This is a genomic window from Sphaerisporangium fuscum, assembly GCF_018531465.1.
Classification (GTDB): Bacteria; Actinomycetota; Actinomycetes; order Streptosporangiales; family Streptosporangiaceae; genus Sphaerisporangium; species Sphaerisporangium fuscum.
This window is the reverse complement of the sequence record NZ_JAHDTF010000010.1, coordinates 56932-170064: the sequence shown is the minus strand read 5'-3', so window position 1 is coordinate 170064 and position 113133 is coordinate 56932. Positions and strand designations below refer to the sequence as shown.

General features: G+C 72.2%; 108 protein-coding genes (2 of these 108 cut by a window edge). 46 read left to right on the top strand and 62 right to left on the bottom strand.

Translation table 11 applies throughout. The features are described 5' to 3' along the window. A protein-coding gene (gene arc, locus KIK05_RS13230) for a proteasome ATPase (protein WP_214410962.1) crosses the window boundary here: on the bottom strand, window positions 1-266 show its start. Its footprint begins 1498 nt before the window's first position; 266 of the gene's 1764 nt are visible here — the first part of the coding sequence; it begins with the start codon at window positions 264-266; the stop codon falls past the left edge of the window. A gap of 222 nt (window positions 267-488) precedes the next feature. After that, window positions 489-1349 carry a tRNA (adenine-N1)-methyltransferase gene (locus tag KIK05_RS13225; RefSeq protein WP_214410961.1) on the bottom strand — a complete coding sequence of 287 codons (861 nt, stop codon included), beginning with the start codon at window positions 1347-1349 and terminating at the stop codon, window positions 489-491. 118 nt (window positions 1350-1467) lie between these two features. Here KIK05_RS13225 and KIK05_RS13220 point away from each other — a divergent pair, with 118 nt between their 5' ends. Further along, a complete protein-coding gene (locus KIK05_RS13220; RefSeq protein ID WP_214410960.1) occupies window positions 1468-2568 on the top strand; it encodes a GNAT family N-acetyltransferase in 1101 nt (366 codons plus the stop codon). Between the two features lie 165 nt (window positions 2569-2733). Here the strand turns inward: KIK05_RS13220 and KIK05_RS13215 are convergent, their stop codons facing one another. Together KIK05_RS13215 and KIK05_RS13210 are read right to left on the bottom strand one after the other, a co-directional pair. Continuing rightward, the gene (locus KIK05_RS13215; protein ID WP_250562705.1) at window positions 2734-3966 is read right to left on the bottom strand and encodes an aminotransferase class III-fold pyridoxal phosphate-dependent enzyme; all 1233 of its coding nucleotides are present in this window, start codon (window positions 3964-3966) and stop codon (window positions 2734-2736) included. Between the two features lie 4 nt (window positions 3967-3970). Continuing rightward, window positions 3971-4891, bottom strand: a complete 921-nt coding sequence (locus KIK05_RS13210) for a carbohydrate kinase family protein (RefSeq protein ID WP_214410959.1) — start codon at window positions 4889-4891, stop codon at window positions 3971-3973. Window positions 4892-4975: 84 nt separating this feature from the next. Here KIK05_RS13210 and KIK05_RS13205 point away from each other — a divergent pair, with 84 nt between their 5' ends. Continuing rightward, window positions 4976-5566: a TetR/AcrR family transcriptional regulator gene (locus KIK05_RS13205; protein WP_214410958.1), complete on the top strand. Its 591-nt coding sequence runs from the start codon at window positions 4976-4978 to the stop codon at window positions 5564-5566. After that, window positions 5563-6237 (top strand): class II aldolase/adducin family protein, encoded by a 675-nt coding sequence (locus tag KIK05_RS13200; RefSeq protein ID WP_250562704.1) that lies wholly within the window; start codon window positions 5563-5565, stop codon window positions 6235-6237. Before KIK05_RS13205 ends, KIK05_RS13200 begins: the two co-directional genes overlap by 4 nt. Before the next feature lie 93 nt (window positions 6238-6330). Here the strand turns inward: KIK05_RS13200 and KIK05_RS13195 are convergent, their stop codons facing one another. The 3 genes from KIK05_RS13195 to KIK05_RS13185 form a co-directional block, all read right to left on the bottom strand. Beyond that, on the bottom strand, window positions 6331-7143 hold the full coding sequence (locus tag KIK05_RS13195; protein ID WP_308249890.1) for a protein kinase domain-containing protein: 813 nt from the start codon (window positions 7141-7143) through the stop codon (window positions 6331-6333). A gap of 64 nt (window positions 7144-7207) precedes the next feature. Further along, window positions 7208-8608, bottom strand: a complete 1401-nt coding sequence (locus KIK05_RS13190) for an FHA domain-containing protein (RefSeq protein WP_214410957.1) — start codon at window positions 8606-8608, stop codon at window positions 7208-7210. A 520-nt stretch (window positions 8609-9128) separates the two neighbouring features. After that, a complete protein-coding gene (locus tag KIK05_RS13185) occupies window positions 9129-10265 on the bottom strand; it encodes a site-2 protease family protein (RefSeq protein WP_250562703.1) in 1137 nt (378 codons plus the stop codon). Between the two features lie 442 nt (window positions 10266-10707). On the opposite strand from KIK05_RS13185, the gene KIK05_RS13180 reads away from it, so the two are divergent. Further along, window positions 10708-11568, top strand: coding sequence for a RecB family exonuclease (locus KIK05_RS13180; RefSeq protein ID WP_214410956.1), 861 nt, complete (start codon window positions 10708-10710; stop codon window positions 11566-11568). Window positions 11569-11594: 26 nt separating this feature from the next. On the opposite strand, the gene KIK05_RS13175 is transcribed toward KIK05_RS13180, so the two are convergent. Both KIK05_RS13175 and KIK05_RS13170 read right to left on the bottom strand, forming a co-directional pair. Continuing rightward, window positions 11595-12773, bottom strand: a complete 1179-nt coding sequence (locus KIK05_RS13175; protein WP_214410955.1) for an alpha/beta hydrolase family protein — start codon at window positions 12771-12773, stop codon at window positions 11595-11597. Next, entirely contained in the window at window positions 12757-13338 is a 582-nt protein-coding gene (locus KIK05_RS13170) for a TetR/AcrR family transcriptional regulator (RefSeq protein ID WP_214410954.1), read from the bottom strand. Before KIK05_RS13170 ends, KIK05_RS13175 begins: the two co-directional genes overlap by 17 nt. A gap of 145 nt (window positions 13339-13483) precedes the next feature. On the opposite strand from KIK05_RS13170, the gene KIK05_RS13165 reads away from it, so the two are divergent. After that, window positions 13484-14692 carry a sensor histidine kinase gene (locus KIK05_RS13165; RefSeq protein ID WP_214410953.1) on the top strand — a complete coding sequence of 403 codons (1209 nt, stop codon included), beginning with the start codon at window positions 13484-13486 and terminating at the stop codon, window positions 14690-14692. 3 nt (window positions 14693-14695) lie between these two features. Beyond that, window positions 14696-15379, top strand: a complete 684-nt coding sequence (locus KIK05_RS13160; protein ID WP_214410952.1) for a response regulator — start codon at window positions 14696-14698, stop codon at window positions 15377-15379. A gap of 183 nt (window positions 15380-15562) precedes the next feature. Here the strand turns inward: KIK05_RS13160 and KIK05_RS13155 are convergent, their stop codons facing one another. From KIK05_RS13155 to KIK05_RS13135, 5 genes are all read right to left on the bottom strand, one after another. After that, the gene (locus KIK05_RS13155; protein ID WP_214410951.1) at window positions 15563-16627 is read right to left on the bottom strand and encodes an ABC transporter ATP-binding protein; all 1065 of its coding nucleotides are present in this window, start codon (window positions 16625-16627) and stop codon (window positions 15563-15565) included. After that, a complete protein-coding gene (locus KIK05_RS13150) occupies window positions 16624-17658 on the bottom strand; it encodes an ABC transporter ATP-binding protein (protein WP_214410950.1) in 1035 nt (344 codons plus the stop codon). Before KIK05_RS13150 ends, KIK05_RS13155 begins: the two co-directional genes overlap by 4 nt. Continuing rightward, window positions 17655-18668 carry an ABC transporter permease gene (locus KIK05_RS13145; RefSeq protein ID WP_214410949.1) on the bottom strand — a complete coding sequence of 338 codons (1014 nt, stop codon included), beginning with the start codon at window positions 18666-18668 and terminating at the stop codon, window positions 17655-17657. The genes KIK05_RS13150 and KIK05_RS13145 overlap by 4 nt, the downstream gene beginning before the upstream one ends. 92 nt (window positions 18669-18760) lie before the next feature. Continuing rightward, window positions 18761-20527: an ABC transporter substrate-binding protein gene (locus KIK05_RS13140; RefSeq protein ID WP_214410948.1), complete on the bottom strand. Its 1767-nt coding sequence runs from the start codon at window positions 20525-20527 to the stop codon at window positions 18761-18763. 58 nt (window positions 20528-20585) lie between these two features. Beyond that, window positions 20586-21584, bottom strand: a complete 999-nt coding sequence (locus KIK05_RS13135) for an ABC transporter permease (protein WP_214410947.1) — start codon at window positions 21582-21584, stop codon at window positions 20586-20588. 491 nt (window positions 21585-22075) lie between these two features. Here KIK05_RS13135 and KIK05_RS13130 point away from each other — a divergent pair, with 491 nt between their 5' ends. After that, window positions 22076-22495: an ATP-binding protein gene (locus tag KIK05_RS13130; RefSeq protein ID WP_214410946.1), complete on the top strand. Its 420-nt coding sequence runs from the start codon at window positions 22076-22078 to the stop codon at window positions 22493-22495. A gap of 53 nt (window positions 22496-22548) precedes the next feature. Here the strand turns inward: KIK05_RS13130 and KIK05_RS13125 are convergent, their stop codons facing one another. Further along, a complete protein-coding gene (locus KIK05_RS13125; RefSeq protein WP_214410945.1) occupies window positions 22549-23052 on the bottom strand; it encodes a cellulose synthase in 504 nt (167 codons plus the stop codon). Window positions 23053-23168: 116 nt separating this feature from the next. Then, a complete protein-coding gene (locus KIK05_RS13120) occupies window positions 23169-23813 on the bottom strand; it encodes an HAD family hydrolase (protein ID WP_214410944.1) in 645 nt (214 codons plus the stop codon). A 272-nt stretch (window positions 23814-24085) separates the two neighbouring features. Between KIK05_RS13120 and KIK05_RS13115 the strand changes: the two genes are divergently transcribed. Continuing rightward, window positions 24086-24940: a PAC2 family protein gene (locus KIK05_RS13115; protein WP_214410943.1), complete on the top strand. Its 855-nt coding sequence runs from the start codon at window positions 24086-24088 to the stop codon at window positions 24938-24940. 230 nt (window positions 24941-25170) lie between these two features. Beyond that, complete coding sequence (locus KIK05_RS13110) at window positions 25171-25800, top strand: hypothetical protein (RefSeq protein WP_214410942.1); 630 nt, start codon at window positions 25171-25173, stop codon at window positions 25798-25800. A gap of 24 nt (window positions 25801-25824) precedes the next feature. Here the strand turns inward: KIK05_RS13110 and KIK05_RS13105 are convergent, their stop codons facing one another. The 7 genes from KIK05_RS13105 to KIK05_RS13075 all read right to left on the bottom strand — a co-directional run bounded on the left by KIK05_RS13105 (window position 25825) and on the right by KIK05_RS13075 (window position 35539). Then, window positions 25825-26559 (bottom strand): sirohydrochlorin chelatase, encoded by a 735-nt coding sequence (locus tag KIK05_RS13105; RefSeq protein ID WP_214410941.1) that lies wholly within the window; start codon window positions 26557-26559, stop codon window positions 25825-25827. Window positions 26560-26581: 22 nt separating this feature from the next. Beyond that, window positions 26582-27751, bottom strand: a complete 1170-nt coding sequence (locus tag KIK05_RS13100; RefSeq protein ID WP_214410940.1) for a uroporphyrinogen-III synthase — start codon at window positions 27749-27751, stop codon at window positions 26582-26584. Further along, window positions 27748-28107, bottom strand: coding sequence for a nitrite reductase small subunit NirD (gene nirD / locus KIK05_RS13095; protein ID WP_214410939.1), 360 nt, complete (start codon window positions 28105-28107; stop codon window positions 27748-27750). The genes KIK05_RS13100 and nirD overlap by 4 nt, the downstream gene beginning before the upstream one ends. After that, window positions 28104-30563, bottom strand: a complete 2460-nt coding sequence (gene nirB / locus KIK05_RS13090; RefSeq protein ID WP_214410938.1) for a nitrite reductase large subunit NirB — start codon at window positions 30561-30563, stop codon at window positions 28104-28106. The genes nirD and nirB overlap by 4 nt, the downstream gene beginning before the upstream one ends. After that, window positions 30530-31927: an FAD-dependent oxidoreductase gene (locus KIK05_RS13085; RefSeq protein ID WP_214410937.1), complete on the bottom strand. Its 1398-nt coding sequence runs from the start codon at window positions 31925-31927 to the stop codon at window positions 30530-30532. Before KIK05_RS13085 ends, nirB begins: the two co-directional genes overlap by 34 nt. Continuing rightward, entirely contained in the window at window positions 31924-34050 is a 2127-nt protein-coding gene (locus tag KIK05_RS13080) for a molybdopterin oxidoreductase family protein (RefSeq protein ID WP_214410936.1), read from the bottom strand. The genes KIK05_RS13085 and KIK05_RS13080 overlap by 4 nt, the downstream gene beginning before the upstream one ends. Before the next feature lie 130 nt (window positions 34051-34180). Further along, on the bottom strand, window positions 34181-35539 hold the full coding sequence (locus KIK05_RS13075) for an MFS transporter (RefSeq protein ID WP_214410935.1): 1359 nt from the start codon (window positions 35537-35539) through the stop codon (window positions 34181-34183). A 203-nt stretch (window positions 35540-35742) separates the two neighbouring features. Between KIK05_RS13075 and def the strand changes: the two genes are divergently transcribed. The 11 genes from def to KIK05_RS13020 all read left to right on the top strand — a co-directional run bounded on the left by def (window position 35743) and on the right by KIK05_RS13020 (window position 42693). Continuing rightward, on the top strand, window positions 35743-36249 hold the full coding sequence (gene def / locus KIK05_RS13070) for a peptide deformylase (RefSeq protein ID WP_250562702.1): 507 nt from the start codon (window positions 35743-35745) through the stop codon (window positions 36247-36249). Window positions 36250-36452: 203 nt separating this feature from the next. Next, window positions 36453-37280 (top strand): hypothetical protein, encoded by an 828-nt coding sequence (locus tag KIK05_RS13065; protein WP_214410934.1) that lies wholly within the window; start codon window positions 36453-36455, stop codon window positions 37278-37280. 6 nt (window positions 37281-37286) lie between these two features. Next, window positions 37287-38519, top strand: a complete 1233-nt coding sequence (locus tag KIK05_RS13060; RefSeq protein WP_214410933.1) for an SRPBCC family protein — start codon at window positions 37287-37289, stop codon at window positions 38517-38519. A 74-nt stretch (window positions 38520-38593) separates the two neighbouring features. Further along, window positions 38594-39001 (top strand): gas vesicle protein GvpJ, encoded by a 408-nt coding sequence (gvpJ, locus tag KIK05_RS13055; RefSeq protein ID WP_214410932.1) that lies wholly within the window; start codon window positions 38594-38596, stop codon window positions 38999-39001. 1 nt (window position 39002) lies between these two features. Next, the gene (locus KIK05_RS13050) at window positions 39003-39869 is read left to right on the top strand and encodes a GvpL/GvpF family gas vesicle protein (protein ID WP_214410931.1); all 867 of its coding nucleotides are present in this window, start codon (window positions 39003-39005) and stop codon (window positions 39867-39869) included. 13 nt (window positions 39870-39882) lie between these two features. Continuing rightward, complete coding sequence (locus tag KIK05_RS13045; protein WP_214410930.1) at window positions 39883-40104, top strand: gas vesicle protein GvpG; 222 nt, start codon at window positions 39883-39885, stop codon at window positions 40102-40104. Window positions 40105-40181: 77 nt separating this feature from the next. Continuing rightward, window positions 40182-40604: a gas vesicle protein GvpO gene (gvpO, locus tag KIK05_RS48840; protein ID WP_214410929.1), complete on the top strand. Its 423-nt coding sequence runs from the start codon at window positions 40182-40184 to the stop codon at window positions 40602-40604. 1 nt (window position 40605) lies between these two features. Beyond that, window positions 40606-41082 carry a gas vesicle protein gene (locus KIK05_RS13035; RefSeq protein WP_214410928.1) on the top strand — a complete coding sequence of 159 codons (477 nt, stop codon included), beginning with the start codon at window positions 40606-40608 and terminating at the stop codon, window positions 41080-41082. A gap of 83 nt (window positions 41083-41165) precedes the next feature. After that, entirely contained in the window at window positions 41166-42014 is an 849-nt protein-coding gene (locus tag KIK05_RS13030; RefSeq protein ID WP_214410927.1) for a GvpL/GvpF family gas vesicle protein, read from the top strand. Then, window positions 42011-42313, top strand: a complete 303-nt coding sequence (locus tag KIK05_RS13025) for a gas vesicle protein (RefSeq protein ID WP_214410926.1) — start codon at window positions 42011-42013, stop codon at window positions 42311-42313. The genes KIK05_RS13030 and KIK05_RS13025 overlap by 4 nt, the downstream gene beginning before the upstream one ends. Beyond that, on the top strand, window positions 42313-42693 hold the full coding sequence (locus tag KIK05_RS13020; protein WP_214410925.1) for a gas vesicle protein K: 381 nt from the start codon (window positions 42313-42315) through the stop codon (window positions 42691-42693). Before KIK05_RS13025 ends, KIK05_RS13020 begins: the two co-directional genes overlap by 1 nt. A 3-nt stretch (window positions 42694-42696) precedes the next feature. Here the strand turns inward: KIK05_RS13020 and mshC are convergent, their stop codons facing one another. Next, window positions 42697-43920 carry a cysteine--1-D-myo-inosityl 2-amino-2-deoxy-alpha-D-glucopyranoside ligase gene (mshC, locus tag KIK05_RS13015; RefSeq protein WP_214410924.1) on the bottom strand — a complete coding sequence of 408 codons (1224 nt, stop codon included), beginning with the start codon at window positions 43918-43920 and terminating at the stop codon, window positions 42697-42699. Window positions 43921-44103: 183 nt separating this feature from the next. Between mshC and KIK05_RS13010 the strand changes: the two genes are divergently transcribed. Continuing rightward, window positions 44104-45969, top strand: a complete 1866-nt coding sequence (locus tag KIK05_RS13010) for a serine/threonine protein kinase (protein ID WP_214410923.1) — start codon at window positions 44104-44106, stop codon at window positions 45967-45969. Window positions 45970-45972: 3 nt separating this feature from the next. Here KIK05_RS13010 and KIK05_RS13005 read toward each other — a convergent pair whose 3' ends face one another. The 5 genes from KIK05_RS13005 to KIK05_RS12985 form a co-directional block, all read right to left on the bottom strand. After that, window positions 45973-46713, bottom strand: a complete 741-nt coding sequence (locus KIK05_RS13005) for an NRDE family protein (RefSeq protein WP_214410922.1) — start codon at window positions 46711-46713, stop codon at window positions 45973-45975. A 107-nt stretch (window positions 46714-46820) separates the two neighbouring features. Beyond that, window positions 46821-47588, bottom strand: a complete 768-nt coding sequence (locus KIK05_RS13000) for an SCO1664 family protein (protein ID WP_214410921.1) — start codon at window positions 47586-47588, stop codon at window positions 46821-46823. Further along, window positions 47585-48139 carry a DUF3090 domain-containing protein gene (locus KIK05_RS12995; RefSeq protein WP_214410920.1) on the bottom strand — a complete coding sequence of 185 codons (555 nt, stop codon included), beginning with the start codon at window positions 48137-48139 and terminating at the stop codon, window positions 47585-47587. The genes KIK05_RS13000 and KIK05_RS12995 overlap by 4 nt, the downstream gene beginning before the upstream one ends. Before the next feature lie 9 nt (window positions 48140-48148). Then, the gene (locus KIK05_RS12990) at window positions 48149-48862 is read right to left on the bottom strand and encodes a histidine phosphatase family protein (protein ID WP_214410919.1); all 714 of its coding nucleotides are present in this window, start codon (window positions 48860-48862) and stop codon (window positions 48149-48151) included. A gap of 10 nt (window positions 48863-48872) precedes the next feature. Further along, window positions 48873-49694 (bottom strand): undecaprenyl-diphosphate phosphatase, encoded by an 822-nt coding sequence (locus KIK05_RS12985; protein ID WP_214410918.1) that lies wholly within the window; start codon window positions 49692-49694, stop codon window positions 48873-48875. A 262-nt stretch (window positions 49695-49956) separates the two neighbouring features. Between KIK05_RS12985 and KIK05_RS12980 the strand changes: the two genes are divergently transcribed. Then, a complete protein-coding gene (locus KIK05_RS12980; RefSeq protein WP_214410917.1) occupies window positions 49957-50904 on the top strand; it encodes an aldo/keto reductase in 948 nt (315 codons plus the stop codon). Window positions 50905-50949: 45 nt separating this feature from the next. Here KIK05_RS12980 and helR read toward each other — a convergent pair whose 3' ends face one another. Further along, window positions 50950-53130, bottom strand: coding sequence for an RNA polymerase recycling motor ATPase HelR (gene helR, locus KIK05_RS12975; RefSeq protein WP_214410916.1), 2181 nt, complete (start codon window positions 53128-53130; stop codon window positions 50950-50952). A 641-nt stretch (window positions 53131-53771) separates the two neighbouring features. Between helR and KIK05_RS12970 the strand changes: the two genes are divergently transcribed. Continuing rightward, window positions 53772-54770, top strand: coding sequence for a hypothetical protein (locus KIK05_RS12970; RefSeq protein ID WP_214410915.1), 999 nt, complete (start codon window positions 53772-53774; stop codon window positions 54768-54770). 33 nt (window positions 54771-54803) lie between these two features. Here the strand turns inward: KIK05_RS12970 and fabI are convergent, their stop codons facing one another. Then, window positions 54804-55568, bottom strand: a complete 765-nt coding sequence (gene fabI, locus KIK05_RS12965) for an enoyl-ACP reductase FabI (RefSeq protein ID WP_214410914.1) — start codon at window positions 55566-55568, stop codon at window positions 54804-54806. A 1-nt stretch (window position 55569) separates the two neighbouring features. Continuing rightward, a complete protein-coding gene (fabG, locus tag KIK05_RS12960; protein ID WP_214410913.1) occupies window positions 55570-56274 on the bottom strand; it encodes a 3-oxoacyl-ACP reductase FabG in 705 nt (234 codons plus the stop codon). A gap of 75 nt (window positions 56275-56349) precedes the next feature. Here fabG and KIK05_RS12955 point away from each other — a divergent pair, with 75 nt between their 5' ends. Both KIK05_RS12955 and KIK05_RS12950 read left to right on the top strand, forming a co-directional pair. Then, on the top strand, window positions 56350-57849 hold the full coding sequence (locus KIK05_RS12955) for a TldD/PmbA family protein (RefSeq protein ID WP_214410912.1): 1500 nt from the start codon (window positions 56350-56352) through the stop codon (window positions 57847-57849). After that, window positions 57846-59213, top strand: coding sequence for a metallopeptidase TldD-related protein (locus tag KIK05_RS12950; protein WP_214410911.1), 1368 nt, complete (start codon window positions 57846-57848; stop codon window positions 59211-59213). The genes KIK05_RS12955 and KIK05_RS12950 overlap by 4 nt, the downstream gene beginning before the upstream one ends. Before the next feature lie 93 nt (window positions 59214-59306). Here the strand turns inward: KIK05_RS12950 and KIK05_RS12945 are convergent, their stop codons facing one another. After that, complete coding sequence (locus KIK05_RS12945) at window positions 59307-59519, bottom strand: dodecin (RefSeq protein ID WP_214410910.1); 213 nt, start codon at window positions 59517-59519, stop codon at window positions 59307-59309. A 93-nt stretch (window positions 59520-59612) separates the two neighbouring features. Between KIK05_RS12945 and KIK05_RS12940 the strand changes: the two genes are divergently transcribed. Then, window positions 59613-59927, top strand: coding sequence for a DUF3099 domain-containing protein (locus KIK05_RS12940; RefSeq protein WP_214410909.1), 315 nt, complete (start codon window positions 59613-59615; stop codon window positions 59925-59927). Between the two features lie 197 nt (window positions 59928-60124). Here the strand turns inward: KIK05_RS12940 and KIK05_RS12935 are convergent, their stop codons facing one another. The 9 genes from KIK05_RS12935 to KIK05_RS12895 all read right to left on the bottom strand — a co-directional run bounded on the left by KIK05_RS12935 (window position 60125) and on the right by KIK05_RS12895 (window position 70195). Continuing rightward, window positions 60125-60382 carry a DUF6457 domain-containing protein gene (locus tag KIK05_RS12935; protein WP_214410908.1) on the bottom strand — a complete coding sequence of 86 codons (258 nt, stop codon included), beginning with the start codon at window positions 60380-60382 and terminating at the stop codon, window positions 60125-60127. Window positions 60383-60447: 65 nt separating this feature from the next. Beyond that, window positions 60448-61134 carry a molybdenum cofactor guanylyltransferase gene (mobA, locus tag KIK05_RS12930; protein ID WP_372455586.1) on the bottom strand — a complete coding sequence of 229 codons (687 nt, stop codon included), beginning with the start codon at window positions 61132-61134 and terminating at the stop codon, window positions 60448-60450. A gap of 1 nt (window position 61135) precedes the next feature. Continuing rightward, window positions 61136-62125 carry a GTP 3',8-cyclase MoaA gene (gene moaA / locus KIK05_RS12925; protein WP_214410907.1) on the bottom strand — a complete coding sequence of 330 codons (990 nt, stop codon included), beginning with the start codon at window positions 62123-62125 and terminating at the stop codon, window positions 61136-61138. A gap of 209 nt (window positions 62126-62334) precedes the next feature. After that, on the bottom strand, window positions 62335-63600 hold the full coding sequence (gene mmsB / locus KIK05_RS12920; protein WP_214410906.1) for a multiple monosaccharide ABC transporter permease: 1266 nt from the start codon (window positions 63598-63600) through the stop codon (window positions 62335-62337). Then, window positions 63597-65135, bottom strand: coding sequence for a multiple monosaccharide ABC transporter ATP-binding protein (gene mmsA, locus KIK05_RS12915; RefSeq protein ID WP_214411049.1), 1539 nt, complete (start codon window positions 65133-65135; stop codon window positions 63597-63599). The genes mmsB and mmsA overlap by 4 nt, the downstream gene beginning before the upstream one ends. A gap of 69 nt (window positions 65136-65204) precedes the next feature. Continuing rightward, complete coding sequence (gene chvE / locus KIK05_RS12910) at window positions 65205-66341, bottom strand: multiple monosaccharide ABC transporter substrate-binding protein (RefSeq protein ID WP_308249888.1); 1137 nt, start codon at window positions 66339-66341, stop codon at window positions 65205-65207. A gap of 148 nt (window positions 66342-66489) precedes the next feature. Then, on the bottom strand, window positions 66490-67191 hold the full coding sequence (locus tag KIK05_RS12905; protein WP_214410905.1) for an L-ribulose-5-phosphate 4-epimerase: 702 nt from the start codon (window positions 67189-67191) through the stop codon (window positions 66490-66492). Next, window positions 67188-68969 (bottom strand): ribulokinase, encoded by a 1782-nt coding sequence (gene araB, locus KIK05_RS12900; protein ID WP_214410904.1) that lies wholly within the window; start codon window positions 68967-68969, stop codon window positions 67188-67190. The genes KIK05_RS12905 and araB overlap by 4 nt, the downstream gene beginning before the upstream one ends. A gap of 152 nt (window positions 68970-69121) precedes the next feature. Continuing rightward, on the bottom strand, window positions 69122-70195 hold the full coding sequence (locus KIK05_RS12895) for a LacI family DNA-binding transcriptional regulator (RefSeq protein ID WP_250562699.1): 1074 nt from the start codon (window positions 70193-70195) through the stop codon (window positions 69122-69124). Window positions 70196-70519: 324 nt separating this feature from the next. Here KIK05_RS12895 and KIK05_RS12890 point away from each other — a divergent pair, with 324 nt between their 5' ends. Then, window positions 70520-71674, top strand: coding sequence for an RtcB family protein (locus KIK05_RS12890; protein ID WP_214410903.1), 1155 nt, complete (start codon window positions 70520-70522; stop codon window positions 71672-71674). A 67-nt stretch (window positions 71675-71741) separates the two neighbouring features. Here KIK05_RS12890 and KIK05_RS12885 read toward each other — a convergent pair whose 3' ends face one another. Together KIK05_RS12885 and KIK05_RS12880 are read right to left on the bottom strand one after the other, a co-directional pair. Continuing rightward, window positions 71742-72374 (bottom strand): HAD-IA family hydrolase, encoded by a 633-nt coding sequence (locus KIK05_RS12885; protein WP_214410902.1) that lies wholly within the window; start codon window positions 72372-72374, stop codon window positions 71742-71744. A 44-nt stretch (window positions 72375-72418) separates the two neighbouring features. Then, complete coding sequence (locus KIK05_RS12880; protein WP_214410901.1) at window positions 72419-72685, bottom strand: SemiSWEET family sugar transporter; 267 nt, start codon at window positions 72683-72685, stop codon at window positions 72419-72421. Between the two features lie 65 nt (window positions 72686-72750). Between KIK05_RS12880 and KIK05_RS12875 the strand changes: the two genes are divergently transcribed. The 9 genes from KIK05_RS12875 to KIK05_RS12835 all read left to right on the top strand — a co-directional run bounded on the left by KIK05_RS12875 (window position 72751) and on the right by KIK05_RS12835 (window position 83551). After that, complete coding sequence (locus KIK05_RS12875; protein ID WP_214410900.1) at window positions 72751-73962, top strand: ROK family transcriptional regulator; 1212 nt, start codon at window positions 72751-72753, stop codon at window positions 73960-73962. Between the two features lie 451 nt (window positions 73963-74413). Further along, entirely contained in the window at window positions 74414-75406 is a 993-nt protein-coding gene (locus KIK05_RS12870) for a glycosyltransferase (protein ID WP_214410899.1), read from the top strand. A gap of 238 nt (window positions 75407-75644) precedes the next feature. Next, window positions 75645-77189, top strand: coding sequence for an alpha/beta hydrolase (locus KIK05_RS12865; protein WP_214410898.1), 1545 nt, complete (start codon window positions 75645-75647; stop codon window positions 77187-77189). 234 nt (window positions 77190-77423) lie between these two features. Then, complete coding sequence (locus KIK05_RS12860; protein ID WP_214410897.1) at window positions 77424-78497, top strand: type III polyketide synthase; 1074 nt, start codon at window positions 77424-77426, stop codon at window positions 78495-78497. A 6-nt stretch (window positions 78498-78503) separates the two neighbouring features. Continuing rightward, the gene (locus tag KIK05_RS12855) at window positions 78504-79046 is read left to right on the top strand and encodes an isoprenylcysteine carboxyl methyltransferase family protein (protein WP_214410896.1); all 543 of its coding nucleotides are present in this window, start codon (window positions 78504-78506) and stop codon (window positions 79044-79046) included. Window positions 79047-79068: 22 nt separating this feature from the next. Then, window positions 79069-80085, top strand: a complete 1017-nt coding sequence (locus KIK05_RS12850; protein ID WP_214410895.1) for an NAD(P)/FAD-dependent oxidoreductase — start codon at window positions 79069-79071, stop codon at window positions 80083-80085. Window positions 80086-80398: 313 nt separating this feature from the next. Then, complete coding sequence (locus tag KIK05_RS12845) at window positions 80399-80884, top strand: hypothetical protein (RefSeq protein WP_214410894.1); 486 nt, start codon at window positions 80399-80401, stop codon at window positions 80882-80884. Window positions 80885-80896: 12 nt separating this feature from the next. Then, complete coding sequence (locus KIK05_RS12840) at window positions 80897-82843, top strand: M48 family metalloprotease (RefSeq protein WP_214410893.1); 1947 nt, start codon at window positions 80897-80899, stop codon at window positions 82841-82843. Window positions 82844-82849: 6 nt separating this feature from the next. Beyond that, window positions 82850-83551, top strand: coding sequence for a hypothetical protein (locus tag KIK05_RS12835; protein ID WP_214410892.1), 702 nt, complete (start codon window positions 82850-82852; stop codon window positions 83549-83551). A gap of 51 nt (window positions 83552-83602) precedes the next feature. Here the strand turns inward: KIK05_RS12835 and KIK05_RS12830 are convergent, their stop codons facing one another. Next, window positions 83603-84217, bottom strand: coding sequence for a TetR/AcrR family transcriptional regulator (locus KIK05_RS12830; RefSeq protein ID WP_214410891.1), 615 nt, complete (start codon window positions 84215-84217; stop codon window positions 83603-83605). 84 nt (window positions 84218-84301) lie between these two features. Between KIK05_RS12830 and KIK05_RS12825 the strand changes: the two genes are divergently transcribed. Next, on the top strand, window positions 84302-85057 hold the full coding sequence (locus tag KIK05_RS12825; protein ID WP_214410890.1) for a glucose 1-dehydrogenase: 756 nt from the start codon (window positions 84302-84304) through the stop codon (window positions 85055-85057). A 173-nt stretch (window positions 85058-85230) separates the two neighbouring features. Here the strand turns inward: KIK05_RS12825 and KIK05_RS12820 are convergent, their stop codons facing one another. The 5 genes from KIK05_RS12820 to KIK05_RS12800 all read right to left on the bottom strand — a co-directional run bounded on the left by KIK05_RS12820 (window position 85231) and on the right by KIK05_RS12800 (window position 91160). Next, entirely contained in the window at window positions 85231-85695 is a 465-nt protein-coding gene (locus KIK05_RS12820) for a MarR family winged helix-turn-helix transcriptional regulator (RefSeq protein WP_214410889.1), read from the bottom strand. A gap of 294 nt (window positions 85696-85989) precedes the next feature. Continuing rightward, entirely contained in the window at window positions 85990-87669 is a 1680-nt protein-coding gene (locus KIK05_RS12815) for a DEAD/DEAH box helicase (protein ID WP_214410888.1), read from the bottom strand. A gap of 275 nt (window positions 87670-87944) precedes the next feature. Then, complete coding sequence (locus KIK05_RS12810) at window positions 87945-89024, bottom strand: Gfo/Idh/MocA family protein (RefSeq protein WP_214410887.1); 1080 nt, start codon at window positions 89022-89024, stop codon at window positions 87945-87947. Beyond that, window positions 89009-89716 carry a ThuA domain-containing protein gene (locus KIK05_RS12805; RefSeq protein ID WP_250562697.1) on the bottom strand — a complete coding sequence of 236 codons (708 nt, stop codon included), beginning with the start codon at window positions 89714-89716 and terminating at the stop codon, window positions 89009-89011. Before KIK05_RS12805 ends, KIK05_RS12810 begins: the two co-directional genes overlap by 16 nt. Window positions 89717-90203: 487 nt before the next feature. Further along, window positions 90204-91160: a LysR family transcriptional regulator gene (locus tag KIK05_RS12800; protein WP_214410886.1), complete on the bottom strand. Its 957-nt coding sequence runs from the start codon at window positions 91158-91160 to the stop codon at window positions 90204-90206. 152 nt (window positions 91161-91312) lie between these two features. Here KIK05_RS12800 and KIK05_RS12795 point away from each other — a divergent pair, with 152 nt between their 5' ends. Continuing rightward, entirely contained in the window at window positions 91313-93607 is a 2295-nt protein-coding gene (locus KIK05_RS12795; protein ID WP_308249887.1) for a M9 family metallopeptidase, read from the top strand. Between the two features lie 53 nt (window positions 93608-93660). On the opposite strand, the gene KIK05_RS12790 is transcribed toward KIK05_RS12795, so the two are convergent. The 9 genes from KIK05_RS12790 to KIK05_RS12750 form a co-directional block, all read right to left on the bottom strand. After that, window positions 93661-94713: a radical SAM protein gene (locus KIK05_RS12790; protein ID WP_214410885.1), complete on the bottom strand. Its 1053-nt coding sequence runs from the start codon at window positions 94711-94713 to the stop codon at window positions 93661-93663. Next, window positions 94710-96536, bottom strand: a complete 1827-nt coding sequence (locus KIK05_RS48835; protein ID WP_214410884.1) for an ATP-binding cassette domain-containing protein — start codon at window positions 96534-96536, stop codon at window positions 94710-94712. The genes KIK05_RS12790 and KIK05_RS48835 overlap by 4 nt, the downstream gene beginning before the upstream one ends. Further along, window positions 96518-98278, bottom strand: coding sequence for an ABC transporter ATP-binding protein (locus tag KIK05_RS12780; protein ID WP_214410883.1), 1761 nt, complete (start codon window positions 98276-98278; stop codon window positions 96518-96520). The genes KIK05_RS48835 and KIK05_RS12780 overlap by 19 nt, the downstream gene beginning before the upstream one ends. A gap of 70 nt (window positions 98279-98348) precedes the next feature. Continuing rightward, window positions 98349-98483 carry an ALQxL family class IV lanthipeptide gene (locus KIK05_RS12775; protein WP_214410882.1) on the bottom strand — a complete coding sequence of 45 codons (135 nt, stop codon included), beginning with the start codon at window positions 98481-98483 and terminating at the stop codon, window positions 98349-98351. 52 nt (window positions 98484-98535) lie between these two features. After that, window positions 98536-98652, bottom strand: a complete 117-nt coding sequence (locus tag KIK05_RS12770; protein WP_214410881.1) for an ALQxL family class IV lanthipeptide — start codon at window positions 98650-98652, stop codon at window positions 98536-98538. Window positions 98653-98861: 209 nt separating this feature from the next. Further along, window positions 98862-98990 carry an ALQxL family class IV lanthipeptide gene (locus KIK05_RS12765; protein WP_214410880.1) on the bottom strand — a complete coding sequence of 43 codons (129 nt, stop codon included), beginning with the start codon at window positions 98988-98990 and terminating at the stop codon, window positions 98862-98864. A 135-nt stretch (window positions 98991-99125) separates the two neighbouring features. After that, window positions 99126-100946, bottom strand: coding sequence for an alpha/beta hydrolase family protein (locus tag KIK05_RS12760; RefSeq protein WP_250562724.1), 1821 nt, complete (start codon window positions 100944-100946; stop codon window positions 99126-99128). Continuing rightward, on the bottom strand, window positions 100946-103750 hold the full coding sequence (lanL, locus tag KIK05_RS12755; RefSeq protein ID WP_214410878.1) for a class IV lanthionine synthetase LanL: 2805 nt from the start codon (window positions 103748-103750) through the stop codon (window positions 100946-100948). Before lanL ends, KIK05_RS12760 begins: the two co-directional genes overlap by 1 nt. Before the next feature lie 255 nt (window positions 103751-104005). Further along, a complete protein-coding gene (locus tag KIK05_RS12750; RefSeq protein WP_214411044.1) occupies window positions 104006-104962 on the bottom strand; it encodes an NAD(P)-dependent alcohol dehydrogenase in 957 nt (318 codons plus the stop codon). A 102-nt stretch (window positions 104963-105064) separates the two neighbouring features. On the opposite strand from KIK05_RS12750, the gene KIK05_RS12745 reads away from it, so the two are divergent. Next, the gene (locus KIK05_RS12745; RefSeq protein ID WP_214410877.1) at window positions 105065-105727 is read left to right on the top strand and encodes a TetR/AcrR family transcriptional regulator; all 663 of its coding nucleotides are present in this window, start codon (window positions 105065-105067) and stop codon (window positions 105725-105727) included. Window positions 105728-105740: 13 nt separating this feature from the next. Here the strand turns inward: KIK05_RS12745 and KIK05_RS12740 are convergent, their stop codons facing one another. Both KIK05_RS12740 and KIK05_RS12735 read right to left on the bottom strand, forming a co-directional pair. Continuing rightward, window positions 105741-105887, bottom strand: coding sequence for a hypothetical protein (locus tag KIK05_RS12740; RefSeq protein ID WP_214410876.1), 147 nt, complete (start codon window positions 105885-105887; stop codon window positions 105741-105743). 7 nt (window positions 105888-105894) lie between these two features. Next, on the bottom strand, window positions 105895-106077 hold the full coding sequence (locus tag KIK05_RS12735; protein ID WP_214410875.1) for a hypothetical protein: 183 nt from the start codon (window positions 106075-106077) through the stop codon (window positions 105895-105897). Between the two features lie 252 nt (window positions 106078-106329). Between KIK05_RS12735 and KIK05_RS12730 the strand changes: the two genes are divergently transcribed. The 3 genes from KIK05_RS12730 (at window position 106330) to KIK05_RS12720 (ending at window position 107936) form a co-directional block, all read left to right on the top strand. Further along, complete coding sequence (locus KIK05_RS12730; protein WP_214410874.1) at window positions 106330-107184, top strand: helix-turn-helix domain-containing protein; 855 nt, start codon at window positions 106330-106332, stop codon at window positions 107182-107184. Further along, a complete protein-coding gene (locus KIK05_RS12725) occupies window positions 107181-107429 on the top strand; it encodes a DUF397 domain-containing protein (protein ID WP_308249886.1) in 249 nt (82 codons plus the stop codon). Before KIK05_RS12730 ends, KIK05_RS12725 begins: the two co-directional genes overlap by 4 nt. Before the next feature lie 312 nt (window positions 107430-107741). Continuing rightward, window positions 107742-107936, top strand: coding sequence for a hypothetical protein (locus tag KIK05_RS12720; protein WP_214410873.1), 195 nt, complete (start codon window positions 107742-107744; stop codon window positions 107934-107936). Between the two features lie 16 nt (window positions 107937-107952). Here KIK05_RS12720 and KIK05_RS12715 read toward each other — a convergent pair whose 3' ends face one another. Then, window positions 107953-109200, bottom strand: coding sequence for a Gfo/Idh/MocA family protein (locus KIK05_RS12715; RefSeq protein WP_214410872.1), 1248 nt, complete (start codon window positions 109198-109200; stop codon window positions 107953-107955). 73 nt (window positions 109201-109273) lie between these two features. Between KIK05_RS12715 and KIK05_RS12710 the strand changes: the two genes are divergently transcribed. The 4 genes from KIK05_RS12710 to KIK05_RS12695 form a co-directional block, all read left to right on the top strand. Then, window positions 109274-110419: an ROK family transcriptional regulator gene (locus KIK05_RS12710; RefSeq protein ID WP_308249885.1), complete on the top strand. Its 1146-nt coding sequence runs from the start codon at window positions 109274-109276 to the stop codon at window positions 110417-110419. An 84-nt stretch (window positions 110420-110503) separates the two neighbouring features. Further along, entirely contained in the window at window positions 110504-111745 is a 1242-nt protein-coding gene (locus tag KIK05_RS12705; RefSeq protein WP_214410871.1) for an ABC transporter substrate-binding protein, read from the top strand. Beyond that, entirely contained in the window at window positions 111742-112692 is a 951-nt protein-coding gene (locus KIK05_RS12700) for a carbohydrate ABC transporter permease (RefSeq protein ID WP_214410870.1), read from the top strand. Before KIK05_RS12705 ends, KIK05_RS12700 begins: the two co-directional genes overlap by 4 nt. Next, window positions 112685-113133 carry the 5' portion of a carbohydrate ABC transporter permease gene (locus KIK05_RS12695; RefSeq protein WP_214410869.1) on the top strand. Its footprint extends 364 nt past the window's final position, so only the first 449 of its 813 coding nucleotides appear in the window; the start codon lies at window positions 112685-112687; its stop codon lies beyond the right edge, outside the window. The genes KIK05_RS12700 and KIK05_RS12695 overlap by 8 nt, the downstream gene beginning before the upstream one ends.

Here is a 113133-nt window from a genome sequence, read left to right as displayed (position 1 = left end):
TCGACCTCCTCCTTCAGCGCGACGATCTGGTCGCGTGCCTCCTTGAGCGTGGCCACGAGGCGTTCGTTCTGGCCGGTGACCGCGGCCAGATTGGCCTGCAATTCGTGGAGACGCTCCTCCAGGACCCTGGCCTGCCGGGGAGACTCGGCCAGTTTCCGGCGCAACGCGGTGATCTCCTCCTGGAGGAAGGAGACCTGAGTTGTGAGGTCCGCGACCTCTCGTTCGCGCTGGGCGGCTCGAGCCTCAGCGTCATCGCGAGCTGCCACAGTCACCTCCTTCCCAGTCGAGGGCGACTACTCAAGACCCTACCTATCTCGGGGGCATCCGTAACCTGGCCGGGGAGTGTTCGTGTCATTACATCCAGTGTTCAGCGTTTAATGCCTTATAGGCTTCTCATTGCTAGTAAGCAGCTACCCAGGTCGATCTGTTCCCATAACACAGGTCGAAACATGATTGTTTACCGAAACGCCACACCCGGCCTTGGGAGCTCATGTGCCTGACTCCTCCCCATACGCGCCCTTCGCGGGTCGCCGGCGCCTGGGCGGGGGCGTGACGCCGTCCGCCATGCGACGGGCCGTGACGAGGAAGCCCGTGTGCCCGACCATCCGGTGACCGGGGCGGACCGCGAGCCCTTCGACATGCCAGTCGCGGACCAAGGTTTCCCACGAATGCGGCTCGGTGAAACTTCCGTGATCGCGCAACGTCTCCACCGTACGGGACAATTGGGTCGTTGTCGCTACATAGCAGCAGATAACACCGCCGGGAGTGAGAGCCTTGGCCGCCGCGTCCACGCACTCCCAGGGGGCCAGCATGTCGAGGACGACGCGGTCGACGTCGGTCTCGTCGAGGGAGGCCACCAGGTCGCCCACCACCAGGCGCCACTGCTCCATCGGGCCGCCGTAGAACTTCTCGACGTTCTTGCGCGCCACCTCGGCGAAGTCCTCGCGGCGCTCGTAGGAGGTGACCCGGCCGCTCTCCCCCACCGCGCGCAGCAGGAAGCACGTGAGCGCGCCGGAGCCCACGCCCGCCTCCACGACCCGCGCCCCGGGGAAGATGTCGGCCATCGCCACGATCTGGGCGGCGTCCTTGGGGTAGACGACCGCCGCGCCGCGCGGCATCGAGACCGCGTAGTCCTGAAGGAGGTGGCGGAAGGCCAGGTAGGACGTGCCGCCCGAGGACCGCACCACCGAGCCCTCGGGCAGACCGATCAGGTCGTCGTGGGGGATCGACCCCTTGTGCGTATGGAAGACACCGCCCTCGCGGAGCGTCACGGTGTGACGCTTGTCCTTGGGGTCGGTGAGCTGAACCTGATCACCGGGCTGGAACGGCCCGTGCCTGCGAAAACCCATGCGCGCAAGGCTATCTCGGCGCGGGGGGCACCGATGGCGCGCGACAGGACCCGTGGGGAGCCTGGGGCGGATGCGAAAACGGTTCGCCACGAGCGTCCCTTGCTGATAGCAGTAGGACATGTTCCCCCGTGCCGAGATCCCCGCGGGCCCGATAGTACTTCGGGAGCCCCAGAAATCCGACGCCGAGGCCATCACTCGCGCCTGCTCCGACCCCGAGATCGTCCGGTACATCCCCAACATCCCGGTGCCGTACACCCTCGACGACGCGCTGACGTTCATCGGAGAGATCGCCCCCTCCGAATGGGACAGGGGCGGAGCCTCCTACGTCATCGCCGACGCCGCCACCGGTGACTGGCTGGGCAACATCGGACTCAAGCCGCTCGATGTGCGCGGCGTGGGAGAGATCGGCTATCTGCTCGCCCCGTGGGCGCGCGGCCGCGGGGTCGCCTCCAGGGCGGCGCGGGCGCTGACCGAGTGGGCGTTCTCGCAGGGCGTGCCCCGCGTGGAGCTGGTGGCCGCGGTGGAGAACGTCGCGAGCCAGCGGGTGGCGATGGCCGCCGGCTTCCAGCGCGAGGGCGTCCAGCGGGGCGTCGACCCGCACAGGGACGGCGGGCGCGGCGACGTCGTGGGCTTCGCGCGGCTGGCCTCCGACTCCGGCGAGCCCCAGCGTCCCTACCTGCCCGACCTCCCGGGCGGGGAGCTGACCGACGGCGTGGTGCGCCTGTCACCGATCACCCCCGCCGACGCCGAGGCGTTCCTGGAGATCTCCAACGAGCCGGACGTCGTGCGGTACAGGGTGCCGCAGGAGCCCTTCACCCGTGAGGCCGCCCTGGAGCGCTGCCGGCTCACCGGCATGCGGTGGCTGGCCGGGGAAAGCGTGGCACTGGGCGTCAGGGACGCGGCGACCGGCGAGTTCGCGGGCGACATCCAGCTGTTCAACATCTCACCGCTGCTGGGCCAGGGCATGATCGGCTATGGCCTCGGCAGCCGGTTCCGGGGCCGGGGGTTCATGACGCGGGCGGTGAACCTCCTGGCGGAGTGGGTGTTCACCGCCACGCCCCTGCACCGCCTGATCGCGGGCACCGACCCGGCGAACACGGCCTCCCACCGGGTCCTGGAGCGGGCGGGGTTCACCCAGGAGGCGTTTATGAAAGCCCTGCTCCCGGGCCCGGACGGCACGCGCCACGACGACATCCAGTGGGTCCGCATGCGCGGCTGACGGTTTTCCCGGTCTCCCCTGCCGGACAATAGGGGTGGCAATTCGGCGCCCCTCGTGAAATGGCCTCCACGGCGGCGCGAGGGGCGCGGATCTCCTCGCGCCGAATTCCCAGCGGACATTTCCGGTGCGGATATTCCGGGCGGCGAACCCGTCGCCGCGCCGCTTTCAGTCGGCCCCGAATCGGGCGCGGAGCCTGCCGAAAGCCGCGTCGGTGCCCTGCAGGGCCCGGTCGATGTCGGCGTCGGTGTGCGCGGCCGACAGGAACCAGTTGTGCCACGGGTGAAGGTACACCCCCTCCTCCAGGCACGCGCCCGACCAATACATCGCCTTCTCCAGCGTCGCGTCGCCCTCGAAGGACAGCCAGGGGATCTGCACCGGCCCGGTCTGGTTGATCACGAAGCCGTGGGAGGCGGCCTGCGCCGCCAGGCCCTCGCGCAGCCGGGTGCCCGCGCGCTTCATCAGCGCGATCCCGTCGATGTCGCGCAGCGTCTCGATCGTCGCCTTGGCGGCCGCCATCGCCACGGCCGAGAACCAGAACGACCCGGTGGAGTACAGCGTCTGCGCGGGGCCGCGCAGGGCGTCGGCGCCGGTGACCGCGGCGATCGCGTACCCGTTGGCCATGGCCTTGCTCCAGGCGGTCAGGTCCGGCCGCACGCCGAGGGGCTCCCAGGAGCCGCGCAGGTCCAGCCGGAAGCCCGCTCGCACGTCGTCGATGACCAGCGCGGCACCCAGACGGTCGGCCAGGGCGCGCAGGCCCCGGGCGAAGGCCGGGTCCACCAGTTCCTGGTCCTCGAAGGAGTCGTGCTTGAACGGCGTGACGATGATCGCGGCGACGTCGCCATCGGCCCGCGCCGCCGCGGCCTCGGCGCTGGCCAGGTCGTTGTAGGTGTACTCGATCAGGTCCGCGCGCTCGTTGGGGGTCGTCCCGGCGGTGCTCGGGGTGCACCAGGGGTCGGCGCCGTGGTAGGCGCCGTGGGCGACCAGCACCTTGGTCCGGCCGGTGGCGGCCCGGGCGACCATGAGGGCCTGGGTGGTGGCGTCGGTGCCGTTCTTGGAGAACATCACCCAGTCGGCGGAGGGGATGGTGTCGACCATCAGCTCCGCCAGCTCCACCATGACCGCGCCCGGCCCGTTGAGGCAGTCGCCGGCGGCCTGCTGGACGGCCGCCGCCTCCTCCACGCGGGGATGCCGGTGGCCGAGGATGATCGGCCCCCAGCTGCACATGAGGTCGACGTACTCGCGCCCGTCGGCGTCCCACTGGCGGCAGCCCTCCCCGCGAAGGAAGAACTGCGGATAGCCGGGGGCGAAGATCGCGGCGTTGAGGTGGCCGTACATGCCCCCCGGGACGACCTTGGCGGCCCTCTCGCGCAGGTTCACGTCGGACAGGTGCTCTGACATGCGCTCAGTTCCCTTCGGCGATGGTCTGCAAGGTGAGGCCGTCCAGCCCGGCGTCGGAGCCGAGGCCGCCGGCCACGCGGGCGGCGACGGCGGTGCCGAGCCGGGCCGCCGCCTCGACGTCCCGGCCGTCGAGGAGACCGGCGATGAAGCCGGCGCAGTAGGCGTCGCCGCAGCCGGTGGTGTCCACCACGGGCACCTCCAGGGCGGGCACGCGGACGGTCCCGGCGGCGGTGGCCACCAGGCTGCCCTCGGCGCCGAGGGTGACGATCACGCCGGTGGGTCCCTCGGCGAGGAGCGCGGCCGCGGCCTTCTCGACGTCCGCGGCCTGTGTGATCATCAGGGCCTGCTCCTCGTTCGGCAGGAAGTAGTCGACGTGGGGCAGGAACGTCCGCGCTCCGGTCACGAGGTCGGGCATGTTGGACAGGAGGTCCATCGTGATCAGCGTCCCGCCCTGCCGGGCGGCGCGGAGCAGCTCGAAGAACGCCGGGTCGTGCAGGCCCCAGGTGACGTCCATGCCGCCGAGGTGGACCAGCCGCGCCCCGGTGACCAGGGCGGGGTCGAGGTCGGCGGGCGAGAACCCGAGGTTGGCGCCCGGGACGTGGAACGACGGACGGCCGCCGTCGGGGCGGATGGGCAGGATCGACGCGGCCGTCCGCTCGCCCGGCTTGCGGGTGATCCCGGCGACGTCCACCCCATGGCGCTTCATGATCAGGACGAGGAAGTCGCCCAGCTCGTCGTCACCGACGGCTCCGGCCGAGGCCACCGGGACGCCCAGCTTGGCGAGGTCGACGGCGGTGCCGGCGGCGGCTCCGGCGGCGGTGATCCGGATCTCCTCCAGCAGGTGGGTGTCCTGCCCCTCGGGGATGGACTCCACGGGTCGTGCGAGCACATCGACGATGTGCACCCCGAGCGTGACGACGGTCATGGGTGGGATCCTTCTCGAATCGGTAGATTGCCGGATAATAGACGGGCGTCCGAATAAAATGTCAAGCCTCGCGAAGGGACGGGAATGCCGAAGATCGTCAACCACCAGGAGCGCCGGGCGGAGGTGGTCGACGCCGCTCGCAGGGTCATCCTGCGCGAGGGCATCGACGCGGCGACCACCCGCGCCATCGCCAAGGAGGCCGGCTACTCCAACGGCGTGCTCACGCACTACTTCGCCGACAAGGACGAGATCCTGCTGTCGGCGCTGCGCTCCTCGCACCGCCGCATCGTGCACCGGCTGAAGAACAAGCTCACCGGCCACACCGGACTGTCCGCCCTCCGGGAGGTGCTCCTGGACAACCTCCCGCTCGACGAGGAGCGCACCCAGGAGACCGCCCTGGAGGTGGGGTTCTGGGGCCGCAGCCTGGCCGGCGGCACGCTGCTGGAGGTGCAGCGGGAGGAGGCCGCCGAGCTGCGCTACCTCGTGCGCACCCTGCTCGACGCGGCCGAGGCGGCGGGCGAGATCTCCACCGGGGAGGATCTCGACGACGTCACCGAGCGGCTGCTGGCGCTGGTCGACGGGCTCAGCGTCCACCGCCTGCTCTACCCCGACCGGCTGCCCCCCGAGGCCCTGGTCCGGCTCATGACCGCCGAGCTGGAGCGCCTGACGCCATGACGACCACCGAGCACGACGGCCGGGCCGGGCAGGAGCGCGAGACCGGCATGAGGATGGCGCGGGAGCGCGAGCAGCTGTGCGAGATCGGGCGGCGCATGGTCGAGACCGGGCTCGTGCTCGGCACCTCGGGCAACATCAGCGTCCGCCAGGGCGACCTGGTGGCGGTCACCCCGGGCGGCGTGGCCCTCGACCGGCTCACCCCCGCCGACTGCCCCGTGCTCGACCTCTCGGGGAACGTGGTCGAGGGCGGCCGCAAGCCGTCCTCCGAGGTGCCCATGCACCTGGCGATCTACGAGACCACCGGCACCTCCGCCATCGTGCACACCCACTCGGAGTACGCCGTGGTGGTCTCCGCCACCATGAGCGAGCTGCCGCCGATCCACTACAACACGCTCCTGCTGGGCGGGACGGTCCGCGTGGCGCCGTACGCGACCTACGGCACGCCCGAACTGGCGGAGAACGTCCGCCAGGCGCTGTCGGGCCGGCAGGCCGCGCTGATGCAGAGCCACGGCGCGGTCGCCGTCGGCTCCGGCCTGGAGCAGGCCTTCGAGGGCGCCCGCCTGCTCGAATGGCTGTGCGCGGTGTACGTCAGGGCCAAGCTGATCGGCGAGCCGCGGGTCCTGACCGAGGAGGAGCTCGTCGCCGTCATCGAGCGCGCGGCGCGGGGCTAGGCCTGCTTTCCGCACGAGCCCGAATCTCCGCATGCGGTGCCTCAGCTCCATCTGGGCGATATGCGGAAGCGGGCTGGAGGCGAACGCGGCCGGTCAGGCCGCCAGGGCGGACAGGCGCTCGGCCAGGGCGGCGGCCGTCGGGCGGCCCGACGGCTCGCCGATGCACTCGGCGACCAGTTCCGCCGCCTCCGGGCCGAGCTCGGGACGGATGGAGGGCGCGGTGCCGTAGACCTTCCTGAGCGTCAGCAGCGGGTCGTGGACCGGCAGCTCGCCGTACAGGCCGTGGCCGCTCAGCGCCCGGTGCAGGGTGGCGCCGAGGGACCACACGTCGTGGCCCGGGGCCGACCGGCCGCCCTTGAGCAGCTCGGGGTCGGAGAACTCGATGGAGTTCGCCCCGCTGATGCCGGTGATCGTGGCACCCGGCATCAGCGCCTGAGCCAGGCCGAGGTCGCAGAGCTTCCCACCCTCGGGCGTGAGCAGGACGTTCCACGGGCAGATGTCGCGGTGCACGATGCCCTCGTCGTGCAGGGCCTGGGCGGCCCGCGCGGCGCCGGCCACCGCGCGCAGCGTCGCCCCCTGGGACGGCGGCTCCGCCGGGGCGGCGAGCGAGCCGCCGGGGACGTACTCCATGGAGTAGTAGAAGACGCCCCCCTGCTGGCCCGCGTCGTACAAGGTCACCAGGAACCGCGAGCGTACGGCGGCGAACGCCTTCAGCTCCCTGGTGGCCCGCCGGAAGGCGTCCTGGCCGGTGCCGCCGACGACCTTGACCATGACGTACTCGGTGTCGACGGGCAGCCGGCGCGGCTTCCTGGCCAGATAGTAATCGCCATGGTTCCCCCGCCCGAGCGGCCGGACGAACTCGTAGTCGGCGATGCCCTCCACCTTGCGTTCCTCTCGTTCACCCACGCGGCGGGCCGCCGCTCGCCCGCCTCCGCCGTACGACGGCCGCCGCCGCCCGGGATCGTGCCTGTCAGGCGGTCCGGTGGGACTCGTACCTCATGGTGCGCGACACGCCGATGCGAACCGTCGTGCCCGGCAGGATGGGCACCGGCTCGTTCGGCGGGATGTCGTAGAAGTTCGGGTCGCCGGGCGGCTGCACCTGGGTGCCGTTCACCGAGCCGAGGTCGATGAGGGTGACGTCCCACCCGTCGAGGCGCACCCGCAGGTGCCTGCGCGACACCGAGCCGTCGGGGCTGGTCACCCGGGCCGGGAGGGCCTCGCCGGCGGTCACCTCGGGCGCCCGCTCGGGGTCGCGCCCGAGCAGGTAGTCGTTGTCGAGGCCGAGGGTGACGCCGTCGTCGAGCAGAAGCGCCCCGAGCGTCGGCCGCTCCCCCTTGTACGGCACCAGGTTGCGCTGCACCAGGGCGACGCCGCAGACGGCGCAGTACGGGACGCGCGGGTCGTTGAAGTGCTCGTTCGGGCAGTCGACGCCGTAGACCATGGGACGGCTCGGGGGCTCGGGGGCCGGACCGGCCTCCGTCGCCTCGTAGATCGAGCCGGGCGCCTCCTGCTGCTCCTCGGGCTGGTCGTTGAACAGGTAGGACTCGAAGTCCGGCACCTCGCCCTGGCCGGGCGCGCCGCCCTGCGGGGCGACGCCGGGGTCGGTGCGCGGGCCGTCGGCGTCGTCGAACTCGGGGGCGGGGCCGGGCGGCGCCTCGACGGGCGCTGAGACCGGGGGCGGGGGCGGGGGGACCTCGGCCAGGACCGGCGCGGCCGGGGAGGGCGCGTGGTCGGCTCCAGGGGCCTGCGCGGGGCCGTCGGAGGACACAGGGGCGGGCGGCTCGTAGGAGGGGACGGAGGCCTCGAACGAGGGCACCGCCGGCTCGTGCGCGGGACGGGAGGGCTCGGAGGCCACCGAGGCCGCGGGCCGCGCCACCGGGGCCGGAACCGGGCCGCCGTTCTCGCTGAAGTCACAGGTGACGCCGCCACCGGGGATGACACCGCCGTCGAGGCGGGCCCGCCTGACCGGCTGGCCGGCGTCGGGCAGGCGCAGCTCGACCGTGGTGACCGGCCCGGGGATCAGGCGGTCGGTCCAGGTCAGGGCGTCCTTGCCGTCGAGCCGAACGTCGGCGCCGGGACCGCTGACGGCCGCCTGCGCGTCGCCGCTGACCAGCACCGCGAATCCCCCGGCCACGGGGCCGGCGAGGGCGCAGGCGATCGGCTCGGCCGCCATCGAGCGCGCGAGGACCTGCGCGGCGCGCCGGGCCAGGAGCCGCCCGTCCCCGCCCCCGGCGGCGGTCTCCTGGACCGCCTCCAGCAGCTCGTCGGCGACGGCGTCGGCCGCGTCGCACACCAGCAGCAGGCCGCCCACGTGGGCGATCAACCCGTTGCCGGGAAGTGGACGCACCACCCCCACGCCTTGCTCCGTCACAGAACTCTCCCTCCCCGAAGACGCCACCGGATGAGCGGCACCCTCATCGGACCGTTGGCCACAAGCCAAACACATATCCTGACCACGACGAACCGCGTCCAGAAGGCCGGGGCCGGGAGAACCGGGTCGATGAGGCTGCCGATGGCACCGGACCGTAGCAAAAAGAACAGCAGAAGTCCCTCCCGGACCAGCCGTGCAACCGGAACGAAACGGATCAACCACTCCCCGCGCCCGGCCCTGGTGCTCACCGCCAAGCTACTCAACAAGACCCGGACGCGCGGCGCTCGACCGGCTCGTTCCGCCCGGCGGCGAGAAGCGCCGCTCGGCGGCGCCTGCTCGGCCCGGTCCGCCCGGGGCATCCGGGGTGCCGGTCGCGGCCGGGCCGCCCGGGGTGCCGGTCGAGGCCGGGGCACCCGGCGTGCCGGTCGCGGCCGGGCCGCCCCTCGAGGCCGCGGTGCTCGATGGCCTCGCTCCGCTCGGCGGCGGCGGGCACTTCTCGAGGCGGCGGTCTTCGCGGGGGTCAGACGCCGGAAAAGATGCGGTTCACGTCGGCGGTGACCAGCACGCCGTAGACGTCGCCCGCGCGCTCCACCAGGAGGTACTCCCCCGCGGGCGCGCCGCGCATCGCGTCGATCAGCGACTCGCCCGCCAGGTCGGCCGGGAGCACCAGGGACGGCTCCAGGGTGCGCGCCAGCGAGCCCACGGTCACCCAGGGGCGCCGGTGCTCGGGGGTGGCGGCGACGGCCGCCTCGTTGACGATGGCGACCGGATGGCCCTCGTGGTCGACGACCACCATGGCGCCCGCCTGCGCCTCACGGGCACGCCGCATCGCCTCGGCCAGCGGCACCTCGGAGGTCACCGGGATGGCCCTCCTGGCCAGTGTGCGGGCCTGGAGCTGCGGCATGCGGGCGCGCACCCGCGCGACGCGGAGCGACTGGGTGGCGCCCATCCAGATGAACGACGCGAGCAGCACCGACCAGAGCAGCTGTCCCCAGCTGGGCTCCTGCCCGCTCAGCAGCGGCAGCCCGATCGGCACGGCGACGAGGAGGACGGCCAGCACGCGCCCGAACCAGGCCGCGGCGAGCGTGCCGGAGCCGGAGTCGCGCGTGAGCTTCCACACTCCGGCGCGCAGCATGCGGCCGCCGTCGAGCGGCAGGCCGGGCAGCAGGTTGAACACGCCGACGATGAAGTTCGACACCCACAGCTGCAGGATCAGCACGTGCGGGATGGTGCCCTCGGGGACGAACCCGCCGGCGACGTAGCCGATGCCGGCGAGGCCGAGTGAGGCCAGAGGCCCCGCGAAGGCCACGAGGAACTCCCTGAACGGGGTCTCGGGCTCCTTCTCGATCTCGGACACGCCGCCGAGGAGATAGAGCGTGATGCGCCGCACGGGCAACCCGAATCGGCGGGCCACCACGCAGTGGGCCAGCTCGTGCAGGAGCACCGAGACGTACAGGAAGACGGCGAACACGAACGCCACGAGGTAGGTGACCACAGTGTCCCTGTCGGGGAGGTTCTGGGCCACCACGGGCTGGAAGGTGTAGGTGATGAACGCCGCGACGATCAGCCAGCTCGGCGAGACGTAGACCGGGATGCCGAACGGCCGCCCCATGCGCAGCCCGGTGGACTCGGGCCGCTGCGGGGTCTGGGTGCTCATGAGTGTCGTCTTCCCTCCTTGTGCCTTGATGCTACGCGCCCCGGGGCGAGGATTCGGCCCACGAGCCGCGCGCCTTCGGCATCGGGACCGGACATCCGGCCGCCGCCCGGCGGCGTCCTCGCCTTCCCGGGGCAACGACGCGGCGGCGCCGACGGTTCCATGGCGCGGCACGAGACACGGAGCGCGAGCCGTCGCCTCGCGGGGGTGCTGCCGGCGGGAGGGACGGAGCACGAGTCCTCGCCTCGCGGGGGTGCTGGCGAGAGGGACGGAGCACGAGTCCTCGCCTCGCGGGGGTGCTGGCGAGAGGGACGGAGCGCGAGCCGTCGCCTCGCGGGGGTGGTGGCGGCGGCGGGGGGACGGAGTGCGGAGAGCGTGGGGTGCGGCTGTGACCGGGGGATCGGCGGGGGTCTGAACTGTCGGTGCCCTGCCTTACAGTTCGGGCATGAGCATTACGGAGCCGCCCGCGGTCGTCGGCAGCCTTTCCCCCTCCCGCGCGGGCGACTTCATGACATGTCCGCTGCTCTACCGCTTCCGCGTCATCGACCAGCTACCCGAGAAGCCGTCCCCGGCCGCCGTGCGCGGCACGCTGGTCCACGCCGTGCTCGAGCGGCTGTACGACCTGCCCGCCGCCGAGCGCACCGTCGCCGCGGCCCAGGCCCTGCTCGACCCGCAGTGGCAGCGCCTGCTGGAGCAGACCCCCGAATACTCCACGCTGTTCGACGACGACGCCGAGCACCAGGGGTGGCTCGGCCAGGCCCGGCAGATGATCGAGCGCTACTTCGCGCTCGAGGACCCCCGGCGCCTGGAGCCGGCGCAGCGCGAGCTGTACGTCGAGGCGGTCCTCGACACCGGCCTGATGCTCCGCGGCTACATCGACCGGCTCGACGTCGCGCCCACCGGCGACGTCCGGGTCGTCGACTACAAGACCGGCAGCGCGCCGGGCCCCGACTTCGAGGCCAAGGCGCTGTTCCAGATGAAGTTCTACGCCCTGGTCCTGTGGCGGCTCCACGGCACGGTGCCCCGGCTGCTCCAGCTGATGTACCTCGGCAACGGCGAGGTGCTGCGCTACGCCCCCGACGAGGCCGACCTGCGGGCCACCGAGCGCAAGGTGCAGGCGCTGTGGGAGGCCATCGAGCGCTCGCTCACCACCCGCGAGTGGCGGGCGCGCCGCTCGCGGCTGTGCGACTGGTGTGACTACCAGGCGTTGTGCCCGGAGTTCGGCGGCACTCCCCCGCCGGTCCCCGACCGCCGTCCCGGCGACACGATCCGCGGTTCCCGCCGTTCGGCCACCGACGAGCTCTGACCCTGCCCGGCGGCCCCGCCCGGGTCTCACCGGGCCGGCGCGGCGAACGGGGTGAGGAAGGCGGCCAGCAGGCTCTCGTAGCGGGCGCGGTCGGTGTTCCAGGGCTCGGTGTGGTCGGCGCCGGGGAACTCCTCGTAGCGGATGGGCCAGTTCAGCCGCTTCCCGGCGGCGGCCAGGTCCCGCAGCTCCTGCACCGGCACCTGGGTGTCGGCGCCGGCGGCGAACAGGAGCGTCGGCGGCCGCGCCGCGGGCGGATGGGTGATCATGTTGAGCCGGTCGACGTCGATCCCGGTCCGCCATTCGCTGATCCGGTTCGCCAGCCGGCCGAACACCGCGGGCATGTGCAGCCGCTCGGCGTTCCATTCGGCGACCCGTTCCCAGTCGCTCTCCGACGAGTCCATGACCAGGGCGGAGACGAGGTCCGCCAGCGGTGACCGGTCCAGGAACCGGGCGGCGATCACGCCGCCCATCGACGTGCCGTACAGCACCACCCGCCGCGCGCCCCTGTCCCGTGCGGCGCGGACCGCGGCCTCGAGGTCGCGCCACTCGGAGTCGCCGAGGTGGATGAGCCCGTCGGGCGAGGCGGGGGCTCCCTCGTCGTTGCGGTAGGTGATCGCCATGAACGGCATGCCGAGCCGGTGCACGACCGGGAGCGCCTTCAGCTCCGCCTTGCGCCGCCCGTTCTGGCCGTGCACGGCGATGAACCAGGTGGACCCCTTCGCCGGGACGTACCAGGCCGGGGCGGGGCCGAGTTCGGTCGCGATGGTGAACTCGGAGAAGTCGAGCCCGAACGTCACCTTGGGGTCGCCCGGCGGCACGGCGGTCAGGTCTCCGCTCGTGCCGGCGGACGGGACGGATCCCCCGAGGATCGCTCGCTCGACCTTGCCGGGGGCTTCGGTGACGACGTCGCCGAGCATCGTGTGGGCGCCGCTCCACTCCAGCCAGTACGTCCCGCGCCTGCGCGCCTGCGGGGAGTCGGTCAGCGTGACCACATCGCCCGCCACCGCGAGCACCGTCGTGTCCCCGGTTCCCCAGTGCACGACCTTGATCCCCTGGTCGCTGCCGTACCAGCCGCCGTACGCCGTCGCCGCGGCCAGCGCCACCAGCACCGCGACCATGGTGGCGACCGATCGACGCCTCCTTCGGGGTGGCCGGGCCGCCTCGGTCGTGCGCCCGGTTTCCCGTAATTCAGGCTCTGACACCATCGAAGATCCTCCTCAGCGAGCGCCGGCACAGCGCCCGGAACTCGTCCTCGGGCAGGCCGATGCGACCGCCCAGGTAGAGCTGGACGAGCCCCTGGGTGCTCGCGGTGACGGTCAGCGTCACCTCCAGCGGGTCGTCCGCGCGCAGCAGGCCCAGGCGCATGCCCTCCTCCACGGCCTCCGTCACATGGCCGAACACCGGCGATCCGCCGCCGGCGAAGTCGGCGGGGAAGCGCCGGGCCTGCTCACGCCGGTCGGTCATCAGGAACGTGTACAGGTGGGGGCGGCCGAGGGCGAAGTCGAGGAAGTCCTCCAGCAGCGCGAACACGCGGGTCTCCCAGTCGCCTCCGCCGGCGCGCCGCCCCCAGCTTCCGGCCAGTTCCCGCAGGGTCTCGTCCGCCACGGCGCCGAGCACGGCCTCGCGGTTCGGATAGTGCTTGTAGATGGCCATGGCCGTGACGCCGACCGCGTTCGCCACCCTCCGCATCGTGACGGCCTCGGCCCCCTCGGCGACCAGGACGTCGCGGGCCGCCTCGACGATCCTGCGGGCCGTGCCGGATCCACTCATGGTGTACAGCGTATACCTAAGAGGTGTCCGCCGTACACCCCACTCTCCCAGGGAGCTCGGGCGGCGTGTCTTCCTTCCTCAGGAGGAGAAGCGATATCCCTCCTCGGCAGGGTGGCCCGCCACGTGGGGGTCCTAGATTGAGAGGGTGCGCACGTCCCCCGGCAGTCCGCGAGCCTGGCTGAGATCCCATCCCCTCTTCGGCGACTCGGTTCTCGCGGCGGTGCTGACGGGGCTGTCGGCGGTGGGGGCCGTGCTCACCGGCACCGGAGACCCGTCGCTGGGGTACGGACCGCTCCGGCCGCCCGATCCGTTCGGCATCGCCCTGATCGTGCTGGCGTGCGCGCCGGTCGCCCTCCGCAGGCGCTGGCCGTTCGTGCTGCTGTGCCTGACCGAGCTTCCGCAGATCGCCCTGTCGGCGCTGGGCTACGACGGCGGCCTCTCAGGGGTCGCCTCGCTCGTCCTGCTCTACACCGTGGCCGCCTACCGCGGGCTCGCGCTCAGCCTCGTGGCGATCGCCGTCAGCTCGCTCGGCTACGGCGTCGCCGTGATGCTCTCCGAGGGGCTCGGCGGCGGCTGGTCGCAGCACGCGTTCGTCGCGGTGCTGGCCCTGGCCGTCTGGGTGGTCGGCCGCTCGGTACGGCTGCGCCGCGCCTACCTGGCCGAGCTGGTCGACCGCGCCGAACGTCTGGAGCGCGCCAGAGAGGCCGACACCAGGGCCGCCCGCGCCGAGGAGCGGTCGCGGATCGCCCGCGAACTGCACGACGTGGTGGCCCACCACGTGAGCGTCATGACGGTCCAGGCCGCGGCGGCGCGCAAGGTGCTGGAGAGCCGCCCTGAGGCCGCCAAGGACGCCCTGGTGGCCATCGAGCAGATGGGCAGGACGGCGATGCGGGAGATGCGGGGCATCGTCGGCGTGCTGCGCGCCGATGGGGAGGCGGGCGAGCTGGGCCCGCAGCCCGGCATGGAGGACCTCCCGGGCCTGGTCGAGCAGATGCGGGAGGCGGGGCTGCGCGCCCAGCTGTGGGTGGAGGGCGAACGGCGCGTGCTGCCGCCCGGCATCGACCTGGCCGCCTACCGCCTGGTGCAGGAGGCCCTGACGAACAGCCTGCGGCACGCCGGCCCGGCGGCCCGCGCGTGGGTGACCGTGCGGCACGAGCCGGCAGAGCTCCTGGTGGAGGTCGAGGACGACGGGCGGGGCGGCACGGGCGCGTTCGCGCGCGGCCCCGACGACCGGCCCGGACACGGTTTGGTGGGCATACGCGAGCGTGTGGCCCTCTATGGTGGAGTTCTGCGGATCGGCCCACGCCAGGGGGGCGGATTCGAGGTACGGGCCCGATTCCCCCTCGAGGACTGACGAATGACTATCAGGGTGCTGCTGGTCGACGACCAGCCGCTTCTGCGCACCGGTTTCAAGCTGATCCTGGAGGCCGAGCCCGACATCACGGTCGTGGGCGAGGCGGGGAACGGCTCGGTCGCCCAGGACCAGGCCAGAGCCCTGCTGCCCGACGTGGTGCTCATGGACATCCGCATGCCGGGCGTGGACGGGATCGACGCGACCCGCCGCATCGTGCGCGACGCCCAGCCGGGCGCCCACGTGCCCAGGGTGCTCGTGCTCACCACGTTCGACCTCGACGAGTACATCGTGGAGGCCTTGCGCGCCGGCGCCAGCGGGTTCCTGCTGAAGGACGTGCCGCCCGACGAGCTGGTGCAGGCGATCCGGGTGGTCGCCGCCGGCGACGCGATCGTGGCGCCGAGCGTGACCCGGCGGCTGCTGGACAAGTTCGCCGCCCGGCTGCCCTCCACCCAGCAGCAGGCCACGCCGGCGCGCGTCAACCGCCTCACCGAGCGCGAGCTGGAGGTGCTGCGGCTGATCGCCAGGGGCATGTCGAACGCCGAGATCGCCGCCGAGCTGGTGGTCAGCGAGACCACCGTGAAGACGCACGTGGGCAACGTGCTCACCAAGCTGTCGCTGCGCGACCGCGTGCAGGCCGTGGTCCTGGCCTACGAGACCGGCCTGATCACCCCCGGCGCGGCCCCCTGACCCTGGTGAGGGCGGAGGCTCGTCGCGGCACTCTGCCCCGGCCGCCGGCGGGAGGGCCGGAACGCCCCTGAGCGGCCCTGGCCGGGCTGCCGAACCGCTCCGGCCGCCGGGACGGCGCACGTGCCGTCCCGGCCGCGGAGGCGTCCGTCCTGCCCCCGGTGGGCGCCGGGGACGGGATCGAGATCAGGCCGAGACGGTGCCGCCGGACTCGCCGGCGGCGTCGCTCCGCGGGGCGGCCGCGGCGGACACGGCCTCCTTCGGGGCGTTCTCCGGGAAGTGGCAGGCGACCCGGTGGCCGTCGGCCAGCTCCGCCAGCGGCGGCTCGACCTTCTTGCAGATCTCCTGCGCCTTCCAGCACCGGGTGTGGAAGCGGCAGGCGGGCGGAGGGTTCAGCGGGCTCGGCACGTCGCCCTGCAGGCGGATGCGCTCCCGCTCGCCGCGCCGCCTGACGTCGGGGATCGGGACCGCCGACAGCAGCGCGTTGGTGTACGGGTGCATGGGCGACTCGTACAGGCTCTTGCGGTCGGCGATCTCGACGATCTTGCCGAGGTACATCACCGCGACCCGGTCGCTGATGTGCCGGACGACCGACAGGTCGTGGGCGATGACGACGTAGGTGAGGTCGAGCTCGCGCTGGAGGTCCTCCAGGAGGTTGACGACCTGGGCCTGGATGGACACGTCGAGCGCCGAGACCGGCTCGTCGGCGATGATCAGCTTGGGCTTGAGCGCCAGCGTGCGGGCGATGCCGATGCGCTGCCGCTGGCCGCCGGAGAACTCGTGCGGGTAGCGGTTGTAGTGCTCGGGGTTGAGCCCCACCAGCTCCAGGATCTCCTGGACGGCCTTCTTGGTGCCCTGCTCGGTCTTCACGCCCTGGATGCGGAACGGCGCGCCGACGATGGCGCCGACGGTGTGGCGGGGGTTCAGCGAGCTGTAGGGGTCCTGGAAGATCATCTGGATGTCGCGGCGCAGCGGGCGCAGGTTGCCCTGGGACATGTGCGTGATGTCCCTGCCCTCGAAGACGATCTTGCCGCCGGTGGGCTCCAGCAGGCGGGTGATCAGGCGGCCGGTCGTGGTCTTGCCGCAGCCCGACTCTCCGACCAGGCCGAGGGTCTCGCCCTTGACGACGTCGAAGGTGACGCCGTCGACGGCCTTGACCGCCCCGACCTGGCGCTTGACGAGGCCCTTGGTGACCGGGAAATGCTTTTCGAGGCCCTGGACGGACAGCAGGGGCTCGGCCGACTCGCTCACACGGACTCCAGGTTGGCCTTGATCTCGTTCTCCCAGATGGCGCGGCGCATCTCGCGAGGCATGTGGCAGCGCACCAGGTGACCGCCCTCGCTCTCGAGAAGCTCCGGCACCACGGTCTTCGCCTTGCCGTCGGTGCGTCCCTCGAAGGCGCACCGGGGGTGGAAGGCGCAGCCCGGAGGCACGTTGATCAGAGACGGCGGGCTGCCCTTGATGGGCAGCAGCCGCTCGGTGGGCTCGCGGTCCAGGCGCGGCATGGACCCGAGCAGGCCCCAGGTGTAGGGGTGCTCGGGACGCTCGAAGATGTCCTCGGCGGTGCCGTACTCGATGCACTTGCCGCCGTACATCACCAGGATGTCATCGGACAGCTCGGCGACCACGCCCAGGTCGTGGGTGATGATGATCAGCGCGGAGTTGAACTCCTGCTGCAGGTCGCGCATCAGGTCGAGGATCTGCGCCTGGACGGTCACGTCGAGGGCCGTCGTCGGCTCGTCGGCGATCAGCAGCTCGGGGTCGCACGACAGCGCCATCGCGATCATCGCGCGCTGGCGCATGCCGCCGGAGAACTCGTGCGGGTAGCTATCGACGCGCCTGTCGGGCTGCGGGATGCCGACCCGGCCCAGCATGTCGATGGCGTGCTTGCGGGCGACGGCCTTGCTGACCTTGTGGTGGATGCGGTAGGCCTCGACGATCTGCGCGCCCACGGTGAAGTAGGGGTGCATGGCCGACAGCGGGTCCTGGAAGATCATCGCCATCTTCTTGCCGCGCAGCCCCCGGACGTACTCCTGGGAGGCGCCGACGAGCTCGTCGCCGTCGAGCCAGATCTCCCCCGAGATGTTGGCCCCCCGGCCCTTGTGAAGGCCGAGGATGCCGAGGCTGGTCACCGACTTGCCCGAACCGGACTCGCCGACGATGCCGAGGGTCTTGCCGCGTTCGAGACTGAAGGTCAGCCCGTCGACCGACTTGACCAGGCCGTCGTCGGTCGGGAAGTGGATCTTCAGATCCTTGACGTCGAGAAAGGCGCCCTGGGTCACGCGAGCCTCACCCTCGGGTCCACGACCGCGTAGAGCAGGTCGACGATCAGGTTGGCCAGGATGATGAAGGTGGCCGCGACCAGTGTCACGCCCATCACCTGGGGAAGGTCGTTGTTGTTGATCGCGTCGACCGCGTACTTGCCGATGCCCGGCAGCGAGAATGTGCTCTCGGTGAGCACCGCGCCGCCCAGCAGCAGGCCGAGGTCGAGGCCGAACATGGTGAGCACCGGGGTCAGCGTGGCGCGCAGGCCGTGTTTGATCACCACGACGCGCTCGGAGAGCCCCTTGGCCCGTGCCGTCCGGATGTAGTCCTCCGACATGGTCTCCAGCATGCCCGCCCTGGTGAGCCGCGCGTAACCGGCGGCGTACAGGAAGGCGAGCGTCACCCAGGGCAGGATGAGGTTGTTCGCCCAGGTGAGCGGGGCCTGGGAGAACGGCACCCAGTCGGCGACGTCGCCGACCAGCCCGAGCTTGTCACGGAAGATCGCCAGCGAGACGATGCCGGTGAAGAAGATCGGCAGCGAGACGCCGGCCAGGGCGATGCCCATGGAGGCGCGGTCGAAGAAGCTGCCGCGCCGCAGTGCCGAGACGACGCCGGTCGCCACACCGAAGACCACCCAGATGACGGCCGCGCCGATCGCCAGCGAGAGCGTGATCGGGATGCGGTCGAGCAGGTCGGGCAGCACCGGGTTCTGCGTGACGTAGGAGTAGCCGAAGCAGGGGGCCGGGCAGTGCTCGATGCCGGGACCGTAGTTCCGGTCGACGCCGAGGAAGATGCCCTTCACGAACCGCCCGTACTGCACGACCAGCGGGTCGTAGAAGCCCAGCCTCACCGCCGTGTCGTGGATGACCTCGGCGTTGGCCGCCTTGCCGACGTAACGGGAGGCGAGGTCGTCAGCGGACATCCCCGCGAGCCGAGGCACGAGAAAGAAGATGGCGAACGTCGTGATGCTCACCACGAAGAGCAGCATGACGGCCGCTATCAACCGTCTGATGATGTATGTGACCACTGATCTCGGCCATGGCGGCCGGGCCGGTCAGGCCCGGCCGCCGAAGCCTTCACCTGCTTTCGACGAGCGTTCCGGGGATCTCCCGGACCGGTTTACTGGGTGCTCAGCGTGAGGAACTCGTACATGCCCCAGTTCTGGCTGATGAACGCGTTCTTCAGCGTAGGCGGCCGGTAGAACAGGCCGTGCGCCCAGACGTAGGGCAGGATGAACGCGTCGTCCATGACCTTGGCGTCGACCTGCGCCCAGATGTCGTTGCGCTTGGTGGTGTCGGTCTCGGACGCCGCCTGGTCGATGAGCTTGTCGATCTCGGGGTCCTTCACGCCGAGGTTGGTGTTACCCGCGGAGCGGATGACCCGGCTGTCGACGATCTGCTGGAAGAAGCCGAAGCCCTCGGGGTAGTCGGCGCCCCAGCCGTAGACCATCAGGCCGAGGCCGTTCTTCTTGGCGAAGTCGGGCTTGCCGGCGTAGAGCTTGAAGTAGTCACCCTGCGGGTAGCCCTTGATGTCGAGCTTGATGCCGACCTTGGCGAGCGACTGCTGCAGCGCCTCGGCGGTCTGCTTCTCGGCGGCGCGCTCGTTGCGGAAGGAGATCGTGGTGCTGAAGCCGTTGGGCTGGCCGCAGGCCTGCAGCTCCTGCTTGGCCTTGTCGAGGTCACCGGTCGGGTGCGCCTCGACGCCGTAGGGGTCGATCTTCTTGTAGCCGGTCATGACCGGCGGCATCAGGCTGAGGGCGACGTCGCCACCGGCCTCGGGGCCACCGTAGGCGCCCTGGATGGCCGAGCGGTCCGCCGCGTACAGCACGGCCTTGCGGCAGTGGATGTTGTCGAACGGCGGCACGTCGGCGTTGATGTTGGTGAACCAGGTGCGCTCCAGCGGCGCCGAGTCGGCGTACTGCTTGCGCTTGTCGTCGGTCAGGACGGTCTTGCGGGCGTTGGCCGCCACACCGGTGCTGTTGATCTTGACGTCGATCTTGCCGGACAGCAGGCGCTGGTCGAGGTCGTCCTCGTTCTGGCCCAGGAGCACCTCGACGGAGTCGTTGAGCTGCTTGCGGTTGGGGTCGGTCGAGGCGTCCCAGTTGGGGTTCTTGACCAGTTCGATCCGCTTGCCCAGCTCGTGCGCCTTGAACATGTACGGGCCGGAGGAGACCGGGTGCTCCTTGTACTTGGAGCCGGTGTCCTTGGCCTCGGGCACCGGAGCGGTCTGCGGGAGCATCGCGAAGTAGTCGAAGCCGCCGTAGGCCTTCTTCAGGTGGAAGACGACGGTCTGGTCGTCCGGCGTCTCGATGCCCTTCCAGGAGTCGAGCTTGCCCTTGTCCTTGTAGGGGCCCTTGTAGCCGGCCAGGTCGAGCCAGTCGTTGAAGTAGGTCGGGCCGCTGGGCAGCACGTCCTTGTCCAGCGAGCGGGCCACGCCGTACTTGACGTCCTTGGACGTCACGGGGGTGCCGTCCTCGAACTTCACGCCCTTGCGGAGCTTGTAGGTCCAGGTCTTGCCGCCGTCGCTGGGGGTGCCCAGGCCCTCGGCGAGGTCGCCGACGAGCTCGAGGCCCTCCTTGCCCGGCACCGGCTTGAACATGGTGAGCGCGCGGGTGTACAGGCGCGCGAAGTTCCATGCGTAGCCGTAGTACATGTCACCCGGGTCGACCGAGTCGAAGTCGCCCGGCATGCCCATGTGGAGGGTGCCGCCGGTCTTGTCCGACGGGTTCACGACCTGCTCGACACCGGCGTTGTACTTGCTCGCGGGGGCGTCGGCGCTGCCGCTCGCGCCGCTCTTACCACCGCCGCCGCCACCGCCACAGGCGGAGACCACCACGGCGAGGCCGGCGGTGATCGCGACCGCCGACGCCTTGGATTTGAGGTTCATCGACCTGACACACCCCTTGTATGTAGGAGTCCTGATATTGCGAAACAAGCGCACGCGGTCATCGGGCCTTGGGGTCGAAGGCGTCCCTGAGGCCGTCACCGAGCAGGTTGAACGCCAGCACGGTGACGAAGATCGCGAGGCCGGGGAAGATCATGTAGTTGGGCGCGACGTCGTAGTTGTGGACGGCGTCGGCGAGCATGCCTCCCCACGTGGGGGTCGGCGGGCGCACGCCCACGCCGAGGAACGACAGCGCGGCCTCGAACAGGATGTTCGAGGGGATCAGCAGCGTCGAGTAGACGAGGATCGGCGCCAGCAGGTTGGGCAGGATCTCCTTGAAGAGGATCGTGTGGTTGCGCGCGCCGAGGCTCCTGCTCGCGTCGACGAACTCCCGTTCTCGTAGGGAGAGCGTCTGACCTCGGACGATGCGCCCGATGTACGGCCAGTTGAAGAAGCCGATGATGAACACCAGCAGGCTGATGCGCAGCGTGTCGCCCGACAGCCCGAAGGCCTTGTCGGGGATCACGCCGCCGAGCGCCAGCGCGAACACCAGCAGCGGGAAGGCCAGGAAGATGTCCATCAGCCGGCTGATGACCGTGTCGATCCAGCCGCCGAAGAACCCGGCGATCATCCCGAGGACGGTGCCGAGGACCACGCAGAGCAGGGTGGCGAAGAACGCGATGAGCAGGGAGATGCGCGCCCCGTAGAGGATGCGGCTGAACAGGTCGCGGCCGGTGGTCGGCTCGACACCGAACAGGAAGTCCCAGCTGATGCCGCCGAAGGCGCCGATGGGCGCCTGGATGGCGGGGTCGATCTTCTCGCGGTGCCACTCCGCGGGCGGGTGGCCCAGCCAGGACACCAGCAGCGGGGCGAAGATCGCGATGAGGATCAGCAGGATGATCACGATGCCGCCGGTGATGGCGACCCGGTCACGCTTCAGGCGCATCCACGCGATCTGACCAAGAGATCGCCCCTGGATCGCCTTGCCCTGCGATCCCTCCAGCACGGCCTCCGGCGCGGCCTCGAGCTCCTGGCCCGGGACGTCGAGCGGTGCTGTCATAGTTGTCGGCCCCCTGGATCCCAGACGACGTTGTCCGTCTGGCGCGCCGCCCGGCCGCCGGTGGCCGGCGGACGTCGCCCCGTGATGCGGAACCGCGTGTGTACGGCCCCGGACGCAGAATCTACGTGCTGAGCTGCAATGACCAGTACCTCAGCCCGCTATGTGGCTCAACTGTGATTCACGCGAAATTCATTCGTATCGATCTTGAACGGAATGTCCGGAGCCTGTTCCCGTTGTGTCGCGAAACCGTGACACGGCGCCAGAGGCCCCGCAGCGCCGGGCATCCGGCGGCGAGCGGCCCCGTCCGGGCGCCCTCCGGAAGGCCTCGAGCTGCGCTTCCGGGAGCCCGGTGACCCCGCCGAGAGGCCGGCGCAAGGCTTTGGTAGATCTTGAAAGCCGGTCGCCGTTACCCGAACGTAACCCGCTCCGGAGCCGTATCTCCCGTGCGGGCGCACGCCAGAGGGGGCGCGGGCCGCAGGCGAGGAGCATCGATGATCGGCACTCCAGGTGGATACCGGGCCATGTCGTGCGAGATCCCGAGCGACCGGGTGGTCGTGTCCAAGGTACGTGACATGGTGCGGTGGGCGCTGACGGGCTGGGGCCTGCCCGAACTCGTGGACGACGTGGTCCTGATGGTGAGCGAGCTGGTGACCAACGCGATCGCTCACGGGGCGCCGCCCATACGGCTGTCGCTGCGTGCCGGCGATGGAGCGCTCCGGGGAGAGGTGACCGACCACGGTGAAGGCCTGCCGCACAGGCTCCACGTCGGCGACGAGGTCGACCACGGCCGGGGCCTGCTGATCGTGGACGCGCTCGCCGACCGGTGGGGGGTGAGCTCGGTCCCCGAGCGGGCCGGGAAGGGCGTCTGGTTCGTGAGGTTCCTGGCGGGCGGCGAGCCGGAGGCCGGCTGACGCCGGGGTGCCCGGAGCGGGCCGCTCCCGCGGCGCCCGCACCGGGACGGAGGTCAGCTGATCCCGCGGCGCTTGAGGATCGCCTCGATGTCGGCCATGTCGTCGTCGGCCGCCGGAGCGGCGGGCCTGGACGGCAGGGGCCTGGTGTTGGGCTGGGTGGGAGCACCGGCGGCGCCGACGGGAGGAGCGGCCGGCCGCTGGGCGGCGGGCCGATCGGCCGCGGGGGCAGCGGGGGCCGCCGGGGCGGAGCGCCTGCGGCGGCCGCGCATCACACCGGAGACCAGGAACAGCAGCGCCGACAGGGCCGCCACGATGATGCCCGCCCAGACCGTCGGCGAGAGCACCAGGCCGGCGAAGAAGCCCACCACGGCCGTGCCGACCTGCCACAGCGCCGGAAGCGCGCCGGTGAGGTACGCCGCCACCGGGATCAAGGACCACGCGGCGCCGCGCAGGCCCGCCGCCGCGCCGCGCCTGCGGAACGTCAGGAAGCTGAGCACCAGCCCCACCGCTGTCACTCCCCCGCACAGCGGCAGCCAGGCGATCTGCTCATACGACATATACGGCTCGCCCCCCTTTTGATGGCCTACCGTTCCATCCTGGCACGCGACGCGGCGATGCTCCCTCCTCCCCGAGGATGGCCCGTCCTCTCTCGGGAGGAGTCCGCGGCCCTCCGTCAGGACCGGACGAGCTCCCGCAGGGCGGCCACGTCGACCTGCTTGAGCGACTCGACCACCAGGCGCCTCGGGGCGGCGGGGATGGGCAGCACGCTGGGCACGGCCACGACCGCGCAGCCCGCCGCCGTCGCGGCCGCGACGCCGTTCGGGGAGTCCTCCAGGGCGGCGCACCGCACGGGGTCGAGGCCGAGAGCGCGTGCCGCGCGCAGATACGGCTCCGGGTCGGGTTTGAAGCGCTCGACGTCGTCGCCGGTGACCACGACGTCGAGATCGTCCAATCCGAGACCGCCGAGCACCGCGTCGGTCATCAGGCGGGAGGACGACGTGACCAGCCCGGTGGGCACCCCGGACGCGCGCACCTCCGCGTACAGCTCAAGAGCCCCGGGCATCGCCTCGAAGCCCTCGGCGAGCAGGCCGAGCACGGTGTCGAGCATCCACGCCTCGATCTCGGCGGGGTCCCGGTCGGAGCCGCTCACCCGGAGCATGTAGGCCACCGTCGCCGGCATCGAACCGCCGACCAGGTTCTCCTGGTCGGCGGGGGTCCAGCCGGCTCCCAGACGCCGCATGACCTCTGACTCGGCCTGGAACCAGAGCTTCTCGGTGTCGACGAGAGTCCCGTCCATGTCGAAGAAGACGGCGTCCACCCAAACCCCCTTTTTGGCGCCCATACGTACCCAAGACCGTATCGTCCGGACGCCGGCCGGCGTCGTCCCGGGCCGTCGTGCCCGCGGAGGGCCGGGTGGCGGACGGCGCCCGACCTCGGGCGAGAGGCCCCGTCGCACCGGCAATGCCCCTCTCCGTGACACTGGACGCCCCTCAACGAATAGTCTTAGTTAGGCACAAGGCCGCCGCCGGCGGCCGAGAGGGCGCTACGGTCAGGCGTGGCGTCCTCGGCCAGGTGAGGAGGAGGCGGCCCGTGATCGAGCTCGAAGGACTCCCCGAGCTCGTCGACCCGGTGCTGATCGCCGCGTTCGAGGGCTGGAACGACGCGGGGGAGGCGTCGAGCGGCGCTCTGACGCACCTGGAGGCGGAGTGGAAGGCCACCCCGCTGGTCGAGCTGGATCCCGAGGACTACTACGACTTCCAGGTGACCCGCCCGGTGGTCGAGCTGGGCGACGGCATCACCCGTTCGATCTCGTGGCCGACGACGCGGCTGCTGGTGGCGCGGCCGCCGGGCAGCGAGCGCGACATCGTGCTGCTGCGCGGCATCGAGCCCAACATGCGCTGGCGCACGTTCTGCTCCGAGATCGTCGGCATCTGCCTGGAGCTCGGCGTCGAGAAGGCCGTGCTGCTCGGAGCCCTGCTCAACGACTCCCCCCACACCCGGCCGGTGCCGATCGTGGGCGCGGTGAGCGACCCGGGCCTCGCGCGCACGCACAACCTGGAGCTGACCCGCTACGAAGGGCCGACGGGCATCGTCGGGGTGCTCCAGCACTCCCTCGGCGCGGCCGGCGTCGAGACCGTGTCGCTGTGGGCGTCGGTGCCGCACTACGTCGCCCAGCCGCCGAACCCGAAGGCGACCCTGGCGCTGCTGCAGCGCGTGGAGGACCTCATCGGCATCCAGATGCCCCTGGGCGAGCTGCCCGAGGAGGCGCGGGCGTGGGAGCACGGGGTCGACGAGCTGGCCGCCCAGGATTCCGAGGTCGCCGAGTACGTCCGCGAGCTGGAGGAGCGCAAGGACGCCGCCGAGCTTCCGGAGGCCAGCGGCGACGCGATCGCCGCCGAGTTCGAGCGCTACCTGCGCCGGCGCGACCACGACGGCGACAACTGACCGGCCGGCGCCTCCCGTCGCGGCAGGCGCCGGGCTTCGCATTATTCGCCACGCCCGTCGCTGATTTCGGGTAATAATTACCGCTCCGGCGTTCCGTCCCATTCCGCCAGGGCGGCACCGCACACGCGGCAACGATTCGGTTACGGAGACGAGCACGACTCCGCAAACATCGTGAACAGCGCGACCCGCGTGCCCAACCTACACATGTGACTGCGCACCTTGGGACACCCATGGCGACTCCATATTCCGACCCCCACGACTCAGCCCAGGAGACGCGGCGACGCGTCCTCGAGATGGCCGTCCTCATGCGGCACGGAGCGGGCGACCTCTCCCGCCCCGGCGACGGCGCGGCCAACCCCCAGTTCCGGGGCGCGACCCCGGCGCAGGCGATAGAGATGTTCTTCGCCATCCTCCAGGACCGGCTGCCGGTCTGGCTGCGCGTCCTGGAGGCCCTGCTGCACAGGGCGGGCAAGGGCCGGGTGAACGACAACCTGGTCCCGGTCGTCAGGTCCGGCATCGACTACTACGCCGAGGTGCTGGCCGCGGCGCTGCCCGCGTTCATCTCGCCGTCGATCACGGTGCGGTTCCGGGAGGCGATGCGGGCCCTGCAGTTCAGCCCGAACGCCGAGGTCGCGCCGCTCGCCCGCTACCTGGAGGCCGAACGCGACCTCGGGCGGGTGGCGCCGGACGTCACGCCGGAGGCGAGCGCCCGCCTGCTGCTCGCGGGCTGCTTCCGGCACGCCTACTACGAGCTGTTCATCGGCCCCTCGGGGGTCCCGTCGCGTGACGAGGGCGCGAGCGAGATCGTGCGCGAGATGCGCCTGGAGACCGTCACCCCCCGCGCGCCGGCCCTTTCCTGAACGCCGCCCGGTGACCTCCCGCCGTCACGTCCCGGGCGCCGGTACGGCCCGGAGCCGGGCGGGCGCCGGGACGCGGCGGGCGGCGGCCTCGTCGAAGCGGCGCCACACCAGGGCGGCGAGGTCGTCGTCGGCGCCGAGCGGGCCGCTCACCAGGTCGGCGCCGACGCCCTCCAGCCTGTCCTGGAAGAAGCCCGGCGCCAGCAGGTAGGACGCGACCGCCACCCGGGGCGCGGGGCCCGAGCGCAGCCGTTCCAGCGCCGCGGGGAGCGAAGGGGCGCCCGCCGAGACGAAGGCCGCGGTGACCGGCCGCGCCAGCAGTCCCGACAGCAGGCGGGCCGCGGCGCGGACGTCGGCCAGGGCGGCAGGGTCGGAGGAGCCGGCGGCGCCGAGGACCACCGCGTCGGTGCCGCGCAGCCCGGCCGACGCCAGGCGGCGCGCCAGCACCGAGGTGATCAGCGCGTGGGGGCCGAGCGGGGCGGCGACGAGCGCGTCCGGCCGGGTCCGCGCCACGACGGACGGCAGGTCGATGTGGACGTGGTAGCCGCCGGCCAGCAGCAGGGGGACCACCACGACCGGCCCGGTGAGGCCGGCGAGCACGGCGGGGAGCGCGGGCGAGCTGATCTCGAGGTATCCCAGCTCGGCACGGCGGCCGGGGCGGGCCCGGCGCACCCGTTCGGCGAGAGCGGCGTGCACGGCCTCCCCCGCCGCGCTCCGCGTGCCGTGCGCGGCCATCACCAGGGTCGCCTCGCCGTCGCTCATGAGTCTTCTCCGCCGCGGGCCATCAACGGTCGTCCGGCCGGCGGCAGGCGAGCCGGTAGCCCCGTTTGACGACGGTCTCCACGATGCCCGCCGGCCCGAGGCCGCGGCGCAGCCGGGTGACGGCCATCTCGACGGCGTGCTCGGCGGAGTCGCGCGACGGCGCCCCCGGCAGCACCAGGCGCAGCTCGCCGCGCGACACGACGTGGCCGGGACGCTCGGCGAGGCGCTTGAGCACCGCCATCGGGGCGGGCGGCAGCGGCTTGAGGTCGCCGTCGACGGCCACGGCGTGGCCGCGGATCTCCAGCTCGTGGCCTCCGGCGGTGACGCGCGTGACACCGTGCTCGGGCAGGTGCCGGGCGAGGAGGCGGGCCAGGGAGCCCAGGCGTGAGCGGTCCGGCCTGATCACCGGGACGCCCCTGTCGGCCAGGGGGCTCGCCGTCACCGATCCGACGCACGCGGCCACGACGGGCCCCTTGAAGGCGGCGAGCAGGGCGTCCTCCAGGCTCTCGGCGCGGGCCGCGTTCAACATGGCGAGCACGGCGGGGGCGCTGGTGAAGGCCACGGCGTCCACCGAGCCGGAGATCACCTGGGTGATCAGGCGGCGCAGCGGCGAGGGGTCGCGGTAGGGCAGCCAGCGGTAGACCGGGACCTCGATCACCGTGGCGCCCGCCTCGCGCAGGGCGGCGACGAACGCGGTGAGCGGCTCGCCGTGCAGCTGGACCACGATGCGGCGCCCCCGCAGGTCCTGTTCAAGCAGGTGGCGCTTGATCTCGTCGCACGACTCCGTCGGCGGCGTCCAGTGGTCGTTGAGCCCGGCGGCGCGCACGGCCCCGCGGGCCTTGGGGCCGCGCGGCAGCAGCCGGGCGCGGGCGAGGTGGGCCGCGAGGCCGGTGGACAGGCCCCAGCCCTCGGCGGCGGCCATCCAGCCGCGGAACCCGACGCCGGTGGTGACCACCACGTCGTCCACCGGCGCCTCGAGGCAGGCGCGGGTGGCCGAAAGCAGGTCGGCGTCCTCGGCGAGCGGCACCAGGCGGATCGCGGGGGCCCGGACGACCCGGGCGCCCCGTCGTTCCAGCAGGGCCGCGAACTCCTCCCGCCGCCGGGTCGCGGTGACGCCGATGGTGAACCCGGCGAGCGCGTCGGGCGCGGTCTCCGGACCGGCCGGGGTGTCGTCGAGCAGGGCGGCCGTCATTCCACGCCCACCTCCACGACGCCGGAGACGATCCGGGTCGCGTACACAGGGATCACCGTCTCGGGATCGTCCAGGCAGGCGCCGGTGACCAGTGAGAACGCCTGCTTGTGCATGGGGGTGACCACCACGGGCTCCTCGCCGCGGCTGCCCATGATCCCCCGGGACATGACGTAGGCGCCACTGTAGGGGTCGCGGTTGCCGACGGCGTACAGGACGCCGTCGAAGGCGCGGAACACCGCGATCTGGCGGCCGGCGACCAGGGCGGCGGCCCCGCGCTCGGGGAGCAGGTCGGTGTAGGCGCAGACGGGCACCCAGGTGGCGGTCGCGGGGGCCGGTGCGTTCTGGACGAGGGTCATCGGCGGGTCACCTCCAGCAGGACGGGCTTGATCTGGTCGCGTTCGGTCTCGAACACGATGGAGGGGTCGGGGGTGTCGGGGGCGTTGACGAAGCTGACGAAGCGGCGCAGCTTGTCGGGGTCGTCGAGGGTGGCGCGCCACTCGTCGAAGTAGCCGGCCACGTGCCGTTCCATGGCCGCGTCGAGGTCGGCGCAGATCCCGAGGGAGTCGTCGATGATCACCTCACGCAGGTAGTCCAGGCCGATGCCCTCGACCCACGCCGAGGTGCGCTGGAGCCGGTCGGCGGTGCGGATGTAGAACATCAGGAACCGGTCGATGGTGCGCACCAGCTCCTCGTCGGTGAGGTCGCTCGCGAGCAGGTCGGCGTGGCGCGGCTTGAAGCCGCCGTTCCCGCCGACGTAGAGGTTCCAGCCGTTGTCGGTGGCGATGACGCCGAAGTCCTTGCCACGGGCCTCGGCGCACTCGCGGGCGCATCCGGAGACGGCCGACTTGAGCTTGTGCGGGGAGCGCAGGCCCCGGTAGCGCATCTCCAGGGCGATGGCCATGCCGACCGAGTCCTGGACGCCGTAGCGGCACCAGGTGGACCCGACGCAGGACTTCACGGTGCGCAGCGCCTTGCCGTAGGCGTGGCCGGACTCGAACCCGGCGTCGACGAGCCGCTTCCAGATCCTGGGGAGCTGCTCCACGCGCGCGCCGAACAGGTCGATGCGCTGACCGCCGGTGATCTTGGTGTAGAGGCCGAAGTCGCGGGCGACCTCGCCGATCACGATGAGCTTCTCGGGGGTGATCTCGCCGCCGGGGATGCGCGGCACCACCGAGTAGGTGCCGTTCTTCTGGATGTTGGCCAGGAAGTGGTCGTTGGTGTCCTGCAGCGCGGCCTGCTCGCCGTCGAGCACGTGGCCGCCGTTGACGGACGCCAGGATCGAGGCGACGGCGGGCTTGCAGACGTCGCAGCCGCGCCCCCGGCCGTGCTCGGCGATGAGCTGCGAGAACGTCGTGATGCCGCGCACCCGCACGATGTCGAACAGCTCGGGCCTGCTGTGGTCGAAGTGCTCGCACAGCGCCTTGCCGGTCTCCACGCCCTCGGCGGCGAGGATCGACACCAGCGCCGGGACGCAGCTGCCGCAACTGGTGCCCGCGCGGGTGCACTTCTTGATCCCGGCGACGTCGGTGAGGCCCTGCTCGGTGATGGCGACGCGGATCGCGCCCGCGCTGACGTTGTTGCAGGAGCACACCTGCGCGTCGTCGGGGTAGTCGGCGCCCGAGACGGCGCCGGACCCTGCCCCGGCGAACAGCAGGTCGCTCGGCGCCGCGGTCAGCTCCCTGCCGACCATCGGCCGCAGCATGGTGTACGGCCCGGCGTCGCCGACGCAGATGCCGCCGAGCAGGGTGCGGGCGTCGTCGCTGACGAACAGCTTCTTGTAGACGCCGGCCACGGGGTCCATGTAGGTGACGTCGAGCGCGCCGGACAGTTGCCCGAAGCTGGCGACGTCGACGCCGAGCAGCTTGAGCTTGGTCGACAGGTCGGCCCCGGTGAAGGCCGCCGTGCCGCCGAGGATGCGGTCGGCCGCCACCTCGGCCATGGTGAAGCAGGGACCGACCAGGCCGTACACCATGCCGCCGGCCAGGGCGCACTCCCCCACCGCGTAGATCGCCGGGTCGGCGGTGCGCATGCCCTCGTCCACGACGACGCCGCCCCGCTCGCCGACGGGGAGCCCGGCGGCGCGGGCCAGCTCGTCGCGGGGGCGGACGCCAGCGGAGAAGACGACGACATCGGCGTCGATCTCGGTGCCGCCGGTCAGTACCACCCGGTCGTCCTCGATGCGGTCGAGCCCGGTCCCGGTGTGCACGGTCAGGCCGAGCCGTTCGATGTGGCCGCGCAGCACCGAGCCGCCGCCCTCGTCGATCTGGCGGGGCATCAGCCAGCCGCCCATCTCCACCACGTGCGTGGCCAGGCCCAGCCCGCGCAGCGCGTCGGCGGCCTCCAGGCCGAGCAGACCGCCGCCGACCACGACACCGGAGACGGCCCGCCCGGCGGCCGCGCGGATGGCGTCCAGGTCGTCGATGGTGCGGTACACGAACGCCCGCCCGGCCCCCGCGACGGGCGGGACGAAGGGGGCCGACCCGGTGGCGAGCACCAGGACGTCGTACGGCTCCCGGTGGCCGCTCCGGGTGGTGACGGTGCGGGCCTCCCGGTCGATCGAGACCACCCGGTCGGCGAGCCTGGTCGCGGACAGGGCCGCGGGCTCGGGGTAGGTCAGGTCGGCCAAAGACGTGCCGGTGAGGTAGGAGGTGAGGGCCACCCGGTCGTAGGCGGGCCTCGGCTCCTCACCGAGCACGGTGACGCTTCCCCGGAAGCCCCTGTCGGCGAGGGTCTCCACAAGCCGGTGGGCCGCCGGCCCGTATCCCACCACGACGACTCTCACGCGCCGACCTCCTCCTGCTCGCACAGCCATCCGACGATCCCTTCGACCGCGGCGCGGCAACTTCCGCATCCCGTGGTGGCGCGGGTGGCCTCCACCACCGCGGCGGTGTCCCTGGCGCCGGCCTCCCAGCAGGCGCGGATGCGGCCCTTGGTGACGTTGTTGCACTCGCACACCCGCGCCGAGTCCGGCATGCGGACGGGGCTGTCGGCGGGGGTGGCGACGTCCAGGCCGGGGAACAGCAGCCCGGCCGGGTCGCTCGGCAGCGGGCCGCCCCGGTCGTAGAGCTGGGTGAGCGTCCCCACGGTGGGCGCCTCGCCGAGCAGGATCGCGCCCACCAGGCGGTCCTGTCTGATCACCAGCTTGCGGTAGATGCCTCGGGCGCGGTGGCTGAAGCGGACGACCTCGACCGCGCCCGAGGGATCCTCCGAAAGGTGCGCCTCCCCCATGGACGCCAGCTCCACGCTCCTGGCCTTCAGCCGGGTGACCAGGCGCGATCCGCGGTACCTGGCGGTCTCGTCGGCGCCGGTGACCAGGTCGGCGACCACGGCGGCCTGCTCCCAGGCGGGGGCGACCAGGCCGTACACCGTGCCGTCGTGCTGGGCGCACTCGCCGATGGCGTAGATACGCGGGTCGCCGGTGCGCAGCCGGTCGTCGACGATGACGCCGCGGCCGACCGGCAGGCCGGCGTCCCGGGCGAGGCCGGTCACCGGCCGCACGCCGCAGGCCAGCACGACCAGCTCGCCGGGGAGCACCTCCCCGGTGGCGAGCTCGACGCCGTGGGCGTGGATCGCGGTGACCTTCGCCTCGGTCCTGACGGCCACGCCGAGCCCGGCGAGCGCCTCGCCGAGCACCAGGCCGGCCTCGGCGTCGAGCTGGCGGTCCATCAGGTGCCCGGCCAGGTGGACCAGGGTGACGGGCAGGCCGCGCCCGGCGAGCCCGCGGGCCGCCTCGACGCCGAGCAGCCCTCCGCCGATCACCACCGCGCCGGAGGCGGTGGCGGCGGCCGCGAGGATCCGCTCGCAGTCGTCCATGGTGCGGAAGGCGACGGCCCGGCCGGCGCCGGGGACCGGCGGCACGACGGGCTCGCTGCCGGTGGCGAGCACCAGGACGTCGTACGGCTCGCGCGTCCCGTCACCGGCGTGGACCACCCGCTTCTCGCGGTCGATGGCGGTCACGGTGACGCCGAGGCGTGCGGTCAGGTGCTCGGCGTGGACGGGCAGGCGGACCTGCTCGGCGCCGGCGGTGCCGGCGAGCACGTTCGACAGCAGCACCCGGTTGTACGGCCGGGTGGTCTCGGCGCCGAAGACCGTGATCTCGATGTCCTTGTCGCGCCGCCGCACCTCGCTCGCCAGGCGCGATCCGGCCATGCCGTTGCCGACGATGACGAGCCTCACCTCCGCCGTCCCTTCTCCGCGTCCGCCGGAGCGGCGTCGCGGCGCTCGACCCGCACGGCGCAGACCTTGAACTCCGGCATCCGTGACACCGGGTCGAGGGCGGGGTTGGTGAGCCGGTTGGCGCCCTCCCAGTGGAAGGGCATGAACACCGTGTCGCGGCGGATGCCGGGGCTCACCCGGGCGACGGCCTCCACCGATCCCCTGCGGCTGGTCACGCGCAGCACGTCGCCGGGGGCGGCCTCCAGGCGCTCGGCCAGGTCGGGGTGGAGTTCGACGTACGGCTCGGGGGCGGCGGCGTTCAGCGCGGCGATGCGCCGGGTCTGGGCGCCGCTCTGGTACTGGGCGAGGACGCGTCCGGTCGTCAGGTAGTAGGGGTAGTCGTCGTCGACGTCCTCGGCCGCCGGGCGGTGGTCGACGGGGACGAACCTCGCGCGGCCGTCGGGGGTGGGGAACCGGTCGAGGAACGGCCGCGGGGTGCCCGGGCCGTCCCCGGGGGGAGCGGGCCAGAAGACGCCGGTCTCGGCGGCGATCCGCTCGTAGGTGATGCCCGAGTAGTCGGCGACGCCGCCCGCGCTTGCGCGGCGCAGCTCGTCGAACACGGTCGCCGGGTCGCCGGAGAACCCCTCCGGGCGGCCGAGGCGGGCCGCGAGCCCGGCGATGATCTCCAGGTCGCTCCGCACGCCCGGGGGCGGGGCGACGGCCCGGCGGCGCAGCAGGACCCTGCCCTCCAGGTTGGTCATCGTGCCGTGCTCCTCGGCCCACTGGGTGGTGGGGAGCACGACGTCGGCCATCGCGGCGGTCTCCGACAGCACGATGTCGGAGACGACCAGGAGGTCGAGGGCCGCCAGGCGCTCGGCGACGTGCCGCGCGCGGGGCGCGGAGACGACCGGGTTGGAGCCGAACACCAGCAGGGCGCGGGGGCCGTCCTCGGTGCCGAGGGCGTCGAGCAGTTCGTACGCCGAGCGGCCGGGGCCGGGGAGGTCGGCGGGGTCGACGCCCCACACCTTCGCGACGTGGGCGCGGGCGGCGGGGTCGTCGATCCGGCGGTAGCCGGGGAGCTGGTCGGCCTTCTGCCCGTGCTCGCGCCCGCCCTGGCCGTTGCCCTGGCCGGTCAGGCAGCCGTAGCCGGAGCCCGCCCGGCCGGGCAGGCCGAGGGCGAGGGCGAGGTTGATGAAGGCGGTGACGGTGTCGACGCCCTTGGCGTGCTGCTCGGCGCCCCGCCCGGTGAGGATCATCGCGGTGCGTGCGGTGCCGAGCAGGTGGACGGCCCGCCGCATCTCGGCGACCGGGACGCCGGTGACGCGCTCGGCGCGCTCGGGCCACCAGGAGGCGGCCGACGCGCGGACCGCCTCGAACCCGGTCGTGCGGGCCGCGATGTACTCCTCGTCGGCGTACCCCTCGGTGATCGCGATGTGCAGCATGGCGAGGGCCAGGGCGAGGTCGGTGCCGGGGGCGGTGCGCAGGTGCAGGGCGGCGTGCCTGGCGGTGCGGGTCTCCCTGGGGTCGACGACGATCAGGGTGTTCCTCAGGTGCCGCAGGAACGGGGGCATGGTCTCGGCGACGTTGCCGCCCGCCATGAGGACGACCTCGGCGTCGCCGATGTCGGTGATCGGGAACGGGAGCCCGCGGTCCATCCCGAACGCCCGGCCCGCGGCGGCGGCGGCCGACGACATGCAGAACCGGCCGTTGTAGTCGATCTGGGAGGTGCCGAGGGCCACGCGGGCGAACTTGCCGAGCTGGTAGGCCTTCTCGTTGGTCAGGCCGCCGCCACCGAACACCGCCACCGCGTCCCTGCCATGGCCGGCCTGGATCGCCGTGACGGCGGCGGCGACGCGGTCGAGCGCCTCCTCCCAGGTCACCGGTACGAGCGGGGCGGTACGGCTCGCCCGGGCGAGCGGTGTGGTGAGGCGGGCGCCGCCGGACAGCAGCTCGGCCGCCGTCCAGCCCTTCTGGCACAGCGCGCCGCCGTTGGCCGGAACGTCGTCACGAGGCGTTATCGTGATCTTGCCGGCGTCCTCGCCGACGTTCATGCCGCACTGCAGGGCGCAGTAGGGGCAGTGCGTCGCCTCTCCCTCGTGGACCGGCGACATCACAGTCACCGGCGGGGAAAGTGAGATCGGCATGGCATCGATGGTGCTTTCAGGCGGTTTCACCCCTGGGTCCCTCCTGTTACCTCTGTGCTACAAGCCGCCAACCGTGTTCACATCGGGCGCGAGCCGCTGTGCGCTCGCCCCCGCAGGTCCGGTTCGCGCGTCACACCCGGGCGGCGGCGAGGCTCGGCGCGAGCCGTACGCCGACGGTGCGCAGGTAGCAGAACCAGGTGAGCGCCGCGCAGGCGGCGTAGAAGACGGCGAAGGCGAGCAGCGCGGCCCCGGCGCCGCCGGTCGCGGCGATGGAGGTGCCGAAGCCCCGGTTGATGAAGAAGCCGCCGAAGGCGCCGACGGCGGAGATGATCCCGACGGCGGCCGAGCTGTCGCGCCTGCCGGTCGCCGCGGCCGCCGCGAGCGCCTCGGTGTCCCCGGCGGGGACGCCCGCGAGGGCCTTGGCCCGGAAGATGGCCGGGATCATGCGGTACGTCGAGCCGTTGCCGACACCGGTGAGGCCGACCAGCAGCAGGTAGGCCGCGAAGAAGCCGCCGAAGTGGTGCGCCGAGAGCCCGTAGGCGACCAGCGCGATCGCCACGCCCATGGCGCCGAAGTTCCACAGCGTGACCCGCGCCCCGCCGAGGCGGTCGGCCAGGCGCCCGCCGAGCGGCCTGATCAGCGAGCCGGCCAGCGCGCCGAGGAAGGCCCAGCCGAGGCTCCCGGCGTGCTCGGGGAACTGGCTCTTGATCAGCAGGGGGAAGGCGGTGGTGTAGCCGATGAACGAGCCGAACGTCCCGATGTAGAGCAAGGACATGATCCACGTCTGGACCCGGCCCGCGATCTTCAGCTGCTCCCTGGCGCTCGCCCTGGCGGTGGCGAGGTTGTCCATGAAGAAGAACGCGCCCACGGCGGCGACCACGATGAACGGCACCCAGAACAGACCGGCCGCCGCCAGCCCGAACCCGCCGATCACCAGCGGCATGACGAGCTGGACGGAGCTGACGCCGATGTTGCCGCCTGCCGCGTTGAGGCCGAGCGCCCAGCCCTGCCGGCGTTCCGGGTAGAAGTGGGTGATGTTGGCCATGCTGGAGGCGAAGTTGCCGCCGCCGAACCCTGCCGTGGCGGCGATGAGCAGGAACACCCAGTACGGCGTGCCGGGGTCGCTCACCGCGACGGCGAGCAGCACCGCGGGCACGAGCAGCAGCATCGCGCTGACGACCGTCCAGTTGCGTCCGCCGAATCGGGCGGGGGCGAAGGTGTAGGGCAGGCGCAGCGCCGAGCCCACCAGGTTGGGCAGCGACACCAGCCAGAAGAGCTGGTCGGTGGAGAACGCGAAGGAGCCGAGCTTGACGGCGACGATGCTCCAGACGGTCCACAGGGTGAAGCCGAGGTGCTCGGCGAGGATCGAGAAGACGAGGTTCCGCCGGGCGATCCCCTTGCCGCGGGTTTCCCAGAATCCGGGGTCGTCGGGGTTCCACTCGGTGATCCAGCGGCCTTTCGCCGGCGCGGCCGTATCCGCCACCGTCACGGTGCCTCCTATGTCGCTGCCTGTTCGGGAGGACTTGAAGGTAGCCAGGCCGATCACACCCGGAGACGACGAATGTCAGAGATCGGCGTTACTTTCGACTCACCGGCGAAACATGTGATGCACAGGCATCACCGATGCAACATCGATTTAACGAAGATTGCCCGCGGCGCGGGCCGGGAATTCCCTCCACGTACCTTCCGCCGATGCCGTCGTCACCCCCGGGAGCGGGCATGACCAGCGTCCAGCCGATCAGGCTCTACTCCGACCCGGTGCTCCGCACCGCCGCCGAGCCGGTCACGAGGTTCGACCGCTCCCTGCGCGAGCTGGTCAAGTCGCTGCAGGCCACCACCCGGGCGGGTTCCGGGCGGGCGGGGCTGGCCGCGCCGCAGATCGGCGTGTCGCTGCGCGTGCTGGTGTTCGAGGTGGACGGCAGGTCGGGCCATCTGGTGAACCCGCGGCTCGAGCTTTCCGAGCGCAGGATCGTCGCCGACGAGGCGTGCCTGTCGGCCCCCGGCGTGTACTGGCCTCTGGAGCGTTCCTACTCGGTGGTGGCGCGGGGGCGTGACATGTTCGGCAAGCCGGTGACGCTCCGGGCGCTGGGCATGCTGGCGCGGGTGCTGCAGCACGAGGTGGACCACCTCGACGGCGTGCTGTTCAGCGACCGGCTCCCGGAGGAGGACCGCGAGCGCTTCCTGTCCTCCATGACCTGATCCACGCGCGGGTCGATCGACCGTATCCCTCCCCCCGCGTTCCGGCCTCCCCTGCCACGCGGGGATTTCGACATGCCGCTTTCCGTGCGCGGTATGTCCATTTTTTCCGCTAATGAGCGTTCTGAGGGGTTGGTGCGGGGTAGGGCATCGGACGATTCGCCAGCGAGCCGGGCGCGGGAGACGGCCCCGAGTAGGAGGCAATCGTGAAGGGTGGACTGCAGGTGGCCGCGGCCCTGGCCGTGGGCTACTTCCTCGGCCGGCACCGCAGGTTCAAGACGGCGGTCGGCCTCGCCATCGCCGGGGCCACCGGCAAGCTGGGCAGGGGGCAGGGCGGCCTGATCGAGCAGGGTGTCAAGCTGCTCAGCTCCTCCCCCGAGGTCGAGAAGATCGTCAACAGCGTACGGGGCGACCTGTTCGAGGCCGGTAAGGCCGCCGCGAAGGCGGCGACGAGCAGGCAGGTCAGCAACCTCAGCACCAAGCTCCAGGAGCGCGCCGACGCCCTGCAGCACGCGGCGAACGTCGCGGCCGGGCTGGAGGAGGCCACCGCCGTGGTGGCGGGGGGCACCGGCGAGGCCGGGAAGGCCACCAAGGGCGGCGTGACCGGCCTGCGCGAGCGTGCCGCGGGCGGGATGCGGGCCGCCGGATCGCGGCTGCGCCGCCGCCGCGAGGAAGCGGAGGAAGAAGAGGAACGGCCCCGCCGCCGCGCCGAGGGCGAGGAAGAAGAGGAACGACCCCGCCGCCGCGCCGAGGGCGAGGAACGCCCCCGCCGGCGCCGCGAGGAGGAGGAGGAGGAGCCGTACGAGGACGAGTACGACGAGTACGACGACGAGGACTACGAGGAGGAGCCCCCACCCCGCCGCCGGCCCTCCGAGCCGGAAGGCCGCGGGCGGCCCTCCGGCCGGGGCCGCGAGTCCTTCGACGAATCCCGGGAGGACGAGGAGCAGGAGGACGAGGAGCCGGTCCCTCGCGGCCGGGTGGTCCGCGAGGAGACGCCTCAACGTTCCCGTCCGGTCCGCCGCACCCGGGGGTGATCTCACATGACGCAACAGCGAGTGAGCGGACTTCTCAAGGCGCTGCCGGATCCGCTGAAGGACCAGCTGCGCGGCCTCGCCGGCACGGCCGGCAAGCTCGCGCTCCAGGCCGTCGCGAAGCGGGTCGACAACAAGACCAGGCAGTTGCGGGGGTACGCCGAGGGCAGCGGCGATGGCCCTGGCCTGTTCAGCCTGCTGACCGGGACCGAAGGGCGCTGGGGCCAGGTCAAGGGTGTCGCCAAGCTGGCCTTCAGCGGGCTCAAGCACAAACTTGGCTTCGGCAAGAGCAAGGGCAAGAAGCTCAAGCTGATCAACATCGAGGAGTCGCTCGACATGGGCGCCCCGCGCCGGGTGGTCTACAACCAGTGGACCCAGTTCCAGGACTTCCCGAGCTTCATGAAGAAGGTCGAGAAGGTCGTCCAGGAGAGCGACGAGAAGCTCAACTGGCAGGCCAAGATCTTTTGGTCGCGCCGGCAGTGGCAGTCCACGATCACCGAGCAGGTGCCCGACGAGAAGATCATCTGGCGGTCCCAGGGCGCCAAGGGGTACGTCGACGGCGCGGTGACCTTCCATGAGGTCACCCCTGACATGACCCGGGTCCTGATGGCTCTGGAGTACCACCCCAAGGGCTTCATGGAGCACGTCGGCAGCATGTGGCGGGCGCAGGGCCGCCGGGCACGCCTGGAGTTCAAGCACTTCCGCCGACACGTCATGAACGAGTTGCTGCTGCACCCCGACGAAGTAGAGGGCTGGCGGGGCGTGATCCACGAGGGCGAGGTCGTCAAGGACCACGAGACGGCCCTGCGCGAGGAAGAAGAGGAGCGCGAGGAGCGCGAAAGGCGCGGCGAGCCCGAGGAGGCAGAGTACGCCGAGGAAGAGGGCCCGCGCGAGGCCGAAGAGGGCCCCGAGGGCGAGGAAGAGCCCGAGGAGGCCGGGGAACGCGCCAGTGGGCCCGAGGAGCGGGAAGAGCGCGAAGAGGAGCCCGCGCACAGCGAGGAGGAGGAGCGCCGCCGGCGGCGGTGGGGCTTCCGGCGCGGCGAACGGACGGCCGAGGAGGAGAGGCCTCCCGTCAGCAGCCACCGGTCTCAGCCGGGCGAGGGCGAGGAACGCCCCCGGCGGCGGCCGGAGGGCGGCCGCGGCGAGGAGCCTCACGCACGGCGCCGGCGCCCCGAAGGCGGCGAGGGCGAGGAGCGGCCCCGCCGCCCCCGGGAGGAGGCCACGCGACGCTCCCGCCAGTGACCATCCATCCCCCGGCCCGGGGCCGCGCTCCATGAGCGAGGCCCCGGAACCATCGAAACCAAGGAGTACAGCGCATGACCATCGTGCAGCCCTCAGGAGGCGGGGCGGTCGGAAGGCCGTCCACGTCGGGCGGCGGACTGGCGGACGTCATCGACACGATCCTCGACAAGGGGCTCGTGATCGACGCCTACGTCAGCGTCGCGCTCGTGGGCATCGAACTGCTGACCATCAACGCCCGTGTGGTGGTGGCCAGCGTGGACACCTATCTGCGCTTCGCCCAGGCGGCCAACCGCCTCGACATCGCCGAGGGCCAGAAAGGGCTCCCCGAGCTGATGCAGGACATGACGCAGGGGGTGGCGAAGAGCAAGACCAAGGGCATCGCGCAGGGCGCCCTGGAGGCCGCGGGCGAGCGGCTGCGCGACTTCATCAGTGACCAGCAGGAGGAGCCCGCGCCGAGGCGCAGGCACAGGGGGGAGGACTGAGATGGCCCGTTCCACTCAGAGTCCGGCCGCGGCCGGATCCAGGGACGAGCGCACGAGCCGCGACGCCGAGCCGGAGGAGAACCGGACCGGCGAGGCGCGGGACACGGCCGAGGGCGCGCCCGGCGGGGTGAGCGCGTCGTACGTCTACGGCATCCTCCCCGGCGACGTCGAGCTGACCCCCGAGCCCCGCGGCGTCGGCGACCCGCCCGGCCAGATCAGCCTGGTGCGGCACCGGGACATCGCCGCCCTCGTCAGCGACCTCCACGTCAGCCGCCCCCTCGGCAAGCCGGACGACCTGCTGGCCCACCAGCGGCTGCTCGACGACGTGGCGGCGGAGGTCCCGGTCCTGCCGCTGCGCTTCGGGGCGGTCATGGAGAGCCCCGAGGCGGTCGAACGCGAGCTGCTCGCCCCGCACCACGACGAGTTCCGCGAGGCGCTCGAACAGCTCGAGGGCCGGGTGCAGTTCGTCGTCAAGGCGCGGTACGAGGAGGGGGCGATCGTCCGCGAGGTGCTCGGGGAGGATCCGGAGGCCGCGAGGCTGCTGCAGGAGATCCGCGGCGTGCCCGAGGACGCGAGCTGGGACGCGCGGATCCGGCTCGGCCAGATGCTCAGCGAGGCCATCGAGCACAAGCGCGACGCCGACACCCGGGTCCTGGCGGAGGCCCTCGCCGCCGACGCGGACGCGGTGGTGATCCGCGACCCGACGCACGAGCAGGACGCCGCCCACCTCGCCGTCCTGGTCCAGACCGACCGCCAGGACGCCTTCGAGGAGACCCTGGAGGAGTTCGGCCGGCGGTGGGAGGGCCGCGTCGTCATACGCCTGCTCGGTCCCCAGGCCCCCTACGACTTCGTCAGCACCAAGACGTGAAGGCGGCACGGAAATGGGCGTGTTCAAACTGCTCTTCGGCTGGCCGCTCGCGCCCGTCGAGCTCCTGATCAAGCTCGGCGAGCTCATCGAGCGGCAGGTCGACACGCAGCTCCACGACCCGGCGTCCATCAGACGGCAGCTGGAGGAGGTGGACGAGGCGAGGGCCGAGGGCCGCATCTCCGAGGAGGAGGCGTCCCGCGCCACCGAGGAGATCCTCCAGCGAATGATGGCGTAGGCGCGCCCTCGTGCCCGCGATCAGAGCGAGCGTGATCGGCACGGTGAGCGTGATCGGTGCAGAGGGGAAGTGATGCGGTGCCTGCGAGTCGCGGAGCCCGCGGTGAGCGTGGTCCGGGCCGGTACGCCCCGGACGACTACTACGAGCGCACCGGCAGGGCCGACGACTGGCCGGGCGAGGAAGAGGAGGACGTCGAGCGCGGGCGCCGCCGGGGCCGGGAGAGGCCGGCGCGGCGCCTGACGGCGCTGACGGCGGGGCAGGCGGGCGCGCGCTACATCGCCGAGCTGACCGGCAAGGACGTCGAGGGCGTCACCATGGTCAAGCCGGCGGGCGACGGATGGACGGTCGAGGTCGAGGTCGTGGAGGACCACCGGGTGCCGTCCTCGGGCGACACCCTCGGCGTCTACGCCCTCGATCTGGACTCGGAGGGCGACCTGGTGTCCTACCGTCGAGCGCGCAGCTTCCGGCGCGCGAAGGGCGACACGGGCGGGGTGTACTGACATGTCCGACCCCACGCGGCCCTCGGGCGTCGTGTCGCCCGGCTACGGCTACCGTGCCCCCGCGACGCGCGACTCCGGCGGCGGCAACCTCGCCGACATCCTGGAGCGCGTGCTCGACCGGGGCGTGGTGATCGTCGGCGACATCAAGGTGAACCTCCTCGACATCGAGCTGCTCACGATTAAGCTGCGGCTGCTGATCGCCTCGGTCGACACCGCGCGGGAGCTCGGCATCGACTGGTGGGAGCACGATCCCTGGCTCAGCTCCAGGGACCGTGACCTGGTCGAGGAGAACCGCAGGCTGCGCGAGCGCCTGGCCGCGGTCGAGGAGACCGCCCCGGAACGGGCGTCCGTCGAGGATCGGGCCGGTGGCCGCAGGCCCGTCGAGCGCTCACGCGAGCGGGAACGGGACCGGGAACGCGAGCCGTACGAGCCTGGCCGTGCCCGCCGTCCCACCGGGCGGGAGGACCGCGGTGACTGACACGGGTGCGTGTGCGTGCGTGCGCGCGGTCGCGAGTGCCGGGGCCGCCCCCTACGGCGGCGGCAGAGGTGAGGAGGACCTCGGTGGCTGACACGGGGACCTACGTCTACGCGGTCACCCGCGAGGAGGACCGCGCCGGGCCGGAGGTGCTCGAGGGCCTGTCCGGCGTGGCCGGCGCCCCGGTCCGCACGGTGCCGCAGGCGGGGCTGGTGGCCTACGTCAGCAGCGTCCCGCTGACGCGGTTCGGGGAGGAGCCGCTGCGGCGCTCCCTGGAGGATCTGGACTGGCTGGGCGCGACGGCGCGCGCGCACCACCGGGTGGTGGAGGCCGTGGCGAGGGCCGCCGCGACCGCCCCGGTCCGCCTGGTGACGGTCTACGGCGGCGACGACCAGGTCCGCGAGATGCTGGCCCGGCGGCGGCGGGACTTCCAGGACGTGCTCGCCCGCCTCGCCGGGCGCAGCGAGTGGGGCGTGAAGGTGTACGCCGAGCCGCCGCCCTCGGCACGGGCCGGCGAGCGCGGCGCCGTGCCCGCCGGCGGGGGGCCTGAGCAGGCGGGAAGGCCCGGCACCGAGTACCTCAGGCGCCGCAAGGCGAGCCTGCGCAGCCGGGACGACGCCTGGCGCGAGGCGACCGAGCGGGCCGAGCACGTGCACGCGGCCCTGGCGGCCGTCTCGGCGGCGAGCACCCGCCACCGGCCGCAGGACCCGCAGTTGTCCGGCCGCGACGACTGGATGCTGCTGAACGGCGCCTATCTCGTCGACGACGGGCGGCGGCGGGAGTTCGAGGCCGCGCTGGACGCGCTGCGCGAGCCGGGGGTGGAGATCCAGCTCACCGGGCCGTGGGCGCCGTACTCGTTCGCCGGCTTCGGCCCGGAGGCGGCACGCGATGATCCACCACCGGCCCCATCCGGCGAAGGCGGAGGCGCGCGATGATCCACGACCTGCCTCCGCGCGGCCGGCTCCTGGCCGCCGAGGGGCGTCTGCCACCCGAGCGGGTCGCCCTGGTCGACCTGCTGGACCGGCTGCTCGCCGGAGGGGCCGTGATCACCGGTGACGTGATCCTGTCGATCGCCGACATCGACCTGGTGCGCATCTCGCTGCGGGCGCTCATCATGTCGGTCCGGGCGTCCGAGCCACTGGACACCGCCGTCCCGGGCACGGGGTCCGCGAGCCCGGTCGTCTGGAACGATCCCCCGGCGAGCGACGCGGACGTCCGCGAGAGGAGCGCGTGATGACGGAATCGGACACCGGGCCGCCCCGTCCCGGGGACGAGGCGGCGTACGACGCAGGGCCGGGGAAGGAGGCTCCCGGAGCGTCCGGCCGGGTGCCGGAGGCCGGCCGGTGGCGGCTGCAGACCGACCCGGAGACGGTCGAGCGGGACCTGACGCGCCTGGTGCTCACGCTCGTGGAGCTGGTGCGCCAGCTGGTCGAGCGCCAGTGCGTGCGCCGCATGGACCAGGGCGACCTGAGCGACGACCAGGTCGAGACGCTGGGGCTGACGCTGATGCGCCTGGAGGAGGCCATGACCGACCTGTGCGACCGGTTCGGCCTGTCCCCCGCGGACCTCAACCTCGACCTCGGCCCCCTCGGCACCCTCCTCCCCACCGACTGACCGTCAGAGGGCGACGCCGAGGAGGGCGTCGGCGATGGCGCGCACCAGGGCCGGGGCCTCGGGGTCGTCGCCCTCCCCCGCGGAGGCGCGGGCGGCCCAGGCGTCGACGGCCGCGAGGGCGCCCGGGGTGTCCAGGTCGTCGGCCATGCGCTCCCTGACCTGCCGCAGCAGCGCCTGACCGTCGGGCCCGGCGGGCAGCTCGACGGCGGAGCGCCAGCGCGCGAGCCGTCCGTGGGCGGTCTCGATCTGGTCGGGGGTCCACTCCCAGTCGGCGCGGTAGTGGTGGGCGAGCAGGGCGAGGCGCACGGCCACGGGGTCGTGCGCGGCGCGCAGTTTGGAGACGAACACCAGGTTGCCCCGCGACTTGGACATCTTCTCGCCGTCGAGGGCCACCATGCCGGCGTGGACGTAGGCCTTGGCGAAGGGCCACTCCCCCGTGGCGACGTGGCCCTCGCTGGCGCCCATCTCGTGGTGGGGGAAGATCAGGTCGGAGCCGCCGCCGGAGACGTCGAAGCCGCTGCCGAGGCAGTTCAGCGCGATCGTGGTGCACTCGACGTGCCAGCCGGGCCGGCCCGGGCCGAACGGCGACGGCCAGGACGGCTCGCCGGGGCGCTCGGCGCGCCACAGCAGCCAGTCGAGCGGGTGGCGCTTGCCCTCGCGGCCGGGGTCGCCGCCGCGCTCGGCGAACAGCTCCAGCATCTCCTCCTCGGAGAAGCCGGAGACGGCGCCGAACTTCGGGGCGGCGCCGACCGAGAAGTAGACGTCCCCGTCGACCTCGTAGGTGGCGCCCTTGTCCTTCAGCCGCCCGATCAGCGCGGCCACCTGGTCGACGACCTCGGTGACCCCGACGTACTCGTCGGGGGGAAGGATGCGCAGGGCGTCCATGTCCGAGCGGAAGAGCTCGATCTCGCGCTCGGCCAGCTCGCGCCAGTCGACCCCGGTCTGCTCGGCGCGCTCGAGCAGCGGGTCGTCGACGTCGGTGGCGTTCTGGATGAAGCGGACCTGGTGCCCGGCGTCGCGCCAGACCCGGTTGACCAGGTCGAACGCGAGGTAGGTGTTGGCGTGCCCGAGATGGGTCGCGTCGTAGGGGGTGATGCCGCAGACGTACATGAGGGCGGTGGGCCCCGGGGTGGTCTCCCTGATCTCCCGCGCGGAGGTGTCGTAGAGCCGGAGAGGGAGGCCTGCACCAGGCAGGGAAGGGATCTTCGGAGCGGACCACGATCGCATGCCCCGAGCCTATCCATGCTGCACGGTGGTCCGATCACACCGGGTGTCCCCTTTTGAGACATGAGGGAGGCTCGCGGTTAATCGACCAAAAAGTCCCTTGATCACGTTCCAACGTGGCAGAATCTTCCGCGCCACGGTACGGGGGTCCGGCACTGGCTTCTGCAAAGTAGAGGGAGAGCTCGATTGCCGGCTTTCAAGCCCTTGGGTCCGACGGATCCGACGAAGATCGCCTCCTACCAGGTGACCGGCCGGATCGGCGAAGGCGGTCAGGGCGTGGTCTACGCCGCCGAGACCGAGTCGGGTGTCCGCGTGGCGGTCAAGCTGCTGCACAGGCGGTTCTCCGACGACGGGCGGGTGCGGCGCGCCTTCGGCGCCGAGATGCGCCAGGCGCAGCGGGTGAGGGACCTCCGCGTCGCGCGCGTGCTCGCCTACGGTATCCATGAGCGCCGCCTCTACTACGCCAGCGAGTACGTCGACGGCCCGTCGCTGTGGGAGACCGTCGAGAGGCAGGGTCCCCGCCCGGCGAACGAGCTGGCCGAGCTCGCGATCGCGACGCTGACCGCGCTCGCCGCCATCCACGAGGCCGGCGCCACCCACGGCGACTTCAAGCCGGGCTGCGTGCTGATCGGCCCCGACGGCGGCCGCGTGATCGACTTCGGGGTGGGGCGCGCCCTGGAGGCGCCCTCGCGGGCGGGCGGGGGCGCCTCGCCGTTCACCGCGCCCGAGTACCTGGCGGGCACCACCCCCGGGTCCGAGAGCGACATGTTCGCCTGGGCCGGCGTCATGGTGTACTCCGCCACCGGCCGCGCGCCGTTCGGCCAGGACTCGGTGCCGGCCGTCATCAACCGCATCCTGAACGGCGCGCCCGACCTGTCGGCGCTCAGCGGCCCGCTGCTCGACGCCGTCACCATCTGCCTCGACAAGAACCCCTCCAGGCGGCCCACCGCGCGGGAGCTGCTCGCCCGCCTCCAGGGGGCGCGGCTCGGGCTCGGCCCCGCGGGGATCGGCTCCACCGGGCTGATCCCCGTGGTCCCGATCCCGCGGCCTTCCACCGGCGGGTTCCCCGCCGCGGAGTTCCCGCCGGTCGAGCCTTCCGCCCCCCGGTTCCCTCCCCTGGATCTTCCCCCGGCCGCGCCGCCCGCCCCCCGGTTCCCTCCCCTGGACCTCCCCTCGGCGGGGCCCGCCGCGGCCGCGCCGCCCGTCGTCCCGCTCCCGCCCGTCGAGCCTCCCGCCCCGGTGACGGCCGCCGAGCCCGCGCCGGCCCAGCCGTGGGGGGCCTACGGCGGAGGCCCGCCGGCGGCGCCGAAGGCCTACGAGGGGCCGATCCCGCTCAGTCCCCGGCCGCTGTGGCCGAGGTCCGGGAACCCCGAGTACACCGGGACGACGGCCCCGCCCGCGGCCTCCGCGTCGCCGGACGAGATGAGAGCGTTAACAGCGCCGGGCGACACCGTGGTCCGGGTGGCCGGGCCCGAGGACCGGCAGGGCGTCACCCGGCGCAGGCGCCGGCGCAGACGGGCGCGCGCGATCGTGGGGGCCGCCGGCGGGCTCGTGCTCGTCATCGTGGTGGTCGTCGTCACCTCGGGCGTCCTGCCGTCCCGCAAGGAGGTGCCGGGCGTGGCCCTGCGCCCCGGGCCGGCGCCCGACACCCAGGTGACGAGCGGCCCGCCTCCCACGCCCAGCGCCGAGCCCACCCCCACTCCCTCGCCGGCGAAGACCAAGAAGAAGCCCACCAAGGCGCCGGGGTGGGAGGCCTCGCCGGTGCAGGTCGTCAAGCCCGAACTGCGGGTCAGCCCGCTCAGGGCCCGCGTGACCTCCGACTACATCTCGTACGTGAACATCCACCTGAAGGCGAAGGGCGCCACCGTGCGGTGGCGGGCCACGATCACCGAGGGCAGCATCCTGAGCTCGACGAAGGGCGTGATCGAGGCGGGCCGCTCGACGACCATCACCGCCTACGGGACGCCCTACTGCAGCACCGCCACGGTGCGGTTCAGCTCCAACGGGGGCGACAGGACGGTGACGATCATCTGGGGCGGCATCCTCTGCTGACCGCTACGACGGCCGGCGCAGGACCCCGTACCAGGCCTCCGGGTCGCCGGGCCGGCCGCAGAAGTCGTAGCGGACGGCGTCCTCGCCCAGCCCCACCAGCGTGACCGAGGAGGTGCCCCAGACGCGGCCGTCGTCCAGGGCGCGGCGGACCACCAGGGCCCGCGGGTCCGACGGCGGCAGCCCCGCGCCGGAGGCCAGCTCCCGCCACCGTGCCCAGGAACCGTCACCGGTGTCGGCCGCCGACGGCGCGGGGGCGGCGGCGAACCGGGGACGGAAGTAGGCGACCTTGGGGTCGTCGTCGCCGGCCTCCCATCCGCTGTTGACGACGACGTGCACGCCCTCGGGCAGCTTGTCGTCGGTGACCCGCTCGCCGTCCCAGTTCCACAGCCGCACCCCGCCGGGGTCGGCCACCAGCAGGTGGAAGGGGTCGTAGCAGGACAGGTCGCCCTCCGGCAGCTCACCGGCGGCCGCCGCCCTGAGCGGCAGGTCGCCCCTGGACCTGCGGACCGGCTCGGCCGCCATGACGCCCCGCCCGTTCAGCAGCGCCGCCACCCGCCGGGCCCCGGCGTCGACGGCCAGCCAGGTGCCGCCCGCCGTCAGATCGCGCCCGCCGGTCAGGCCGGGCAGGTGGGGCCAGTGGGCCGCCGGGGGCAGCCAGGGCCGGGAGGCGAACTCGTCACGCACCCCGGCGAGGACCACCGGCGTCTCCGCGCCGGCCTCGAACCGTACGATCACCGTACACACGCCCGTTCCCTCCGGATCGGTAGAGATGGACATACCTCCCGAAGGGTACGCCCTGGGCGGCCGCCGCGCGCGTGACCGTTCCGGCTTCCGCCGGGCTCAGGCGGGGATCAGATCGGCGGCCAGGGGATCGCGGGCCAGTCCTCGGAGGGGAAGGGGTGGATGCCGGTGCTGAGCAGACGGCGCACGCGCTCCCAGGTGGCCTCGACCTCCTGCAGCGTGAGCAGCTCGCGCAGCCGCCGGCCGAGCCTGCCGCGCTCGATGTCGCGCTCGAGCCGCGCCAGGACGTTCACCGCCTCGCGCGGCAGCGGCTTGCCCCGCCACTGCCACAGCACGGTGCGCAGCTTGTCCTCGGCGGAGAAGCAGACGCCGTGGTCGACGCCGTAGATGTGCCCGTCGGGCAGGGGCAGCAGGTGGCCGCCCTTGCGGTCGGCGTTGTTGACCACCGCGTCGAAGATGGCCATGCGGCGCAGCACGGGGTTGTTGCGGCTGCGGATGAGGGCCATGAGGTCGGCGTCGGGGTCGGCGTCGATCCACAGCTGGCACATGCCCGGCCCGAAAGGGCCGTCGCGGTAGACGCTCGGCGGGACGATGCGCCAGCCGGTGGCCGCCGACACCTCGAAGGCCGCGACCTCGCGGGCGGCCAGCGTGCCGTCGGGGAAGTCCCACAGGGGACGCTCGCCCCGGACGGGTTTGTAGACGCACTCGGCGACGATCCCGTCAAGGCGGATGGTGCAGTAGAGAGTCATGTTGGTCGCCTCGACCAGCCGGCCGGCGACCTCGATGGTGCCCTCGCGCAGCAGGCGCAGGGCGGTGCCGTCGTCGAATCCGGACGCACCGGGGATGCTGCTGAGCCGGGGGTCGCTCTCTGCACTCAACTGCGGTCCCCCCGGTGGCCGTTCAGGCGGACGCAGATGTGCCCCTCGGCGTCGAGCGGCTGACCGCACAGGGGGCACGGCGGCCGCCCGGCGGCGACGATCTCGAGGGCCCGCTGGGTGAAGGCGCGGGCGGCGGCGGCACTGATGTGGACCCGCAGCACGGCGGACTCGGGGCGGTCGAGGTCGATCTCGTCCTCCTCCTCGGAGGTGACCTCCTGCGCCTCGATGACGACCTGCGAGGTGTCCGGGTCCCAGGCGAGGGCCATCGTGCCCACCCGGAAGTCCTCGTCGATGGGGAGGTCGAGGGGCGCCTTGTCGGCGAGCTCCACCGGGGCCATGGCGGGCACCGGGGCGGTGCCCCCGCTGCGCCGCAGGACCTCGTCGAGCAGCTCGTCGAGCCGATCGGCCAGGACGGCGACCTGGAACTTCTCCAGACCCACGGTGGTGAGGCGCCCCTGACCACGGGCTTGCAGAAAGAAGGCGCGTGAGCCCGGTTGCCCAACGGCACCGGCCACGAACCTCTCTGGCGGATCGTAGTCGAAGACCGGCATAGCCCGACCTTACGTGGTCCCGGCTCCGCCGCCGACAGCGGCGTCGCTCTCGGTGAGGTTTTCTCCCCCGTCCGGCTCCTCCGAACCCTCAGCTCGGGGCGGTGGGGGGAGGAGATTCTCCACCCCGCCGCCCACGTCGTTGACCCTCAGGACGAACGGGCGGAGGGTGGTGTAGCGGATCACCGTCAGCGAGGCGGGGTCGGCGGTGATGCGCTGGAACTGGTCGAGGTGGACGCCGAGCGCGTCGGCGACGATCGCCTTGATGACGTCGCCGTGGCTGCACACGAGGTAGACCGCGTCGGGGCCCAGCTTCTCGTTCCAGTGCCGGACGCCGGCGACCGCGCGGCGCTGCACCCCGGCCAGCGACTCCCCTCCGGGGAAGACCGCGGCGCTCGGGTGCTGCTGCACCACCCGCCACAGGGGCTCCTTGGCGAGCTCCTCCAGCGGACGGCCGGTCCAGTCGCCGTACCCGCACTCGCCGAACCGGTCGTCGCGCTCGATCTTGACGCCGTCGCGCCCCTGGAGGATCGCGCGGGCGGTCTCGTGGCAGCGCTCGAGAGGGCTGGAGACGATCGCGTCGAGGCGCAGGGGCGCCAGCCGGGCCGCCAGGGCCTCGGCCTGCTCGCGCCCGCGGTCGCTCAGGTGCACCCCGGGCGTCCAGCCGGCGAGCACCGGCCCGGTCAGGTCTGTCAGACCATGCCGCACCAGAAGCAAAGTGGTCACAAAGACAAGCTTATTGGGCCGTGATCACCCCTAGGGACAACAACGTCAACAGGAACGCACCGATGAAGACCCGATAGGTCACGAAGATCATCATGGAGTGGCGGGTGATGTACCTCAGCAGCCAGGCGATCGAGGCGTACCCGACGACGAACGACACCACGGTCGCGATCAGGGTCGGCACGAGGTCGGGACCGCCACCGGCGCCGACGTCCTTCAGCTCGAACAGCCCCGACAGCACGACGGCGGGGATCGACAGCAGGAACGAGTAGCGGGCCGCGGCCTCCCGGGTGAACCCGAGGAACAGGCCGCCGGTGATGGTCGACCCGGAACGCGAGGCGCCGGGCACCAGGGCGAGCGCCTGGAAGCCTCCGATGATCAGCCCGTCCTTGAGGGTGAGCCGCTCGATCGGCGTCCTCTGCCGTCCGAGCTGCTCGGCCAGCAGGAGCAGCAGGCCGAAGACGATCAGCACGGTGGCGTTGAGCCACAGGTTGCGGGCCGGCCCCTCGATGGCGCTCTTGAAGACCAAACCCAGCAGACCGAGCGGGATCGTGCCCAGCCCGATGTACCAGCCCATGCGGGCGTCCATGTCGTCGCGTAGCTCGGGCGTCCACAGACTGCGCAGCCATGTCCAGATGATGCGGACGATGTCGCGCCAGAAGTAGATCACCACGGCGAGCATGGTGCCGAGCTGGATGACCGCGGTGAAGGCGGCCCCGGGGTCCGACCAGCCGAAGAGCCGGGGAACGATGAGCAGGTGGGCTGAGCTGGAGATCGGCAGAAACTCGGTGAGGCCCTGCACGATGCCGAGCACGATCGCTTGCAGTGCGTCCATAGTGCGCGCCAGCCTAGGGCACCCCGTCACCACGGGCGGCACGGCGGGGCTGAGCCGTCCGGAACGTTTCCCCTCCGGCGGCGGCCGAATGGTGAACCGCGGGGCGCGGGAGGGTGAACGGACCGCCCGCACGCGAGGTGACCGGCATCGGCGGTGCAGGCCGCGCGTACCGGCGCACGGCGCCGTATCGGCGGCGGCGCCGTGCGCGTCCCGCCCCCAACGAGGGAAGCCCGAGGTGCCGACGCGGTAGTGTGACCGGACCATGGATCAGCGATTGGTCGGGCGCAGCGGCCTGTCGGTGTCACGGGTCGGGCTCGGCACCATGACCTGGGGGCGCGACACCGGGCCCGAGGAAGCCGCGGCGCAGCTCGTCGCCTTCGCCGACGCGGGCGGCACCCTGGTCGACACCGCCGACGTGTACGCCGGCGGCGACGCCGAGCGGCTGCTCGGCCGCCTGCTGCGCGACTCGGTCCCCCGCGCGGAGATGGTCGTGGCGACCAAGGCCGTGCTCACGCCGCGCGGGCCCCGCTCGCGCAACGCCTCGCGCAGGAGCCTGCTGTCGGCCCTGGACGCCTCCCTGAGCCGCCTGGGCGTCGACGAGATCGACCTGTGGCAGCTGCACGCGTTCGACCCCGAGGTGCCCCTGGAGGAGACCCTCGCGGCCGTCGACGACGCGGTCTCCTCCGGCCGGGTGCTGTACGCCGGGGTGTGCAACTACTCCGGATGGCAGCTCGCCGCGGCGGGCGTGTGGCAGCACGCGGCCCCGGGGCGCACGCCCGTCGTGTCCGCCCAGGTCGAATACTCCCTGCTGGCCAGGGACGCCGAGCGCGAGGTGCTGGCGGCGGCCGAGCACGTCGGCGCGGGGGTGCTGGCCTGGTCGCCGCTCGGGCGCGGCGTGCTGACCGGCAAGTACCGCACCGGCATCCCCGCCGACTCCCGGGCCGCGACGCCGCACTTCGCCGACTTCGTCCACCCCTACCTCGACGAGCGCTGCCGCCGCGTCGTGGAGTCGGTGACCACGGCCGCCGACGGCCTCGGGGTGTCGCCGCTCGCGGTGGCGCTGTCGTGGGTGCGCGACCAGCCGGGGGTCGCCGCCGCCATCGTCGGGGCCCGCACGCACGCCCAGCTCAAGGGCATCCTCCAGGCCGAGGAGCTCACGTTGCCCATGGAGATCCGCGAAGCCCTCGACGACGTCTCCGCCATCGACTGAGACCGCTGCCGGCCACTCGCCGGTGTCCCGGTCGCCGGGACGGCATCAGGGGCTCGTGAGGATGACGAGTTGCCGGGTGGCCCGGGTCATGGCGACGTAGCGGTCGACCGTTCCTTCGATGCCCTGGCCGAACGCCTCGGGGTCGATGAGGACGACCAGGTCGAACTCGAGCCCTTTCGCCAGCTCCGGGGTGAGCGATCGGACGCGGGACGTCGACCGGAACGTGGGATCGCCGATGACGCAGGCCACCCCGTCGGCGTTCTCGGCGAGCCAGGTGTCGAGGATGGACCCCAGATCCGAAGTGGATCCGTGGACGACGGGGACGCCGCTGCCGCGGATGGAGGTCGGCACGTTGGCGTCCGGGAGCACGGCCCGGATGACAGGCTCGGCCTCCGCCATGACCTCTTCCGGCGTCCGGTAGTTGATGCTCAGGGAGGCCACGTCGATCCGGTCGAGCCCGAGCCGCTCCAGCCGTTCCCGCCACGACTCGGTGAACCCGTGCCTGGCCTGGGCGCGGTCCCCGACGATGGTGAAGCTCCGGGACGGGCAGCGGACCAGCAGCATCTGCCACTCCGCGTCGGTGAGTTCCTGAGCCTCGTCCACCACGATGTGGGCGAACGGGCCGGCGAGCCCGTCGGGGTCGGCTCCGGAGAGTGCGGTCTCGTCGACCAGGGCGTCCTGGATGTCCTGCCCGCGCAGCATCGACATCACGAGCATCTCGGAGTCGTCGGCCTCGATCAGGTCGTCGACGACCCGCGCCATGCCCTCGCGCCGGGCCGCGACAGCGGCGTCATGACGGCGCCTGCGTCGCGACGCCTCCGGGTCGCCGAGCCGCTGCCGTGCCGCGTCCAGGAGCGGCAGGTCGGACACCGTCCAGGCCTGGGCTTCCGCGCGCTGCAGCTTCCGGACCTCGTCCGGGCTGAGCCAGGGGGCGCACATCCGCAGGTAGGCGGGTACCGACCACAGGTCCCCGACGAGGTCGGCCGCTTCGATCAGCGGCCACGCCCGGTTGAAGGCCGTGAGCAGCTCCCTGTTGCGCAGCAGCGACCTGCGGACCAGGTCGGCCGGGACGTCCTCATCGTGCTTGTCGACCAGGATCGTGAGCAGTTCCTCCCAGATCTGGTCGCGCGCCTCGTTGTGCGGTGTGCCGGGTTCCGGCGCTTCGAACGCCTCGGCCCAATCGTCGGCGCTCAGCCGGACGTCTGACCAGTCGGTCGTGACCGTCATCCCCTTGGCGGGCGGGTTCTCGTAGAACCTGACGGCCGGCTCGATCGCCTTCACCATGCTCGCGGACGACTTCAGGCGGGCCACCTCCGGATCGGTCTCCATCACCGCCGCGGTTCCCTCCGGGACGAGATCCCGCAGAGTGCAGGTCCGGACGCCCTCCTCCCCGAGGCTGGGCAGGATGTCGGCGACGTAGGCCAGGTAGGGCTGGTGCGGGCCGACGAACAGCACGCCGCCCCGGTGCCGACCGAGGCGAGGGTCGGCGTAGAGGAGGTAGGCGGAGCGGTGCAGAGCGACGACCGTCTTCCCCGTACCCGGACCGCCGTCCACGACGAGAGCGCCGCGGGAACCCGCGCGGATGATGGCGTCCTGGTCGGCCTGGATGGTGCCGAGCACGTCCCGCATCCGGGCCGACCGGCTGCTGCCCAAGCTGGCGACGAAGGCGGACTGGTCGTCGAGCGCGGCGTGCCCTTCGAACCCGTCCGAGGTGAACACCTCGTCCCAATAGTCGCTGATCCGGCCGCGGGTCCAGCGATACCTGCGACGGCTCGCCAGACCCATCGGGTTGGCGTGGGTGGCTCCGAAGAACGGTTCGGCCGCAGGAGAGCGCCAGTCGAGCAGCAGCCGGCGGCCCGCTCTGTCCGTGAGGCCGAGCCGTCCGATGTACAGGGGCTCGGGGTCGTCCGCGCCGACCATGTGCCCGAGGCACAGGTCCAGACCGAAGCGACGCAGTGCGCGCAGGCGAGCGGTCAGCCGGTGGACCTCCAGGTCCCGGTCCAGCGCCTGACGGCCTTCGCCGCCGGGCGCCCTGCGCACGGCGGCGAGGCGGCCGGACAGGTCGGTGATCGACTGCTCGAGGCTCTTCGCGATGGCGGCGAAATGCCGCTCGTCGCCGGCTATCAGCGATGGGTCGGCCTTGCGGGAGAGGCGGTCGGGAAGGTCGAACGCACTGGTGGTCAGAAGGTTCACCTCATCGGCTCCGATCCGGGTCGCCTGCGCCATTGCGCTCGCCAAGGCCTGTCGGCCATGACGGGCGACGCCTCGTCCGACGCGGACCCCATGGCCGTCGCCACGACAAAACACGCACTTCGTATCCCCCGTTTCCGCAGGCTCTGGCCTCGGCCGACGATTCTGCGGCACGACCGGGGTCTTGCCGCAAGCCCCCGGGTGCGCTATACGGTGGAAATGGAGAGAAGCGACCACTCGAGACGGGCATCGTCGGTACCGAGCCGCAGAGCCATGTCACCGACGCGGGTGCGCTTCGGTGGCTGCAGGGCTCCGAGGAGACGATGGAGTGGCTCACGCCGCAGGACGTCGCCGAAACCACCGGTCATCGCCACGCCGCCGCGCGCGAACCTCCAGCAGGTCACGATCATGCCCACCCGCCGGCCCGGCCGGCCCTCCCTGCACCCCGCCGGCGGCACGGGCGGGCCCCCGCGTCCGGGTCCCCGCCGCATCGCACCGCACAGGCCCTCCGCTCGCGTCCGTTCGGCCGAATGAAAAGCCGAACGGGAATCTTGTTCACGTATCACTAGTCGGTACCGAATCGCACCTTTTCCCGGAAACACCCGCCTGGTGACAGACGATTGACAACGAGACGGCGGGAGGGGAGCCCGCCGTCCGTGACGACGTGGAGGGGAATCATGCGCAAGGGCACGACCGCCATTTCGGTGGGAGCGCTCACCCTGGCCCTCAGTGCGACGACGACGCTGCTCGCGGCGGCGCCGGCGGCCGCGGCCTCGCTCCGCTCAGCGGACTGCGGCAGAGGGGGAATCCTGTCCGGGGTGTGCGACCTGGTCGACGGGGCCGGCGAAGCCGTCGACGACCTCACCGGCGGCGCGCTCGAACCGGTGACGGGGCCGGTGAGGAGGCACGGCGGAAAGCTCGCCGACGACGTGGGCGAGGTGACCGACAAGCTGACCGGCAAGGTCGCCGACAAGGTCGACGAGCATGGCGGCAGGACACCCGAGGCGAAGCCGAGAAAGGACCGGTCCGGCGGGCACGGGGGCGACGGGTCCGCGACCACGAGGCGGGACGAGACCACGGTGACCGGCGGGCCGGACGAGGGCTCCGCCGACGACGGCCTGCTCGGCCTGCACGTCGACGCCGGATGCCTGCCCCTGCTCGCGTCGCCGGACTGCGACGAACCCGCCGCCCCCGGTCCCACCGCGTCGGGCGCGCCGAAGCGTCCCGCCCCCGCTTCCCCCTCCCCCGCGCCCCGCGCCTCGGACATGCCCGGCGAGGAGCCGGGCAGGGCGCCCGCCGAGAGCCCCGCTCCGGCCGGGCAGGGCGCGGTGACCGGAAGCCCCGCCCCGCGGGCCGGCTCCGGTGGGCCTGTGGACCGTGCCACCCCCGAGGCGCCGCCGACCGCGCCGCCCTCCGCCGACGTCGAGACGCCGGCGCTGACTCCCCTGTGGCCCGGTCAGCCCCTGCCGGCGCTGACCGGCAGGCTCGACGCGCGGCCCGTCACGCCGCGCAGGCCGCTCGACGTGGCGGGCACGGTGCTCACCGCGGTGCTGCTGGCCTCGGCGGTGCTGGCCGCCCGCATCGTGCACGTACGCAAGGACGACGAGCGGCCGGCGTCGATACCGTTCGAAGGGTGCCTGACCCGCCCCGACACCGGCCGCCACCGCCTGGCGTGACCGCGGCGGCCCCGGCCCGGAGGGACGGCCCGGTCAGCTGCCCATCGCGTGGACGCCGCCGTCGACGTGGACGATCTCGCCGGTGGTGGCGGGGAACCAGTCGGACAGCAGGGCCAGGCACGCTCTGGCCGCCGGGACGGTGTCGCCGAGGTCCCAGCCGAGAGGGGCCCGGCCGGACCAGCTGTCCTCGAACTCCTTGAACCCGGGGATGCTCTTGGCCGCCATGGTGCGCAGCGGGCCGGCCGCGACGAGGTTGACCCGGATGCCCTGCTTGCCGAGGTCGCGAGCCAGATAACGGGAGCAGGACTCCAGGCCGGCCTTGGCCACGCCCATCCAGTCGTACACCGGCCAGGCCTTGGTGGCGTCGAAGTCGAGGCCGACGACGGCGCCGCCCTGCTTCATCAGCGGCAGGCAGGCGACGGCCAGGGACTTGAACGAGTAGGTCGAGACGTGCAGGGCGGTGGCCACGTCCTCCCAGGTGGTGTTGAGGAAGTTGCCGCCCAAGGCGGTCTGCGGGGCGAACCCGATGGAGTGGACGACGCCGTCGAGGCCCCCGACGTGCTCGCCGACCCGGTCGGCCAGGGTGTCGAGGTGCTCGGTGTTCTGCACGTCGAGCTCGATCACCGGCGGCGGCTCGGGAAGCCGCTTGGCGATGCGCTCGACCAGGCTCAGGCGCCCGAAACCGGTGAGCACGACCTGCGCGCCCTCTTCCTGGGCGAGCTTGGCCACCGAGAACGCGATGGAGGCGTCGGTGAGCACGCCGGTCACCAGGATGCGCTTGCCTTCGAGGATTCCCACTTCAGTGCCCCATTCCAAGGCCGCCGTCGACCGGGATGACCGCCCCGGTGATGTAGGCGGCGTCGTCGCTGACCAGGAACTTGACCGTCCGGGCGATGTCGGCCGCGGTCGCGGCCCGGCCCAGCGGGACGTTCTTGAGGATGGCCTCCTGCTGCCCGGCGTCGAGGGCGGCGGTCATGTCGGTCTCGACGAAGCCCGGCGCGACGACGTTCACCGTGATGCCGCGCGAGCCGACCTCGCGCGCCAGCGACCTGGCGAACCCGATCATGCCGGCCTTGGAGGCGGCGTAGTTGCTCTGCCCGGCCGAGCCCAGCATGGCGACGACGGAGGAGACCAGGACGATGCGGCCGCGCCGCATCTTCAGCATGCCGCGGATCGCCCGCTTGGCGACGCGGTAGGAGCCGGTCAGGTTGGTGTCGAGGACGTCGGCGAAGGCCTCTTCCTTCATCAAGGGCAGCAGGGTGTCCTTGGTGATGCCGGCGTTCGCCACCACGACCTCGACGGGCCCGTGCTCGGCCTCGGCCTTGGAGAAGGCGACGTCGACGTCTCCGGAGCTGGTGACGTCGCACTTGACGCCGAAGAGCCCCTCCGGGGGCTCCCCCGAGCGGTAGGTGACGGCGACGGCGTCACCCGCCGCGGCGAGCTCCCGGGCGATCGAGAGGCCGATTCCGCGGTTGCCGCCGGTTACGAGAACTGATCGAGCCATGGCACGACGCTATCGCCTACTCGCAGGTAAACCCTTATCCGCGCCGTACAAGATCACAGGGCTAGGATCGTGGACATGCGCCAGATCGATCCCGACTTTCTCGCCCTGCCGCTGCGGCAGCTGGCGGACGCGGCCCTTCAGCGTGCCCGTGACCTGGGCGCCGAGCATGCCGACTTCCGGCTGGAGCGGGTCCGCGGCGAGACCCTGAGCCTTTTCGACGCCCGCCTCGAGGGCTCCATGGACGCCGACGACCTCGGTTACGCCGTGCGCGTCGTCCACGGCGGCACCTGGGGTTTCGCGGCGGGCATCGAGCTGACGCCCGAGGCCGCCGCCGCGGTGGCCGAGCAGGCCGTCCGGGTGGCCGAGGTGGCCGCCGCCGTCAACCGCGAGCCCGTCCATCTGGCCCCCGAGCCGGTCCACGCGGGCGCCACGTGGGTCTCCTCCTACGACGTCGACCCGTTCACCGTCCCCATGAAGGACAAGGCCGACCTGCTGGCCGACTGGTCGGGCGGCCTGCTGAAGGACCCTCGCGTCGACCACGTCACCGCCGCGCTCCTGCAGGTCAAGGAGCAGAAGTTCTACGCCGACACCGCCGGCACCGACACCACTCAGCAGCGGGTGCGCGTCCACCCGGTGCTGACGGTCATGGCGGCGGTCGACGGCCGCTTCGACGACATGCGCACGCTGGCGCCACCGGCGGGCCGCGGCTACGAATACCTCACCGGCACCGGCTGGGACTTCCCCGGCGAGCTGGCGACGCTGCCCGAGCTGCTGGAGGAGAAGCTCAAGGCGCCGTCGGTGGAGGCCGGCACCTACGACCTGGTCATCCACCCGTCCAACCTGTGGCTGACGATCCACGAGTCGATCGGCCACGCCACCGAGCTCGACCGCGCGCTCGGCTACGAGGCGGCCTACGCCGGCACCAGCTTCGCCACCTTCGACAAGCTCGGCTCCCTGCGGTACGGCTCCCCGGTCATGAACGTCACCGGCGACCGCACCGCCGAGCACGGCCTGGCCTCCATCGGCTACGACGACGAGGGCGTCGCGACGCGGCAGTTCGACATCGTGCGCGAGGGCACCCTGGTGGGTTACCAGCTCGACCGCCGCATGGCGCTGCTGAAGGGCTTCGGCGTCTCCAACGGCTGCGCCTTCGCCGACTCCCCCGGCCACGTCGCGATCCAGCGCATGGCCAACGTCTCCCTGCAGCCGGCCGTCGACGGTCCCTCGACCGACGAGCTCATCTCCCGGGTGGAGCGCGGCATCTACGTCCTGGGCGACAAGAGCTGGTCCATCGACATGCAGCGCTACAACTTCCAGTTCACCGGCCAGCGGTTCTACAGCATCGAGAACGGCCGGCTGACCGGCCAGGTGCGCGATGTCGCCTACCAGGCCACCACGACCGACTTCTGGCGCTCCATGGAGGCCGTCGGCGGCCCGCAGACGTACGTGCTGGGCGGCGCCTTCAACTGCGGCAAGGGCCAGCCGGGCCAGGTGGCGCCGGTCAGCCACGGGTGCCCGTCCGCGCTGTTCCGCGGGGTCAAGATACTCAACACCGTTCAGGAGGGTGGAAAGTGACTCCTCAGGAGACCGTCGAGCGGGCCCTTGCCCTGAGCAAGGCCGACGAATGCGTCGTGATCGTCGACGAGGGGTCCACCGCGAACCTCCGCTTCGCCGGCAACACCCTGACCACCAACGGCGTGGCGCGCTCGTCCCAGGTCACGGCGATCTCGATCACCGGGCGGGGGGTCGGCGTCGTGTCGCGCTCGGCCGTGCGTCCCGAGCAGCTCGCCGACATCGTCACCGCGGCCGACCTGGCCTCCCACGAGGCGCCGCCCGCCGAGGACGCCCGGCCGCTGCTCGGCTCCTCCCAGTCGCCCGACTGGGACCGCCCGGCCGAGTTCACCTCGATCGGCGTGTTCGGCGAGTTCGCCCCGGCGCTGGGCGAGGCGTTCGCGGTGGCCGAGACCGCCGACCGCAAGCTGTACGGCTTCGCCGAGCACACCCTGACCTCGACGTTCCTCGGCTCCTCCAGTGGCCTGCGGCTGCGTCACGACCAGCCGACCGGCCGTCTGGAGCTCAACGCCAAATCGTCCGACATGGGCCGGTCGGCCTGGACGGGCGTCGCCACCAAGGACTTCGCCGACGTCGACGTGGCCGCGCTCGACGCCACGCTGGCACGCCGTCTCGACTGGGCCAAGCGGCGCGTGGACCTGCCGCCGGGCCGGTACGAGACGCTCCTGCCGCCCGGGGCCGTGGCCGACCTGATGATCTACCTGTACTGGTCGACGGGCGCGCGCGACGCCGCCGACGGCCGCACGGTGTTCTCCAAGCCGGGCGGGGGCACCCGGGTCGGCGAGTCGCTGTCCGGCATGCCGATCCGGCTCTACAGCGACCCGGCGGCGCAGGGTGTGGAGTGCGCGCCGTTCGTGGTGGCGCACGCGGGCAGCCGCGAGCGGTCGGTCTTCGACAACGGGCTGCCGCTGGCCTCGACCGACTGGATCCGCGACGGGTCGCTGGCGTCGCTGCTGCAGACGCGTTACTCCGCCGAGCTCACCGGGCTCGCGGCGACCCCGCACATCGACAACCTCATCATGCAGGGGCCGGGCGGCGGGCGCTCGCTGGAGGAGATGGTCGCCTCCACCGAGCGGGGGCTGCTGCTGACCTGCCTGTGGTACATCCGCGAGGTCGACCCGCAGTCGCTGCTGCTGACCGGGCTCACCCGCGACGGGGTCTACCTCGTCGAGAACGGCGAGGTGGTCGGCGAGGTCAACAACTTCCGGTTCAACGAGAGCCCGGTCGACATGCTCGGCCGGATCACCGAGATCGGCCCGGAGGAGCGCACCCTCCCCCGCGAGTGGAACGACTACTTCAACCGCACGATCATGCCGCCGGTGCGGGTGGCCGACTTCAACATGTCGACGGTCAGCCAGGCCAGCTGACCCTCACGGCCCATGGTGGGGCGGTCCCGTCGCCGGGGCCGCCCCACCGGTGCTTCCGGCGGGGGCTGACGGACGGCCGTCAGCGTCCCGCGGTCAGGAGTCCTCCAGGCGGAAGCCGACCTTCATGCCGACCTGGTAGTGGCCGATCTCGCCGTCCTGGATGTGGCCGCGTATCTCGGTCACCTCGAACCAGTCGAGGTGCCGCAGGGTCTCGGCGGCGCGGCGTATCCCGTTGCGGATCGCCTGGTCGACGCTCTCGGGTGACGTGCCGACGATCTCGGTCACGCGGTAGGTACGATCGCTCATCCACCTCTCCTTCCGTCGGCCTTGATCGTATGACGGTCCACCGGCGCGCGGCCGCCGTCATGACCGTCCTTGCGGGGGACTACGGTGGTTCGTGTGAAGGTATGGCAGCGCCGTCGTCCGGTCGTCCACCAGGTCACAGACGCACAGCCGTCGCTCACGGCCGACATCGGGCGCCGGGAGAAGGTCTATTTCATCCAGATGGGAATCCGCGTCATCTGCTTGATCCTGGCCGCCGTGCTCAACGTACCGTGGCCCGTGCGGGCGCTGTTCGTGGCCGGAGCGATCTTCTTGCCGTACTTTGCCGTGATCGGGGCGAACCAGCCGAGTCGCGGTGTCCCCTCGACCTTCGACTCCGAGACACCTAACCAAAACGAGATACCACGCCACCGACGCGAGATCGGGTCGTGACAAAGTCTTGACTCACCCCATGGGTAGTAGGTGTACGCTTTAGACAAGCGCTCTGGTCCCCCGTCGGAGCGCTCGTGCCGGCGTTCCGGGCCCCCGTCGGAACGCCGATGAAGCGACGCCGGGTGGTTTGCCCCCGTAACCACCCGGCGTCGCCCATTCCCGGCTCAAATCCCCCGCATATCATTTTCGAGCGGGGCTCATGAATCGCCGAGCGTCTCCGCTGTGGCCCGGCCCCAGTTTCCCGCCAGCGCCGACAGCCGCTCGACCGCGTCCGGCGGCGCGGTGCCCGCGCCCTGGGCCAGCCCGAGCAGGTACGCCGTGAGTGGCGCCGCCGGCCGGGCGACGCCGTGGGCGACGTCCCGGGTGAGGTCGAGAACCGCGTCGCGGTCGACTTTCTCCGGGTCGATGCCGAGTTCCTTGCAGACCAGAGCCGTCCATTCGGCCAGCACGTTCATAGCATCCCCTTCGTCCGAAATTGGCGAGCGGGATAAGCCGCATTCACCGCTCGATCGATGATTTTTCAGGGTTTGTCGGTCGTGGTGCTGATGTGATTCCTGGCGTACCGCACATCGTCCATCGTGTCGCAATCGAACCATGGAACGCGGCCGTCGTCGCCCACCGGCAGCGCCAGCCGTACCGGCTCCAGGGGGCCGAGCAGCCCGCGCAGGGATCCTCCCTCGTAGGCGGCCAGGGCGGCGCTGAGCGTCTCGGTGCGCCAGACCCCGGTGAGCCACTGGTCGTGGCCCTCGTCGTCGACGAGGACGGCGCCAGGGCCCGTCGCGGCGGCCGACAGCAGCGCGGCGAGGTGCCCGGGAAGCAGGAACGGCAGATCGGCGGCCAGCAGGGCCACGAAGGGGGCGCGGGAGACCGCGAGGCCCGCGCGCAGGGCCGGCACGGGACCGCCGCCGGGAGGGTCCTCACGGACGAACAGGGCGCGCGGCAGACCGGGGTAGGCGGGACCGACCACGATCAGGCGGGCGGCGTCCGGGACGGCCGCGGCGACCCGCTCGACGAGCGTCAGGCCGCCCACGCGCACGCCCGGCTTGTCGCCTCCGCCGAGGCGCCGCGCGGCGCCCCCCGCCAGCACCACGGCGTCGTACACCGGGCCGCCTCCCGCGCGCCCGCCGGAGAACTCGTACACCGGGCCGCGCCCGCCGCGCCCGCCCGAAGCGTCGTGCGCCGGGCGCCCGCCGGGGCCGGGGGGCACCTCAGCCGCCGATGGCCGACATCGGGCGGGCCGGCTGCAGGAAGCTCGGATCGTCGATGCCGTGCCCGGCCCGCTTGCCGCGCACGGCGGCCGTCCAGCGCTCGGCGAGCTCGTCGTCGGAGGCGCCCGAGCGCATGGCCTTGCGCAGGTCGGACTCCTCGGTGGCGAACAGGCAGTTGCGGATCTGGCCGTCGGCGGTCAGCCGCACCCGGTCGCAGGCGCCGCAGAACGGCCGGGTGACCGAGCCGATGACGCCCACGCGCGCGGGCCCGCCGTCGACCAGGAAGACCTCGGCCGGAGCGCTCCCCCGCTCGGCGGGGTCGTCGGGGGTGAGCTCGAAGCGGGCCGACAGCCGGTCGAGGATCTCCTCGGCCGTCACCATGTTCTCGCGGCGCCAGCCGTGCTGCGCGTCGAGCGGCATCTGCTCGATGAACCGCAGCTCGTACCCGTGCTCCAGGCAGAACCGCAGCAGCGGCACCGCCTCGGCGTCGTTGACGTCGCGCATCAGGACGCTGTTGACCTTCACCGGCCGCAGGCCGGCCTCGTCGGCGGCCTCGAGACCGGCCAGGACGTCGGCGAGCCGGTCGCGGTGCGCGAGCTTGACGAAGGTGTCGCGGTCGAGGGTGTCGAGCGAGATGTTGACCCGGTCGAGACCCGCCGCGGCCAGCGGCGCGGCGAGCCGGGCCAGGCCGATGCCGTTGGAGGTGATCGAGACCTGCGGACGGGGCCGCAGCGCCGCCGTCCGCCCGACGATGTCGACCAGCTCGCGGCGCAGCAGCGGCTCGCCGCCGGTGTAGCGCACCTCGGTGATGCCGAGCCGTTCGACGCCGATGGCCACCAGGCGGCAGATCTCGTCGGCGGTCAGCAGGTCGGGCTTGGGGAGCCAGTCGAGCCCTTCGGGCGGCATGCAGTAGGTGCAGCGGAGGTTGCACCGGTCGGTCAACGAGACACGAAGGTCCGTCGCCACTCGCCCGAAGGAGTCAACGAGCACCGGGGGCCTCCTGTCGTGCCTGCTCTGCTGTCGCTCGAACCACCAGAGTACGGCGCGCACGCGGGCGCGCTCGCACCAGACCTGGCTCCCCCAGGCAACATCGGGGGCACCCCACCGCATTCCGGGCGCGGGCGGCCACGGGCCGCCGCGCCGGTGAGAGGGACGCCGCGCGTCCCCGGTGCCCTCCCTCGGCACCGGGCCGCGGGCGGCTACTGGGCGGCCGAGCCGGCGCGCCGCTTGGTCCACACGTCGAAGGCGACCGCGGCGAGCAGGACGGCGCCCTTGACGAGCATGACCCGCTCGCTGGGCGCGCCGATGAGCGACATGCCGTTGTTGATGACACCCATGATCAGACCACCGGTGATCGCGCCGACGACCCGGCCGACGCCGCCCTGGACGGCCGCGCCGCCGATGAACGCCGCCGCGATGGCGTCCAGCTCGAAGGAGTTGCCCGCGGTCGGACCGGCCTGGTTGAGGCGTCCGGCGAAGATGACGCCGGCCACCGCGGCCAGCACGCCCATGTTGACGAACAGCCAGAAGACGACCGACTTGACCTTGACGCCGGACAGCATCGCCGCCTGGAGGTTGCCGCCGATGGCGTAGATGCGGCGGCCGAAGACGGCGCGGTTGGTGAGCAGCGAGTAGCCGAGCACGAGGGCCGCGAGCAGCACCAGAACCCACGGGAGGTTCTTGAAGCGGGCGAGCTGCACCACGATCGCCATGATCACCACGGCCGAACCGATGATCTTCAGCAGGAAGACCGGGAAGGGGTCGACGCTCTGGCGGTAGCCCAGGCGGGCCGAGCGGTTGCGCCACTGGGACACGGCCATGCCGGCGACGGCGAGGATGCCGACGATCAGGCTGAACAGGTCGGCGCCGCCGAGCGGGCCGAGGCCGATGTTGCCGAGGTAGCCGTCGGTGAAGCCGTTGGCCAGCGTGCGGACCTGGTCGGGGAAGGGGCCGATGCCCTGGTTGCCGAGCACGGTGAGGGTCAGCGCGCGGAACAGCAGCATGCCGGCCAGGGTGACGATGAACGCCGGGATGCCGAAGTAGGCGATCCAGTAGCCCTGCCAGGCGCCGATGGCGGCGCCGGCGATCAGGGTGATCAGCAGGGCGAGCGGCCAGGGGACGCCGTAGTTCACCATGAGCACGGCCGCGATGGCGCCGGTGACGGCGACGACCGAGCCGACGGACAGGTCGATGTGCCCGGCGATGATGATGAGGATCATCCCGATGGACAGGATCAGGATGTAGGAGTTCTGCACGATGATGTTGGAGATGTTCTGCGGTTCGAGCAGAGCACCGCCGGTGAGCACCGAGAACAGCACCACGATGAGCGCGAAGGCTATGTAGATGCCGCTCTGGCGGATGTTGAGCGATACGCCGAACAGCGAGGCCCGGCCCGGCGGCTGGGCGGGGCCCGCGTCCTTGGCGCCCGGGGCGACGTCGGCGCCGGCGGGTGAGATGCTGCTCATCGGAGCTGTTCCTGTCCCTTCGTCATGTACTGCATCAGGCGTTCCTGTGTGGCTTCCTCGCGGGCGAACTCGCCGGTGATGCGGCCGGCGGAGAGCGTGTAGATCCGGTCGCACAGACCCAGGAGTTCGGGCAGCTCCGACGAGATGACCAGGATCGCCTTGCCCTCGTCGGCCAGGCGGTTGATGATCGTGTAGATCTCGTACTTGGCCCCCACGTCGATGCCGCGGGTCGGCTCGTCGAGGATCAGCACGTCGGCGTCGGAGAAGATCCACTTCGACAGCACGACCTTCTGCTGGTTGCCGCCGCTGAGCTTGCCGGTGATGCTGGAGACGCCGGGAGCCTTGATGTTCATGCTCCCGCGGAACTCCTCGGCGACCTTGTACTCCTCGTTCTCGTTGATCCAGCCACGGCGGGCCAGCTTGGAGAGCCGGGCGGCCGAGATGTTGCGCTTGATGTCGTCGATGAGGTTGAGCCCGTAGCGCTTGCGGTCCTCGGTGGCGTAGGCGATGCCGTGCCTGATGGCGTCGCGCACCGTGCGGATCTCGACCTGCTTCCCGTCGCGGTAGACGCGGCCGGAGATGTCGACGCCGTAGGAGCGGCCGAAGACGCTCATCGCGAGCTCGGTGCGACCGGCGCCCATCAGGCCCGCGAGCCCGACGATCTCGCCGCGGCGGACGTACAGGCCGGCCCCGGAGACGACCTTGCGGCCGCGCACGGTGGGGCTGTGCACCGTCCAGTCCTCGATGCGCAGCGCCTCCTCGCCGATCTTCGGCTCGTGAGGCGGGAAGCGGGACTCCAGGTCGCGGCCGACCATGCCCGAGATGATGCGGTCCTCGGTGACCTCGTCGGTCTTCATGTCCATCGTCTCGATCGTGCGCCCGTCGCGCAGGATGGTGATGGAGTCGGCGATCGCGGTGACCTCGTTGAGCTTGTGCGAGATGATCACCGAGGTGATGCCCTCGTCACGCAGCCCGCGCAGCAGGTCGAGCAGGTGGGCGGAGTCCTCGTCGTTCAGCGCGGCCGTCGGCTCGTCGAGGATGAGCAGGCGCACCTTCTTCGACAGCGCCTTGGCGATCTCCACGAGCTGCTGCTTGCCCACGCCGATGTCGGACACCTGGGTCACGGGGTTCTCGGGCAGGCCCACCCGGGCGAGGAGCTTGCCGGCCTCGTGGTTGGTGCGGTTCCAGTCGATCAGGCCGCGGTCGGCCTGCTCGTTGCCGAGGAAGATGTTCTCGGCGATCGACAGCTGGGGGCACAGCGCCAGTTCCTGGTGGATGATGACGATGCCGCGGTGCTCGCTGTCTCGGATGCCGGAGAAGCGGCACGGCTCGCCGTCGAAGAAGATCTCGCCCTCGTAGGAGCCGTGGGGGTAGACCCCCGACAGCACCTTCATCAGGGTCGACTTGCCCGCGCCGTTCTCACCGCAGATGGCGTGGATCTCGCCCCGGCGCACCGACAGGTTGACGTCCTGGAGCGCCTTGACTCCGGGAAACGTCTTGGTGATTCCACGCATCCGCAGGATGTCGTCGGTCATCTGGTTCACGTCCCTCAGGGGATGTCGCGGCGGGGTGCGGCTCCTCGCCGGGCGCCGCACCCCGTTGGATCAGCCCAGCTGCGACTGGGTGTAGTAGCCGGTCTCGACGAGTTCCTTCTCGTAGTTCGTCTTGTCGACGATCACCGGCTGCAGCAGGTACGAGGGGACGACCTTGTTGCCGTTGTTGTAGTCGGTGGTGTTGTTCACCTCGGGCTTGCCGCCCTTGAGCACGGTGTCGGCCATCTTGACGGTGACGTCGGCCAGCTTGCGGGTGTCCTTGTAGATCGTGGAGTACTGCTCGCCCGCGATGATCGACTTCACGGAGGCCAGCTCGGCGTCCTGGCCGGTCACGATCGGGTACGGCTGGCCGGAGGTGCCGTAGCCGTTGCTCTTGAGGGCCGACAGGATGCCGATCGACAGGCCGTCGTACGGCGACAGCACGCCGTCGACCTTCTTGCCGCCGCTGTAGGTCTTGGTGAGCAGGTCCTCCATGCGCTTCTGCGCGGTGGCCGGGTCCCAGCGGAGGATGGCGACGGTCTTGAAGTCGGTCTGGCCGCTCTGGACCTTCAGGGTGCCCTTGTCGATGTAGGGCTTGAGCACCGACATGGCGCCGTTGAAGAAGAAGGTGGCGTTGTTGTCGTCGGGCGAGCCGGCGAACAGCTCGACGTTGAACGGGCCCTTGGCGCTGCCGTCGCCGCCGTCGGCGTTCTTCAGCTTCAGGCCGACCAGCAGCGAGGTGGCCTGCTGGACGCCGACCTTGAAGTTGTCGAAGGTGGCGTAGTAGTCGACGTTGGGGCTGTTGCGGATCAGGCGGTCGTAGGAGATGACCGGGATGTGCTTGTCGGCCGCCTCCTGCAGCTGCGTGGTGATGGCCGTGCCGTCGATCGAGGCGATGATCAGGAGCTTGGCGCCCTTGGTGATCTGGTTCTCGATCTGGTTGACCTGCGTGGGGATGTCGTTCTCGGCGTACTGCAGGTCGACCTTGTAGCCCAGCTTCTCCAGGCTCGACTTGACATTGTCGCCGTCGTGGATCCAGCGCTCGGACGACTTGGTCGGCATGGTGACGCCGACGAGGGCGCCACTGTTGCCGGCCGCACCGCTCGCCGAGGCCTGGGCGTCGACGGTCTTCTGGCTGGAGCCGCACGCGGTCAGGAGTGCCGCGAGCGCGACGGTGGAGGCCACCGTCGCCAGTCTCGTGAGTTTCACTTCTCTATCTCCTTGCGGATGGGGGTTTCCCGACGGGGACCGTCGCAATACATCGCGGTATATGAGCGAGTGTGGTGGTTTTTGTGAGTACGTGTAAGGTAGCCGCACCCGGCGTTGATCGCTACCGGTAGGTAGCGTGAAGATTTCGTCACGATGAACCGAGGCCAGAGGCTTGGCGCTGCCCGTAGACGTTCTGGTAGCGGTCGTACAGCCGGTCGATGTGTTCCTGGGCGATCGGGCGCGGCTCGCCGAGCTGGCGCGAGATGTGGACGCTGCGCGCCACGTCCTCGCACATCACGGCGGCCTTCACGGCGGCGCGGGCGTCCTTTCCGATGGTGAAGACCCCATGGCCCGCCATCAGGACCGCCGGGGAGCGGTGACCCGACAGCGTCTCGACGATGCCCCTGCCGATCGAGTCGTCCCCGATGAGCGCGAACGGCCCGACCGGGATCTCCCCGCCGAACTCGTCGGCCATCGCCGTGAGCACGCACGGGATGGGCTCGTGCCGCGCGGCCCAGGCGCAGGCGTAGGTCGAGTGGGTGTGCACGACGCCGCCCACCCCGGGCATCGCCCGGTAGACGTAGGCGTGGGCGGCGGTGTCGCTCGACGGCGAGTGGTCTCCCTCGACCACGTTGCCGTCGAGATCACACAGGATCATCGACTCGGGCGTGAGATCGTCGTACGACACCCCGCTCGGCTTGATGATCATCAGGTCGTGACCGGGCACCCGGGCGGACACGTTGCCGGCGGTCCACACGACCAGCTGGTAGCGGACCAGCTCGGCGTGCAGCGCGGCCACCTGTTCGCGGAGGTCTCTCACCGTGCCGACGAGCGCGGCGGTCATGGTCATGAGTTCGGAACCTCGCCTTTCGAAACTACGGACTTGACAGCCTGTTGCTGGCTCCCGTCGGCGGTGCCGTGAGCATAAGCCGCGGAAACGGGTGCTGAGGACCGGCCGCCCGCCAGGGCCGCGTCCCTGATCTCCCGCAGCCGGTGCGGCATGAGATCGTCGCCGACGCCGAAGTAGTCGTGCAGCCGGACGTACTCGGCGTACAGGCGGTCGTAGACGTCGGCCCGCGCCGGGTCCGGCAGGTAGGCCCCGCGCTCGCAGCCGCCCATCGCCGCCGCGGCGGCGCGCACGTCCGGGTACGCCCCGGCGGCGACCGCCGCGTGGATCGCCGAGCCGAGGGCCGGCCCCTGCTCGGAGGTGCCGATGCCGATGGGGCGGCGCAGCACGTCGGCGTAGACCTGCATGAGGAAGGTGTTCTTCTTCAGGCCGCCGGTGACGATGAACTCCGTCACCGGCACGCCCGCCGCCTCGAACGTCTCGACGATCTTGCGCGCGCCGAACGCCGTCGACTCCAGCAGCGCCCGGTAGACCTCCTCGGGCCGGGTGGCGAGCGTCAGCCCGGCGATCACCCCGGAGAGGTGGTGGTCGACCAGGACCGAACGGTTGCCGCTCTGCCAGTCCAGTGCCACCAGCCCGTGGGCGCCGACCGGCTGCTCGGCGGCGAGCCTGGTGAGGTACTCGTGCTCGTTCAGCCCCTCGGCCCGCGCCGCCGCGTAGTACGGCTCCGGCAGGCCCTGGCGCAGCCACCAGGCGAAGATGTCGCCGACGCCGCTCTGGCCGGCCTCGTAGCCGTACTTGCCGGCCAGGATGCCGCCGTCGACCACGCCGCAGATGCCCGGCACCTCGACCAGCTCGGCGCCGTTCATGACATGGCAGGTCGAGGTGCCCATGATGGCGAGCATCTGGCCGTCCTCGACGGCCTGGGCCGCGGGCGCGGCCACGTGGGCGTCCACGTTGCCGGCGGCCACCGCGATGCCCTCGGGCAGCCCGGTCCACTTGGCCGCCTCGGCGGTCAGCGACCCGACCCTGGCGCCGAGCGGCGAGATCGGATGTTCCAGGCGGGTACGGGCGAAGTCGGCGAAGCGGGGGTTCAGCGCGGCCAGGAACTCCTCGGAGGGGTACCGGCCGTCCTGGAAGACGCCCTTGTACCCGGCGGTGCAGGCGTTGCGGGTCTCCTCGCCGCACAGCTGCCAGATGATCCAGTCGGCCGCCTCGATCCACCGCTCCATGCGGTCGTAGATCTCGGGGTCCTCCTCCAGCACCTGCAGGGCCTTGGCGAACTGCCACTCGGAGGAGATCTTGCCGCCGTACCGGCCGATCCAGGGCTCTCCCCGCTCGTGCGCGAGGTCGTTGATGCGGTTGGCCTGCGCCTGGGCGGCGTGGTGGCGCCACAGTTTGGGGTAGGCGTGCGGGCGGTCGCGCAGCTCGGAGATCTCGCACAGCGGCGTGCCGTCGGCGAGGACGGGCAGCACGGTGCAGGCGGTGAAGTCGGTGGCGATGCCGATGATCCGGGCGGGGTCGACGCCGCTGGCCGCGACGGCGGCGGGCACCGCGTTCCGGAGCACCTCGCGGTAGTCCTCCGGGTCCTGCAGCGCCCAGTCGCCCGGGAGCGTGGCGCCCGAGGACGGGAGCACCGCGTCGATGACGGCGTTCGGGTACTCGTGGACCGCGCTGCCGAGTTCGGTGCCGTCCTCGACGGAGACGACCACGGCCCGGCCGGACAGCGTGCCGAAGTCGACTCCGACTACGTAGGCGGTGTTAGCGTTAACATCACCCATGGGCACTCCTTGTGGATTGGGGACGGTTCGCGAAGTTGCGGCTGGGGACGACCCGGCGGGGTCGCGCGGGTCCGGGGATCGTGGGGGTCAGGTGGTCGTGGGGGTCTCGTACGGCCCGGGTGCCGAGACTGCCCGGAACCCGGGCGGGCCGATCAGGTCGTGCGCGGCGGACCGGAGCTGCGCCGGACCACCAGGTGGGGCTGCACCACGACGTGCGGGGGCGGCGCCGTCCGGGCCTGGCCGTCGTCCGCGCCGCCGGGCGCCGCGTCCCGCCGGTCCGTCGCCTCCTCGGCCAGCGCGTCGAGCAGGAGCTCGATCGCCTTGCGGCCGACCTCGGAGAAGTTCTGCGCGACCGTGGTCAGCGGCGGGGCGAAGAACTCCGACTCGGGGATGTCGTCGAAGCCCACCACGCTGACGTCGTCCGGCACGCGGATGCGCGCCTCGTCCAGCGCGCGCAGGACGCCGAGGGCCATCTGGTCGTTGGCCACGAACACCGCGGTGAGGTCGGGCATCCCTGCGAGGAGCTGGCCGCAGCGGTACCCGGAGCGGGGGCTCCAGTCGCCCCACAGCGGCTCGGGGACCTCGGCCCCGGCGGCGGCCAGCGTCTCGCGCCAGCCCTCCATGCGCCCCTGGGCCTCCAGCCAGTCCTGCGGGCCGGAGACGTGCCACACCGTGCGGTGGCCGAGCCTCAGCAGGTGCTCGGTCACCAGCACCCCTCCCTTGCGCTGGTCGACGTTGACCACCGGCAGGCCGACGTCGGCGTCGCCCTCCACGGTGACCACGGGCACCTGCTGAGGCATCTCGGCGAGCGCCACCGCGACGGCGCTCTGCGGGGCGATGACCACCAGGCCGTCGACCTGCTGGCGGGCGAGGTGGTCGAGCGCCTCCGCGAGGTCGTCACGGGTCAGCTCGCGCAGGCTGACGATACTGACGAAGTACCCGGCCTCGCGCGCCGCCCGCTCGATGCCGTACAGGGTGCTCGCCGGGCCGTACAGAGTGGTGTCGAAGGCGACCACGCCGAGGGTGTTGGTGCGCCGGGTGACCAGGGCGCGGGCGGTGGAGTTGCGCCGGTAGCCCAGCCCCTCGATGGCGGCCAGCACCCTCTCGCGCGTCTCGGGGCGGACGTTGGGGTGGTCGTTGAGCACCCGCGAGACGGTCTGGTGGGAGACGCCGGCGAGCCGCGCCACGTCCGCCATGACGGGTGAGCGGTGGGCGTTACGAACCATGGTCCTGTCCCCGTCTCCTTCGATGGGCCGTGCTTTCACCCATGCCGATGCACCGGACGTGAGTGCGTTAATTGTTAACGTTCACATCCAGTATGTGTCAAGGATGTTTCGCGATTGATACCTGGCCTACCAGGCGAAGCCCGTCGCGCGGCGGGAGGGGCACGCGCCCGGCGGCCCGGCTCGGGCGGTGCGCGCGTGGACACGATGGCACACATCACAGTCCTCGTCCAGTGCCGGGCGGAGCGGGCGCGGGCGATTAAATGGCTGGGATTTCCTCTCCGGCCGCCCCACACTGATCCCACGTCCAGTGAGGAGATCAATTTCATGCCGAACCAGCCCGCACCGAACCTGCTGTCGTGGGCCAGCGAGATCGACGAAGGCGCGATCGCGCAGGCCGCGCGCACCGCCCGCCTGCCGTTCGTCTCCGGCCACGTCGCCCTCATGCCCGACGCGCACGTCGGCATCGGCGCGACGGTCGGCTCGGTCATCCCCACCGAGAACGCGATCATCCCGGCCGCCGTCGGGGTGGACATCGGCTGCGGCATGGTGGCCACCGAGACGACGCTCACCGCCTCCGACCTGCCCGAGACCCTGGCCGCCCTCATGCCGATGGTGGAGCACCGCATCCCCGCCGGCGTCGGCAAGGGACACGACGACCCGTCGGTGGACCGCACCCTCGGCGACCTCGGACTCCCCTGCACCGACCTCACCCCGAAGCAGACCAGGAAGGTGGCCGACCAGTTCGGCACCCTCGGCTCCGGCAACCACTTCGTCGAGGTCTGCCTCGACGAGCGCGACCGGGTCTGGACGGTGCTGCACTCGGGTTCCCGCGGCATCGGCAACCAGCTGGCCACGATGCACATCGTGAACGCCAAGAAGCTGATGAAGAAGCAGGAGATCGGCCTCGAGGACCCGGACCTGGCCTACCTGGTCCAGAGCACGCCGGAGTTCACCGCCTACATCGAGGACATGCTCTGGGCCCAGCGCTACGCCATGGCCTCCCGCGCCCGCATGGACAAGGTGCTGGTCAACGCCCTGTTCAGGGTGGCCGGCAAGGGACAGCGGGTCCGCACGATCAACTGTCACCACAATTTCACCCAGCAGGAGACCCACTACGGCAGGTCCCTCTGGATCACCCGTAAGGGGGCGATCAAGGCCGACACGGGGGACGAAGGGGTGATCCCCGGCTCCATGGGCACCCGCTCGTACATCGTGCGCGGCCGGGGGAACCCCGAGTCGTACAACTCCTGCTCGCACGGCGCGGGCCGGCGCATGTCCCGCACCAAGGCGAGGCGGGAGCTGTCGGCCACCTCTCTCAGCCAGGCGATGCGCGGCCGCACCTGGAACGCCGACCGCGCCGCCGCCCTGGTGGACGAGCACCCCGACGCGTACAAGCCGATCGACCAGGTGATGGCGGACCAGACCGACCTGGTGGAGGTACGGCACACCCTGCGGCAGATCTTCAACTACAAGGGCTGACGCGGCGCACGGCTCTCCCGTCCCGGCACGGGAGAGCCCGGCCGCACCCAGGAGTCCCGCCCGCCGATCACGCTGTCGCCGCGGGCGCCTGACGCCGCAGGGTGTCGGCCAGTTCGCCCAGGTGGGCGATCGGGAGGTCCGCCGGGAGGCCGCGGAGGGCGGCGACGGTCATCCCGGCGGCCCGTCCGGCCGCGATGCCCGGGGCGGAGTCCTCGACGACCAGGCAGCCGGCGGGGGCGACGCCGAGGAGCGCCGCCGCGTGCAGGTAGGCCTCCGGGTCGGGCTTGGCGCGGGTCACGTCGTCCACCGAGACCAGCAGCGGCGGCTCGATGCCGGCGGCGCCGAGCCGCGCGCGGGCCAGGCGCGTGCCGGCCCCGGTGACGACCGCCCACGGCAGCCCGCGTCCGGTGAGGACGTCGAGGAGCTCCCGGGCGCCCTGGGTGGCCGTGACGCCGTCGAGGTCGGCGCACTCGATGTCGACCATGCTCTCGACCGCGAGCGCCACCTCCTCGTCGGACAGGTGGGGGGCCAGGCGGCGGATCATGACGCGGGCGGGGAATCCGTGCAGGTCCGCCGCCAGCACCTCCTCCAGCATCCCGTTGCGTTCTCCCCAGGCCCGCCAGGATCGCTCCACCGCCGCGTCGGAGTCGACCAGCGTGCCGTCCATGTCGAGCAGCACCGCCCGCACATCCGTGTCCATTCCGTTCGCTCCCCCCACCGGCACGAGGACGCCCCCTTTCTCCCTCACGCCCGTGCCTCGCGGGCGCGCTGGGTGGCCTTGATGGTGATGAGCACGGCCAGGGCGGCCAGCGTGATGGCGTTGGACGCCATGACCGCGACGTCCGCCATGGCGATGCCGTAGGTGAACCACATGCCGACCCCCGTGCTCAGCATGACCAGGTAGGTCCAGGAAAGGTCGTCGGTCGACCGCGTGCGCCAGGACCGCCGAAGCTGCGGGAGCCAGCACGCGGTGGTCAGGGCCCCGGCCACCAGCCCGAGAACGGTTGTCACGGCTTCCTCCGATTTTGCTCGTGATGCGAGCATAAATCGGCGGGACTCTTGGCACAATCCCGTACATGGAAATCGGCGAGGTCGGGCGAGCACGGGCCATCCAGGTGCAGGGCATGCTCGCGGTGCTGCGGCACGTGCACGCCCACCCCTCCACGACCCGGGCCCAGCTGGCCCGCGACCTCGGCCTGAGCCGCGGCTCGGCGACCGAGATCGTCGGCCGGCTCCACGCGCTGCGCCTGGTGGACGAGAGCGACGCCGCGCCGACCGGCGCCCGCGGCCGTCCCACCCGCGTGGTGCACCGCCACGCCGAGGGGCCGGTCGTGGCGGTGGTGGACGTCTCCCACGAGGGCTGGCGGCTGGCGGTGGCCCATCTGGGCGGCGAGCTCGACCACCTGCGCCGGGAGGCCCACCGCGCCCCCGCCCCCGAACAGGTCCTCACCGGGGTCGCCGCGGCCCTGGAGCAGGTCCGGACGGCGTACGGGACGCGGCTGCGGGCGATCGGCGTCTCCGTCCCGGGCACGGTCAGCCACGGACGCCTGATGGGCGCGGCCACGCTCGGCTGGCACGACGTCGACGTGCTCGGCGGCCTGGCGCTCGCCTCGCCTCCGCCCGTCGTGGTCGGCAACGACGCCACGATGGCGGGCGTGGCCGAGGCGCGGAGGGGGGCGGCGGTGGGCGCGGAGGTGGCCCTCTACCTGACCGTGGAGGTGGGCATCGGCGGCGTCCTGCTGGAGCGCGGCCGCGCGGCCACGGGCGCGACCGGCGCGAGCGGGGAGTTCGGGCACATGCCATTCGGCGACCCGTCCAGGGCATGCCCGTGCGGCGCCCGCGGCTGCTGGGACCTGGAGGTGGACGGCCGCGCGCTCGCCCGCCTCCTCGGCGACCCTCCTCCGGCCGCACCGCGAAGCGCCGCCGACGCCGTGTTCGCACGGGCCCGGCAGGGCGACCACGCGGCCCGCGCCGCCGTCGACCAGATCGCGCGCAACCTCGGCCGGGGTGTCGCGGGGCTGGTCAACGCGCTGGACCCGCAGGTGGTGACGCTCTCCGGCCTCGCCATGGCGGTCCTGGACCTCGCCGGCCCGGCACTGCGGGCCGCCTACCGTACGGGCCTGATGGCCTTCCGGCGCGAGGACGCGCCCCCGCTGGCCCGGGCCGCCTTCCCCGCGGACGGCAGCCTGCGCGGCGCGGCGGAGCTCGCCTTCGACGTCGTGCTGTCGGAGGCCGGCCTCGACGACTGGGACAAGGCCACTCCGCGGCCCGCACGGACGGGTAAATGAGATGACCTCCCCCGGGACCGCGGCGCATCATGAACGGGTCCACCGGTCCCTGGGCGGGGCGCATCATGAACAGGTCCGCTACGAGAAGCCGCCGCACCCCTGGGAGGTCCGCCGGCTGCGGACGAACCTGCGAGCCACGGGGATCCACCCGCACGCCCTGGCCCGCGGCGGACGGTGCGCGAGGCGGCGCGGTGCCTGAGGGTCTTTCGGTCGGAGGTGAACGGCGGCGGGCTTGTCGTTCACCTAAAAGCAGTCATTCCGCCGGTTTATCGCCATTTATGAACATCGGCATTCGCCTAGCATTGCGGCTGTGACCGCGGTACGTGGACGTATTCGGCGAATCCGCCCGCAACTGAAGGCGTCGAGACGGCGCCCCGAAACCCCATCCCCCATCGATCCGATTTCCCCCGGCGAACCGGAAGGCAAGGCCCCGCCGATACCGGTGAGCGTGATGTCGGAGTCCGTCTTCACCGTGCGCGGGCACGGGGTGCACAGCGTCTTCGAGGAAAGCATCCGGGCGATAAACCAGATGCCGGAATTCGAATGCGTTTCCGGTGTGCGGGCCTACGGCCGGAACGTGGTGCTCCACGTGCACACGATGGGGCCGTTCGCGGCGCTGCGGATGCTGGCGCACCGCGGGCCGAGCCTGATCAGCGCCCACGTCACGCCCGGCACGCTCCTCGGCAGCATCAAGGGCGCCCATCTGGCCAGGGGGCCCGTCCGCTGGTACATGAGGCGGGTCTTCGACCTCGCCACGCTGGTGCTGTCGGTGAGCGGGGCGACCACGCTGGAGCTGGAGGAGCTCGGGGTGCGCGGGCCGATCGTGCTCGCGGCCAACGCGATCGACGAGAAGCGCATCCGGTCGCTGGCGGCCCGCCGTCCGGCGCTGCGGCGCGGGTTCGGGTGGGACGGGCGGCCGGTGGTCCTCGGGGTGGGCCAGATCCAGCCGAGGAAGGGCGTGGAGGAGTTCGTCGCTTGCGCCAGGAGCCTGCCCCATCTGCGGTTCGTCTGGGTGGGCGGGATGCAGTTCGGCATGCTGTCCGACGCGCGGCACGATCTGACGCGGCTGCGGGAGAACCCGCCGGAGAACGTCGTCTTCACGGGCCTGGTGCCGCGGGAGGAGGTGTTCAAGTACTGCGCCGCGGCGGACGTGTTCTTCCTGCCGTCCAAGCACGAGACCTTCGGCCTGGCCACGCTGGAGGCGGCCGTGGCCGGGCTGCCGCTCGTGCTGCCGGACCTCCCGTGCTACCGGGACTGGCTCAAGGACGCCTATCTGCCGGGGCGTACGGTGAACGAGTACGTCGAACTGCTGCGCGAGCTGGAGGACGAGCGGGTGCGGGCGAGGTGGGGCGAGCGGGCGTCCGCGGCGGCGGCGGGCCACGACTCGCGGGCGCTGCGGGACGGTCTGCGGGAGGCGTACCTGCGGGCCGCCGCGGAGCGGTGACGGGATCCGCCGGGTGAACGATAACCCCGATGCCCGATATTTCGAGAAATACGCTATCCGAATTGGTTATCCACACGAATGACCGCCGCACCCGGGTACCGTAACCGTAATTGTTGATATTTCGTTTCGATAACGCTTCCGATCGGTACCGCGTTCACCCGCGTCGCAGTTGAAAAATCGGCCTGGTGATGCCGTAAGCCGGCGCCGATGAAGGGCCGCGGGCACCGAAGGGGCTGATATGAAGAAGACCGTCGCCACGCTGGCCATTGCCGGCGTCGGTCTGAGCGTCACCATCGCCGCGCCGCCCGTCGGCGCCACGGCCGAGCCGGCCGCCGCCGTCGCCTGGGCGCCGTGCACCGGCAAGCTCGAGGGGCTGGAGTGCGCGAAGATCTCCGTGCCGCTCGACCACTCCCGCCCGTCCGGCGAGAAGATCAACCTGGCGCTCAGCCGCAAGAAGCACACGGTGCCCGACGACCGGTACCAGGGCATCCTCCTGCTGAACCCCGGCGGTCCGGGGGCGAGCGGGATATCCGCTCCGAAGTGGTTCGGCGGGAGCGTGGCCGAGAAGGCCTCGGCGGCCTACGACCTGATCGGTTTCGACCCGCGCGGGGCCGGGCGGAGCGAGCCCCGGCTGACCTGCGGGTCCGGGTACGACTCCCCCGTGCGCCCCGACTACGTGCCGGCGGGCACCGACGACGAACGCTCGTGGCTGGCCAGGGCGGCCGGCTTCTCCGCCAGGTGCGGCAAGGCCTTCGGCGGCCTGCTGGCCCACATGACGACCGTCGACTCCGCCCGCGACCTCGACAGCATCCGCGCGGCCCTCGGCCAGGACAAGCTCAGCTTCTTCGGCTACTCGTGGGGCACCTACCTCGGCGCGACGTACGCCACGCTGTTCCCCTCCAGGGTCAAGCGCCTGGTGCTCGACAGCGTCGTACGGCCGAGCGGAGTGTGGTACGACGACAACCTCGACCAGGACCGCGCCTTCGACGCGCGCGCCAAGGACTTCTTCGCCTGGGTCGCCAGGTACGACTCGGTCTACCACCTGGGCGGCACCGGCTCCGCCGTGGAGAAGAAGTACTACGAGATCCGCGGCAAGCTGAAGACCGCTCCCGTCGCGAAGGAGGTGGGGCCCGACGAACTGGACGACACCTACCTGGTCGGCGGCTACACCAACTCGGTCTGGCACTACCTCGCGATGGGGCTGTCCCGGTACGAGGCCGGCGACATCGACTACCTCGCCACTCTCTACGGAGGGCTCGCCGCCAACGCCGACGACAGCAGCCACGCGCTGTACCTCGCCACGTCCTGCACCGACGCCGGATGGCCGCGGAGCTGGGCGAAGTGGCACCACGACAACCACGCGAGCCATGCCGTCGCGCCCTTCATGACCTGGGGCAACGCCTGGTTCAACGCGCCGTGCCTGAGCTGGCCCGCCAGGTCCGCCGAGGCCCTGCCCATCTCCGGGCGCGGCCTGCCGCCGGTGCTGCTGTTCCAGGCGACCAAGGACGCCGCGACGCCGTACGACGGCGGGGTGGAGATGCACCGCCTCCTGCCCTCCTCGCGGCTGGTGGTCGAGGCGGGCGGCGGCAACCACGGCATCAGCCTCAACGGCAACACCTGCCTCGACGGGTATCTGGCGGCCTACCTCGCCGACGGCTCACTGCCCGCGAGCAGGCCCGGCCCGGACGCCACGTGCGCCCCCCCGGCCGACCCCGTGCCGCCCGCCGTGCGAGCGAACGCCCGCATGGCCGAACCTCTGCCCGACGTCCGCGTGCGCCTCTGACATCGGCACCCGGCGCCGTCCGGCGCTCTCCTCCGAGCCCCGGACGGTGCCGCCTTGCAGCGGCGCATTTAGGACGACACCAGATGAAATGTCGGACATCTCACTGCAATTACCGGCGGTGTTCTCCCACGTAGGAAAGCGTCCGCGACTCCCGCCCTTCGGCGGCAAGGTATGCCGGTGGGCGCGATGGGCAAAGACAGAGATGTCCCCACTGTCAGCAGACCGGGAATCCATATGACCCGAATCGCAGCTGTCCGCGGTGCCCTTCCCCCCAACCGTTACCCCCAGTCCGAGATCACGGACGCGTTCGCACGGATATGCCTCCCTCCGGGCGCCGACCGGCGGCTGCTCGACCGGTTGCACACCTCCGCCCGCGTGGGCCACCGCAACCTGGCGCTGCCACTGGAGCAGTACGCCAAGCTGGACGGCTTCGGGACCGCCAACGCCGCCTTCATCGAGGCCGCGGTGGACCTCGGCGCCGAGGCGGTGGGCGGGGCGCTGGAGGCGGCCGGGCTCACGGGCGCCGACGTGGACATGATCATGTTCACGTCGGTCACCGGCATCGCCGCGCCGTCCGTGGACGCCAGGCTGGCCACCCGCCTCGGGCTCAGGCCCGACGTCAAGCGGGTACCGGTCTTCGGCCTCGGCTGCGTGGCGGGGGCCGCCGGGATCGCCCGGCTGCACGACTACCTGCGGGGATGGCCCGGCCACGTGGCCGTGCTGCTGTCGGTCGAGCTGTGCTCCCTCACCCTGCAGCGCGGCGACGCCTCCACGGTCAACCTCGTGGCGAGCGGGCTGTTCGGCGACGGTGCCGCCGCCGTGGTCGCCTGCGGCCCCGAGCACCCCTCCTCCACGGCGGCGGACCGGCCGTACGGGCCGGCCGTCGTCGCCACCCGCGGCCACCTCTATCCGGGGACCGAGACGGTGATGGGCTGGGAGGTCCGCGACACCGGATTCCGGGTGGTGCTCGACGCCGGGGTCCCGGAGGTCGTACGCGCCCACCTCGCCGACGACGTCCACGGCTTCCTGCGCGACCACGGCCTCACCGCGCGGGAGGTGACCGCGTGGGTCTGCCATCCCGGCGGGCCGAAGGTGCTGCAGGCCGTCGCCGAGACCCTCGACCTGCCCGAGGGCGCGCTCGACCTCACCTGGCGGTCGCTGGAGGACATCGGCAACCTGTCGTCCTCCTCGGTGCTGCACGTCCTGCGCGACACGCTCGCCCTGCGGCCCCCGCCGCCGGGCACCCCCGGGCTGCTCATCGCGATGGGCCCCGGCTTCTGCTCCGAACTCGTCCTGCTGCGCTGGTAGGCCGCGATGTCCTGGTACATGCTGCTCGTCCTGCTCGTCGGCGCCGAGCGGCTCGCCGAACTGGTCGTGGCCCGGCGCAACGCCCGCTGGAGCCTCGCCCGGGGCGGGCGGGTGTTCGGGCAGGGCCACTATCTCTGGATGGTCGTCCTGCACACCGGGCTGCTCGCGGGCTGCCTGCTGGAGACCTGGCTCGCCGGGCGGCCCTTCGTCCCGGCGCTCGGATGGCCCATGCTCGCCCTGGTCGTCGCCGCCCAGGCCCTGCGCTGGTGGTGCATCACGACGCTGGGGCCGCAGTGGAACACCCAGGTGATCGTGGTGCCGGGGCTGCCGCTCGTGCGGCGGGGGCCGTACCGGCTGCGGTGGCTGCGGCACCCGAACTACGTGGCGGTGGCGGTCGAGGGCGCGGCGCTGCCCCTGGTCCACGGCGCCTGGGCGACGGCGGGCGCGTTCACCGTGCTCAACGCGGCGCTGATGGTGGTGCGGATCCGCTGCGAGAACGACGCGCTGGCCTCGTCCTCCCCCGCGACGCCGGCCGGCGAGGCGGCGTGACCGGCGACGCGCGGGGCGCGGTGTGATCGACGTCCTGGTCGCGGGGGGCGGCCCGGCGGGGCTCGCCACCGCCGTGTACGCTGCGCTGGCGGGGATGGAGGCGGTGGTGGTCGAACCCCGCCCGGTGCCGGTGGACAAGGCGTGCGGCGAGGGGCTGATGCCCACCGGTGTCGCCGCCCTGGGCGCGCTCGGCGTGGCCGTGGAGGGGCACCCGCTGCGCGGCATCCGGTACCTCGACCGGCGGCACGGCGTGGAGGCCGAGTTCCGCGACGGGCACGGGCTGGGCGTCCGCCGGACGTCGCTGCACGCCGCGCTCGCGCACCGGGCCCGGGAGCTGGGCGTGAAGATCGTCCAGGGACGGGTGGAGGAGCCGCGGCAGGGCGCGGAATGGGTCGAGGCGGCGGGGCTGCGGGCGCGCTGGCTGGCCGCCGCGGACGGGCTGCACTCCCCCCTGCGCCGCCGGCTCGGGCTGGAGCTGCCGGACCGAGCGCCCCGCCGGTACGGCCTGCGCCGGCACTTCCGCGTGGCGCCGTGGACGGGCTTCGTGGAGGTGCACTGGACGGCGGGCGCCGAGGCCTACGTGACGCCGGTCGCCGGTGACCTGGTGGGAGTGGCGGTGCTGAGCGGCGAGCGCAAACCGTACGACGAGCACCTCGCCGCCTTCCCCGCTCTCCTTGAGCGCCTCGCGGGCGCCCCCGCCGCCACCGCCGTGCGCGGCGCGGGGCCGCTGCGGCAGCGGGTCCGGTCGCGGGTCGCGGGGCGGGTGCTGCTGGTCGGCGACGCGGCGGGGTACGTGGACGCGCTGACCGGCGAGGGCGTCTCGCTCGGGCTGCTGTCGGCCCGCGCCCTCGTCGGCTGCCTGCGCGCGGGCCGCCCGGAGGCGTACGAGACGGCGTGGCGGCGCCTGTCGTTCCGGCACCGCCTGCTGACCGGTGCGCTGCTGGCCGCCCGCCGCCGACCGGCCACCGCCCGCCTGATCGTCCCGGCCGCCCGGCGCCTCCCCGCCGTCTACACCGCCACGGTCAACGCTCTGGCCTGACCGGCATACGGGGTGGCCCTATCCGTGATTAACGGCCCCGAATTTCCGTCGCCTGACCTGCCGGGGAAGGGCCGGCCGCAGGGCCGCCCACCAGGTGGGCAGATCCGCGCCGTATCCCCAGACCGGCCCGGTACCGGCCAAAACATGATTTAAGCGGCTATTGCCGTTATAAACCAAATATGGGGACCAATGGCCGACGACGGCACGGCACTTAATCGCCTTGTGACTTGAGCCGCCTCCTTTCCCGGAGCACTTTTACTCCTGCACCTCCGGTCATCGAGCGCGGGCGCGCTCGTCCGCTTTGGAGCGTCACATGGGCGAGCGGCGAACGGGATACCAGGTCATCGAGGGCGTGCTCGGCCGCCTCGACCCCGGCGAACTCCCCTACCTGCCGGACGTCTGGGAGATCCACACGGCCAATCCCACCGAGATGGACGGCACGCGCGAGCACCTGCTGAGCTCCGGGATCGTTCCACAGATGGCGGAGTGGGCCCCGGTCGTCGTGTCGTTCCTCGGCACGGCCCTGGCCGACACGGTGAAGGACGAGATCAGCGATCAGGCGCGCGCCGGAGCGCGTCGTGCCGCCCGCTTCGCCGGCCGGCGGGCACGTCGCCGGCGGGAGGCGAAGGCCCTCGCCACCGACCCGCTGCCGTCGTTGAGCGTCGAGCGGTGCCAGCTGATCGCCGGCAAGGTCTACGCCCGGGCCCGCGAGCTCGGCATGCCCGAGACCAAGGCCCGGCTGCTCCTGGAGGCGGTGCTGGCGGAGCTGCTCCGGACCGGCACCACGCCGGAGGCCTGAGCGGTGGGCCCGGTGGATCCCTTCGCCCTGCCTCCGCCGACCACCGCGCGGCTGCGGCTGCTGTTCCTCACCGTGGCGGGCGCGTCGTACTTCGCCGGCTACTGGTTCATCGTCTGGGGGCAGGACAGCTGGGCGGGGCGGAACCGGGCGTGCCTGGCGGACGGCGCGGACCTGGTCGCCTGCACCTCCCGCGTCCTGGCCCTGCAGTCGGTGACCCCGCTGGCGGGCCCCCTCCTCGTCTCGGCCCTGACCGTGCTCGCCTACCTCGCGGCGCCGGCGGTGGTGAGCCGGTGGCAGAAGGCGGCGCCGCTGGAGGAGGTGCCTGCGGCGCTGCGGGAGACGATCCGCGCGGCGGGCCTCGCGGCGGAACCGGAGCTGGTGCGCAGGAGACGGGACAACCGCTGGGCCATGTTCGCCTTCGGCCGCAGGCCCCGTTACCGCGTGCTGCTCCCCGCCACGGCGATGCTGCGGCTGCGCGCGAGGCCGCGGGACGTGACCGCGCTCCTGGCCCACGAGCTCGGCCATCTGAAGAACCGTGACGTCGACAGGTCGCACCTCGCCCTGTTCGCCACCGTCTGCTTCGTGATCGTCGTCGGCGCGGCCACGCTCGCCGCCTCCGCGATGTCCCAGGAGAGGTCGACGAGCCTGGCGCTGGCGTGGCGCCTGGCACTGCTGACGGCCCTGGTCGTCGCGACGTTCGTCGGCGTGCTGCGGGCCCGCGAGCACGACGCGGACCTGTGGGCGGGCCGATCCCACGCGAGCGAGCTGCTCGGCCTGCTGGACGGATCGGCCGCCGAACGCCCGTGGCTGGTCCGCGTGCACCCCTCGTTCGCGCGCCGCCGCCGGGTGCTGGAGGAGCCCGGCCTCACCATGAGGACCTCCGTCCCGGAGTCGCTGGCGGCGGGGGTCGCGGGCGGCGTGGCGATCGTCGAGCTGTCGGCGCCGGCGCAGACGTTCCTGCCGCTTCCCGCGCTCGTCACCTACTGGCTCGTGGCGTCGGCCGTCGCGCTGCCCATCACCGGCGTGGTCGGCCTGGCCGTGTGGCGCTCGACGCTGTACGACCTGTCCACCGGCACCCGCCGCACCCGGGTGGCCGGTCCGGGGCTCGCCCTCGGAACGGGGCTCCTCCTCGGGGCGATCCTGGCGCCGCGGGCGAGCGCCCAATGGAACGTCCTGTTCGCCTCGGCCCCCGAATCGACGGTCCAGCTGACGTTCCTGCAAGGGAAGCCGCTCACCGTCCTCGGGCTCGCGCTGGGGCTGCCCACGGCGACCACGCTCATCCTCAACTGGGTCGCGCTGACCGCACGCGTCCGGCTGTCCCGGCACGGCGTCCGGGCGTGGCGGCCGGCGGCGCTCGCGGCGGCCCTGGTGTTCGGCGTGGCGCTCGGCACCTGGTTCCTGGCCGCGCGGCTGGCGGCCGCCGACGAGTGGGGGCCCGGCGCCCTCGCCGCGCTGGCGCTCAGGCCTCGCGGCGTCGCCGCGGGCGTCCTCGCGTTCGTGGTGCTGGGCTGCTGCGCGAGCGCGTGGCCTCCTGGCCGGGACGGTCTCGCGCGGCCGGCCGCCCTGCTGGCCGGGGCGCTCGCGACGCTGGTCCTCCTCGGCGCCGTGGTGTCCGGTGCGATCGGCGGGCCGCTGGCGCATCGTCCGCCGGCCGTCCTTCCGGAGTCCAACGAGCGCCAACTGGTCTGCCTGTGGCTGCGCGTCGTCGGCACGCGGGCCCTCGGCGACGCGGGCGACCACGCCACCCGCGCCCGGCTGGGCGCGTTCCTGCAGACGGTGCCCGACCCTCACATGCGCAGAGCCGGGGAGCTGATGTCCGAGAGCGCGCGACGGCGTTCCGACGAGATGGCGACGGCCGCGTGGACGCTCTTCGTGCGGCGGTGCGACCTGCTCAAGCGCTACCCGCCCGACGACCCGGTCCCCACGTTCACCCCTCCGTTCCCGACCTTAGGCGAGTGACCGACCATGATCGGAAGACGATCGTTCCTCTCGCGTACCGCCGGCACCCTGGCGCTGCCGGTGGCGGGCCTCCTGGTGCTCACCGGCAACGCCCACGGCGACGCGGCGGCGCCACGGCGGGCGGCCGCGGCGGCGCCCGATCTCAAGGGGGCGCTGCTCGCGGTCGCGGACCTGCCCGCCGGCTTCACGCGCTGGACTCCGCAGTACCAGCCCTACGATTCGAGCAGTTCTCCCCTCTGCTCGCGGACCCTCGACTCCCTGGATTTCAGCATCCCCAAGCAGCCGGGTGTGCGCTACGCGAGCACGGCCTTCACCGCCGGCGACCTCGGCCCCTGGGTCCTGGAGACCCTCAGGCACTACAAGTCGGGCTCGGCGAAGAAGGAACTGGCCCGCGTCAGCGGGATCCTCGGGCGGTGCGGGGAGTTCCGGCTGGAACACACCAGGGAGAAGCCGGTGCAGACCTTCGTCGAGAAGGTACGGCACGTGAAGTTCCCCTCGGTCGCGACCGAGACCTGGGCGGGCTGGATCACGGTCACGGTCCTGGAGAACGGCAGGTACGTGGCCTCGGCGCAGGAGTTCATGGTGCTGGCCAGGTCGGGCGACGTCCTCATGGTCCTGAGCCGCAGCGGCACCACGACGCCGAGCGCCGCCTCCCTCTCCACGCTCGCCAGACGCGCCGCCGACAAGATGCGCAAGCTGAAGCTCTGACAGCCGCGGAAGGCCCGCCGTCAGGCGATCTCCACGATTCGGAACTCCCCATCATCCCGGGGGTGAGGTGGGCCAGGCCGTGAGGGCGAGCTCGGCCACCGGACGCAGCTCCGCGGCCGTCGCGCCGTCGGCCGCCCGCTGCGAGAAGCCCTGCAGGACGGTCGCGAGGTACTGGGCCAGGGCCCGGGTGTCGGTGGAGCCCGGCAGCTCGCCCGCGCGGACGGCCTCGTCGAGGCGGGCGGCGAAGGCGCCGACGTTGGCGTTGCGGATGTCGCGGAGGAAGGCCTCGATGTCGGCGTCCTTCGGGTTGACGTTGGTCGCCGAGCGGATGATCAGGCAGCCCGCCGGGTGGGACGGGTCGGTGTAGATCTCGGTGGCCTCGCGCAGGATGCGCGCGAAGGTGTCGTAGGCGGTGCGCTCCTCGCGCAGGGCGGCCCCCGCGAAGCCCGCCGGCTTCGACCGCTGATAGGCGGCGACGGCCTCCTTGAACAGGGCCTTCTTGTCGCCGAAGGCCGCGTACAGGCTCGCCGGCCGGATGCCCATCGCCTCCGTCAGGTCGCCCACGGAGGTGGCCTCGTAGCCGCGATCCCAGAACAGGCGGACGGCCGTGGCCAGCGCCTGGTCGCGGTCGAAGGTGCGGGGACGGCCCCGGCGGCTTCCGGTCATGCGCCGAATTCTAGAGCATCCACTCAAAAATCCGTGCTACCGTGTTTGTTGAAGAATCACTCAACAAATGAGCGGAGCATCGACATGGAACGTCTCGCGGGCAAGGTCGCGCTGGTCACCGGCGGCAGCAGGGGCATCGGGCGGGCCATCGCGCGGCGGCTGGCGGCCGACGGGGCCACCGTCGCGCTGACCTACGCACGGGACACCGCCGCCGCGGAGGAGACCGTCCGTCACATCGAGAAAGACGGCGGACGGGCGCTGGCCCTGCACGCCGAACTGGGCCGGCACGGGGACGCCGCCGCGCTGTGGGAGGCGTTCGACGCGGCGACCGGGAACGCCCGGGTCGACATCGTGGTGAACAACGCCGGCATCGGACGCAGCGCCGACATCGCCGTCCTCACCGAGGAGGAGTTCGACGAGGTGTTCGCGGTGAACGTCCGCGCGCCGTTCTTCATCGTCCAGCACGCGCTGTCCCGGCTCAACGACGGCGGGCGGATCATCAACATCTCCAGCGGCGCGGCCCGGCTGGCGATGCCCGAGATAATCGCCTACGGCTCGACCAAGGGCGCGCTGGACACCTTCACCCTCAACCTCGCCAAGCAGCTCGGCCCGCGCGGGATCACCGTCAACTCGGTCGCGCCGGGGATCATCGACACCGACGTCAACGCCGGATGGCTGCGCGGCAACGCCGAAGCGTGGGAGCGGGCGTCGTCCCTCTCCGCGCTCGGCCGGGTCGGCACCCCCGAGGATGTCGCGGACGTCGTGGCCTTCCTCGCCTCCGACGACGCCCGCTGGGTGACCGGGCGAGTCGTGGACGCCACGGGCGGCTCGGCCCTGTGAGCACACATCCGAGCCCCTCGGCGGCGCCGTCGCCCGTGGTCCGGGCACCGGCGACCGCGGAACCACCGTGACCTCCGCCGGCGAAGCCGTGCCGGTCATGATTCACACGTAGACGCAGTTCGTGTCACGAATGATTTTCAGTTCGTGACACGAACTGCGGCCCTTTCTAAGCGTCAGCTCGGCTGGCCGGGTTCCAAGAAGACGGTGGGAACCTTGTTGTCCGCCACGACGCGGCCGAGCAGGGCGGCGAGCGTGTCGCGCTCCGCGGGGTCGAGGCCCGAGGTCAGCGCCTCGACGCGGCGGCAGGTCTCGGTGTAGAACTCGTCGGCCAGCTTGGCGCCCCGCCCGGTGAGCCCCACCCGCACCGCGCGGGAGTCCTGGGGGTCGGGTTCTCGCCGCACGAGGCCGTTGCGCTCGGTGCGGTCGACCAGGCCGGTCAGGCTCGACTTGGCCAGGCCGAGCACCGCGCCCAGCTCGCTCATGCCGTACGGCTGCGCCATCAGGACGCACAGCAACTGGCCCTGCTGCTGGGTAATGCCGTACTCGCGCGCGGACTCCGAGTAGACCGCGTTCACCAGGAACGTGGACCGCACCAGCGCGGCCACCGTCCCGATCTGGCCGTCGACATGCTTGCTCACCGGCCCAGCATAACAAATTCGTGGGACGAACTACCTCTTCCGGCTTGCCCGGGTACCTGAGCGGCGGGGCACGCCTTTTCGCCGGAGAAAGGCGGCCGCCCGCTCACTTCAAGCGGTGAGGGGGCCGAGCGGGCCGGTCTCGTGCGCCCCTCTCCGCCCGGCCCCGAAGGTCCCCCTCCGGAGGCGCGCCGCCCGCGCCTTCCCCGGCTCGGGCGACATCGTCGTCCACCACGACGGCGGCCGACGCGGCCGGCCGCCGGACGACCGGTCCACCGTCGTCCGGTGGCCGCCGGCCTAGAAGCGTTCGCGGCGGACGGTGACCTTCCTGCCCTTGATCGTGGTGTGGCGTAGGGAGGCGATGACGTCGTCGGCCGAGTGGTCGGGGACCTCGACGAGGGAGAAGCGGTCGGCGATCTCGATGGCGCCGATGTCGCGGCCGCTCAGCCGTGACTCGTTGGCGATCGCGCCCACCAGGTCCTGCGGGCGGACCCCCGCGCTGCGCCCGGCGCCGACGAAGATGCGGGTCATGCCGCCGGAGGGACCCCGGCCGTGCCGCTCCCCCCGCGGCGCCGGCTCCCGCCGGGGGCGGCCCTCGCGGCCCGCGCGCTCAGCCCGCAGGTGGACCTCGGGGATCTCCTCCTCGTCGGCCGCGGCGCCGCTGGCCTCGTGGGCCAGCTTGACCGCGGCCATCGCGATCTCCACCAGGTCGAACTCGTCGGCGAGGGTGTCGACGACCACCCGGAAGTGCTCGAGGTCGTCCTCCAGGATGCTCTCCTCCAGCGCCGAGCGGGTCAGCTCCAGCCGCCGGGCCCGCAGGTCGGCCACCGTCGGCACCTTCTCGACGGTGATGCTGGTCTTGGTGACCCGCTCGATGGTCTTGAGCATCCGGTGCTCTCTCGGCTCGGCGAGGGTGATCGCGACACCCTCGCGCCCCGCCCGGCCGACGCGGCCGATGCGGTGGACGTACGACTCGGGGGCCGAGGGCACGTTGTAATTGACCACGTGGGTGAGCTGCTCGATGTCGAGGCCGCGCGCGGCGACGTCGGTGGCGACGAGCAGGTCGGCCGTGCCGGCGCGCAGCCGCGCCATGACGCGGTCGCGCTGCTCCTGGCCCATGCCGCCGTGCAGCGCCTCGGCGCGGTAGCCGCGGCCGTTCATGGTCTCGGTGAGCTGGTCGACCTCCTCGCGGGTGCGGCAGAAGACGATCGCGGCCTCGGGCGCCTCGACGTCGAGCACCCGGCCGAGGGCGGCCGGCTTGTGGGCCCGCGCCACGACGTAGGCGCTCTGCCGGACGCGCGGGGCCTCTCCGGGGGGCGCCGACTCGCGTTCGATCTGGATGCGCACCGGCTCGCGCAGGTGCGCGCGGGCGATGGAGTCGATGCGCGGCGGCATGGTGGCGGAGAAGAGCACCGTCTGCCGCTGTTCGGGGGTCTCCTGGAGGATCGCCTCGATGTCGTCGGCGAACCCCATGTCGAGCATCTCGTCGGCCTCGTCCAGCACGACCATCCGGAGGGCGTCGAGCTGGAGGGTCTTGCGGCCGATGTGGTCGAGGGCCCGCCCGGGGGTGGCCACCACGACGTCGACGCCGCGCTGGAGCTCCCGCAGCTGGCGGCCGATCGGCTGGCCGCCGTAGATCGGCAGGACGCGGGTGCCGAGGTCGCGGCCGTACCGGTGGACGGCCTCCGACACCTGGACGGCGAGCTCGCGGGTGGGCACCAGGACCAGCGCGAGCGGGCGGCCGCTGCCGCCGCCCTCGGGCATGCCCTGGAGCACCGGCAGTGCGAACGCGGCGGTCTTGCCGGTGCCGGTCGCGGCCTGGCCGAGCAGGTCGCGTCCCTCGAGCAGCGGTGGGATCGCCTCGCGCTGGATGGGCGTCGGCTCTTCGTATCCGAGGACGGTGAGCGCCTTCAGAAGCTCGGGACGTAGCCCGAGGTCAGCGAAGGTCGGGACGTCTTCGGTGGCGTCGGGGGTCATGATCGGGCTCCTCGTTCCGGACGGACGCGCATCGGACCGGCTGTCACACCATGTTCCAACGCTTCGGCATGCTTCCCGTCCGCCGGGGGTCCACACCGGCGGCGCAGCCCGCCCCCGGCACGTCGCCTTCCGGCACGGGGAGGACGCCGACGCTGCTACCAGCGTGGCGTTTCCACACTTACGGGACAGCAGATTTTACCTGCATGAGGCGCCACCTCGGTCCCGCCGGGAGCCGGCCGGCGGTCCGGTCGCCGGCCTGACCGCTCCTCACCGGATCACTCGTACGCCACGGGGCGGGGACGTTCGCAGGTGCTCGCGATGGTCACGGCGGCGCCGGAGCGGGCCGCGGCCAGCAGAGACTCCATGACGTCGAGCACGTGGAAGGCCAGGGCTCCCCCCGCGCGGGGCTCCTCGCCGGCCGGGGTCGAGGCGAAGTCGGCCACGCCCACTCCCCGGCCCGCCTCGGCGTAGCCGGCGGACGCGGGGAGATCGTGCCAGGCGTCGTCCCCGGCCTTCCGCAGCAGGACCTGGCCGTCGAAGTGGTTGGGGTCGGGGACGACCAGCGAGCCCTCCTCGCCGTGCACCTCGATGTGGGGCGCCTTGGTCGCCACACCGTCGAAGCTCATGACCAGCGTGGACAGCGCTCCCGAGGCGTGGACGAGCACACCGGTCACGTGGGTGTCGACGGTGACCGGGATCTCCTCGCCCCGGCGGGGGCCCGAGCCGATCATGCGCGTGGCGCGGGTGCGGCCCGAGGCGCCGACGACCGTCGTCACCGGGCCGAGCAGCGTGATCAGGCTCGTGATGTAGTAGGGGCCCATGTCCAGCAGCGGTCCGCCTCCGGGGAGGTAGTAGAAGTCGGGGTTCGGATGCCAGCGCTCGTGCCCCGGGGTCATCATCGTCGCGGTCGCCGCGACGGGCCTGCCGATGAGGCCGTCGTCGATCGCCTTGCGCGCGGTCTGCGTGCCGGTGCCCAGTACGGTGTCCGGCGCGCACCCCACCCGTACTCCCGCCTCGCCGGCGGCCCGGAGCACGCGGGCGGCGTCCGCCGATGTCGCGGCGAGGGGCTTCTCGCAGTAGACGTCCTTGCCCGCCGCGATCGCCTGGAGCGCGATCCCGGCGTGCGCGGCGGGGACGGTGAGGTTCAGCACGACGTCGACGCGCGGATCCGCCATCAGCTCCGCGACGCCCAGCACGTCCACCGCCGGGTACGGCCGCACCGCCTCCCGCGCCCGGTCGAGGTCGAGGTCGGCCACCGCCACCAGCCGGAGCCGCGGCAGCCGCTCGATCGTCCGGAAGTACTGGGACGAGATGGCGCCGCAGCCGACGACCCCGACGTTCACCGGCTCGCCCACAGCATTCCCCTTTCGATGACGGTGCGCACGCTGTCGTGCCGGAGGACGTCGAGGCTGTGGCCGGGGGTGGTGACGAAGATCCTGCCGTCCCCCCAGCGGCGGGTCCAGATCGCCGGCGAGGTGACCTCCCGGTGCCAGGGGTCCCACGGGCGGACCTTCTGGGTCGTGGTCGCCAGCACGTCGACGTAGTCGTCGGTCAGCACCCAGTACTGCTCGGTGACGAGGCCGAAGTCCGCTATGCCCTCGGTGATGGGGTGGCCGGCCGCCTCGGGGAGCATGTTCACCGTGTACGGCACGAAGTAGTGCTCCTGCGAGCCCTCGTCCGACTCGGCCGGGTTCCTGCCTGGATGGCAGGCGAACTGCCCGCCGATGAGGTGCAGGTAGTCGGAGGAGTTCCGGAAGGAGTCGGCGATGCCGCCGTGCCAGCCCGCCATGCCGGTGCCGGCGCGGATCGCCGCCGCCAGCCCGCGCACCTCGGCCGGCTCGATCGTGCCCATGGTGTAGCACTGCACGACGAGGTCGACGCCGGACATGAACGCCGGATCCGCGTACGGCGCCGGGGAGTCGGCACGGCATACCTCGAACCCCTGCTTCTCCAGGAAGGGGACGAACAGTTCGGTGGCCTCCACCGGGGCGTGCCCCTCCCAGCCGCCCCGCACCACCAGCGCCTTCCGGTCGCGTCGATCTTCCATGTTCTCGCCCGTCGCTCAGGGGGTTCGGTGTTCTCGGCAATGACGAAACGTGGGCGCTCCCGGTGCTCGCCTCACGCCACGCTCGGCGCGCCAGCGGGCTGCGATCCGGCGCCACGGTAAGCAGGCCTGGACAGCGCTGTCAATACATGGGAGAGCGTTTACTCCTGACGGAACCACCGAAAGTTTCATGACGCATGACCGGCGGGCGGGAGGGCCCGCGCTCGCCTGCACGATCAGCTCAGTGCCCAGCTCGGACGCCTGCCGGGAGATTTCGGCGATCTCACGCTACCTGATCTTGACCGTCATGGCGCTCGCCACACTGACGGCTAACGATCGGACAATGGATCGAAAGTTTCAGAATCCTTCTCGACCCTCCCGCGTGACGTGCCCGAGGGCGAGGAGGCGCTGTCGTGGCTGGACCGACACAGGCCGTTCCCGCCCTCGACCGGGTGAAGGCCGCCGGGGCCGAGCCGGTGAGGGCGGGTGGTCAGGGGAGGGGGTGGGTTTCGGGGTGGGCGTCCCACCACTTCCTGAAGGCCGGGTTGTCGTCCAGGTGGTCCTGGAAGGCCGCCGTCAGGCCCTGGTAGACGGCGGCGGCGGTCTGCATGCCGAGCCGGTCCCTGCGCCAGGCCATCACCAGGCGGGCCACCTGCGGATCGCCCGCCAGCGGCCGTACCGCGACGCCCTCGGGCACCGGCGAGGTGGGGTCCACGAGGCGGACGCCGTGGCCTGCCGACACCAGCATGTGGCCGGCGCCGCTGGGCGCGTCGTAGCGGACGTCGGGCTCGAATCCCGCCGCCCGGCAGCAGGCGCGAAGCGCCGCGAGGGACCCGTCGTCGGCCCCCGGCGGGCTGATCCACCGCTCGTCCCTCAGGTCCGACAGCCGCACCTCGGCCTGCCCGGCCAGCGGGTGGGCCGCGGACAGGGCCACGAAGATCGGGTACCTGGGGAGCACCGTGCGCGTGACGACGGGCGCGGTGAACGCGACCTCGAAGCCCTCGATCATCCCGATGAGCGCGGCGTCGAGCAACCCGCGCGTGAGGGCGTCGGCGAGCAGGACGGTGGACGGCTCGATGCTCAGGGAGATGGGGCGCCCGGGGAGGGCCGCGCCGACCCGGTCGACGACGCTGGCCACGCAGGCGAGGTGGCTGCAGCCGAGCCGCAGCCCGGTCGCGGCCGGGTCGGCGTCGCGCAGATCCCCGAAGAGGGCGTCGATCTCCGACAGGGCGATGCGGGCCCGCGAGATCACCTGGCGTCCCAGCCGCGTGGGCTCGACCCCGGTGTGGCTCCTGGCGAAGAGCCGGCCGCCGATCATCTCCTCGACCTGGTGGAGCCGGGTCGTCATGGCCGGTTGTGACAGGCCGAGCCGTGCGGCCGCCTTGGTGATGCTGCCCGCCTCGGCGATCGCACAGATCATCCGCAGATGCCGGAGGTCCAGGTCCATAACCCGGATTATGAGCCACATCATGGATTTGAGGTGAATGTCCGGCGAGGTAATAGCAAACACTTATGTGCCGCCTTATGACCGCGCACAGCGGGCCGACCGCACACTCGTAGCCGACCTCGCATCCCCTCGGACACCCCCCGGAGGCTCGTGTGCGCAAACCCCTGTACGGCCGGTGGCTGGTGACGCTCTCAGCGGCCCTCGCCCTCCTGTTTCCCCTGTTCGCGGCACCGGCGAGCGCGGCCGGCACGCCACCCCGCCCGGCGCCCGCGAAGAACGGGACGCCACCGCCGTCACCTCTGACGGCGACCGCCAAGGACGGCACGCCCCACGTCCGCAGGTCCCCCCTCGACGTCAAGGACAGGGCGCCGCTGCCGTCGTCCAGGGACGCGCTGCGCCGCGACTACGACCGGCCGGCCGACACGGCCGAGCACCCGCGCCCCTCGGCCAAGGCCAGGACGCCGGCGGCGGCCTGCAACGTGGCGGACTTCACCGGCCGCTCGGGCTCTGCGCTGGTGCAGCAGATCACCTCCTCCACCACCGACTGCGTCAACACGCTGTTCGACCTGACCGGCGGGGACGCCTACGGCGCCTTCCGCGAGGCGAAGATGACGACCGTCGCCTACGCGCTGCGCGACAACGGCCTCCGCTACGCCGGGGACAACAGCGCCGGCACGGCGCAACTGGTGCTCTACCTGCGCGCGGGCTACTACGTGCAGTGGTACCACCCGGCGGACGTCGGCACGTACGGCTCGTCGCTGGCCACGGCCATCCAGGCGGCGCTGGACGCGTTCTTCGCCAACCCCGCCTCCTCGACCGTGAGCGACGCCAACGGCGAGATCCTGGCCGAGGCCGTCACGCTGATCGACAGCTCCCAGCAGAACGCCCGCTACCTGTACGTCGTCAAGCGGCTGCTCAACGGCTACAACAGCTCCTACGACGCGTCGTGGTGGATGCTGAACGCGGTCAACAACGTCTACACGGTGCTGTTCCGAGGCCACCAGCTGCCCGCGTTCGTCACCGCCGTCCAGGCCGACCGCGGCGTGCTCGACACGCTGGACGCGTTCGCCGCCGGGCACCTGGCCCTGCTCGGCACCGACCGGGCCTACCTGGCGTCCAACGCCGGACGCGAGCTCGGCCGGTTCCTCCAGCACGCCGCGCTGCAGCCCACGGTGCGCCCGCTCGCCAGGCACCTGCTCGGGCTCAGCTCCATCAAGGGGGTCACCGCGCCGCTGTGGGTCGGCGTGGCCGAGATGACCGACTCCTACGACAAGGCGAACTGCTCCTACTACGGCACCTGCGACCTGCGGAACCGCCTGGCGGTGGAGGTGCTGCCGATCACCTACACCTGCGGCTCCAGCATCAGGATCCGCGCGCAGGACATGACCTCGGCCCAGCTGTCCGCCAGCTGCTCGAGCCTGACCAACCAGGACGCCTACTTCCACAACCTGGTGAAGGACGGCGGACGGCCGGTCGCCGGCGACGGCAACACCACCATCGAGGTGGTGGTGTTCGACTCCAGCGGCGACTACCAGACCTACGCCGGGGTGATGTTCGGCATCGACACCGACAACGGCGGCATGTACCTGGAGGGCGACCCCACCGCGGCGGGCAACCAGCCGAGGTTCATCGCCTACGAGGCCGAGTGGCTGCGGCCCGACTTCCAGATCTGGAACCTCAACCACGAGTACACCCACTACCTCGACGGCCGGTTCGACATGTACGGCGACTTCGACGCCGGGATCGGCACGCCGACGGTGTGGTGGATCGAGGGTTTCGCCGAGTACGTCTCCTACTCCTACCGCAAGGTGACCTACGACGCCGCGATCACCGAGGCGGCCAAGCGCACCTACGCGCTGAGCACGCTGTGGGACACCACCTACTCGCACGACACGACCCGCATCTACCGCTGGGGCTACCTGGCCGTGCGGTACATGTTCGAACGGCACCCCGATGACGTGACGACGGTCCTGGGGTCGTACCGGACCGGGGCGTGGAACACCGCCCGGTCGTTCCTGACCGGCACGATCGGCGCCCGCTACGACTCCGACTGGTACTCCTGGCTGGCCTCCTGCGCGGCCGGCTCCTGCTCGGGCGGGGGCGGTGGTGGCGGCGGCACCGAATGCACCGGTACCGACACCCGCCGGCTCGACCGCAACTGCCGGCGCGGCGGCCTGTCGGCCACCACCGGGAACTACGCCTACCTGTACATCTACCTGCCCGCCGGGACGAGCAGGCTGACCATCACCGCCGCGGGCGGCACCGGCAACGCCGACCTGTACTACAACAGCGCCTCCTGGGCCACCACGTCGGCGTACTCCCAGCGCTCGACCGCCTCGGGCAACACCGAGTCCCTGGTCATCGACAACCCGCCGGCCGGCTACAACTACATCAGCCTCTACGCGGCACAGGCCTTCACCGGCGCGGCCGTCACCACCGAGTACTGATCCGATCCGTGCCCCCGGGCCCGGAGGCATCCCCTCCGGGCCCCGTCACGTCGTCACGGCACCAGGGACGAGACACGGGCCCCCGAGGTGTAGGGCGGGCGGCGGTCGATGCGGCGGCGGTCCTCTTCGGTGCCGAAGTGGCGGTCGATGCGCCGGGTCGCCTCCGACCAGTCCTCCATCGAGCGGACCGCCGACAGCGCCTCCACCACCAGCGGGTCGCTCCACCTGTCGACGGCGCGCCGCCACAGCGTGCCGGCGTCCTCGGTGAGGAGGCTGCCGACCGTGCCCTCGTACATCGGCATCGCACGGACCTCCCCGTCCGGCTCCACCTGCAGCAGCGGGAACCCGTACCGCTTCAGGAGGTTCGGATGCATCATCAAGATCATGTTGTCCGACGCCGTCACCCGGACCGACCGGGGGGCGAGGGAGCGCAGGCGTTCGACGCCGCTCACCAGCTCGCGCAGCCGGTCGAAGTCCAGCAGCTCGTGCTCGGCGAACCCCTCCCTGCTGGCCAGGCCGGCCGGCACCGCGGCGGCGAAGGCGAGGAACCGCAGGTGCGGGAAGCGGGGCGCGACCGTGCCGCAGAACTCCTCCAGCTGGTGGAGGTTGGACCGCAGGACCGCGTAGTCGACCCCGAACTCGACCGGGCCGAGGCCGGCGGCCACCCGCTCCCTGGAGAGGCCGTCCAGGACGGCCAGCGCGTTCATCGCCCGCTCGAACGAACCGGCTCGCCCGCGGATCCGGTCGTGCACCTCGGCGCTCGCCCCGTCGACGCTCACGGTGATCCGGGAGAAGACCCGGGTCACCTCCTCGGCCGACCGGCGGTCGAGCGTCCATCCGCCGGTGTAGCAGTTGACGGCCACCCCCGCCGCCCTGATCCGCCCTGCGACCTCGATGAGGCCTCTGACCAGCAGCGGCTCGCCGCCGGCGAACTCCACCGACTGCGGGCGCAGGGAGATGATCGCGTCGGCGACCCTGAGCATCTCGTCATGGCTCAGCTGCCGGGCCGGACGCCTGCCCGACTCGGAGTAGCAGTGCACGCATCGCAGCGGGCAGGCGTAGGTGACGTCCCAGACGACGTCGCTCGGCCCCGTCGGGGTGCTCATGGCGTGGTCCTTTCCTCGGTGGTCGCACCTGCGGCGCAGGCGTCGCCCCGCCAGTGGCCGACCAGGTCGGCGTACAGGGGCGATCGGGTGAGCAGTTCCGGATGCGTCCCGGAGATCGTGGTGGTGCCGTCCATCAGCAGGACGCGCCGCGCGCGCATGGCGGAGCTGATGCGGTGCGCGATGACGATGAGCGTGCCGTCGCGCGCGGCGAACGCCTCCTCGGCGCGCTTCTCGGCGGCGGGGTCGAGGTGACAGGTCGCCTCGTCCAGCACGACGATCCGCGCGGGTGAGGCGTGGACGCGGGCCAGGGCGATGAGCTGCTTCTCCCCGGCGGAGAGCGAGGAGGGTTCCTCGACGACGGCGTCGAGCCCGCCGAGCCGTTCGACCAGCGGCAGGGCGCCCACGGCGGAGGCCGCCGCCAGCAGCCGCGCGTCGCCGCCCCGCGTCTCCCCCGCGCGGAGGTAGGCCAGGTTCTCGCGGACGGTGCCGGTGAAGACGTACGCCTCCTGGGGCACGAGGGCGACCACGGTCCGCAGGCGGTGTTCCGGAATCTCGCCGAGCGGGAGCGCGCCGAGCAGTATCCGGCCACCGGTCGGGCGCAGAAGCCCGGTGAGCAGCAGCGACAAGGTGGACTTGCCGGCGCCGCTCGGGCCGACCACGGCCAGATGGCCCCCTTCGGGGATCGTGAGGTCGAGGTCGCGGACGACCGGTGTCGCCGCGGGCGCGTAGCCGAAGGTCAGCCGTTCGGCCCGCAGCCGCTCTCCTGCGGGGACGCGCCCGGTCCCGGCCGGCGGGGGGCTCACCGGCACGGTGATGGACTCGGCGATCCTGCGCAGTGAGACGGCGAGGGCCACTCCCCAGCCACCGACCGTGCTGACGAGCGTGCGCAGCGCCGGGTCGATCCCGGTGGCCAGGTAGGTCACCGCGCCGACGACCTCCCCCGCGGTCAGGTGACCGCCCTCGACCAGCGGGCGGGCGGCGACCAGCAGGGCGAGCTGCGGGACGTGGACGCCGAGCGTGACGATCAGCCGCCGGACGGTGCCGGCCCAGGCCATGGACATGGTGGCCGCCACCTGCGCGGAGACCGCGGCCTCCACCGTCGCGGCGGCCTGGTCGTGGGCCCGGCAGGCGGCGACGTCGCGCAGTCCGGCCAGGATCGGGGTGACCTCGGCCGTGAGCCGCTCGTCGGCCAGGATCAGCGCGCGCTGCCGGCCGGCCAGCGTGCGCAGCAGCCAGGCGAACACCGCCAGCGCCAGCAGCACCGGGCCCGCGGCGATCGCGGCGGCCGGCGGGGACAGGGCCAGCAGCCCCACCAGCGCGGCGACCAGCGACATGCCGAGCTGGCGGGTGCTGCGCAGCAGCGCGGAGATCAGGTTTCGCAGCGTTTCCACCTGCGCGGTGAGACGGTTGACGGCGGCGGGGTCGGGCGGTTCGGCCCCGGTGGCGGCGCGCGTGACGGCGGCGGTGACCACGGCGTGGACGAGGTCGTCGCGCAGCGGTTCGACGACCTCGGCCAGGACGGGGAGCATCAGCCGGGTGGCCACCGCTTTGAGCGTCATCACCGCGGCCAGCACGGCGAGGAGGGCGAGGCCGGTGGCCGGCCTGCCCGCCAGGAAACCGTGGTCGACGGCGGCGGCGACGAGCAGCCCGGACAGCAGCGCCGGAGCCGACTCCACGGCGGACAGGGCGACGGCGACGGCCAGCGGGCGCCTGCGGGGCCGGAGCAACTCCAGCAGCAGGCGCGGCGCGCCGAGCACGGCGGGCCCCGCGAGGGGCGTGGCCGCCGGACGCGACGGCGACCGGGTCAGCGCGGCACCGGACACGGTTCCTCCTTCTCGCTGAGGTCCCCGGTGGCGAACAGGGCGCGATAGGCCGGGTCGGTCCAGAGGTCCCGGTGGGTGCCCCGGGCGCGGACCCGGCCGCCTTCGAGCCAGACGACCAGGTCGGCGCGGGCGGCGGTCGTCGCCCGGTGCGCGACGACCAGGCGGGTGCGTCCGCGCATCCCGTCCACGAGGGCGCGGGTGACCTGAGCCTCGGTCGCGGTGTCGAGGCTGGAGGTGGCGTCGTCGAGCACGGTCAGCCGTGCGCGCCGTACGAGCGCGCGAGCCAGGCCGAGGCGCTGGAGTTCGCCGCCGGACAACGGCGCGCCCGCGGCCGGGGTGTCGTACCCCTGGGGGAGCCGGCGGATGACGTCGTCGACGCGGGCCGCGGCCGCGGCCTCCCGCACGGCCGCGCGGCCGGTCCCGGGCCTTCCGTAGGCGATGGCCGAGGCCAGGTCCCCGCCGAGGAGCGCGGGGCGCTCGAAGGCGTAGGCGACGAGGTCGCGGAGGGACTCGGGGGCGATCTCGCGCAGAGGCCGGCCGTCGAGCACCACCTCCCCGCGGTCGGGGTCCAGCAACCTGCCCGCCACCAGGGCCAGCGTCGTCTTGCCCGCGCCGGACGGCCCGACGACCGCGGTCAGCAGCCCGGCGGGGACCTCCAGGTCGAGTTCGTCGAGCAGCGGGGTGCCGTCCCGCGTCACGGTGACGCCGCGCAACGACAGCGTCCCGGGTCCTGCGGGCGCCGGACGGGTGCCGGGGACCTGGGTGTGCAGGGCGAGCACCTGGCAGACCCGCCGCGCCGCCGAGCGGGCCTGGACCAGGCTCATCACCGCGTCGAGCTGTTCGACGAACGACAGGCCCAGCGTGGCGTACCCGGCCACGGCCAGCAGCCGCCCGGGGGCCAGGCGGCCGTCCACGACGCCGAGGCCCGCCACCGCGAGGACGATCACCTCGATGAGCGGCAGCACCAGGCCGATCCGCCACACGCCGCGGGCCTGGGCCCGCCACAGGGCACGCCCGGCCGCGGAAAGGCCGGGCAGCGGGGCGAGCACGCGGGCGATCTCGCGATCGGCGGTGCCGGAGGCGCGTACGGTGCGGATGCCGGCCAGGGTGTCGGTGAGACGCGCGGCCAGGTGGCCCTGCGCCTCCTGGTAGCGGTCGTACAGCCCGGACATCCGGGTGACGAAGAAGAAGATCATGGTGAGCGCGACGGGCAGGCCGGCCAGGAAGGCGAGCCCGGTCCACCGGTCGACGAGGAAGAGCGCGGTGACCCCGCCCGCCGCGGTGACCAGCCCGGCGGCGGTGTCCACCAGGGTCAGCGGGACACGTCCGGCAGTGGCGGTGTTGCTCACCAGCCGGGTGGCCAGCTCCCCGGTCGGGAACCGGCGGGCCTCGCCGGCGTCCAGACGCAGGACGTGGCCGGTGAGCCGCAGGCGCAGCGCCGAGGTGGCCGAGGCGTTGGACGAGGCGCCGGCGATGGTACGCGCCAGGTCGGCGAGGGTGAAGACGGCCACGGTCAGGGCCAGCCACGCCACCGCGGCGAGCGCGTCCTCCCCCGCGAGCACCTCGTCGACCGCGGCGGCCAGCAGGGCGGGCATGGCCAGTGTCGCGGCCGAGGCGGCGGCGGATCCGGCGGCGACCACCGCCAGCGGCCGCCAGGCGCGCCGTGCGAGAGAGGCGAGAAGGCGGTCACTGTGCCTGTGCGTCACCCGCTCCCCGGCAGCGCCCGACACGGGATCTGACATCCTTTCTCTCCATCTCTCGGTACGGCGACGGGACCCCGGTCACCGCCGGCGGCGGCGACCGGGGACTGCACTAGGCCAGGCTGAGGGTGACGTAGCAGGTCTCGTCGCCCTCGCACGTCTTGCCGAAGCAGGTGAGCGTGCAGGGCCACAGCCAGGACTCCTCGGCGGCCGGGAGCATGTCCAGCGCCCTGAGGTCGATCTCCATTGCTTTCCTCCCTTCGCACCGCCCCGGTCGCCGGGGCGGTGACGGGACCTGGTCAGACGGTGATGAGGCAGCTCGAGTCACACGAGATGGTGCACGTGATGACACAGGGCCACAGCGAGGACTCCTCGGCGGCGGGGAGCATGTCCAGCGCCTTGACGTCGATCTCCATTGCTTTCCTCCTTTTCCACCGCCCGGTCGGCTCCGGGGCGGTGACGAATCTCGTCAGATGGTGATCCAGCAGCTGTCGTCGCAGGTCCCTACCTCACAGGTGATGAGGCAGGGCCACAGCGAGGACTCCTTGACGGCGGGGAGCATGTCCAGCGCCTTGACGTCGATCTCCATCGCGTTCCTTCCTTCCGTGGTGACGGGCCGGGGTCGTCAGAGCTTCGTGTACCAGCAGGTCTCCTCGTTGCCGCAGGTGTGGGGGTTGCAGGTCGGCTCGCAGGGCCACAGCTGCGACTCCCCGGTGGCGGGCAGCATGTCCAGGGCGTTGATGTCGAGTTCCATGACGGGTTCCTTTCGTGCGTGCCGCTCGGGTTCGAGACGGCCTTGGTCACCGGCGCGTCGATGCGGGCCGGAGTCGGTGGGTTCGCGCAGGGTGGAGAGGCCACCGGCGCGGGGTGGAGGGTCGGCTGCCGCGCGCTAGGCGGGCAGAGCCGTCCTCGTGTGGAGGGAGCCGGCCTGGCCGGTCCGCGCGGCCCCGTCGCCCAGGAAGTCGATGAGGCGCCCGGTGACCAGGTGCCCGGCGGCGGAGGCCAGCGGGTCGTGGTCGGCTTCGGGGATCTCCAGGTAGACCGGCGGCACGGGGTGACCGGCCGCCAGCAGCCGGCCGTACAGCCGCCGGGAATGGGCGACCGGGATGACCGAGTCCTGCAGGCCGTGCACGATCATGATCGGCGGGCGCATCCGGCCGGCCAGCCGGGCCAGGTCGCGCGGGCCGAGCGCGTCGTCGAGCTCCGCGCGGCCGCCGAGCCGGTCGAGCAGCGCGCGCACGCTGGGCGGCCCGTCCCGGTACAGCTCCGGGCCCGACAGGAACGGCGCGATGACGGCGGCGCGGTCCCACAGGTCCGGCTCCGCGGCGGCGGCCAGCAGGGCCAGGTAGGCGCCGTAGCTGATGCCGTACAGCATCGGCCGCCGCCCGCCGGGGCCACGGGCGCCGGCCAGCGTGCGTCCCAGATGGACGATGTCCTCGAGGTCGGGGCCGCCCCACGCGCCATGGATCGCGTCGCGGTGCGCGGCGCCGTAGCCGGTGCTCCCCCGCTGGTTGGGGGCCACCACCGCCATGCCCGCGGCGGCCATCCGCTGGAACAGCGGCTCGAACCCGAAGTGCCAGGCGGCCTCCGGGCCGCCGTGCAGCGCCAGGACCACCTGCTCGCTCGCCACCGGGTCGCCGTAGACGACGGCCTCGATGGGCCCGGCCGGGCCCTGGTACGCGATCGTCCGGGCGGGCGCCCAGCGGCCCGGGTGCTCCTCGGCGGCGGCCACCGCCGGGTGACGGAGCGGGTCGGGCAGGGTGACCACGCCGAGCGGACGATCCGGCGTGCTGTGCAGCAGGTGCAGCCCGCCGCTGGTCCAGCGCGCCGTCTGCTGCACCGTTCCGGCCGGGAGCCCGGCCTCGACGGCGGTGTCCGCCACCAGATCGTGCAGCAGCAGGTGGGACCTGCAGCGACGGGCGACCGACAGGGCCAGGTGCCGTCCGGTGGGATCCAGGGCCAGGGGCGCGACGGTGCCCTCGACGTGGTTCAGCCGCTCGGGGAACACCGTCGGCGCGGGGTCGTCGCGGTGCCGGACGCCGAGGCGGAACGCGCCGTCACACCGGGCCGCCGTCAGCAGCACGCCGGTGCGCGGCGCGGCCATGAGCAGGTGCTCGCCGTCCGCCGGCCCTCGCAGCGGCGCGGTGAGACCCGTGGCGAGGTCGAGGACGATCGCGCCGCCGGCTCCCGGCTCGGGGCGGGCCAGCGCGAGATGCCGGCCCTCCTCGTCGAGCCATACTCCGCCACCGGTCGCGCCGGCCAGCTCGGCCACCGGCTCGGGAGGTTCGGCGCGCCCCGGCACGCGCCACACCGTGGTCCGCCCGTCCTCGCCGCTCTCGAACAGCAGGGCGGCGGTGCCCGGTGCGACGCCGGCGACGAGCCTGAGCCCTTTGCTGCGGGGGGCGAGCAGCTCGTACTCCTCGGCCGCCGCGCCGTCCGGGCCGGGGACGGCGAGCAGCAGCCGCGCCGACCCCTTGCCGTGGCGGCACAGCAGCACGTCGCCGTCGCCGGTCGGAAGCGGGAGCGTCCAGGAGGTCTCGCCGCCCCGGGTGGGGATCAGGCGGGGCCGGGGCGCGGGGCCGGTGAGGTCCCACAGTTCCGGCACGAGCCCGTCACGGCCGTGCGCGGCCAGGCAGGTCGCGTGGCGCCCATCGCCGGAGAAGCGGAAACTGATGCGCCTGCGTTCCATGGGGAGGCCGGTGGATCTCATCACGCCCTGCTCCCGGCGGTCGCCGGCGCCTCGCCGGTGACGGCGCCGCCGATAGCGGCGTCGGCCATCCACGGGCGGGGGCCGCCGTGACGCAGCCGCCACAGGAAGGCGAGCACACCGGCCAGGCCGGTGTTCCAGGCGAACGTCACCTCGACGGCGTTCTCGTCGGGCACCACGAGCAGCCCGTCGCGCAGGGTGGCGCGCGCCCACAGCACGCCGGCCAGTTCCCCGGCCTGGTCCCGGTAGCGCGGCTCCCCGGCCAGGTCCGCCAGGTCCAGCAGGAACTGCCCGTCTCCGGCGAGGCCGTGGCAGGCCGCGGTGCCGGAGCGCAGCCGGTGGCCGTGCACGGCGACGGCGGCCGCCCGGGCCACCTCCAGCGCACGCCGGTCGCCGGTCGCCGCGTGCAGGCGCACCAGGAACGTCCCGATCCCCGAGGACCCGTTGCACCAGTGGGGCATCTTCGCACCGCCGTGCGGGCCCTCTCCCCACCAGGCCGCCTCACCGTGGTGGTCGGCCGCGTCCATCAGGGTACGGCCGGCGGCGACGGCCGTCTCCAGGCAGTCCTCGCGCCCGAGCGCGACGCCGGCGGCCAGCAGGTAGGCGCCGATCCCGGCGACACCGTGGGCGAAGCCGTAGTGGACCACACCCGCCAGCGCGGAGTCGAAGTCCGTGGGAATGGGCCACAGCACCGTGCCGGGGGTCCGCCGCGCGGCCGTGAGCAGCTCGTCGGCGCACGCGCCCGCCCGGTCGCGGAGCCTGGTGTCCCCGGTGGCGTGCCACAGGTGCAGCAGCGCCGTCCCGGCTCCGGCCAGGCCGTGGCAGATGTCCGGGTTCGGCCAGCTGACCGGCAGGCCGAGGGCGAGGTCGAGGGCCGCCGCGCGCACCTCGTCGTCGTCGAGCGCCGTGCCCGCCTCGTGCAGCGCCCATGCCATCCCGGCCCGGCCGAAGTACAGCCCCGGCGAGGGGCGATGCTCGGCCGCGAGGCGGTGGATCATCCAGTTCGCGCCCTCGCGCAGCCCGGTCGTGAGCCTGGCGCGCGTCTCCGGCGGCAGGGTGGCGGCGTCCGGGCCCGCCAGGGAGGCCATCAGGTGGAGCACACCGGCCGCCCCGTACTGCACGCCGCAGGGGTCGGCGTTGGCCCCGAACCCGGCGCTGGGCCACAGCCGCGCGGACGCGACCGGCTCGGCCGTCCCGCGCGGGGACATGGCCCGCAGGGTGTGCGCCAGCCCGTCGCGCAGCAACCGGTCCTGCTCGGCGGTGCCGAGCCGGTGACCGCCGCCCGCGGCGGCAGGCGCCTGCGGGACGGCGGCCAGGCCGGACAGGAACCCGCGGACCGCGGCCAGATCCCACCGCCGCGCGGGGTCCTCCGCCATCAAACCCACGATCATGGGGACCAGCTCGGTCGCCACGGGATCGCCGGACGCGGCCACGCCGACCAGCGTGCGCACCCGCGAGTCCCACGGTCTGGCCTGCTCCCCCTGGTCGGCCGGCAGCATCGGCTGGCACGCGGTCACCAGGTAGAACACCGTCGCGCCCAGGGCGTACAGGTCCACCTCGGCGCCGGGGCAGGGCCCGAAGGCGGGAGCCCTTTCCTGCTCCGGTGGCGCGTACCCCGGGGTGTGGGCCCGCCAGACCAGGGTGCCGGGCATCGCCGCGGTCTCCAGGTCGATCAGCCGGCAGTCGCCGTCCCCGGTGACGACGACGTTGTTCGGGGTCAGATCGCGCAGGATGTAGCCCTGCTCGTGCACCGTCCCGACCAGGTCGGCCAGGCGCGCGGCCAGGCCGAGCACGGTCTCGCGCCGGCGCGGGTCCGGGCCCTGGGCCATGCGCTCGCCCGCCCAGGCGGTGAGCACGCTCCCCTCGAGCCGTTCCTGCGCCAGGAACAGGTTGTCGTCCTTGTCGAAGAGCGCCACGCGGCGGGCCGTCACGCCGAGCGGGCCGAACAGGCCGAGCATCCGCCACTCGTGACGCAGCGCGTCACGCTCGTCGCGTCCGCTCAGCTTCGCGCCCACGTGCGGCCGGGCCTGCTTGACGACGACGTGCCCGCCGGTGTCGCGGTCCTCGGCCAGGAAGACCCCGCCCTTGGCGTTGTGCCGCACGGCCTGGCGCACCACGAACCGGTCGGCCAGCAGGACCGCCTCCGGCACGGCCGCCCGTACCGGGGCCTTGCCCGACTCGAAGGGGCAGGGCGCCCACGGGGGCGGGGAGTACCAGGCGTTGCGCTTGTCGGTCACCTGGGTGCCGTCGGGGGCGGTCAGCCGGGAGGCGTAGGAGCCGTCGTTGTCCAGGACGGAGAGGGCGGAGAACACCCCGTAGCGGTAGTGGACCAGGCCGCCCGGCTTGTAGGCGCGATCGGACAGGATGGGCGGCCCGGGCAGGCCCAGGGTGGCGGCGTGCAGTTCCTCGGCGATCGCGGTCGCCGCGCGGTCGTCGGGCGGGTAGACGGTGATGAACTTCCCCACCGCCCCGCGGTCCTGCTCCCTCGACACCAGGCCGGACAGTTCGGTCAGCGTCGCGGCGAACTTGAACGGGCAGCGGCGCCGCGCGAGCACCTCCACCGCCCGGGCCAGCACCACGGGGGCCGACAGCGGCGTCGCCGAGACGTGCAGCTTCCAGCCCTGCGCCCTGCGGGCCGCGCCGACGGGGGTCACGTACGTCCATGGCGCGCGGGTGCGGAACTCCCAGGTCGCGCTCTCCTCCGCGTCCCCCTCACGGCCCGCCCGTGCCAGGGCCGCCTTGGCGATGTCCTCCAGCACATGTCGATCCAACCCGGTCTGGTCTTCACGCCGGTTGCGCGCGTCCACGCCGAACCCCCTGCAGGCTTGTTCCGAAGGCGACGAATCTCGCCGGTCGATCGGCACGGGCCGGGGGACGGAGGCGTTCGCGTTCCCCTGTCGCCGGTGCCGGCGGGCCGGCCCCCGATGGCCGATCGACTTCAGGTATAGGCGCGGACGCTTGCGGTCCTCTTGGACCGGAGTTGGGGACAGGTTGGGGGTCGGTTACCGGATTCCAGGACGCCTGACGGCGAGCCCGAAGACGCGGGGAGCTCGGGCCTTGCTCTAGAGGACCCGGACGACGTGCTTGCCGCGGACCCCGCCGGCCTCCAGCGCCCGGTGGGCCCCGGCGATGTCGGCCAGGGGGAACACCGTGTCCACGACCGGGCGGACCGCGCCGCTCTCCACGTACCGGGTCAGGTCGGCGAACAGCCGGTGCGTGGGGTCGCCGCTGAAGAACCGCACCCGGCGCGGGCCGAACACGGCGGAGGCGGCGATGTACGACAGCGACGCGGCGAGGCGGTCGACGTCGAAGGCGATCGCCACCATGCGGCCGCCCGGCCGCAGGAGCCGGCGGTAGGCGCCGGAGGCGGTGCCGGCCGTGTCGAGGACCACGTCGAACCGGCCGAGGTCGCCCGGGCCGGTGGTCCGGTAGTCGAAGACCTCGTCGGCGCCCAGGTCCCGGACGAAGTCCAGGTTCCGGGCACCGGCCAGACCGGTCACGTGGGCGCCGAACGCCCGGCCGAGCTGGACCGCGACGCTGCCCACCCCGCCGGCGGCGCCGCGGACGAGCAGCCGCTCCCCCGCCCGGAGCCGCGCCTTGTCGCGCAGCGCGGTGATCGCGGTCGTGCCCGCGGGCAGGGTCACGGCCTGGACCGGGTCCAGCCCCGCGGGCGCGAGCGCGATCCGCCGGGGACGGACGGCCACGTACTCGGCGGCGCTGCCGAACGTGCTTCGCCCCAGCACCCCCCACACTCGGTCGCCCACCGCCGGCCCGTTCACGCCGGCGCCCAGGGCGACGACCTCGCCCGCGAAGTCGAGGCCCATCCGCTTCGGGAACCCCCGCTGCGTCAGGTCCGTCACCAGGCGCACCCTGCCGGCTCTGCCGTGGACCTCCCCGCCGTTCACGCTCACGGCGTGGACGCGCACCAGCACCTCACCGGGCCCCGCGACGGGCTTGGGCACCCGGCCCTCGTACAGGACCTCCGGCGGCCCGTAACGGTCGAACAAGGCCGCACGCATCGTCTCGCCCACTGCCCGCTCCTTCCCTTCGTCAGAGTCGTTCGGCAGCGACACTAGCCCGCTAAACGGAGAGGCCTGTCCGGTTACGGTAATGTGAGAAACATGCCCGCCGATCCCTCTCGAATGGCGCCTCCCGCCGAAGCGGGGCTTCGCGCGGACGCCCTGCACAACCGGCGCCGCATCCTCGCGGCCGCGCGGGAGGCGTTCGGGACGCGGGGGCTGGAGGTGCCGATGGCCGCCATCGCACGGCGGGCCGGGGTCGGCATGGCCACGCTCTACCGGCGCTTCCCCTCACGGGAGGCGCTGGTCACCGAGGTGTTCGCCGACGAGCTCGCCACGTGCGCCGCCATGGTCGACCAGGCGCTGGCGGACCCGGACCCCTGGCGGGCGTTCCGCACCGTGGTGGAGAAGGTGTGCGCGATGCAGGTCACCGACCGCGGGTTCACCGCGGCGTTCCTGACGGCGTTCCCGCAGGCCGTCGAGTACGAGGAGGCACGCGCGTGCGCCGAGCGGGGCCTGGCCGAGGTCGTACGGCGGGCCAAGGCCGCCGGGAGCCTGCGCGCCGACTTCGACCTGGCGGACCTGGTGCTGCTGATGAAGGCCAACCACGGCGTCACCGCCGACACAGGTGACGCCGCGGCGGCCGCCTCCCGCAGGCTGGTGGCCTACCTGCTGCGTTCCTTCCGAGCCGAGAACGCCGAGCCACTGCCTCCGGCACCCCCACTCGGCCTGGACCACGTGCACAGCGCGCCGTCGGCACGGTAGGCGATACGTGCCGTCAGGCCTCGCCGAGCCATACGCACTCGGAGTGGAGGCGCCTCGCGGCACGGTCCGCGCTCCCCCACCGGCCGAATTCACGACCGTCCGTGGCGACGGTCGCCGCGCCGCCGCCGGGCAGGGCCATCCCGACAGCGACCACCCGCATGACGCAGTCATCCTCCCCCCTCGTCCCGGAGCAGCGCGAACAGGCGCGGCAGGCCGCCGAGAAGAGACCGCACCTCCTCCTTCCCGCCCGGGAACGCCGGGTGAAGGAGCAGCGGATCCACCGCGTCGCCGTCGGCGGCGTCCGAGCCGTGATAGACAGTCGAGTAGTCGGAACCAGTGGAGTGCTCCATGCGAGCGCTTCCTTCCGTCGAGGGCCGGAGTGGGCATGCCGTCGCAAGCGAGTCCCACCCCGGCCCGACCTCTTTCCTGATCTGGACGCGACCCGACACTCCTGGGTCGAAGGATCGATCCCAGATTCGCTCACCCTGCGTCGCCGTGTCGCTACGTTCGGTATGGTGACATGCGAAACGGTGCTCCACAAGTTGAGTGAGCTCCGAATGTGAGAGCTCCAGGCTCCACGACCAGGTGATGAAGGGACGATCATGGCTGCACCCAAGTGGGTCACCCTCCGAGCCCAGTGGCTCGGCCAGCAGCTTCGGGAGTTGCGTGACGCCAACGGCCTCCTGCTCAGGGACGCGGCCGAGTACCTTCAGCGCGACCCGTCCACCGTCAGCCGGTTCGAGTCAGGCGAGTATCCGATTCGGCGACCCGACATGCTGGCCCTCCTGGACCTGTACGGAGTGGCCGACGGCCGGCGACGCGAGGACCTCATGAAACTCAGCCAAGAGGTCTGGCAAAAGGGCTGGTGGGACGGGTACGCGGATGAAGTCGCCGGAGCGTTCATCGACTACGTGTGGCTCGAATCTCGCGCCCGCCGAATTCGAACTTTCGACAACACTCTGCTGCTCGGCCTGTTCCAGACCGAGCACTATGCACGTGCGGTCATCACCGCTGCGGAGTTCGACGCCGACACCGAACAAATCAACAGGTGGGTCGCGCTGCGCATGGCGAGGCAAGAGGTCCTCCAAAGCGAGAACCCGCCGCATGTCCTGTCGATCGTCGATGAGGCGGTACTGCATCGCAAGGTCCTCGGCGCCCGAGACCTCTCGGTTCAATTCCAACGGCTCGTCGAACTCGCCGCACGGCCGAACATCGAGATAAGAGTGCTGCCGTTCAGCGCCGGAGCACACGCCAGTCCGACCGGAGCGTTCCGCATTCTCACCATGGAGGAAAGGTTTCCTGAGGTCGCGTATGCCGAAACCCCGAAAGGGGCGATCTACGTTGAGACGCCAGATAATCGCCGCTTGGTGCAAGCGTACGATGAGCTACGAAAGCTGACGCTCGATCCCAAAGAGTCGGCTGACCTTATCTCCGCTACAGCAGAGGATCTGCGGTGAACGAGACGGAACTGCAGGGAACAACGCCCGTTGGAGAACTGCCGGACATCGCCTGGCACATCAGCACGAAGAGTGAGAACGGCGGCGGGAGTTGTGTCGAGGCCGGGCCGTTGGCCGATGGGAGCGGGCGGGTCGCCGTACGGCACAGCCATCACCCGGACGGCGAGGTCATCGTCTACACCAGGGCCGAATGGCAGGCCTTCATCGCCGGAGTCAAGGACGGCGAGTTCGACTTCACGTCCTGATATCCCCAGGAGGCGAGCCGGACGGGGCCGGAGAAGCATGTCGAGACCACGGTAGTTCCAGACGCTGGTGAGCGCGGCCCTGGCCGTGTTCGTGCTTACGGGATGCGCCGATCGCACCGTCGCCTGCGGCCCGTGCCGGGGAAGTGGCGTCTCGCTCACCGCGCGCCGCTCGCTCTACAGGGTCGCGCACACATACGAACTGTGTGACGCGCGTGGCCGCTGCCGGAGAGGCGAGCTGAACGTTCCCACCGCCTCCCGTTTTCCCACTCCCCCGGAGGAACCGTCAGCACCGCCGAACCTCAGCTCCCCCTCTTGTGGGTCGATCTCCCCGGCAGGAGGGCCACCGACTACTCGAGGATCACCGTCCGCGCCGTCATCAAGGACCGGAAGGGGCGGGTCATCGGACGTGGACAGGCCACCTTCCCCGAATACCCGCCCATCGAGACCGACGAGCCCTGCTTCTGCTACGACGCAGAGGTGACACTGGACGTCCTTCCCGTCCGGTGACGGCATCGGCGTCCGGCTACAGGGTGACGATCGTGTTGGTGGTTCTGGCGCGTTCGGCCGCCCAGACGACGCGGTGGGTGGCGAGGCTGGATTCGGCGTCGGAGCTGATGAGGGAGGCGTCGCCCTGGGCGACGGCGGACAGGAAGGCCCGGGTGAGCGCCTCATCGCCGCCGCCGTGGCCGTCGGCCGCCGACGGACCGGCGTCGCCGAGGGTGTCGATGATCTCCTCGCCTCCGGTCCTGAAGTCGACCAGGCGGATGGTGTGCCCGTCGCCGTCGAGGTAGCCGTGCGTCCCCATCAGGCGGGTCCTGCGGTGCTCCATCGGGGTGAAGGCGCTCATCGTGAACGAGCAGGTCGTTCCGTCGTCGAACTCCATGATGACCACCTGGTGGTCCACGACGTCGTTGTCGGAGGCGTAGACACAGCGGCCGTAGGGGCCGGTGCGCAGCGCCTCCAGCACTCCGGCGGTGTCGCGCCGTTCGGTGACCGCGCCGAGCGGCCAGAACTCCCGGTCGGGGTCGCCGAGGCAGTCCAGGTACAGCCGCTTGGCCGAATATGGGCAGGTGGTCTCCACCGGGCAGTCGACACAGCGCTCCGCCGCCCCCGCGGGGCGTTCCTCGGCGCGGAAGTGCGTGAGGTTCCCGAACGAGCTGACCTTCCGCGGCATCCGGCCGGCCAGGTGGACCAGCCAGTCGATGTCATGGCAGGCCTTGGTGAGCAGCATCGGCGCCGAGGTGTCCTGGCGCCGCCAGTGGCCGCGGACGAACGAGTGGGCGTGGTGCCACCACCCGACGGGCTCGAGGTGCTGGATGCTGACCAGCCGGCCGATGCGCCCCTCGTCGAGCAGCCCCTTGAGCGCCCGGGTGTAGGGGGTGTAGCGCAGCACGTGGCACACGGCCAGCATGACGTTGTTCCGCTGCGCGGCCCCGGCGATCAGAGCGGCCTCCTCCTCGTTGATCGCCATGGGTTTCTCCAGCAGGATGTGATAACCCAGGTCGGCGAGCCGTACCGCGGGGGCCGTGTGCAGACGGTCCTGGGTCGCGACGATCGCCGCGTCGGCCAGCCTGCCCTCCCCCGCCAGCTCGGACCAGTCCGCGTACACCCGGTCCGCGGGCACGCCGAACTCGGCGGCGACGGCTCTGCGGCGATGCGGGTCCGGCTCCGCGACGGCGGTCACGCGCCCGGCGCCGGCCGCCACCGCGTGACGTGCGTAGGACTGCCCGCGCAGCCCGGCGCCGACGAGGGCTAGAGTCACCCCAGACATGGGATCCTTTCCCCAGAATTATCAAGGAGTGCCTAATTATTAGTCGCGACGGCGGGTACCTCAAGGGGGAACGGTGATCGACGATCTGAGCGGTGGTGACCTGTCCCGGCTCCGCCAGCACAACGCGCTGGTGATGATCCGGGCGTTGCGCGGCGGGGCCGTGCTCACGCTGACCGAGCTCGCCAAGCGCACCGGGTTGTCACGGGCCTCCACCGAGGACGTGGTGCGCGAGCTGACCGAGCGCGGCTGGGTGGCCGAGGCCGAGCCGACGGCGGGCGCGGTGGGACGGCCGGCGCGGCGCTTCCGGTTCCGGGCGGACGCCGGGAGGGTCCTCGGCGTGGACATCGGCGGGCACAAGGTCCTGGCGCTGCTGGCCGATCTCGACGGAACCGTCCTGCGCAGCGAACGCGTCGTCGTCGACCCGGAGATGGGCCGCATGGGCCGGCTGGCGGCGGTGGACCAGGCCGTGCAGGGCGTCCTGGCTGGTGAGGCGGTGTGGGCCACCGGGGTCGCCACGACCGGCCTGGTCGACGGGACCGGCCGGGTGATGCTCTCGGACGCGCTGCCGGAATGGACGGGAGTCGATTTGGCCGCCCACGTGGCGCGGCTGTCCTCCGAGCCGGTCCTGGTGGAGAACGACGGCAAGCTCGCCGCCCTCGCCGAGTCCTGGCGGGGCGTGGCGCGCTACGCCAAGGACGTGGTGTTCCTGCTGGCGGGCCTGCGCACCGGCACGGGCCTGATCATCGACGGGAAGCTGCACCGCGGGTTCGGCAACGCCGCGGGCGAGATCGGCGCGCTCCCGATGGCCGGCTGGATCCGCGCGCAGCAGCACCTGACGTCCTGGCCCGGCTCGGACGTCGCGGACGTCTTCCAGGCGGCCCGCGACCGGGACCGCAGGGCGCTCGCGGCCGTGCGCCGCTACGTCAAGGACATCGCGGTCGGCGCCTCCGCGCTCGTGCTGACCCTGGATCCGGAACTCATCGTGGTCGGCGGCGGTTTCTCCCGCTCCGCCGACCTCATCCTCGAACCGCTGCGGCGCGAGCTGGACCGGTGGTGCGTGCGCATGCCGGAGGTCCGCGCGTCGGCCTTCGGCGACGAGGGCGTGGCGCTGGGAGCGGTACGGCTCGCGCTGGACCACGTCGACCGGACCCTGCACGGACCCGGCGAGCTCGCCGCGCCGGAGCACTTCCTGGGCGCCCGTAACCGAATCGAGTCTTGACTTAATTTCACTGGACTCCATGATTAATCCCAAGTTGTGGAGCACCGAGGCGCCGAGCGCGCCTCGTTCGTGAGGAGACCAGGGATGCGGACATGGGCGCGGGCGGGTGCGGCCGCGTTGGGTGCGGCGATGGCCCTTTCCGCCTGCTCGTCGGGTGGCGAGCCGGCAGCGCAGGAGAAGGTCGCGCTGTCCTACGCCTTGTGGGACAACAACCAGAAGCCGGTGATGGAGGAACTGGCGCGGGAGTTCACCAGGACTCACCCGAATATCACGATCAACGTGCAGCTGACGCCGTGGACCGACTACTGGACCAAGATGAAGGCGGCCGTCACCGGCGGCGCCACGCCCGACGTCTTCTGGATGAACGGCCCGAACTTCCAGCTCTACGCCGCCAACGACGTGATCCGCCCGATCGAGGAGCAGGTCGACACCTCGGTGTACCCCAAGCCTCTGGTGGATCTGTACACCTACCAGGGCAAGCTGTACGGCCTGCCCAAGGACATGGACACCATCGGGGTCTGGTACAACAAGAAGCTCTTCGACGCCAAGGGCGTGCCGCACCCGGCCGCCGACTGGACCTGGGCGGACTTCAAGCAGGCGGCGGCCAAGCTGTCCGACCCCGCCAAGGGCGTGTACGGCACCGCGGCCGAGCTGACCAGCTTCCAGGAGTACGAGTACAACACGATCATGCAGGCCGGCGGCTGGGTGATCTCCCCGGGCGGCAAGAAGTCCGGGTACGACGACCCGAAGACCATCGAGGGCCTGCGGTTCTGGACCGACCTGCTGAAGAACAAGCAGTCGCCCGACCTGAAGACCATGACCGACACCACGCCGATCCAGCTGTTCGAGGCCGGCAAGATCGCCATGTACTGGGGCGGGTCGTGGAACGTCACCGAGTTCTCCACCAACGACTACACCAAGGACAAGGTGGACGTGGCGCCGCTGCCCAAGGGGGAGAAGAAGGCCACGATCATCCACGGCGTCGCCAACGTCGTGTCGGCCAGGACGGCGCACCCCAAGGAGGCCTGGGAGTTCGCCAAGTTCCTCGGCTCCAAGCAGGCCGCCGACATCCTGGGCACGAAGGGCCCCATCCCGGCCTACACCGGCACCCAGGGCGAGTGGGTCAAGGCGCACCCCGAGTTCAAGCTCCAGACCTTCATCGACGAGGTGCCCGACGCCGTCCCGTTCCCCGTCTCGCAGAACACCGCCGCGTGGAACGAGGCCGAGCTGAGCTACCTCACCAAGGCCTGGACCGGCGAGGTGCCCGTCGAGCAGGCGGCCAAGGATCTGGCGGCCGCGATGAACGACCTGCTGGCCAAGGAATGACCCTCACCGTCACCCGTCCGGGCGTCGAGCAGGCGGCGCCCGGACGGCGGGAGCGAAGCCGGCTGCGGGAGGCGCTGTGGGCCTACGCGTTCATCGCGCCCACCGGGCTGGGCCTGCTGGTGTTCTACCTCTGGCCGGTGCTGCAGACCGCCTACTTCTCTCTCACCAAGTGGGGGGCCTTCGGCGGGCACACCTGGACGGGACTGGACAACTACCTCCGGCTCCTTCAGGACCCGGAGGTCGGCCGCGCGCTGGTCAACACGCTGACCTACACGGCGCTCGGCCTGGCCGCGATCCCCCTGGCGATCGTCTTCGCCGCCTTCCTCAACACCAGGGGGCTGCGGGGCGTCGGGGTGTACCGCACGTTGTTCTTCCTGCCGGTGGTGACCATGCCGGTGGCCGTCGCCATGGTCTGGCGCTGGCTCTACAACGGCGACTACGGCCTGATCAACCACCTGCTGTCGCTGGTCGGCGTCGACGGCCCCAACTGGGTGGCCGATCCGGACACCGCGCTGTACGCGCTGGTCGTGGTGGGGGTGTGGAGCAGCCTGGGATACAACCTGATCATCTTCCTGGCCGGCATCCAGGGCATCCCGAAGGAGTACTACGAGGCCGCGTCCATCGACGGCGCCGGCCCGGTCAGGCAGTTCTTCAAGGTGACGATCCCGCTGCTGTCGCCCACGGCGTTCTTCGTGTCCGTCGTGTCGGTGATCGGCTCGCTGCAGCTGTTCGACCTGGTCTTCGTGATGAGCGGGTCGGGTGCGGCGGCCCGGGCCAACCCGGCCTACCCGCGGCTGCAGACCGTGGTGCAGCTGTTCTACGACCGGGCCTTCGTCACCAACGACCGCGGCTACGCGGCGGCGATCGTGATGATGCTGCTGGTCATCATCATCGCGCTCACCGCCGTGCAGTTCCGGCTCCAGCGGAGGTGGGTGCACTATGGCTGACCGCCGCCTGGCCGTGCACGCCGTGCTGATCCCCGCGTCGCTGGCGGTGGTCGCGCCGTTCGTCTGGCAGATCGTCACCTCGCTCAAGACGCTGAGCAGCGCGACCAGGGTGCCGCCGTCGCTGCTGCCGGAGGGCCGCTGGGAGAACTACGGCCGCGTGTTCGGCCTGCTGCCTTTCGGCGACCAGTTCCTCAACACCGTGCTGATGGCCGTCGGACGGACGGCCGGGCAGGTGCTGTTCTGCTCGATGGCGGCCTACGCCTTCGCCCGGCTGCGCTTCCCGCTGAAGAACGTGATCTTCGGCGTGTTCCTGTCGGTGCTGATGGTGCCGCCGCAGCTGTTCGTCATCCCCCAGTACCAGATCATGAGCTCGCTCGGCTGGCTCAACAGCCTGCAGGCCCTCATCGTCCCCGGGCTGTTCAGCGCGTTCGGCGTCTTCCT

Excerpts from the sequence above, each read along its gene's own strand:
- KIK05_RS13225 (WP_214410961.1), bottom strand. The coding sequence starts at position 1,349 with ATGGGTTTTCGCAGGCACGGGCCGTTCCAGCCCGGTGATCAGGTTCAG.
- KIK05_RS13220 (WP_214410960.1), top strand. The coding sequence starts at position 1,468 with ATGTTCCCCCGTGCCGAGATCCCCGCGGGCCCGATAGTACTTCGGGAG.
- KIK05_RS13215 (WP_250562705.1), bottom strand. The coding sequence starts at position 3,966 with ATGTCAGAGCACCTGTCCGACGTGAACCTGCGCGAGAGGGCCGCCAAG.
- KIK05_RS13210 (WP_214410959.1), bottom strand. The coding sequence starts at position 4,891 with ATGACCGTCGTCACGCTCGGGGTGCACATCGTCGATGTGCTCGCACGA.
- KIK05_RS13205 (WP_214410958.1), top strand. The coding sequence starts at position 4,976 with ATGCCGAAGATCGTCAACCACCAGGAGCGCCGGGCGGAGGTGGTCGAC.
- KIK05_RS13200 (WP_250562704.1), top strand. The coding sequence starts at position 5,563 with ATGACGACCACCGAGCACGACGGCCGGGCCGGGCAGGAGCGCGAGACC.
- KIK05_RS13185 (WP_250562703.1), bottom strand. The coding sequence starts at position 10,265 with ATGAGCACCCAGACCCCGCAGCGGCCCGAGTCCACCGGGCTGCGCATG.
- KIK05_RS13180 (WP_214410956.1), top strand. The coding sequence starts at position 10,708 with ATGAGCATTACGGAGCCGCCCGCGGTCGTCGGCAGCCTTTCCCCCTCC.
- KIK05_RS13175 (WP_214410955.1), bottom strand. The coding sequence starts at position 12,773 with ATGGTGTCAGAGCCTGAATTACGGGAAACCGGGCGCACGACCGAGGCG.
- KIK05_RS13170 (WP_214410954.1), bottom strand. The coding sequence starts at position 13,338 with ATGAGTGGATCCGGCACGGCCCGCAGGATCGTCGAGGCGGCCCGCGAC.
- KIK05_RS13160 (WP_214410952.1), top strand. The coding sequence starts at position 14,696 with ATGACTATCAGGGTGCTGCTGGTCGACGACCAGCCGCTTCTGCGCACC.
- KIK05_RS13140 (WP_214410948.1), bottom strand. The coding sequence starts at position 20,527 with ATGAACCTCAAATCCAAGGCGTCGGCGGTCGCGATCACCGCCGGCCTC.
- KIK05_RS13135 (WP_214410947.1), bottom strand. The coding sequence starts at position 21,584 with ATGACAGCACCGCTCGACGTCCCGGGCCAGGAGCTCGAGGCCGCGCCG.
- KIK05_RS13130 (WP_214410946.1), top strand. The coding sequence starts at position 22,076 with ATGATCGGCACTCCAGGTGGATACCGGGCCATGTCGTGCGAGATCCCG.
- KIK05_RS13125 (WP_214410945.1), bottom strand. The coding sequence starts at position 23,052 with ATGTCGTATGAGCAGATCGCCTGGCTGCCGCTGTGCGGGGGAGTGACA.
- KIK05_RS13110 (WP_214410942.1), top strand. The coding sequence starts at position 25,171 with ATGGCGACTCCATATTCCGACCCCCACGACTCAGCCCAGGAGACGCGG.
- KIK05_RS13105 (WP_214410941.1), bottom strand. The coding sequence starts at position 26,559 with ATGAGCGACGGCGAGGCGACCCTGGTGATGGCCGCGCACGGCACGCGG.
- KIK05_RS13100 (WP_214410940.1), bottom strand. The coding sequence starts at position 27,751 with ATGACGGCCGCCCTGCTCGACGACACCCCGGCCGGTCCGGAGACCGCG.
- nirD (WP_214410939.1), bottom strand. The coding sequence starts at position 28,107 with ATGACCCTCGTCCAGAACGCACCGGCCCCCGCGACCGCCACCTGGGTG.
- nirB (WP_214410938.1), bottom strand. The coding sequence starts at position 30,563 with ATGGCTGTGCGAGCAGGAGGAGGTCGGCGCGTGAGAGTCGTCGTGGTG.
- KIK05_RS13080 (WP_214410936.1), bottom strand. The coding sequence starts at position 34,050 with ATGCCGATCTCACTTTCCCCGCCGGTGACTGTGATGTCGCCGGTCCAC.
- def (WP_250562702.1), top strand. The coding sequence starts at position 35,743 with ATGCCGTCGTCACCCCCGGGAGCGGGCATGACCAGCGTCCAGCCGATC.
- KIK05_RS13060 (WP_214410933.1), top strand. The coding sequence starts at position 37,287 with ATGACGCAACAGCGAGTGAGCGGACTTCTCAAGGCGCTGCCGGATCCG.
- gvpJ (WP_214410932.1), top strand. The coding sequence starts at position 38,594 with ATGACCATCGTGCAGCCCTCAGGAGGCGGGGCGGTCGGAAGGCCGTCC.
- KIK05_RS13050 (WP_214410931.1), top strand. The coding sequence starts at position 39,003 with ATGGCCCGTTCCACTCAGAGTCCGGCCGCGGCCGGATCCAGGGACGAG.
- KIK05_RS13045 (WP_214410930.1), top strand. The coding sequence starts at position 39,883 with ATGGGCGTGTTCAAACTGCTCTTCGGCTGGCCGCTCGCGCCCGTCGAG.
- KIK05_RS13035 (WP_214410928.1), top strand. The coding sequence starts at position 40,606 with ATGTCCGACCCCACGCGGCCCTCGGGCGTCGTGTCGCCCGGCTACGGC.
- KIK05_RS13025 (WP_214410926.1), top strand. The coding sequence starts at position 42,011 with ATGATCCACGACCTGCCTCCGCGCGGCCGGCTCCTGGCCGCCGAGGGG.
- KIK05_RS13020 (WP_214410925.1), top strand. The coding sequence starts at position 42,313 with ATGACGGAATCGGACACCGGGCCGCCCCGTCCCGGGGACGAGGCGGCG.
- mshC (WP_214410924.1), bottom strand. The coding sequence starts at position 43,920 with ATGCGATCGTGGTCCGCTCCGAAGATCCCTTCCCTGCCTGGTGCAGGC.
- KIK05_RS12995 (WP_214410920.1), bottom strand. The coding sequence starts at position 48,139 with ATGCCGGTCTTCGACTACGATCCGCCAGAGAGGTTCGTGGCCGGTGCC.
- KIK05_RS12985 (WP_214410918.1), bottom strand. The coding sequence starts at position 49,694 with ATGGACGCACTGCAAGCGATCGTGCTCGGCATCGTGCAGGGCCTCACC.
- KIK05_RS12980 (WP_214410917.1), top strand. The coding sequence starts at position 49,957 with ATGGATCAGCGATTGGTCGGGCGCAGCGGCCTGTCGGTGTCACGGGTC.
- helR (WP_214410916.1), bottom strand. The coding sequence starts at position 53,130 with ATGGCGCAGGCGACCCGGATCGGAGCCGATGAGGTGAACCTTCTGACC.
- KIK05_RS12970 (WP_214410915.1), top strand. The coding sequence starts at position 53,772 with ATGCGCAAGGGCACGACCGCCATTTCGGTGGGAGCGCTCACCCTGGCC.
- fabG (WP_214410913.1), bottom strand. The coding sequence starts at position 56,274 with ATGGCTCGATCAGTTCTCGTAACCGGCGGCAACCGCGGAATCGGCCTC.
- KIK05_RS12955 (WP_214410912.1), top strand. The coding sequence starts at position 56,350 with ATGCGCCAGATCGATCCCGACTTTCTCGCCCTGCCGCTGCGGCAGCTG.
- KIK05_RS12945 (WP_214410910.1), bottom strand. The coding sequence starts at position 59,519 with ATGAGCGATCGTACCTACCGCGTGACCGAGATCGTCGGCACGTCACCC.
- KIK05_RS12935 (WP_214410908.1), bottom strand. The coding sequence starts at position 60,382 with ATGAACGTGCTGGCCGAATGGACGGCTCTGGTCTGCAAGGAACTCGGC.
- mmsB (WP_214410906.1), bottom strand. The coding sequence starts at position 63,600 with ATGAGCAGCATCTCACCCGCCGGCGCCGACGTCGCCCCGGGCGCCAAG.
- mmsA (WP_214411049.1), bottom strand. The coding sequence starts at position 65,135 with ATGACCGACGACATCCTGCGGATGCGTGGAATCACCAAGACGTTTCCC.
- KIK05_RS12905 (WP_214410905.1), bottom strand. The coding sequence starts at position 67,191 with ATGACCATGACCGCCGCGCTCGTCGGCACGGTGAGAGACCTCCGCGAA.
- araB (WP_214410904.1), bottom strand. The coding sequence starts at position 68,969 with ATGGGTGATGTTAACGCTAACACCGCCTACGTAGTCGGAGTCGACTTC.
- KIK05_RS12895 (WP_250562699.1), bottom strand. The coding sequence starts at position 70,195 with ATGGTTCGTAACGCCCACCGCTCACCCGTCATGGCGGACGTGGCGCGG.
- KIK05_RS12890 (WP_214410903.1), top strand. The coding sequence starts at position 70,520 with ATGCCGAACCAGCCCGCACCGAACCTGCTGTCGTGGGCCAGCGAGATC.
- KIK05_RS12885 (WP_214410902.1), bottom strand. The coding sequence starts at position 72,374 with ATGGACACGGATGTGCGGGCGGTGCTGCTCGACATGGACGGCACGCTG.
- KIK05_RS12875 (WP_214410900.1), top strand. The coding sequence starts at position 72,751 with ATGGAAATCGGCGAGGTCGGGCGAGCACGGGCCATCCAGGTGCAGGGC.
- KIK05_RS12870 (WP_214410899.1), top strand. The coding sequence starts at position 74,414 with ATGTCGGAGTCCGTCTTCACCGTGCGCGGGCACGGGGTGCACAGCGTC.
- KIK05_RS12865 (WP_214410898.1), top strand. The coding sequence starts at position 75,645 with ATGAAGAAGACCGTCGCCACGCTGGCCATTGCCGGCGTCGGTCTGAGC.
- KIK05_RS12860 (WP_214410897.1), top strand. The coding sequence starts at position 77,424 with ATGACCCGAATCGCAGCTGTCCGCGGTGCCCTTCCCCCCAACCGTTAC.
- KIK05_RS12855 (WP_214410896.1), top strand. The coding sequence starts at position 78,504 with ATGTCCTGGTACATGCTGCTCGTCCTGCTCGTCGGCGCCGAGCGGCTC.
- KIK05_RS12845 (WP_214410894.1), top strand. The coding sequence starts at position 80,399 with ATGGGCGAGCGGCGAACGGGATACCAGGTCATCGAGGGCGTGCTCGGC.
- KIK05_RS12835 (WP_214410892.1), top strand. The coding sequence starts at position 82,850 with ATGATCGGAAGACGATCGTTCCTCTCGCGTACCGCCGGCACCCTGGCG.
- KIK05_RS12830 (WP_214410891.1), bottom strand. The coding sequence starts at position 84,217 with ATGACCGGAAGCCGCCGGGGCCGTCCCCGCACCTTCGACCGCGACCAG.
- KIK05_RS12825 (WP_214410890.1), top strand. The coding sequence starts at position 84,302 with ATGGAACGTCTCGCGGGCAAGGTCGCGCTGGTCACCGGCGGCAGCAGG.
- KIK05_RS12815 (WP_214410888.1), bottom strand. The coding sequence starts at position 87,669 with ATGACCCCCGACGCCACCGAAGACGTCCCGACCTTCGCTGACCTCGGG.
- KIK05_RS12805 (WP_250562697.1), bottom strand. The coding sequence starts at position 89,716 with ATGGAAGATCGACGCGACCGGAAGGCGCTGGTGGTGCGGGGCGGCTGG.
- KIK05_RS12800 (WP_214410886.1), bottom strand. The coding sequence starts at position 91,160 with ATGGACCTGGACCTCCGGCATCTGCGGATGATCTGTGCGATCGCCGAG.
- KIK05_RS12790 (WP_214410885.1), bottom strand. The coding sequence starts at position 94,713 with ATGAGCACCCCGACGGGGCCGAGCGACGTCGTCTGGGACGTCACCTAC.
- KIK05_RS12780 (WP_214410883.1), bottom strand. The coding sequence starts at position 98,278 with ATGTCAGATCCCGTGTCGGGCGCTGCCGGGGAGCGGGTGACGCACAGG.
- KIK05_RS12775 (WP_214410882.1), bottom strand. The coding sequence starts at position 98,483 with ATGGAGATCGACCTCAGGGCGCTGGACATGCTCCCGGCCGCCGAGGAG.
- KIK05_RS12770 (WP_214410881.1), bottom strand. The coding sequence starts at position 98,652 with ATGGAGATCGACGTCAAGGCGCTGGACATGCTCCCCGCCGCCGAGGAG.
- KIK05_RS12765 (WP_214410880.1), bottom strand. The coding sequence starts at position 98,990 with ATGGAACTCGACATCAACGCCCTGGACATGCTGCCCGCCACCGGGGAG.
- KIK05_RS12760 (WP_250562724.1), bottom strand. The coding sequence starts at position 100,946 with ATGAGATCCACCGGCCTCCCCATGGAACGCAGGCGCATCAGTTTCCGC.
- KIK05_RS12750 (WP_214411044.1), bottom strand. The coding sequence starts at position 104,962 with ATGCGTGCGGCCTTGTTCGACCGTTACGGGCCGCCGGAGGTCCTGTAC.
- KIK05_RS12745 (WP_214410877.1), top strand. The coding sequence starts at position 105,065 with ATGCCCGCCGATCCCTCTCGAATGGCGCCTCCCGCCGAAGCGGGGCTT.
- KIK05_RS12740 (WP_214410876.1), bottom strand. The coding sequence starts at position 105,887 with ATGCGGGTGGTCGCTGTCGGGATGGCCCTGCCCGGCGGCGGCGCGGCG.
- KIK05_RS12735 (WP_214410875.1), bottom strand. The coding sequence starts at position 106,077 with ATGGAGCACTCCACTGGTTCCGACTACTCGACTGTCTATCACGGCTCG.
- KIK05_RS12730 (WP_214410874.1), top strand. The coding sequence starts at position 106,330 with ATGGCTGCACCCAAGTGGGTCACCCTCCGAGCCCAGTGGCTCGGCCAG.
- KIK05_RS12715 (WP_214410872.1), bottom strand. The coding sequence starts at position 109,200 with ATGTCTGGGGTGACTCTAGCCCTCGTCGGCGCCGGGCTGCGCGGGCAG.
- KIK05_RS12705 (WP_214410871.1), top strand. The coding sequence starts at position 110,504 with ATGCGGACATGGGCGCGGGCGGGTGCGGCCGCGTTGGGTGCGGCGATG.
- KIK05_RS12700 (WP_214410870.1), top strand. The coding sequence starts at position 111,742 with ATGACCCTCACCGTCACCCGTCCGGGCGTCGAGCAGGCGGCGCCCGGA.